Source organism: Litchfieldella anticariensis FP35 = DSM 16096, from assembly GCF_000409775.1.
Lineage (GTDB): Bacteria > Pseudomonadota > Gammaproteobacteria > Pseudomonadales > Halomonadaceae > Litchfieldella > Litchfieldella anticariensis.
Map to the genome: position 1 here is coordinate 230,687 of NZ_KE332377.1, position 113,438 is coordinate 344,124.

A 113,438-nucleotide genomic window follows, 5' to 3' on the forward strand; every position below is an offset into this window, starting at 1 on the left:
GCGCATGCGGCCGTCAACCTGCTCAACGAATATCAGGACTTTCGTTCGGGGCTTGATTCCATCACGCGACGTACCCCCTTTTCCGGAGGCAGTGGTGCCTTGCCCGAAGCACCCGAGGCCGCGTTCCGGGTGCTCATCATGGCCTTGGCGACGATGGCTGCGGTAAGTGCAATCGGTGTCTACTTCGTGTGGCTGCGTGGCCTGTCGCTGCTGGTTGTCGGCCTGGTCGGACTGCTGTTGGTGGTTGGCTATACTCGCTGGATCACGCGTTCGCCGTGGCTTTGTCTGATCGCGCCCGGTCTGGGCTTCGGGCCGGTAATGGTGCTGGGAACGCTGGTGGCGGTGGGAGGTTCTCTCGATGTGGGAGCCATTCTGGTTTCCCTTGTAGCGTTGCTACTGGTTAGTGAGTTGTTGCTGATCAACCAGTTTCCCGATGTGGAGGCCGATCATGCAGTCGGGCGCCGTCACCTGCCCATCGTGTTAGGCCGGAAGGGGGCGGCCAAGGTCGTCACGGTAGTGTTGCTTGGGGCCTATTTGCTGCTGGTGATGGCCATCTTGAGTGGGTTGTTGCCGATACTGGCCGGGCTGGCGCTGCTGCCACTACCGGCAGCGACCTGGATCGCATGGCGACTGCCGCATGCCCTGATTGATGTTGAGGCACTATCCCGGGTACTCGGCGTCAATGTGGTCACGTTGCTTGCCACCCTGGCATTGCTGGGTGCCGGATTGTGGTGGGGGTAGTAGTGGGGATCGACGGTCAACGCACGTTCAAGACATCGTATAGCGCTTGCAGTGTCGGACATGGCAGTGCGTGCCGAGTCGCAGTGCTAAGCAGCGGCCCGAGAATGGCGTCGTGCTCGGTGGGGCGACCGGCCAGCACATCCTGCAGCATGGAGGCGCGATTGTTGGCGGTGCCTTCGATGACGCTCCACACCAGACCATGCCAGCCCTCCGATGGCTTGGGAATGCGCTCGGCGGCCATGATCGTAGCGACCTCGGTGATCACGGTCTCGACCATGGGACGGAAGGGGCGATCGCGTAGTTGCCCGTTGCGAATTCGAAAGCGGGCCACCAGCGGGTTGATGGCGGCGTTGATCGCTAGTTTATGCCACAGGCGTATGCGGATGTCGTCGACCGGTGTCGTGGGAAGGCCAGCGGCGGAAAGCGTGCTGGCCAGGAGTGCAGCCAGATCGCCATGCCGACTTTCGAGATGGCCGAGCGCCGTGTTGCCATGACCGGCATGAACGACGTTGTCGTCACCATGGATATAGGCTCCCTCCGTCGTCGTGGCACATAACACCGGTCCCGACCAACGCTGTGTCAGGGTCTCCTGAACACCGTAGCCGTTTTGCCACATGATCAGCGGTGTCTCGAGTGCCAAACGGTCGGCGATAGCACTAAATGCCGATTCAACTGCATAGGCTTTGGTGGTGACATGAACCACCGATGCCAACTTGGGTGCCAAGTCGTTGGCCGTCAGCGCAGTGATGTGTCGGGTGCGTTGTTCGCCTTCGGGAGTGGTCAGGGTCAGCGTGCTTGGCGGTGGACGTCGACCGAGCAGTGTGACAGCTACCTGGTCGGCTAGGGATACGGCCAGCAGTCGCCCCAAAGCGCCGGGACCCACGATGATATGTGTCTGGCAGCTCATGACGGCTCCTTGTTCGAACGGCGACGCCGCGTTGCTGATTTTCCGTTACTCGAACGTCTGGCTCCGCTATTGCGCCGGCCTTTGGTCTGGAGCTTGGCGCGTGTCGGCACCTCGACGCCCTGGGCGCTGCCAAAGGCATCGTGCATGCGTGATGCGTCAGCAGTAGCCAGCAGTTCGCGCAAGTCCGTGATCAAGCTATCGAGAAAGGGTGCTGGGGCAGTCTCCTGTTCGGCAATGGCTGTCAGGCGCTGTTCCCACAGAGCGGTGCGCTCCGGTCGACTGGCGGCTTCAGGCAAGGCCTTGATCAGAGCATGCCCAGTGCGGCTGGCGCGCAGGGCATTTTGCTGGCGAACGAGATAACCGCGGGTGATCAGGGTTTCGATGATACCGGCACGAGTGGCCTCAGTTCCCAGACCATCGGTATCGCGCAGGGTGCGCTTGACCTCGGGATCTTCGACGTAGCGGGCGATGTTCATCATGGCCTTGATCAAACTGGCATCGGTGAATGGCTCGGGTGGACGGGTCTCGCGATCTTCCACTGCCTGATCGATGACAGTGGCGGGTTCGCCTTCGTGAAGTGGCGGTAATGGTAGTGCCTCGTCACGGGTAGTGAACAGTGGCTTCCAGCCAGGCTCGAGAATCTCACGACCTTGGGCACGAAAGATTTCCCCCGCAATATCGAATTCGGCTTTGATCTCACGAAACGACAGCATCGGGTAGAACTGAGCCAGCACGTTACGCACGATCAGACGGAAGACATTGGCCTCGGTATTCGATAGTCGGCTCATGTCGGCCTGGGTGCCGGTAGGGGCCAGGGCGTGGTGGGCACCGACTTTGCTGTCATTCCAGGCCTTGGAGCGACGTGTGAAGTCGGCGCCAGCTAGCCATTGGGCTAGGGAGTCGTCGCTGCCACACGCATTTTTCAAGGTCTTTTGGGCCAGCGCGAAGTGCGTCTCGGGCAAATAGCGGCAATCGCTGCGTGGGTAGGTAATCAGCTTGTGACGTTCATAGAGGCTCTGGCAAGCATCCAGTACCGCCTTGGCCGAAAGTTTGTAACGTCGTGCAGCGTCGACCTGCAGTGCCGACAGCGAGTAGGGCAGTGGTGCGGCCTGACGTTTGTGATGGGTTTCCAGCCGTGCCAGCTTGCCTTTGGCACCGGGCAAGCGTGCAACAAGGTCTTCAGCAGGGGCGCGTGTCAGCAAGCGACCCTGATCGTCCAAGGAATGGTGTTCGCCGGGCTGCCACCAGGCACGTAGCTGGCCGTGCTCGACAGCCAAGTCCACCCACAGCACGTAAAAGGGGCGAGGCTGGAAGGCCGCGATCTCGGCATCGCGGCGCACCACCAGACCCAATACCGGTGTCTGTACGCGACCCACGGAAAGCACCCCATCATGGCCGGCCTGTCGCCCGACCAATGTCCACGCTCGCGATAGGTTGATACCGTACAGCCAGTCGGCTCGGGAGCGAGCTTCGGCAGCGCGATACAGTGGCTGATAGCGGGTGTTGTCCTCCAGATGTTCCAGGGCCTTCGACACCGCGGGGCGGTTGAGATCACTAACCAGCAGGCGCAATACAGGGCCTTTCCAGCCCAGGTGGTGGATCACCTCCTGAACCAGTAGTTGGCCTTCGCGGTCGGGGTCGCCGGCGTGAACCACCAGGCTGGCCTGCTTGAGCAAGCGGCGAATTACCGCCAACTGGCCACGTGCCTTGGGGCGCGGGATCAGCTTCCATTGTTGGGGTAGAATCGGCAGGTGATCGAGGCGCCATTGCTTGTAGGCGGGATCGTAGGCATCCGGCGGTGCCTGCTCGAGCAGATGACCAAGACACCAGGTGACCAGCGTATCGCCTACGACGATGGCGCCGTCCTCACGCTTGGGGCTCCCGGGCAGGGCATCGGCGATGGCACGCGCCAGACTGGGCTTCTCGGCGATGATCAGGCGCATGGAGGCTCTCGGTTTGCTAAATCTGGATATTCTTACAGTATCGGCGATGTGCTGCCAAGTATACTCTGAATTCATTGATGTATAGGGAAGCGCTGATTATGTACGACTATGCGTGAGCATGGCAGAACACGGCGCCTGCTGGGGTTGGGCATGCGCACCGGTGGAGCATTGTTGGGTAGCCGCCTGGGGCGGGAAACCGATTGGCGCACCCTGGGCGAGGCCCTGTTCGAGGGACTTTCCGAACTCAAGGGGCCAGCCATGAAGTTGGCCCAGATCATGGCCCAGTGGGATGACCTGCTGCCGCCCGATCTGGCCGATGAGTTGGCACGCCTGCAGCGTCAGGCGGAGCCAATGCCTTGGCCGAAGATTCGCGAGGCCTTGGTGGCACATTATGGTGAACTGGACTCGGTTTTCGAGGAGATCGAGCCGACGCCGTTCGCCAGTGCGTCCATGGGGCAGGTACACCGGGCCACCACACGTCAGGGCGACCGGGTCGTGCTCAAGGTGCAATATCCGGGATTGGCTGAGGTACTGGAAAGCGATCTGGCCCAGGTGCGGCGCATGATGCGCCTGGGGCGCTGGCTCAAGGTTCCGCAGGTACGTCTCGACGCACTGTTCGAGGAACTGGCCGAAAGCTTGCGCGGCGAGCTGGATTATCGTGCCGAGGCTCGGGCATTGGCCCGTTATCGCGAGCGTTATACCGCATGCGACTGGCTGGTGATTCCCGAACCACTGGAAGCGCTGTGCGGCCCGCATGTGCTGGCCATGCGCTATGTTCCGGGCACGCCGTTGCGCGAGTTGGAAGCGGCGCCAGACGACTTGCGCCAGAAGATGGCGACCCATCTGGCCGACTGGTTGACCGAGGAGCTCTTTACTTATGGTGAGCTGCATGCCGACCCGCATGCCGGCAATTTCGCCTGTGATACCGAGGGGCGAATGGTCGTCTATGACTTGGGGGCGGTCATCCCGGTGCCGGCGGCGCGCCTGAAAACCATGCTCGAACTCCTCGATGCTACGCTGGCTCAGGATCCGCTGGGGATGGATGAAGCCATGCGACGACTAGGCGGGCGTCAGGGGGAAGGGGCACCGCTGGCGCTGTATCGTGAAGCGGCTGAGGCGGTTGCGCCACTTTTCGTCCCTGGGCCTCAGAATTTCGGCGATGTGCGCATCCACCGGCGTCTGCGTGAATTGAGTCCTCGCGTATGGGCGGCCTTGGATCGCTTGCAACCACCTGCCGACACGTTGCTGTTATCACGCACCTTGAACGGGCATTACTGGAACCTGGTACGCCTTGGAGCACGGCTGAACATGTATGAGCGCAGCCAACCGCTGCTGGGGTGGGCTCGTTCCCTGTGAGTCAGCTACGGCTCTTGTCGAGTGTACGACGGGCTTGTACCAAGGCGCGATACCAGTCCCGACGCGGTGCTCCCACGGCCGGAGGGCGCTGGCTGAGATAGCTGACATTGCGGGGGTCACCCTGGGGATGCGTGGCATGATAGTGGGAAAGCATACGCAAGGTGTTTTCGCGCGCCCCGTAATTCTGAGCAAGAAAGTCGATGGCTGCCGGTTCCAGCTCTACCTGGTAGTGGCGCACCAATGCCAGGGCCAGTTGTTCGGCACTGCGTGACAGATCGACTTCGATTTCCTTGACCATGGCGGCACCCAGGGCCGCTTTGGCAGCTGCCGACAGGTTGGGCTCCAACTGGCCGAAGTCAGCGGCATTGGTGCTGTTGATGGCACGCTGCACCTCTGGGCGCGAAAGCTGAATATGTGGTTCCAGAGCCAAAGCAATTTCGATGGCAAGTCGCTTGGCACTGTCGACGCCCACGCTCAAACGCTGGTCGCGTTCACCGAAGGTCAGTCTGGTCGGACGATGCTCGATGCCGGCACGTGACAGGTGATCGGCGAGGTGCTTGCAGACCCGGGCCTTGGCTTCATCATCGAGGGTGATCACATGTTCGCGAATGCGCAGCCCGCGGCGACCGGGACCGAGGCGAAGGCGGGTATCGGCATCAGCGAATTCGGCACTGACTTTCTCCCAGCGTTCGAGCATCTTGAGCAGTTGGACATGTTGTCGCCCTACCTGCTCATAAGCACTGGAGACGCTTTTGTAAAGACGCATGGCATTGGTCAGCAGGTCGGCCTTATGACGCAACTGGCGACGCCGTTCGTACTGCCCTTCAGCTACCGCCTGGGCCAGATGCTGGATCTGTTCGGCCAGGGCGTCCATGGCCTGCAGCGAACGTGATAGCAAGATCTCGGCGCGCAGGCCGGAGGCGGCATCCTCGACCAGGGTGCCGGACTGTTCGGCAAGATACACCGTCAGTGCCTTGAGGCGTGACAGGCCGGTAGCCTGGGCGATTCGATGTCTTGCACGAGCCTGCTCCTGCGCATCGAAAGCCCTTGCCAGTTTCCAGCGGCCGCGGTATTCGAAAGTCAGCATCGGGATCTTGCGACCACTGATCAACTCGAAGGCCAGAATCAGCATTTCCTCCACATCCTGGAGGGTCATCAGCAACTCATTGTCCTGCTCGATGGCGGCCAGCACACGTTCGATGAAGTTGTCGTCACGGGGTACGCCGTGGCGCAGGTCCGGCGCATAGCCCTGGAATCGTTCGCGCAGCAATGCCGTGGCCTGGGGGGCTGCTTCGGAGAGTTCGGCGAATTGAGGCTCCAGGGTTTCGCCATACAGCGCGACCATATCGCGAATGCGCGCATGCAGCCCGACGCGGCGATAGATATCGACCTGGCCGATGATCCGGGCGCTATCATGGTCATCGAGCAACTCCAGCGCTGCCAGTTCCACCCCTTCCGGCGAAAGATCCTGCTTGCGCAGTAGCATGGCGGCGGCCTCACGTCGTCGTGCATCGCCTTCCAGGCTTTCGACGATCAGGTCGCGGGTGACCAGTAGTAGTTCTGGTAGCGTCCTGATGACGCGCTCGATCTTGGCAGAGGTTTTTTCGGCCTTGCGTGCACCGGTGAACTGATGCACTACATTGGCGATGATCCCCGCTACGCCGGTAATCACCGTATAGGAGATGAAGAAGACGTAGTTCTCGGTCGTAGGCGCGCGGCCGTAGCCGAGCAGGTAACCTCCCCAAGCACCCAATAGTGTGACCGGCCCGGCTGTCCATAGGATCTGCAGCAGATTGATCGACCAGGGGACCTTTTCCACCGCTTGAGTGATACGTGCAATCTCATCGCGACCCTCGCGCTCCAAGCGCACCTGTGGCGTTTCGTGAGGGGCAGAACGAGAGCGGCGAAAGGGCAAACGCAAGACGGCAATCCTGTAACGAGCAACGGGAGGCTGGAACACCCTAGCATTGGTTGAGAACGTGCACCATCTCGGATGAGTCGCCGCTAGGCGGCATGTTAGACTAACCCGATTTTAGGGCGGTGGAGATTGCGATGCTGGCGGCATGGGTGGAACAACTGTTGGGATTTGCCACTGAGGCGCTGGAAGCGATTCGCGACGACGAACACTACCCGTCTTTCATGGCCTGGACGCGTGAGCATGGCAAGTTGGCCGTGGGGGGGAACTTGGCACTGGCGCAGGCATTGGCGCCGGAGCTATGGTCGCAGACTCCCTTGGAGCGGCTCGACTTTGCCTGTGAACCACTGGCACGTCCCGGGCGCAATGAGCCGTGCTGGTGTGACTCGGGACGCAAGACCAAGCACTGCTGCGGTGCCGTCACATTACCGGGGCCGGTACCCGAGCACCTGATGTGGATGCTGTCACTGCGCGAGTGGAAGGGAGAAACGCTGAAAGCCGCATTGGCCAGCGGGCGAGCGCCAGCCCAGGCACTGCTCGAAGCGGGGTTGATCGCTGCTGAAAGCGGCCAGCGTGGCCGGGCTCAACAGATTCTCGAGGCGCTGTTCTCCCAAGGGGACTGGTCGCGATTGCCCGAGCAGGCTGAGCCGGCTTTCGAATTGTTGGTCGACCTGTATCAGGAGCGTGGTTTCCATCGTAAACGGACCGCCTTGCTGGATGAGATCCTGGAACATGGCCCGCTATTCCTGCGGGGCGTGGCACTGGAGCGCCTGTGCTTGATGCATCTCGATAGTGATGATCTGGCGAGTGCACGCGAAGCGTTCGTACGGGCGCAGCAAGCACTGCCGGACTCCCCGACCCTGGCCTATATCGAAGCCATGCTATTGCTGCACGAAGGGAATGCCGAAGAAGCTGCTGAACGTGCACGCTTCTGGTTTCGAAGATTGTCTCGTCAAGGCGACCTGGATACTGATCAATTGGCTTTTCTTGCCGACTTGGCGGACAACCCTGGCGCGACGCTGGCTGAGCAGATGGTCAATTCCGAGGAGGACCTTGCCGAGCCCCTGGCCTCCTTGCAGGCGCTGCTCGAGGTTTTACCTACCGCACCGTTGCTGCATTTCCAGCGTGGCCCCGAGGGCGAGCTCGAATACCACAGCACGGCTCGTGAGGATACGCTCTATGCCGCTTGGCAGGAACATTTTCAGGTGCTGGTCGACGAAGATGCTGCCATGGGTTTCGAGGCTGATCCCTGGCCGCATGCCAGCCAGTGGTTGAGTGCGCTTTGCGCACACCCCGAATGGCTCGACTCACCCAAGGTCGTGCAGTCTTTGGCGTTGGCGTTGACCAATCGCTTCGGCAGTCTGCCGTGGATGGCGCCCAGCATGTTCGAACCTTTGGCGAAGCGCCTGGAGCGCTGGTTGACACAGCTCGAAGGCGAAGGCAGCGGGGGGTTCGTATGGGATGTTGCCGACAACGCCGTGTTACTGCGTACAGGGCTGGCCTTGGTCGTAGGTATGGAGCGTGGCGCTCGCGAGCGTTCCCGTCACCTTGCCGAGCGACTGTTGTCGCTCGACGATCAGGATAGCCTGGGGTTACGCGAGTTGGTGCTCGATCAACTGTTGCGCGAAGGGCGAAACGAGCATGCCCTGGAAGTCAGCCAACAACCGATGGAGACACCATTACTGGGTGTGCTGATGGGACGGGTCCTGGCACTATACCGACTCGAGCGCCAGGACGAGGCATTCGATGCCTTGCGTGAAGCGACTGACGTGAATACTCATGTGATTGCCATGCTGTGCGCCGAGAACCCGCGTGCAGCATCGCCAAGCGATGAGCTACCAGCGTCGGGCAGCCGTGCCGAGGCTTGGCAGTATCGCATCCTGATGCGCGACCAATGGGCCAACACGCGTGGCGCCCTGGCATGGTTGGAGGCGCAGCGTGCTCGATTGAACGCGCGTTGAGCGCCAGGCTGCCAACCGGTGATACCTGTCATGTCGCGCTCGCTGTCGGCCGGGGCAACAGTTCACGATCGCGACTGATCCACCATGCCAGCAGGATTGCCGGTATCCCCAAAGCCGAGGCCAATGCGAAGAAGGTGGCATAGCCTTCTGACGCCACTACCAGGCCGCCGAAACCGCTGAGAAACTTGCCGGGCAGAGTCATCAATGACGAAAACAGGGCGTATTGGGTAGCCGTGTAGGCGCGCGATGTCAGGCTCGACAGGAAGGCGATGAATACCGTACTGGCTACCCCGTTGGCCAGGTTATCGCCGATGATGGCCATCACCAGCATGGGCAGGTTGGCGCCGGCGAGAGCCAGGGCCGAGAACAGCAGGTTGGTGAGGGTCATCACTACCGCTCCCAATACCAGGATCGGCCCGATGCCGTAACGGGCCACCAGTACCCCACCTAGAATGCCGCCACTGATGCTCATGGCAATGCCGAAGACATTGGTCACGTTGGCAATGGTGGCCAGAGAAAAACCAAGGTCGATATACAGTGGATTAGCCATCGACGCCATGGCCAGGTCGCTGATGCGGAATATGCCGATGAACACCAGTAGCCACATGGCCTTGAGACGATGGCGCGTGAAGAAGTCGGTAAAAGGGCAAACCACCGCACCGATCACCCACGCTCCCAGCCGGCGCAAGGAGCGCGGCTTGCCACGGCTGGCACGCAAGAACTGGCGAACCCGGGGTTCATGGATCAGTTGGGTATTGAGTGACAGCCGTTTGGGTTCCGGGCGTACCAGCACGGTTATCACACCGACGCCGACCAGCGCCGCCATGGTCAGGTAGGCGACTTCCCAGGATGCCATGGCGGCGATATACAGGGCACCGGCACCAGCGGCCAGCAGGCCACCGCGGTAACCGATGATGTAGGTCGAAGCCATGGCGGCCTGGACATCATCGGGGGCCGACTCGATACGAAAGGCATCGATGGCAATATCTTGGGTCGCTGACCCGAACGCCACCAACAGCGAAAAGGCCGCCACCAGCCATAGATTCTGCTGGGGTTCGAGGCCCGCCAAGGCCACCAGGCCGGTCACGATCATGGCTTGCGCAAGCAGCATCCAGCCGCGGCGCTGGCCAAGAGTGCTCGTCAGAAGGGGCAAAGACAGACGGTCGACAACCGGTGCCCAGAAGAATTTGATCGAATATAGAATGCCGATCCACGAGAAGAAGCCTATTGCTGCGACTTCCACCCCGTCACTGCGCAGCCAGGCTGATAGTGTCGAGAACACCAACAGAAAGGGGAGGCCTGCCGAGAAGCCCAGAAACAACATGGTGATGACCGGGGCGCGGAAATAAACGGTCAGGGCGGTTCGCCAACTGCGACGCACGGGAGGGCGTGTCATGAAAGGACTCCTTGTGGGGTGTGGCGAAGCGACCGCGACCCGACGTCAAGCCGGACAGGTGCCGCGTGAGGCTGGTAAACTAGATCGCTAATGGCCATGACGGATTCCATGGAAACGGTTCGTTGCGAATGGCGTCGGTGGTGCTCGAAGCGTAGATTGTTGCAAAGCGACAAACCGGACACCAGCAGACATGCAAGAAACTTCAGGAGAGATATGAGCGAACGTATCGATGATCCCCAAGGATTGGATGAAGATGCCATTCCCCGCTGGTATGTCATTCAATGCAAGGGGGGAGAATCCTTCCGCGCCGCTGAACACCTGGACAACCAGGGATACGAGATTTTGCATCCGGTTCTCGAGGTGCAGCGCAAGCGTCGTCAGCGTTTGGTCTGGGTGGCTGAACCCTTGTTTCCTTATTATCTCTTTATTCGCTTGGATCGTCTGGCCAGCAACTGGCGGCCGATCCGTTCCACCCGTGGCGTCTTGAAGCTGGTTACCTTCGGCAACGAGCCAGTGGCCGTGGATGATGCGCTGGTCGAGACACTCCGCCAGCATCCCTCGGGCGAGATGCGTGAGGCATCCAACGTCTATTTCCGTGCCGGTGACACGGTCGAGATAACCGAAGGTCCATTCAAGGACCTACAGGCGGTATTCGCTTCGCAGAAGGGCGAGGAACGCGCCATCGTACTGCTCAACATGCTACACAAGCAGCAGCGCTTGGAAATACCGGTCTCCCAATTGCGCCGGCGCCCGTAAGACAGTCAACCCAGTAGGAGATTGTGCATGCCGATTGCTCCTCAGCAGGTCGTCACCCTGCACTACACGTTGCACGATGCCAATGGCACGCTACTCGACGATTCGCGTGTCCGTGATACCCCGCTGGAATATCTGCACGGCCATCACAATATCGTTGCTGGTTTGGAGCGAGCCCTGGAGGGACAGCCACAAGGTGCGATTCTCAGCGTAACGCTGATGCCTGCCGAAGCCTACGGGGTGCGTGACGAGGCATTGGTGCAGCAAGTGGCTCGCACGGCGTTTCCGGTCGAGGGGCTGGCACCTGGCATGCGCTTCCAAACCCAGGGTGACGCCGGCCCGGAAATCGTCACCGTGCTCGAGGTGGGGGATGCCCACGTTACGATCGATACCAATCATCCCTTGGCTGGCGAAACACTCTCCTATCGTTTGGAAGTGCTGAGTATTCGTGAAGCGACACGTGCCGAACTTGCCAAGGGGCACCCTTTACCCCCCGATGTCGATCACACACAGGTGGAAGACCGCAAGGTGCCCTGAATCCCACCCCTGACGTCTCAAAAACTGATGTGGATCAAGTATCGAGGCGCCCTTGCTGAGAGACAGCATGCAAATTTGATCCAGGTCACGATCTCCCCGTGATGTGATGGCTAGAGTGAAGCCATCACATCACGGCGGGAGATTAAAGCCATGTACTGGGATGACGCGGTAATCTTCGGACTGGTAACCGTCGGTATGATGATCGCTTTCATGGGTGGCTGGGTGGCTTTCATCGTGCGCGACCATAAGCGCAAGAACAAGCATCGCCATTGAGCCAGCCTCATCGAGTCGTCAGGGGAGGGGGCACTGCCCCCGCTAGCCGGCCTTCGGGCCGGCATTTTTATTTCGATTAGCAGTATCAAAGGGCTGCATCAGTCATTTCGGCTAATGCAGCGGTCCTGATTAGCGTGCGATCTGTTCACGCAGGAAATCGGCGACGGCATCTTCTGGAAGCATGGTGACGTCTTCATCGCGACGCCCCTTATATTCCAATTCGCCCATGTCGAGGCCGCGGTCGCCGATCACCAGGCGGTGTGGAATGCCGATCAGTTCCTGGTCGGCGAATTTAGCACCGGGGCGGAGATCGCGGTCGTCGAGAAGAACATCGATGCCGCGCCGTGTCAGCTCGTCATAGAGCCGCTCGGCGGTTTCGCGCACGCGCTCGGACTTATGTGCGTTCATCGGTACCAGCACCACCTCGAAGGGGGCGATGGTATTGGGCCAGATGATGCCGGCTTCATCATGGTTCTGTTCGATAGCTGCGGCCACTACCCGCGTGACACCGATGCCGTAGCAACCCATCCAGGGATGAGTGGCGCGCCCGGAATCGTCGAGTACAGTGGCGTTCATCGCTTCCGAGTACTTCTTGCCGAGCTGGAAGACATGGCCGACTTCGATACCACGCTTGATGGATAGCACGCCTTTGCCGTCCGGAGAGGGATCGCCTTCGACCACGTTGCGTAGATCGGCAACCTTGGGTAGCGGCACATCGCGTTCCCAGTTGATGCCGAAGTAATGTTTGCCGTCGATATTGGCACCGGCGCCGAAGTCACTCATCAGTGCCACGCTGCGATCGATGATCAGTGGCATGTCGAGATTCACCGGCCCAAGAGAGCCGGGACCTGCCCCCACGACGGCGCGGATCTCATCTTCCGTGGCCATCGTCAGCGGTGTGGCGACTTCCGGCAGATGCTCGGCCTTGATCTCGTTGAGTTCATGGTCGCCGCGTACCAACAGTGCGATCAAACCACCTTCCGCCGCATGCACCATCAGGGTCTTGATGGTCTTTTCGATGGGCAAACCATGCTGCTCCACCAGCGTGGCAATGGTACGGGCATGAGGGGTGTCGACCAGGCGCAATTCCTCGCTGGGGGTCGGGCGTTGGGCAGTTTCGCCCAGCGGCACTGCCAGGGCTTCGGCCTTCTCGATATTGGCGGCGTAGTCGGACTCGGTAGAGAACGCGATGGCATCCTCGCCGGAGTCGGCCAGCACATGGAACTCATGCGAGTCCGTGCCACCGATGGCTCCGGTATCGGCAAGCACCGGACGGAAATCCAGCCCTAGGCGGGTAAAGATGCGCACGTAAGCGTCGTACATCTTCTGGTAGGTTTCTTGCAGAGAGACGGCGTCGATGTGGAAGGAATAGGCATCCTTCATGATGAACTCACGCGCGCGCATCACGCCAAAACGCGGACGAATCTCGTCGCGAAACTTGGTCTGGATCTGATAGAAATTGGCCGGCAACTGCTTGTAGCTGTTGAGCTCGCGGCGCATTAGATCGGTGATGACTTCTTCGTGCGTAGGCCCCACGCAGTAATCGCGCTCGTGGCGATCCTTGAGCCGCAACAGTTCCGGCCCGTATTGCTCCCAACGGCCGGATTCCTGCCACAACTCGGCAGGTTGCACTGCCGGCATCAGGACTTCCTGGGCCCCGGCACGGTTCATTTCCTCACGTACGATACGCTCTACCTTGCGCATGGTGCGAAGGCCCAGTGGCAGCCAAGTGTAGAGCCCTGAGGTCAGGCGGCGAATCATGCCCGCTCGCAGCATCAACTGATGGCTGACGATCTCGGCGTCGGCAGGCGTTTCCTTCAGGGTGGGGATCAGCAGTTCACTGGCGCGCATGAGTCCGGCAATTCCTTCGAGTCATGTTGATTGGCAAGGCCGCAGCGATACCGATTCAGATGGCAACGGGCGACGTTTTCCGCATTGTACGGCCAAGCCCATGTCGCAGCAAAAGCGCTAGCCATCAATACAGGGAGATCGTTGGAATTTTTTCGCTGAGACGATCGCATTGTAAGGACCAGTCGGCATGGTTGTTGACTTGGCCGTGGTGTCGTAGTTCGCGAATACGAGGCAGGTCGAGACGCGCGATCTGCCAACCTGGTGTGGCATCGTGGCCGATGGTCAGTACTCCATCGGCGGGAAAGCCGTGATCGCATGGCGTATAGACGGCGGCCCGGCCGACGTTGATATCCACCGCTGGCGACCACAGGGCTTCGCCCACGGTCGGCGACTGTACCAGTGCCACCTGTTGTTCGATGGCGCGTGCCTGTGCCGAAAGCCGTACCCGGTAGTAGCCGGCCTCGGTGTCGGTACAGCTCGGAACCAGCAGCAACTCGGCGCCGGCCTCGACTAGTGCTCGCGCCAGGTCGGGGAATTCGCTGTCGTAGCAGATCAGCACACCGAGCCGGCCGACGGGCGTGTCGAAGACCTTCAGGCCTTCACCCGCCGAGACGCCCCACAAGTCATTCTCGAAGCGGGTCATGATCTGCTTGTCCTGATAATTGGCACGACCACTTGGGCCCAATAGCCAGGCGCGGTTGACGAAGCGTCCATCATCGAGTTGCCAGGGCAGTGAGGGAGCCAATAAGGTGACACCGTGAGTTTCGGCCAACTCACGCCACGTCGCCACGACTTCGTCACGCATCGGTTGCAGGGCAGGCAACTGCGCCTGCAAGTCATCGCGGATCGCATCGGGTAGCAATGAGGTCAGTTCCATCCCACCGTATTCAGGAAAGACCAACAGCTCGGCGCCACGTGTAGCGGCGTCGTGAACCCAGCGTGCCGCCTTGGCCTGAAAGTCGGCGAAGGACGTAAAGGCGTCAATGGGATATTGGGCCGCAGCCACCGTGACCACATGGGAAGCGTCGCTCATTCCTGCAGTTCCTTGAGCCAGAACACCATCGGCTTGTCAGTTTCCCGGTCATCATCGATGTCCTTCCAGTGGAAGGTGGTATGTAGCTCGGGAACTTGGCGATAGCCTTGTGAACGCCAGAAGCCATGCAGTGGCTGATAGTTGGCCGGTCTGCGTGGGTGGTCGTCGGGGCGCTCTACGGCGCAGAACGCCACGATATCGAAGCCTTTGTTTGCTGCATGAGCTTCGCGCTCACTCATGAAAGCCTTGCCGATGCCTTGACCGCGGTATTCGCCAAGCAGTACCGACTCGCCGTAATAGAAGATGCGCGAGATATCGTATCCAGCCCGCTCGAAGGGCGCGCGAAACTCCTCGACGTCATCGGCCAGCGGCATACCGGTAGCGGCTCCAACCACGCGGTCGCCATCCAGTGCCAGGACGAACAGGCTGTCCGGACACTCCGCATAGCGCTTTAAGTATTGCGACTCGTACTCGAAATCGCCGTCGTAGAGATAGGGAAAATCGCGAAACACGTCGATGCGCAGGCGTGCCAAGTCATCGAGATAAGGAGCAATTTCCCGCCCCTGGCAGGTGATCAAGCGTACGTTGGACATGGTGGTCTCTCCACAACACCTATTCTTTATTCAGCACTTCCTTCGGCGGCACCCTAGCAGCAGGGAACGTATCCGCCAATCCCGTCAGCGACAGGCGCCCTGTCCTTGGCGACGTATGGGGTATTGAAGCCGTTGCAGGGTTTCGGGATGGTACTTGTCCAGCAGTGCCCAGAGGATAGCAGCGCTTTCGGCATCCGGTAGGCCACGGTAGTCAGTGGGACGAAAGCGCATCTGGAAAGCGCGCAGCACCACGGCGGTTCGTCGATCGAGTTCGCCCGTCACCCTGAGTGGATAGCCCCAAGCCTGAAGTGCATGTTGCAGGGTTTCGAGCTGTGGCGGGCAATTTTCGAATGCCGCTCGGTAGCGAGCCACCGCGTCGTCCTCCGGCCATACGCCGATGCCTGCCTCATAGAGCCGCTTCCAGGGGAAGGCGGGGCCGGGATCGATCTTGCGGTTGGGGGCGATGTCCGAGTGGGCCACCACGTCGGTGGGATGGATGCCATGACGGTCGATGATGTCATGCATCAGAGCGATCAACGTCTCGATCTGCGCTTCAGGGTAGGGGGCCCAGTGAATCACCGTGGCTGGGTCGGTTTCCAGCAGCCGTTCTACTTCGTTGAAGGGGCGGTCTGGTCCGCCATTGACGATTTCGATGCCAATGGAGGTATCGTTGATACTGGGATGACCTTTCCAAGCACTGGCACCGGCATGCCAGGCGCGGCGTGACTCGTCCACCAACTGATAAACCAGTGGATCGCCGTGATGCTGGTGGGTCGGCAAAGGCAATACGTAATGGGTACTGACGTGCGGACCGGTCAGGGTGGCAAGCGAATCGGCCTCGGAACTGTCGGTGTAATGCAGGACCAGGTGGCGCACGCGGCTGTTGTGTGAGGGGGCCACATGGCGGTGGTCGACAACGTAGCCATTGCGAGTTTCCAGATGGGCGGGACCGGTACAAGCGGTAAGCAGCATTCCCAGAAGGATGACGATTAAGATCCTGGGCATGGTCTCAGTATCCCCACAGGAGAGCACGGAGCAGCAGGCCCAGGATCACGGCGGCGGAGACACTGAGCAAGGTGCCGAGCAGGACGTATTCGGTGAGCTTGCGGTCCTGAGCGTTACGTAGTTCACCGTAACGCAATACCGATTTGGCGGCGATCAGAAAGCCGATGGCGGCCATCTGGTCGAACAATACCAGGATGGCGATGAGGAAGCGCTCCAGTATTCCGATGCGTGCTCCAGCGGCGATCAGTGTGCCGGGGTTGGGAAGCTCGCTGCTCCAGCGACGTAGTACCAACGCGATGGAAATGGACAGGGGGCGAGAGAGCAGGAAGAAGGTGACAGCTATGCCCAGCACCTGTGGCGTGACCAGCCAGGCGCCGAATAGGTACATCGGGGACCAACTCCCCAGCCAGGCAAGCCAGATGCCTAGTAGGATCAGCAGGTGAAGTGCCTGGTCGAGCAGGAACCAGCGTAGCCGCTGTGGGGAGAGATAGGCCTTGCCCAAATCGATGAGGGCGTGGCTGGCCATCACCAGTAGTGCGCCGGCCAGGGCGTTGGTCAGGGGAACTGGAGGAGAAACCGCCAGGCTGGCGATCGTCAGGACTACGAAGGTCAGCAAGCCATGGATCAGCGCATGGAAATACAGTTGGCGCGAGCGCTCCTTGAAGCGGTAGCGCGCTTCGACCCAATGACTCGGCTGAAGCAGGAAATCGCCTACCAAGTGAGCCAGAATCAGGCCTAGCAACAACGAGAGTTCGGCATTCATGGGGTCTCATCCTTGAGGCGTCGGTGCATATACGCCAGGTATTCGGCCAACAGTGGCCAACGGGCGGCACGCAGGCGCTTGTGCACGCTAGGTTGGCTGATGCCGAGCCGCTTGGCCAATGCCTGTTGCGACTCATCATGGCACAGGCTCATGTAAACGATCTCGGCGGAGTATCGGGACCAGCCATCGATCAGTTCGTCGACGAACCGCGTCAGCAGCGCTGGACAGTCGCCATCGCTTCCATCGAGAATCCTAAGGTCGAGGTGCTGTTGCCCATCGCTCAGGGCATCCAGGCTCTGTCCCGAGTGGACGAAAGGCTCGCCGCTGGCTTCCGACACTCGCAAGTCGTCTCGCCAAGCGTCCTTGCCCACCGCCACGGCGATGCGGGCATCCCAGCGGCGCCGCTCTTCCGAGTGTCGGATCAGGGCGGCGCGCAACGTCACAGCGGCGGTCAGGGCGTACTCTGGGCATGGCAAGGCGAGCTGGAAGCCATCGCCGCGGTAGCGCTCACCCTGTCCGCCGTAGCGTTCCGTCAGCTCATTCAAGGTCGCATCGAGCACATCGAACAGGCGTGCCTGGTCATGGATCTTGCGCGACTCGATGACATCACCGGTCAACACGGCGATTCTCTGTTGCATGTGAGAACCCTAACCGTTAGAAATATCTCCATTATAGCCCTTTTGGGCAATTACTCAATTTTATAGCCTTTGTGGGTTATAAAATATAAATATAACCCTGTAGGGCTATCGAAAGCGCTTTGCTCATGAACGAGTTAGTGCAAGGCAGACAGTGGCGGCAATGATGAAAACGGCCTCATCCGCAAGCTTGCGGATGAGGCCGGCAGGAAATGTATCGTTGACGTGAGACTATTCGGTAGGTGCCACCTTGGCTTCAGCGGCCTTCTGACGGGCGCTGGGGTCAGGAAGTATCAGGTTGAGTACGATGGCGCATAGAGCGCCGGGAATCAGCCCGGATTCCAGCATCGCCGCCACGTTGGACGAGAAGCCGGACAACAACTCTTCATGGGCGGGTAGGCCGATGGCCACCGAGAGCGAGACCCCGATCACCACCATGTTGCGCTTGTCGAAGTGGATCTTGCTCAGCATCTTGATACCGGCGCTGGTGATCATGCCGAACATGATCAGCACGGCGCCGCCGAGCACCGCATTGGGGATGCTCGAAATCACTGCCCCCAGCTTGGGTAACAGGCCGGCCACCAGCAGGAAGCCACCGCCGATGGCAACGACGAAGCGGCTGACTACCCCAGTAAGTGCCACCATGCCGACGTTTTGACTGAAGCTGATCTGTGGAAAGGCGTTGAACACCGCGGCCACCATGCTCGCCACGCCATCGGCCATCACCCCGCCAGACAACTCACGCGGAGTAGGCTCGCGGTTGAGCCCGCCGGCAGTGGTGCCGACGATATCGCCGATCGACTCGGCACAGGTCACCAGTGCCAGCAGCACCATCGGCAGGATGGCCGCCCAGTGGAATTCGATGCCGATGGCGAAGGGTTGCGGCATGGCTATCCAGTTCGCCTCGCCGATCTGGGACATATCCACCATGCCGGTGGCCAGCGCCACGACGAAGCCGCTGACCAGCCCCATCAACGGTGCCACCTCCGACCAGAAGCCGCGTCCGTACTGATGAAAGCCCACGGTGATGGCGAACACCAGGGCCGCCAACAGCAGGTGATGGAAGCTGCCGAAATCGGGGGCACCGAAGCCGCCGCCAGCGTAAGCGAAACCCACCGGTAGCAGCAGGATGCCAATCATGATCACGAAGGTGCCGGTGACCACTGGCGGAAACAGGAAGCGCACCCAAGGCAGGAACAGGCCTACCAGGGCCATGGTCAACCCGGCACAGAGCGTTGCGCCCAGTGCCGCGGGCAGGCCCATGTTCACCGCGATGGGAATCAACAGCGGGACGAAGCCGAAGCTCGTGCCCATGACGATGGGGAGCCTGGCGCCCAGCGGCCCCACGCCCAGCGATTGCACCAGGGTGGCGACCCCGGCCACGAACATGGCCGCCTGGATCAGAAAAACGGTCACATCGCTTGGCAGATCCATCGCCCCGGCAATGATGATGGGCACGGTCACGTTACCCACGAACATCGCCAGCACGTGCTGTATGCCGAGCGGGACTGCCTTGGCCACGGGGGGCATGTCATTGACATCGGCACTGGCCGCAAAGCGGCGATACCAGGTCTTGTTATTGGACATCTTGGTCTCCTGTATTGAACAGCGGTCGGCATTTATTCGTTGTTATCTGCCGGGGTTGGGTCTTGCCGGCGTCCCCCTGTGTCTGTCGATGATGTTGCGTATCTCCACTCAACTCAGGCGGCTTGCCACAGCCGCTGAGCCGCCGCCCGATGGCGAGCCATCAATGCTTCCAGGTCGAGGTTCTGCACTTGGGAGTCGATGACCCGCCAGCGGCCGGCGACCATCACGCGGTCGGCTCGATGCGCCCCGCACAATAGCAACGCCGCCAGCGGGTTCTCCGCACCGGAAAAGCGCGGCTCATCGAGCTTGAACAAGGCCAGGTCGGCCTGCTGACCGGGTGCCAGCCCACCGATATCCTCGCGCCCGAGGCAGCGTGCCGAGCCTTGGGTGGCCCAGCGAATCACATCGGCATGACTGACTTGGGCAGGGCTGTAACGCAGTCGGCCGAGCAGCATTGCCTGGCGCATCTCCTCAGCAAGATTGGAATGGTCGTTGGAGGCCGAGCCGTCCACGGCCAGCCCCACCGGGGCCCCGGCACGCTCGAGCTCCAGCGTACGACACAACCCCGAACCCAATACCATGTTCGACGATGGGCAGTGGGCGATGCCAGTACCCGCCTCACCCAGACGACGAATTTCCTCGTCGCTGAAATGGATGCCGTGGGCCAGCCAGGTGCGGTTGCCAAGCCAGCCGCACTCGTCCAGATAGTCGAGCGGGCGTAGGCCGAACAGGCGCTGACAGTAACGGGTTTCGTCTTCGGTTTCGGCCAAGTGAGTGTGTAAACGCACGTCTTCGGCCTTGGCGAGGTCGGCGGTAGCTTTCATCAGTTCGCGACTGACGGAAAAGGGCGAGCAGGGCGCCAGCGCCACAGTGACCATCGCACCTTCCTCGCGCTGGTGGTAGCGGGAGATCAAGCGTCGACTGTCGTCGAGGATGGTGGCTTCATCCTGTACCACGAACTGTGGCGGCAGGCCGCCGTCGTCGCGACCCACGCTCATCGAACCACGCGTCAGGGCCGCGCGCACGCCGAGCCTCCGGGCAGTTTCCACCTGACGGTCGATGGCCTCCGCGAGCGCATTGGAAAACACATAGTGATGGTCGGCCACGGTGGTGCAGCCGGATAGCAGCAGCTCGGCCATTGCCAGTTCGCTGGCTACCTCGAGTTGCTCCTCATCGAGGTTGGCCCAGACATCGTAGAGCGTGGTCAGCCAGGGGAAGAGTTCCTTGTTCAACGCCGGCGTATAGGCGCGAGTCAGGGTCTGATAGAAGTGGTGATGGGTATTGACCAGACCTGGCAGCAGGACATGTTGCGAGGCATCGAAGGATTGATCGACCGGCTCGCTGGGTCGATGGCCTGCGGCCACGCGCTCGATGATGCGTGTACCTTGTATTACGACACCGCCGGCGGCAGCGGGATCGGCACAAGCCAGTGGATGCTGGATCCACAGGCGGCTATTGCTGGTTTGGGACGCAAGCGACATCTCGAGGCTCCTGTCAGTGGGGCACCCATCGCCAGAGGCGAAGGGTTACCCACGACACGCGTGGTTCAGGTGCCTTCCATGGAAACACTGAATAATTCAGCGCTCCCTTATCTGACCCCAGGATGGGTGTCGACGATTTTGTATTCAATTTGTTCTCAATATGAGTACTGAAATGTGTACCGTGATGTTGCCAATGTCAAGAATATGCGTTGTCAGCCCGTTGATACTTTCGTATCGACATGGCGGTATAAACAGGCGGCACATCGTGCCGAGTGGAGGTGTCGGTATAGGGAGAGGAAATCAGGCTAACGGTCAGCCATTCACGGCCGTGGGTTCGTCGATGACACGGCGGCTGGTCACGCAGTTACGGCCGTTGGCCTTGCACTCGTAAAGAGCGGCATCGGCAGTGGCGATCATGTCCTCGAGGCTCACTGGCTTACCAGGCTCCGTGGTTGAGACGCCGATACTGACCGTGACCACATCGGCGACCAGCGAGCCTTGGTGCGGAATACCTACGGCTTGGAGCATGCCTCGCATGGCTTCGGCAAGGCGAGTGGCATCCTCTTCTCCGGCATCCAGTAGCACGACAAGGAACTCCTCACCTCCCAGACGTACCACGATATCGGTTTCACGGCGGAAGGTATCGCGCAGTACGTTGGCAATCTCGAGCAGGCAGTCATCTCCAGCCTGGTGGCCATAGAGATCGTTGTAATCCTTGAAATGGTCAACGTCGATCATCAAAGCGGAGACGGCATTCATCCAACGTCGGCTTAGAGGGAGGGCGATCTCGAGTCGCTGCTCCAGTAAGCGACGGTTGCCCAAACCGGTGAGCGGGTCCTTGATGGTCTGTTGGTGGAGACGATGATTGCTTTCCTGCAGTTGTTGGATCTTGTCAGCCAGACGCGTGACCAGTGGGGCGTCTTGGTTCCGAAAAGAAGTGGGTTCTGACTCTGAAGGGGATTTCTCGAGACTGTTGAGCAATGCCTGCAATGGGCGCCGGTAACGTAGATGGACCAACGCGATGATAGCCACCGAGGCAACGGCAGCGGCGAGCACCATCATTAACAAGGTGGGCAGGGACATGGACATCGGTTCGTTGGATCGCTCTCGGGTACGCGGTCATCAAGTGTCGAGGTTCAAGCAGTCAAAAGCGTTATCGACTTCCAACGAGCAAACTTTAGTTACGTATAGTTACTAATTTACGATGACATGATATGTCTCGATCAAGGTGTCTGACCTGTCGGTAACCATGTCGAGTTCCATCAGTAGCCGGCTTGTTCGGGAGAGAATTGCAAGTTGGCGAGCTGGCGATACAGAGCGCTGGACTCCAGCAGTTCCGTATGTGTTCCTGACGCTACCAAGCGTCCTCGGTCGAGCACCAATAAACGGTCGGCGGCAACGACCGTGGATAGCCTGTGGGCGATGACCAGGCTGGTACGACCCTGCATCAGACGGTCCAGCGCCTCCTGGACGATGCGTTCGCTTTCGGCATCCAAGGCACTGGTAGCCTCGTCAAGCAGCAGTACCCGAGGGTTGCGTAGTAGTGCCCGGGCGATCGCCAGGCGTTGGCGTTGTCCGCCGGAAAGCTGTACCCCACCTGGGCCCAGGGGCGTATCGAAGCCTTGGGGGAGAACTTCGAGGAAATCGAGTGCATTGGCATCCTGGGCGGCAGCACGCAATTCCCGATCGGTTGCCGTGGGGTGGCCGTAGCGGAGGTTGTCAGCAGCCGATCCAGTGAACAGCACCGGTTCCTGAGCGACCATTCCCATGACTTGGCGCAAGGCGTGTGGGTCAAGCTCACGTAGGTCGATACCATCCAGCGTCACCCGGCCGGTATCCGGGTCGTAGAAACGCAGCAAAAGCTGCAACAAGGTACTCTTGCCGGCACCGGATGGACCGACCAATGCAACGCGCTCGCCAGGTTCGATGCTCAGGTCCAGTGCCTGCAAAGCGGCGGAGTGGGGACGGCTGGGATAGGCGAAACTCACGCCTGTGAAAGCGATGGCACCTCGTACCGGGGTGGGCAATTCACGCGGCTTTGCCGGCGCCTGAATCCGGGGTTGAGCATCGAGCAGTTCCAGCAGCCGTTCGGTGGCTCCAGCGGCACGTTGCACATCGCCTGCAACCTCGGCCAGAGATGCCACAGCGCCAGCGGCCAATACCGCATAAAAGACGAACGCCGAGAGTTCGCCTGCGCTCATCCTTTCAGCCAACACTTCATGGCCCCCTTGCCACAACATCAGCCCCACGGCACCGAACACCAGTAGCATGGCGATACCGGTCAGCCAGGCACGTTGTCGGGTACGCTGAATGGCGGCTGTGAAGGCCTCTTCTACGCGTTGACCATAGTCCCGGCGGTCGATGGCCTCATGTCCGAAGGCTTGCAGGGTACGGATACCCAAGAGCGCTTCACCAGCGTAACGTCCAAGCTCGGCGATACGGTCCTGGCTATGGCGCGATAGGCGTCTCACTCGACGCCCATACCACAGGATTGGCGCCACCGTGGCGGGAATTCCCAGCAGCACCAAAGCCGACAACCAGGGTTGGGTGATCACCATCAGGATGATGGCACCGATCAGCATCAGCAGGTTACGCAGGGCTACCGATAGTGACGAGCCGAATAGCGTCTGCAGGATGCTGGTGTCGGCGGTCAGGCGTGACTGGATTTCGCCGGCACCGCCATTCGTATGGGTATCGTTCTCGAAGTAGGCGGGCTCCAAGGTCAGGAGATGGTCGAATACCAGGCGGCGGAGATCGCCGGCCAGGCGTTCGCCGATCCAGGTCACCAGGTAGTAGCGTAGCGCGGAGGCGATGGCCAGAATGGCCACGATCACCAACATGCCCACCAGTGCCTGATTGAGCCGCGCCGCGTTCTCGGCCATGAAGCCCTGGTCGATCACCAGGCGTAGCCCCTGGCCCATCAATAGTACGCTACCGGATGCCACGAGTAGGGCAATGCCCGCCAGTATCAGATGCAAGCGATAAGGGCGCAGCAATCTCAACAGGCGTAACAGAATCCGTGGATCGGGACGAGAGGGCATCATGACCTCGGCCAGGAATCGTCGATGATGCCAAGGACATTACCAGTGCTGGCGTGGTTGTGCATACGTGGGTTTCGGTTAGGCACGAGCTTGGAAAGACACTGCCCTCCCTGGCAGTCGATGTGTGCCTGGTTCCGAAGGCCTACTCGCTGGGCATGGAGGGAAATGCCACATAAGGTGAGGCAGGTTCACTGCCTGGGGGCTGATAGGTAGGCGCCGATTCACCAGCCGGCCCCAGTGAGCGAATATAGTGATACATTGCCCGCGAATCTTCCTCACTCATATGATTGAGGTTGAACCAGGGCATGGGCGGGCGTGTCTTGAGAGTGCGAGTCATCGTCACCCATTGCCCTTCATCCAGGCTGTTGGCCAGCAGGCGGAGATTGGCGGCATAGGTCGTGCCCCAGGCGCCGTACCACCCCAGAATATCGCCGGTCAGCCACAGCTCCTCGGGGACTTGACCATCGGCAAAGGCATAGTTTGGTGTATGACAGTCGTTGCAGCCGCTGATGGTAATGAGGTAGCGGCCCCGTTCGATCAGTGCCTGATCCGCCTCCTCGGCCATGGCGAATATCGCGGCAAGCGCCAGTAACCCTGCTGTTCCCGTTATTTGGCAGCGACGTACGAGATGTTTCATTGTGGTTATCCTCACCATCACGGACCGACGCTGGCCCGCTTCACAAGCATAGGCAGCCGGGTAACAAAATGTTAGATAACGTCAACGCTGATCAGGTGTCACCGAGAAAGCCCATGTGATTACGCATCTTGTCCGATCTGCATCTGGAATTCTTCGAAGGGGGGACGCGTGAGCTACCCGAGGTGGATGCCGATGTGGTGGTGCTGGCCGGCGACTATGCTGTCGGCGGCTTTCGCTTCGCGCCTGGACGGTTTGATGGGGCGCATGGATCTTTGGATCCATGGTCATGTTCATGAGCCGGTCGACCGCAGCGTCAAGGGGACCCGTGTGATTGCCAACCCCGAGGGCTATCCCGATGAGTTCGAGGCACTATCGTTCATACCGGATCTCGTCGTCGATGTGTAAGCATGACGTCAGGAACCGCGCATCTGGTCTGATTTGAATCAAGCATGTCGGCGTCACCTCTTCCATACTTGGCTTGTTGGCAGAGGAGACATAGCCATGGTGGAGCCGCTTGGGGTCGCGCAGGTATATCGGGAGTGTTCCGACGACACGTTTTCCTTCATGGCGACCAGCGAACTGGAACCGCTCGAATTGCTGACGGGGCATATCCGTGCCCGCGAGGCTCTAAGCTTCGGTACGGCAATCCGTAGCGATGGTTTCAACCTGTTCGTGCTGGGGCCGCCGGACTATGACAAGCATACCTTGGTGGGGCGCTTTCTGGCCGAGCAGGCCAAGAAGCTGCCGGCACCGCCGGATGGTTGCTACCTGTTCAACTTCGAAGACCCTTCCTCGCCGCGTTATCTGACGCTGCCGCCTGGCAAGGGATGGCAACTTCGCGTCGATATCGAACAGTTGGTGGAAGAGCTGCGCAGCACCATTCCCGCGGTATTCGAGAGCGACGAGTACCAGAATCGTCTGCACGAAATGAAACAAGCGATGAGCGACCGGCAGCGCGATGCGATCGAGACGGTACGTCGCGAGGCCCGTGAACACGACATTCTGTTGCTATCGACACCCAATGGCTTCACCTTCACTCCTGCTGAGGGTGACGGCATGATGGCGCCTGAAACCTTCGAGAAGCTTCCCAAGGATGAACGCGATCGCATTCAAGGAACGGTGGAGATCCTGCAGCGTAAGCTGCAACAGGCGATTCGCCAGATGCCACAGCTGGCCAAGGAGCTGCGACAGCAGACCCAACGCCTCAACGAAGAGATGTTACAGGCCGCCATCGATGGTCCTCTTGGCGAACTGGAAGCTCGCTATGCCGATTTTTCTGGCGTCTTGAACCATCTCGAGGCGATTCGTGAGGCCATCCTGCAGCATGTGGATGCCTTTCTGGAAAGTCACTCCGAGATGTCACCCGACGCGGTATTCAGCCGCTTCCAGGTCAACCTGCTGGTCGACAACGCTGGATGCGATGGGGCGCCGGTGGTTTACCAGGATTTACCGACTCACCAGCACTTAGTCGGCCGCATCGAACACCATGTGCACAACGGCACACTGCTTACCGACTTCTCGTTGATCCGTGCTGGGGCGTTGCACCGCGCGAATGGTGGCTATCTGGTGTTGGATGCGCGCAGCCTGCTGCAACAGCCAGGCGCCTGGGAAACTCTCAAGCGAGTATTGCGTGCCGGTGAGATTCGTACCGAATCCCTCGAGCAAGCCTATGGACTGATCAGTACCGTGACATTGGAGCCGGAACCGGTTCCACTGGATCTGAAGGTGGTGTTGCTAGGGGACCGCCAGCTCTATTACCTGCTCTGCGAGCATGATCCTGAGTTTCTCGAACTGTTCAAGGTTCAGGCGGACCTAGAGGATACTTTGCCGCGAGATGCCGATGGTCAAATGCAGTATGCCAGAATGCTGGCCTCCATGGCGCGGGACGCAGAGCTGCGCCCGTTGGATCGTTCCGGTGTGGGATCGATGATCGAGCACGCCAGTCGGCTGGCCGACGATCAGCGCAAACTAACGGCTCATCACCGCGCCTTGCATGATCTGTTGCTGGAAGCCGACCATTGGGCCGGCGAGGCGGGGGCCGAGATGGTGGGGCGTGCTCACGTGGAGAAAGCGATCGCGCAACAGCTATGGAGAGCTGGCCGCATTCGCGAGCGCAATCTTGAGATGATTCAGCGTGGCACGGTGATGATCGCTACCCATGGCGAGACGACCGGTCAGGTTAACGGGTTGTCCGTGCTGCAGCTTGGCGAATACGGCTTCGGACAGCCTAGCCGAATCACGGCAACGGCACGCCCCGGAGCAGGGCAAGTGGTGGATATCGAACGTGAGTCCCGCCTGGGAGGCCGCATCCACTCCAAGGCAGTGATGATCCTGTCACGCTTTCTGGCCAGCCGATATGCGGGTGAGACACCACTATCGCTCTCGGCCAGTCTGGCATTCGAGCAATCCTATGGCGGTATCGAAGGCGACAGTGCGTCGGTGGCCGAAGTATGTGCACTGATCTCCGCCATCGTGCAGGTTCCACTCAAGCAATCGCTGGCAGTGACGGGATCGATCAACCAGCACGGCGAAGTTCAGGCAGTGGGCGGTGTCAATGAAAAGGTCGAGGGCTTCTTTCAGGTCTGTCGCGAGCGTGGCGAGCTCGATGGCAAGGGCGTCTTGCTGCCGGCAGCCAATGTCGAACATCTGATGCTCCGTCCGGAAGTGCGCGAGGCTATCGCCCAAGGCCACTTTCGCGTCTATGCCATCTCCCATGTGGATGAGGCGCTTGAATTGCTGACCGGCTGTGAAGCGGGGCAGGTGGACGGGAATGGTCATTATCCAGAGGACAGCCTGAATGCCAAGGTGATGGCGCGGCTCGAGCGATTCCAGCAAGTGGTCAAGAAGAAGGGTTCTCGTACCAACAAGACACCACCCGCGGAGCAAGACGAGGAGGACAATGGCAATGCCGAATGACGACGTTGTCCAGCACGGCATCGTGCCCCGTGTGTTGGCGTTGTTGGATGCTTCAAGGCATAGCTTGGCGGCACTATCGATCGCCACCGATCTGGCATGCAGCCGGCATGCTGAGCTGGTTGCCCTTTTTGTTGAAGATCGCGATCTATTGAGCTGTGCGGAATTTCCCTTTTCATGCGAGGTGGGAATGTCGTCCGGAATGGCAAGACCGCTATCGCCGTCGGCTCTCGAGGCCAGTCTGTCGCGCCAGAGAGAAAGTGTTCGTCAAGCGCTGAGTGCCACGGTAGCTGGACGTGAAATACGCCATTCATTGAAGGTCAGCCGTGGACGAGTCGTTGCCGAAGCCCTGGCGTTGGCGACCAGTAGCGATGTGTTGGTACTGGGGAAAGCGGGGGGATCCTCCCAGTGGGGAGGGCGCCTGGGATCCACCAGCCGTGTTTTGATGCTGAAAGCACCGTGCACGGTGCTACTGTGGGATACGACATATCCCATGGAGCAGGGCCCTCTCCTGGTAATGGGAGAGGGGGGAGACTCTGCTACCCCTGAGTGGCTGGCCAATAGCCCTCTTTTCGACGGTGTGGCGCGGCTCACCGAGATGAGCGCGTCATCGCTCGAGCGACGAGTGGCCATTTCTCCTTACGGTGCCTTGTTGCTGCGTCGGTCGCAGCTCGCACGCTTGGTCGACGAAGATCCAGAACTGATGGCACGTCTGCCCATGCCCATCATCGTGGTGCCTTGATGTCTTCTTTCTTGTAGTCGGGTCGAAAGGCCTCCCATGTCTTTTCCGCCAGACCGATCCCCGCGCCAGCCATGGTCAGATAGGTTTCGTTCGCACCGGCTTCGAGGAGCTTTTCCGACTCGTCGTCGAACATGGTCTGGGCGACGATAGGTCCCGTAAAGCCGAATTTCCTGAGCTGACGAGCGGCAATGAGCTTCCCTTCGATATCAGGCATGGCAAGAATCACGGCTTTGATCCTGGAGATGTCCACGCCATGCCAGAAGCCGATATCCTCAGCGTCGGCATATACCACATTGCGTCCTGCCTCCTTGTGCCGAGCCACCTTGTTGGGGTCAGCATCCAGACCGATGACATTCTGGTGACGTTCGGCCAGAAAGTTGAACGCCGCCGTCCCGGTACGCCCCATGCCCATGATCAGTAACTCGGCATGATCCAGTGAAGCCGGTTGTTCGTCCGGATGGTGAGTTCGCTTTTCGAATCGCACGAGGAAGTGCTCGAAACGATCGAATAACGGATGCGCGAAGCGATTCAATGGTGCTGCGACGACGAATGAGACGGCGACAGCGATCGCTAGTGGGACGAGCCATTGATCCAAGACACCTGCGACAACGATGAGGCCAAATTCGCTGTAGCAGGTCAGGCTTAACGCTCCCAGGAAGGCATTGCGTGCCCGCAACCGGAACAAGGTCAACAGGAAGAAGAAGAGCAGTCCCTTGAGCGGCAAAATGAGTGCCAACACCAACGCAAGTGTCAATGCCTCGGTATCGGGGAGTCCAGCCATGCCGATCTGCAGAAAAAAACCGACCAGCAGAATTTCCTTCAACCCCCACAGCGACTTGGATAGCTCCTGCGCCCGATCATGGTCGGACAGCAATATCCCCATGATCAGTGCGCCGAGTTCGGGGCTGAGCCCCACCAGTTCGAATCCCATGCCGCCCAACGCAACGGACATCACCACGCCCATCAGCACCAGCAGCTCATCGTGTCCCGCGACGTCCATCAGCCAATACATAGCTGGCTTCAGCAGCGGAAGCCCGAACACCAGCAAGGCCCAGTAAGAGGGCGTGTGTCCCCCGGCAATACTCAACACGGCCAAGGCGATCAAATCCTGAATGATCAGAATGCCGATGGCCACACGACCGTGAAAGGCCCGGAGTTCACGCTTGGCTTCCAATACCTTGGCCGCCAGCACGGTACTGGAAAATGCCAGGGCGGTGGCCAGCATCAGTGCGGTTTGCCTATCCAACTGCATGAAGAAATAGAGGCCCAGGGAAAACACGCCTACCGAAAACAGGAAATGCAGCAGTGCCCCCCCTAGTACTACTGGTGATACCAGGTTGCGCAGCTTGAGTTTCAGCCCAACGGTGAAAAGCAGTAACAGGACACCGAGATGAGCCACGTGTTTCAGCACGGGGCCAGCCTCTTCAGGCAAACCGAGGGTAGGGCCGAATACATTGAGTGCGAATCCCGCCGCAAGAAAGCCGACCAGGGGAGGCAGTCCCAACTGGCGGACCAACACGCCGAAGACGAAGGCAAACGAGAGCGAGACGACTTCAATCAAAATGACGTTCCTGTGGGGTTAGAAATTCATTGGGCTCGCCAGGGGCGAGCGTAGTGTACGTCACGAAAGGCAAAAAAATGTAGTTCGATGCCCCTTGGCTGCCATTGATCTTCACTACATGATTTCACCTGCTACATTTGATGGATGCCTAATGATTTCGGGGCCGTATCAGGCGTCGAGAGCAAGAAGAAACGACGAGGAGAAACACAGTGGTCACCCTGACGATCAACGGCTGCGAGCATGAGCTCGATGTGCCAGAGAGCATGCCATTGCTGTGGTCGCTATGAACTCTAGAGCGGATACGGACCGTACCGTCGCCTTGATCATGGCTGCCGGGCGTTCACGGCGTTTTGGCGATGCCGACAAGCGCCTGGCCACTTTACCAGATGGCCGCACATTGCTGGCTGTCACGCTGGAATGCGTTGCCGAGGTCTTCTCTCAAGTGCGTGTCGTGCTGCGCGAAGACGATGACCCCAGGCCGCTGGGGTTGCCTGTGGAGACGCTGGTGATTCGCGCCCCGCATGCCGATGCGGGGTTGGGCGCTAGCCTAGCGGATGCTTTCGTGGCACTGGAAGGCGACCCATCTTTGACCGAATGCGAGGTGGCGGCGGTACTACTGGCCGATATGCCCTTCATCCAGGTCGCAACGATGCAGATCCTTGAGCGCGAGTCCGACGCCTCATGGATTGTACGTCCTCGTCACGCTGAGCGTCCTGGTCACCCGGTACTCTTCGGTCGTGACTTCTGGCCCGAGCTGACAACGCTGGATGGTGACGAAGGTGGGCGCGCTGTCATCCGCCGGCACACGGCTCGGTGTCAGGAAATCGACGTGGACGATGCCGGTATTCATGCCGATATCGACTATGTCGAAGATATGGCCCGCTTCGAATGCCACCCATGATCTAGTGAATCAAGGCGGCTCGCAGTCTCTCCGCTAGGTGCTTGGCTTCATCTTCGCTGGTAACGTTGGTGAATCCCAGCAAAAGCGACGGTCTGCATTGAGTTTCGAGGCACCAGTGGGATAGCGCATGAACCGCCAGTCCATCTGCCTGCGCTTTTGCGGCAAGTTCTATGTCATCGCCGTCCACCAGTTCCGCCAGAAGGTGCATGCCCCCTGCCTGTAATCTGATGTGCAAGCGCTCGCCGAATGCGTCACGAAGTGCCTGAGCCATATAGGCTCTGCGTTGGGCATAGAGGCTGCGCATCTTCTTCAAATGGCGCGCGAAATGACCTTCGTTCATGAAGTCGCTGATGGTTGCCTGCGCCAGCGTGAAACAGCCACCAGAGAAGGTGTGGCAGGCGTCTTGAAAACGCTCCACTTCAGACGCTGGGACCACCAGGTAGCCAAGCCGAAGGCCGGGGAACAGTACCTTGCTGAAGGTGCCGGTATAGAGTACGCGCCCCTGCTGATCCAGGCTCTTCAGTGCGGGTAGTGGGTGGCCTTCATAGCGATATTCGCTGTCGTAGTCATCCTCGATGATCCAACTGCCCACCTGGTTGGCCCATTGCAACAGTTCCAGGCGGCGTGGCAGAGCAAGGGCGACCCCAAGAGGACTTTGGTGTGAAGGCGTGATGACCGCAAATCCAGCATTAGGCGCGTGTTGCAGGCCAAGGTCGACATTCAAGCCTTGTTCATCCACGGGAATGGGAACCAGCCGTGCGCCGTTACCGACGAGTTGTCGGCGCGCATAGTAATAGCCAGGATCCTCGAACCAGACTTGGTCGCCAGACCGCATCAGGCAGTGACAGATCAGATCGAGCGCGCCTTGATAACCGGCCGTGATAAACACTTGCTCAGGAGAGCATTGGATGCCTCGGGAAATACCTAGATAGGAGGTAATGCGTTCTCGCAAGGGGCGGTAGCCAGCCGGGTCGGGATATCCCAATGCCGTGGTAGCGATATCGCGTAGTCGACGGGTCATCAGGCGACGCCATAGCTTGGTTGGAAAGACATCCAGTGCCGGTAGGCCAAGCTGGAACGGTCGTGTTGACGTGTCCCGATACCGTTCCCGGGCCCTGCACGGTACCGCTGCCTCCTCGGGTGGCAAAGCGAGCCCGCTGGCCTGAGTCAGGCGAGGAGACACCACGGTACCGGCTGGACCACGCGCTTCCAGATACCCTTCGCCGATCAGCATCTGATAGGCCGCTTCGACGGTGCCGCGGGAAAGATTCAGCTCACTGGCCAGGCTGCGAATTGCCGGTACGCGGTCACCCGGTTTCAGGCGACCAGCGCTAATCGCGTCCTTATAGCGCCGGTATAGCTGCAAATAGATTGGTGCTTGCAGCTTGCGGTCGGGTAGCGACAACGAATCAGCATGCTTATGTCCCATTCATATTCACCATTCTTGTACCTATGGACTGGGTCATAACCTGCTTAGAGTACCTGCATGTATTCAAGAGAGCACTAACCGTGCAACGACTCGATGCTGGAGAATATCGATGAGTAACCTTCGCCTTCCCTATGCCGAATTGTCTCCCGAGGCGTATAAAAACCTGATCGGTGTGATGCGCAGCCTGGAAGATAGCCGCCTTGGTACGCGCTTGATCGATCTGATCTATCTGCGTATTTCGCAGATCAACGGCTGCTCCTTCTGCCTGCAGAAGCATGCGGATTCCCTGCGTAAGCACGGAGAGGAACAGCATAAATTGGACAGTCTCGCCGCCTGGCAGGTGAGCGATCTATACAGTCCACGCGAACGCGCTGCGCTGGCGTGGGCCGACTCCGTGACTCGCATCGCCGAGACTCAAGCGCCCGATGAGGTATTCGATGCGCTCAGGAACCACTTCAGCGAGGCGGAAATCGCCGACCTGACCTTTGCGGTGGCGTTGATGAACGCCATGAACAGGATGGCGATTTCCATGCGCCTGTAAGGGAAAGTGGGAAATAGCCATCTGACGGTCATATATGGACGGAAGCTGGGCTGCCTTCACTCCGGTGGCTGGTAGCGCTTGCCCGGCGTGAAGCCGGGCAAGGCGAATGAAGGCGCTTACTGCTGGGTGCCGAACAATGCATCGATATCGACGGCTTCCGCCATCGCTTCATAGCCTTCGTCGCTGGGGTGAAGATGGTCGCCTGAATCGTAGTCGGGGTGCAATCGTGTTGGCTGTTCGGGGTCACGGGTCACCGTATCGAAGTCGATCACGGCATCGAACTCGCCACTGGTGCGTATCCATTCATTGACCGTCTGGCGGAGTTGCTCTTTTTCCGCGTTGTAGTAACCCCGCATCGGCGTATCGCGCAAGGCGCCTTCGAAAGGAGTCAGGGTCGCCCCAATGATGCGCACGTCATGAATATGCGCCCGTGCGATCAACTGTCGGTAAGCGGCGATCAGGTCATCCGCGGTGGGCAAATCTTCAGCGGGCTTCAGGGGTGTTTGCGGCCAGCCGATGTCGTTGATCCCCATCAGCACGATCACGCTCTCCACCTCTGGCTGACTCAGCACGTCTCGCTCGAAGCGAGCCAGCGCATTCTCGCCCATGCGGCTGTGCAGCAGGCGGGCTCCGGAAATGCCCGCGTTGAGTACGGCGACGTTGTCATTGGTCAGGCGGCGGGCGAGGAAATCCGGCCAGCGGTGGTTGGCGTTCAGTGTTGACGCATTGCCGTCGGTGATCGAGTCACCGAAGGCCACCACAGCACGGCTATCCTCGACAGCGTCGACCAGAATGCCACTCAGAAACAAGCGTATGTCGAGCGTCGCTTGCGGCGTCAGCGTGGTGGCGCCGACCTGGTTTCCTGTACCGACATAGGCTGTCTGTAAGCCATCCCAGTGGAATGTCGCGGGCGGTGTCGGCTCGGGCAGATACAGGCTGACTGCGAGCTGGTCCAACGCTTCAACGGAAAGCTTCACCGGGTCGCTGACCACACGGGCACCGGGCGGAATCGAAATCTGCCGTTGTCCCGAGAAGGTGAGGGCCGTTCCTGACTCGGGGTGTATGGCCGAGTCGGAATCGGCGCGTGCAAGATGGGCAGCACCGATGACGAGTGGCTGTGAACCGTAGGCGTTGGACAGGGCAATGCGCACACGTTCGCCGCCAATGCTTACACGTGCCACTTGTCGAATGGTCTGGTCCCACAGTTGAAACGGCGTGTTCGTCGGTAGTGGGAAGTCACCTTCCCAACGCGGTTGGGGGCTGGCGATCCAGGTAGCGATCCAGTTGCCATTATCGTTAGCCCTGGCTTCCGCCATTGGCATGGCGAGCATCGTCGACACTGCGAGCGCGGTAAGAAGCCATGTCGGTAGCCAATAAAGCACTCGTCGTAACGGCGTTTCGTTTCCATACATGAGGTTGGTCTCCATGAAGGTTCGAGGGCCAGAGCAAGCTCAAGTGTCACTCTGGCGGAGTATTACCATGCCGACATCGGCGTATCGCCGATGTCGAAAATTTAGCACTTGGAGGAGTGAGCGACGGCCTCGATGTCTGCCATGGCATGAGATGGCTGTTGGGCCAGACGTAGACCGAGAAGCGCTGTGGCCGTGGCTGCCAGCGGCACCAGTGCTGCTATCCAGGGCAGATCACCCAGGCCCAGACCGTGGTCGAGAGTGAAACCACCCAGCCAGGCGCCAATGGCATTGCCTAGATTGAAAGCGCCGATGTTGAAGCTGGAAGCCAGGCTCTGGCCGGCACCTTCGGCTTTCGACAGTACCCACATCTGCAGTGGTGGCACGGTGGCGAAAGCGGCCGCACCGAGCAAACCGACGAAGACGATGGCAAGGATTCGGTCGTGAATGGCGAAGGCCATCAGGCCCATCACAGCGGCAAGAATCAGCAAGGTACCCAACACCGCTCTCGCAAGATGCCTGTCGGCTAAGCGGCCACCGATCAGGTTTCCGGCTACCAACCCCGCACCGAACACCAGCAGGATGGGAGACACAGCGGATTCCGCAAAACCGCTGACCTGAGTCAAGATGGGAGCGATGTAGGTGAACACCGTGAAGGTACCGCCGAAACCAAGTACTGTGGTCAGCAATCCGATCAACACCGGCCCCCGAGCCAATACGCGCAGATCGTTGCGCCAATCGCTGACTTCAGGCGCTGCTTGATCGCGTGGCACGTAGCGACCCAGTACCACCAAGGCGAGCACGCCAACGACGGTTACCGCCCAGAAGGTGGCACGCCAACCCAACGCCTGGCCAAGCCAGGTGCCGAAAGGCACGCCTAGGATGTTGGCGACGGTAAGCCCGGTGAACATGATGGCGATGGCCGAAGCCTTCTTGTCAGGTGCCACCAGCCCGGTGGCGACGATCGAACCAACACCGAAAAAGGTACCGTGGGCGAAGGCGGTGATGACCCGTGCCACCATCAACGTTCCATAGTTCGGCGCCAGGGCGCAGGCCGCGTTGCCGAGCGTGAAGATCACCATCAAGGCCAGCAGTGCCGTCTTGCGAGGCCAGCGTCCGGTCAATACCGTCATCACCGGTGCGCCGACCACCACCCCTAGTGCATAACCGGAGATCAGCAACCCGGCAGCCGGTATCGACACTCCGAGATCGAGGCTCACCTCGAGCAAAATGCCCATGATCACGAATTCGGTCACACCAATGCCGAAGGCGCCGGCGGTCAGGGCATACAAGCCGGCGGGTATCGAAGCGAATGCCGGTTTCATCGATTCACCTCCGCTAGCCTGCGGATCATGGCGACCCATGTGTACGATGTCGTGTCAATGACTGACGTCATCGGAGACTCCTGTTTTCCGTGCATGAATGGCACGCATTGTGGACTCTCGACGTGTTGCGGATAATTGGCCTAACTTATAAAACTCTTTCAATGAAAATTTGAAAATGACCAATCTCAACGATCTTCGCGTATTCGTCGAAGCTGCTCGTCTCGGTTCCTTGAGTGCCGCTGCGCGCCGTCTCGGGCGTACACCGGCGGCGGCAAGCGCCAGCCTGAAACGGCTGGAAGCGGAACTCGGCATACGTTTGGTCGAACGCAATACCCGAACACTGCGACTGACACCGGAAGGCATGCTGTACCGAGAACGTGTCGCTCCCGGCCTGGCCCTACTGGACGAAGCGCGTCATGCGATCCACGATGAGTGCGACGATGTCGGTGGTGATATCCGATTGACTGCGCCAATGGATTTCGCGCGACTGTGGCTGCGTCCGCTGATGAATGAATTCCAGCAGCGACACCCTCAGATCCAGTTCACCTTGTTAGCCGGGGATGAAGTACGCGATCTGGTCTCGGAACCGTTGGATCTGGCAATCCGTTTCGGCGAACTTCCGGATTCGGCGCTGGTTGCCAGGAAGCTGCTCGACAATCGCCGCCTGGTGGTCGGTGCACCGGCCTATTTCGAGAAACATGGCCGACCACGACGGCCGGAGGATCTTCTGGCACACAACTGTCTGGTGTACATGAGCGGTGGCATGGCCTATCGACGTTGGCCGTTCCAGCGAGGTCACGAAACCGTGGTAGTGGAGATCCATGGCGACCGCATCAGCAATGACGGTAGCCTGGTGCGCGAGTGGGCATTGGATGGGGTCGGTCTAGCCTTCAAAAGCGAGCTCGATGTACGTGCCGATCTGGCTGCTGGTCGTCTCGAACCGGCATTCAAGGAATGGCAAGGCATGTCCCTGCCACTGAACGTGGTGTTTCCCGGTACCGGCCCACGTCCGGTGCGTGTACGGCGTTTCGTGGAATTTCTTCGTGCACGATTACGTGAAGGAGAGGAAAAGTCACGGGCATAGATGTCTCGCCTTGGTCGATTTGCTTCTTTCTCGGACGACCAGCAAAGGCAGCCCTATCGATTTCTCGATGGGGGCAACGAATCAGGGAGTCAGAGATAACCATGAAACTGTATGCCCACCCGTTTTCTTCATACTGTCAGAAGGCGCTGATCGCGCTATACGAGAATGACCTTCCCTTCGAGTTTCGCATGCTCGAGCCGGGCGACGAACACGTGATGGCGGAGCTCGAGGCGTTGTGGCCAATCAAGCGCTTCCCCGTGCTCGTGGACGAAGGCCGTACGGTGATGGAGGCGAGCATCATCATCGAATACTTGGCACTTCATCATCCTGGACCGGTGAAGTTGATTCCCGAAGATGCACGTGCTGCGCTCGACGTACGTCTCATGGACCGTTTTTTCGACAATTACATCTCTACGCCGCAGCAGAAGATCGTGATCGACAGTATTCGTAAGGCGGAAAATCGCGACCGCCAAGGGGTCGCCGAAGCGCGTAACATGCTCGATACCGCCTACCGGTGGCTCGACGGTGTGATGAAGGAGCGCGAGTGGGCGGCCGGCGACACCTTCAGTCTTGCCGATTGCGCTGCTGCGCCCGACTTGTTCTACGCTGACTGGACGCATCCGATTGGCGAGGAATTCCCTAACGTCCGAGCCTATCGGCAGCGCTTGCTCGAACGGCCCTCCTTCGCGCGTGCCGTGGATGAGGCGCGGCCTTATCGTCACCTTTTCCCGCTCGGTGCCCCCGACCGCGACTGAGCATAAAGAGGGTGGCTGGGATGAGGAAACGGCTTATCGGATGGGGAGTGGCAGGTGTCCTTGGCCTCATCGTGGGAGGACTGGGGGCAGGCTATATGGTCATGTTCCATATGCCGGGTAAATCCTACCGAGAGGTTGCGCCGCCCTTGGATGCCGAAAAGACGGCCTTGCGCAATCGTCTGCGAGGGCACGTACGCATGTTGGCTCACCAGATTGGCGAGCGTCATTACTGGCAGTCCGAGCGCATGCATGAGGCGGCCGCCTACATCGACCAAGTGTTGCGAGAGGCTGGATATGAGCCATTCAGGCAAACCATCGCGACCCAAGACGAGATGTTCGCCAACGTCGGGGTGAGGCTACCGGGAAGGAGTCTACAGAACGAAGCGCTGGTTATCGGTGCCCATTACGATACGGTACGGGGTAGCCCGGGTGCCGACGACAACGCCTCTGGCGTAGCCGTATTGCTCGAACTGGCGCGATTACTGCGAGAAAGGAAGCCTGATCGGACTATCCACCTGGTTGCCTTCGCCAACGAAGAAATGCCTTTCTTCGCCAGTGACGCGATGGGCAGCTTGAACTATGCGCGCCAGTTGCAGATGAATGATGAGAAGCTCCTGGGAATGATCTCTCTGGAGATGCTTGGCTATTACGTCGACGATCCCGGTACCCAGTTCTATCCTCCCTTCCTTGAGCACTTTTATCCGGATACCGGTAACTTCTTGGCATTCGTAGGCAACGTGACCTCACGCCGTCTGGTACGGCAGGTCATCGGGGCATTTCGCCACTATGCTGAATTTCCCTCGGAAGGGATGGCGGCTCCAGAGCTGATCGGTGACATCCGACGTTCCGATCACTGGGCCTTCTGGCAGATGGGCTATCCGGCCATGATGCTGACCGATACCGCCAACTTTCGTAACCCCTACTATCACAGCTCCGATGATACCTACGAGAAGCTGGATTACGATGCCATGGCGCGTCTGACGGCGGCACTGGCCCAGGCCATGGAAGAGATGGCTAGGGAGTGAGGAGGGCGTCAACTATGTGACTGACGCAATGAATGGGAGCCCCTGTATGCTTGGCATCGAATTCTTGATTACTTCGCTGGTTGTGGTTCTGTTACCGGGGCCGGGTATGCTCTTCACGATATCCACGGGGCTGATGAGCAGCAAGCGCGCCAGTGTCTTTGCTGCGCTGGGGTGCACGGCGGGGATCGTTCCTCACTTGCTGGCCAGCGTCCTGGGGTTGGCCGCCATTCTGCATGCCAGTAGTGTCGCCTTCCAAATCATCAAGTATCTAGGGGTTGCCTACTTGGCCTACCTGGCATGGGTGATGTGGAAGGAGTCCGGGGCCATTGATTTTCATCATGAGTCACGCGACAAGAAGGTGTCGAAAGTCGCGGTAAGGGCATTCCTCACCAATATCTTGAATCCAAAATTATCGATCTTCTTCCTGGCGTTCCTTCCGCAATTCGTTCCCCATAATGCGGAATCCTCGATCGCTTATATGTTGCTGTTGAGTGCCGTGTTCATGCTCATGACGTTAGCTGTCTTCATCGCTTATGGGGTATGTGCCAATGGCGTGCGTACCTATCTTTTGAATTCGCCGGGGGTGATCAAGTGGATTCAGCGGACGTTCTCAGGCGTGTTCGTGGCGTTGGGAGCGAAACTGGCCATGGCCGAGCGGTAGGAAGACGGCACCTTTTGTCAGTCACGGGTTTGCCAAGGCATTTCTGAGGTGTCCGTGCCACACCCAACATTAGTCGTCCGATGGTGGGGCTCTTTCCATGCCGGCCATGAAAACTGGTACAAAAGGTCCATGGAAACTGGTACAAAAGATCGATGATAGCGTTGGCCTTCCCTTTAACGATGGACCAAGGAGGGACTAACGTGGATGGATAGTGGATGAATAAATATGCTGATTTTCTCCCCAGGACAGACCTCGCACTGCTCAAACTCGTCAGTTCCCTTCTAAGATTTCATTAGCCGCTAACATAAGAATGCCTTCAACGGGAGGGCAGGGGCATGAAAAAACATCAGCTAACGCAGGGTCTGACGAAAACCACCACCATAATGGCATGCTTAGGAGCGTTCATCTCATCGGCGGCTGCAGAGCCGATCAAGATCGAAGCCGCCGTGAGTCCAACAGAGCAGATACGCCACGAGTTTGCCGATGACAGTAATCGGATTGTCCAGATGGTGAAGCGCGAGGGCGAAGCGACCGGCAGTGGCCCGCTCGCGCAAACGGCTGTCACGGAATACGGCTTTCACGACGTTGTGCCTGGTATGAACGGTGATGCCACCGGTTATCTGGTGTTCACGACGTCGGAGAATGACGTGGCTTACGTGAAGTGGCTATTGCGCGCCGTCTTCGTTCCGGGCGCAGATGACAAGCCAATGTTGCTCGACAATGGAGTATGGGAAGTGGTCGGTGGCAGCGGAAAATTCGAGGGGCTCGAAGGTGCCGGCATCATTCATATCGAATTCGTGTCGCAGACCGACCGTAGTTTCATTTTGGAGGGCGAAATGGTCTCGGCACAGGAATAGCCCATGAACCCAAGCAGTGAAGAGAAGATAGTCGAGTCGTGGAGCAAGAATGCGTCTCCATGGGTCACCGCTGTCCGTGGCGAACGGATCGAGAGTCGTAAGCTGGCGACAAATAACGCAATCGTCGACGCCGTCTTGAGTCGTTCCGCCCACTCCGTTCTCGATATTGGCTGCGGTGAAGGATGGCTTGTCCGAGAACTCACGGCCAGAGCGATGCACGTGGTGGGGGTAGATGCCGTTCCGAGTCCGATCGAATACGCTCAAGATACGGGGGGCGGGAGTTTTCACGTAGTTTCTTACGAGGAGATTGCCAGCGGTGTACTCGAAAGTTCGTTCGATGTCGCTGTCTGCAATTTTTCGCTACTTGGCAAAACGTCAGTCGAAGAATTGTTCAATGCTGCACCCTCGTTGTTGAATCCGCGAGGGGCGTTAATAGTGCAAACGCTTCACCCGGTGACAGCGTGCGGTGATTTACCCTACCAGGATGGCTGGAGAGAGGGCTCATGGGACGGCTTTCATTCTGATTTCACCGACCCGGCCCCTTGGTATTTCAGAACCTTGGAGAGTTGGGTGTCATTGTTCCGAAATAGTGGGTTTCGGCTGTTCGAGATGCGCGAGCCTTTACACCCAAAAACTCAGAAGCCCGCTTCCGTTATCTTCATTGCAGAGTTGGCGGCTGACAAAGGATGTTAGCCGAGGCAGTGGCCAACGGATGCTCGATAATCGTACCGGTATCCAACAGCTTGTTGCCATGTGCCGACATGAACCACGTATCGGGTGGTAGGGCAAGCGATGTAAGCGAAAACCGCCATCCTCTTGTCGTCAATCTCTTACAAAAATCGTGGTCGATTTCCTACATGCCAACTCTTGTTCCGGGGCAGTGTATTCGATACGTTTATTAGTAATTCTAATAATTCTCATTATTTTCTGCAGGGACGCAGCATATGGCCAATCCCCCGGGTCTTCAGTTCACCCTCTCCATGGACGGTGCCGAGGAAGGCACAGACTTGGCGGTCATCGATTTCACCCTCGACGACTCGTTGTCCAAGCCGTTCACGTTGTCCGTCAACTTTGCCAGTCACCAGGACGATCTTGATCCTGCGGTTTTCCTGGACCGTGAAGCGGGTTTGATCGTCTGGCAGGATGGTCAGGTTCGGCGCCGGGTCAATGGTGTGGTCAGTGAGTTTGCTTGTGGCGACACCGATCATCGGCGGACCTTCTACGATGTAGTGATTCGTCCCGACTTGTGGCGGCTCGGGTTGAACCGGAGTTGGCGTATCTTTCAGAATGCGACACTACCAACAATCATTCAGCAGCTGTGCGAAGAGAACGGCCTCATCGACGTGACGCTTGGCATTACGCGAGAGCTGCCGGAGCGCGAATATGTCGTGCAATGTTGTGAATCGGATCTAGCCCTCATCGAACGCCTGGCCGCCGAGGAAGGGGTTTTCTACTTTCACCAATTCGATGACGGCAGTCACGAGCTGGTCTTTACTGATGCCTTGCAATTTTTGCCGACACTTGGCGAGAGAGCCTACCACTCGCGAGCCGGTGGCATACCGCCCCAGCGCGATCTGTGCAACCAGGTGCTGACCACCTTCGCTGAAGGCGATCTGTTGGAATGAAATTCACCTTAAAATGAAACTTTTAATATTGGTAATAGCGCTTTCACTGTCTAGCGTGGTAATCGCCATGTCTTTCTTTGATGTGGGGAAAGCTTACGTTTTTTCTCCAACCAGAATCACGATTACCCTGAATAAAGAACCTTTGAAAAATGCCAAAGTCATTCGGCGCTGGAATTGGAATGATGAGGGTGAAGATCACGCTTTTACAAATGATGACGGTGTCATAGAGCTGCCGGAGGTTAGACGAAGGGGAATAACGCAATTCATTCCAGCCGAGTTTGTTGCTACTCAGCAGATAGTGGTAGTGATAGACGGCAAGGAAGAACGAGTATGGTTATACTCAAAGCGTGAACCAGGCGAGAATGCAGAACTCGGTGGAAAACCGCTAGTCCTCAACTGTGAATTAAGTAATGAAGAGAAGATGTATCGAGATTTTGGGTCGCCCTTGTTGACCAAATGCACATGGGGTGAAGAAGGAGTCAGTTAAGTCTTCTTCATTCCGCAAAACTGAACGGTGGATATATTCATCGTGGCCTTCGGATCACGCGAAGACGTACGGCCTTAGCTAGCCCTAAGAAAGGGCTGCAAGATATGGCAGTCGATGCAGGCAACGAGTGGTACGGTATGAAGCATTGGTGTCAATCATGAGAACGTCGGGCCGATACGGAGGCGCAGCATGAATCAGGTCATGGTGATTACCGGCGCAAGCCGAGGAATCGGGGCGGCGACGGCGCGGTTAGCGGCAGCTAGAGGATACACGGTTTGTATCAATTACCGTTCTAACAGCCAGGCTGCCGAGGCTATCGTCGATGAGATCACCGCTTCCGGTGGCCGGGCGATCGCTGTGGCCGGCGATGTCAGTATCGAGGCCGATGTCATGCGTCTTTTTGAAACGGCTGAGCGACAGTTGGGTGCCATTGGTGCTTTGGTCAACAACGCAGGTATTCTCGAGCGCCAGGGCCGGGTCGAGACGATCGACGCCCAGCGGCTGGCTCGGATATTCGGGGTCAATGTGACGGGCAGTTTCCTGTGCGCGCGTGAAGCGATCCGCCGGATGTCGACCAAGCACGGCGGGGCAGGTGGGGCGATCGTCAATGTGTCGTCGATGGCGGCGCGTCTTGGTGCGCCGAACGAATATGTTGACTATGCGGCCGCCAAGGGCGCGATCGATACCTTCACCATCGGGCTGGCCAAGGAGGTTGCCGACGAGGGCATCCGCGTCAATGCCGTGCGTCCGGGCATCATCGATACCGATATCCACGCCAGTGGCGGCGAACCTGACCGAATCGAGCGCTTGAAAGATTTAGTACCGATGAAGCATGGCGGCCGCCCGGAGGAAGTCGCCAACGCTATCCTGTGGTTGTTGTCGGATGAAGCCTCCTATTCGACAGGAACATTTATCGATATCTGTGGCGGTCGTTAGACCTTTGGGACAGTGACCGGTCGGCGATGAAGGCCTCAGTGGACTAAAACAGTCGATTTTCGGGCAATGCCTCAATATCTCAGCCTCTCTGCCGATAGTCATGAAAAACATACTCTCTAAAAAAACTTGTCACAGGGGCTGTTCGATGAAAAACCTATCCATCAAGTGGAGCCTGACAGCTGCCTTGGTCGTACTGGTGCTGATGATCGGCTTGATCAGCGGTCTGGGGTTTTATGCCACCACCGCTGGTGAAGCGGCCTTGCACGACCTGGCGGAGACCAACGTCAAGCTCTCCAACCTGGCCAACCGTACCCAGGTGAACGTACTGCGGGCACAGACGTTTCTGGACCGCTACGCCAGCCTCAGCACCCAGGGTAATCCCGACAAGGGGCGCGAGAATCAGCAGATGGCAGTGGCGGCCGTGGAAGCGGCGCAGCAGCGCTTTGATGAGTTCCAGCAAATTCCCATCGAGCCGACAGATCCCCGGGCCCCTTATATCGAGGCCATCACTAAGGCATACGAGGCCTATGTCAACGAGGGCTTGATGCCGCTACTGGATGCCATGCCGTTCCAGGTGCAGCGTGGTCAGGAGAACCTGGCCGAATTGGGGGTCGAGCTCGATAACGCCATGGGAGCCTTCGTTACCTACAGCGAACAGCGGGGCGACGCTGCCATCGCAGAGGTCGAGAGCCTGGATCGGCGTGTGGCGATGATAACCGTCGGTCTGCTGGTCGTGGCGCTCATCGCCGCATTCCTCATTCGCATGGCGATGATGCGAGTGGTGGTGGCCCCGCTGCGGGAAGCGGTTACCCATTTCGAGCGTATCGCCGATGGCGACCTGACCGCGCGTATAGAAGAGCGCGGTCGTAATGAGATCGGCCAACTCTACAGCGCGCTCGGACGTATGCAGGAGAAGCTCAAGACGCTGGTGATCTCGTTGCGCGACAGTAGCGATAGCGTATTCATCGGCGCCGGTGAGATAGCCTCGGGCAGCCAGGATCTCTCCTCGCGCACCGAACAGCAGGCTTCCGCTCTGCAAGAAACCGCTTCCAGCATGGAGCAAATGGCATCCACCGTAAGCAATAATACCGATACGGCCATCGAGGCCGACCAGCTTTCCGCCTCAGCCTCGAAGACCGCTGAGGCCGGTGGCCAGGAGGTCGAGCGAACCGTGCAACTGATGCGCGAGATCGCCGAGAGCGCGAAACGTGTCAACGATATCATCGGTGTGATCGACTCCATTGCCTTCCAGACCAACATCCTGGCGCTCAATGCCTCTGTCGAGGCGGCCCGGGCAGGGGAGCAGGGGCGCGGTTTTGCTGTAGTGGCCAGTGAAGTGCGCTCCCTGGCCAGCCGCAGTGCGGAATCGGCCAAGGAGATCCGCAGCTTGATCGAGGCTACCACGGCCCGGATCACCAACGGTGCCGAACAGGCCGAGCGCAGTGGACAGACGATCAGTGAAACCGTTGATTCCATCCGTCAGGTCAGCGCCCTGATGGGGGAGATCTCCACCGCCACGCGGGAACAGAACAGCGGCATCGAGCAAATCAATACCGCACTGACCGAAATGGACTCGGTGACCCAGCAGAACGCTTCCCTGGTGCAGCAGACCAGCGCTGCCGCCGCGTCGCTCGAAGAGCAGGCCCAGCGCCTTGCCGCGCTGATCGCCACCTTCCGTGTCGATGACCAGGCCGCTTCGGTGACAGCACAGCTTACTCGCCAAGCCAAAGACCGGCGCAAGGAGCAATCTGAAAATGTGGCGGAGAGTGAAGTGAGAGGGAATCAGCCCATGAAGCTCGTTTCGTCCAAGTCGGAGAAAAACCTTTCGCACAGTACCGCCGATACTGACGACTGGAGTGAGTTCTAGCCCATCGTGGATGAGTCGTCCTGCTTGGGGTGTCGCCGGCGCGGGGCTATTAGAGCATGATCCTGTTACGGCCCGTGGCCTTGGCCAAGTACAGTTGCTTATCGGCGAGGTCGATCAACTCGTGGGCCCCTCCGATATCCTCGGGTACCAGATTGGCCCCTCCGACACTGATACTCAGGTGAGGGACCACGGTCGATACAGGGTGCTCGATGCCGAGATCACGTACTGCCGCACGCATGGTTTCAGCCAATCGGCTCATCCCCTGGCGATCGGTTTGCGGAAGCAGGGCGGCAAACTCTTCGCCACCATAGCGGGCCACCAGATCGTCATTGCGTTGCAGGCAGCGATGCAAGGTCCGGGCGACCTTACGCAGCACCTCGTCACCGGCAAGATGGCCGAAATGATCGTTGAATGCCTTGAACTCGTCCACATCGACCAGCAGAAGCCCCAGAGGTTGCTTTCGGCTCCGAAGGTGCCTCCATTCCCACTTGAGCTGGTGATCGAACGTGCGGCGGTTGGCAATCCCTGTCAGCCCATCCAGTCGAGACCACAATGCCAATTGCCTGCGCTGGCGCTCCATTAGCAGATGGTTGCGAACCCTGGCCCGGAGGATGGGGGGTGAAAACGGCTTGCGGATGTAGTCCATGGCGCCCAGGTTCAAGCCTTCCTCTTCATCCTGGGCGTCACCCAGTGCGGTGAGAAAGATAATCGGAATGTCTTGGGTGAGAGGCTCTTCCTTGAGCTTTCGGCAAAGCTCGAAACCGTTCATCCCCGGAAGGCACACATCCAATAGAATCAGGTCGGGAAGCTCCGCCAAGGCCAACTCCCAAGCCTGTTCGGCATCTGCTGCCGGGATCAGGGTACAGAGATCTTCCAGTTCAATCGCTGCCAGTTCCCTGTTCAGCTCCACATCCTCGACAAGAAGCACCTTCTGACGCCTCTCCGGATCGGTGAACCTTCTGTGCCAGGTAGATATCAAGCCGGTCCCTCGCTTTCCGTTTCAAGATAGGCGCCAAAGGTTTTCTCGAGCACGTCCAGCGCCTCGGCTACCAGGTCGGAAATGTGCAAGGCGAGGCGAATGGCTTCCTCCGGGTCACCGTCGTGTAATGCCAGGTTGATCCGGGTTGCCTGCTCGGCAAGACGCCTCATCCCTGCGTGGCCGGCGGTGCCGATGATATCGTGAGACAGCTGGCGCATTGGCTCGGTCTGTGCTTCCTGCGCCAGGCGATAAACCTCTTCTGACCGTTGACGGCAGTCACTCACTAGCATGGAAAGTACTCGTGTAAAGCGCTCTGCCGGTATCCGCTGTTGCAGCTTCGACAGCGGCTGGGGATCGAGCACCGTTAGCGTGTCTGGCGCCGAGGGCTGGATATTAGGCACGATGGTGTTACCGCCGACCAGGCAGTTCACCAGCACCTGCCATAACTGTCGTTCATCGATGGGTTTGGCCACATGGCCATTCATGCCGACCGCCCGACACTGTGCGATATCCCTGGCGCTCGAATTGGCCGAGACTGCAATGATCGGTAACTGCTTGAAGCGCGCCTGCTGTCGGATCCGGCGGCAGGTTTCCATTCCATCGAGCTCCGGCATCATCAGATCGAGCAGCACAGCGTCAAAGGCGCCATCTTCCCTCTCTGCCAATTTGTTCAGGGCGTCTATACCATCGACCGCCGTTTCGACTTCCAGTCCGCCTTCCTGCAATAACTCGGCAGCGAGCAGGCGGTTCACTTCGGTATCGTCGACTAGCAGGATGCGCATCCCGGTCAGTTGCCTGGGATTGACATGTGCCTGCTTGCTTACCGGCCATTCCGAGGCAGAGGCGAAATCGACTCGAACCCGGAACCAGAACACGCTGCCCTCGCCAGGAACGCTTCTGACACCCACGCTTCCCTCCATTAACTCAGCAAGGCTACGGGAGATAGCCAGCCCTAGCCCTGTTCCTCCAAACTTGCGCGTGGTGGAAGCATCGGCTTGTTCGAAGGGAGTGAACAATCTTTCCTGATCTTCCGTCCGTATGCCGATCCCTTGATCGATCACCTCACCGTATAACCATGGCCCCCCGGAAGCCGACTGCTCGACCACCAAGCGGACCCTGATCTCGCCGTTGTCACTGAACTTGATCGCATTGTGGGTGTAGTTCAGGAGGATTTGGTTGATTCGCAAGGGGTCGCCCAGCAACCTGGGCGTGTCTGCGTCGATTTCGCAGACCAAGTCGAGCTTCTTCTCCTTGGCTTTTTCCTCCAGCATCTCTCCCATCTCTTTCAGTAGAGGGCTTGGCTCGAAGGGAATCCTTTCGATCTTGAGATGCCCGCTATCGATGCGGGTGAAGTCGAGAATGTCGTTGATGATACCCAGCAGGTGCTCGCCGGCATGGACGATCCTCACCATGCGCTCTCGCTGCCGCGGTTCGAGCGGGTGTTTTAGCGACAGCCGAGCAAGCCCGAGAATGGCATTCATCGGGGTGCGGACCTCATGGCTCATGGTCGCCAGGAAGGCTGCCTTCGCCTTGGCGGCTTCCGCCGCTAGCTCAAGGCGTTCAGCGTGTTGCAGGGTGTCGCGAAACACTTCCATCGTTTGGGCCATCTGCCCGACTTCATCGTCCCTGTCGGTATAGTCAATGCGCCCCTGATACTGGCGATGGGTCAAGCGGCCCATCACCTGAGTCAGTTGGACGATTGGCCGTGAGATATGGATCAGGGAGAGGTAGGCGGCCAGACCAATCACCCCGACCAGAGCGAACCCGAACGCCAGGGAAGTATTGATCAGGGTGGTCCGGGTGGTCGAGCCCAGGTGGGTCGAGGTGGTCTGATAATTGTCTACCGTGCGACCATGCATGGCCGCGATGTCATCCTTCAAGGCGTTCAGGGCAGGGTCGAACTCTTGATGGATGATATTGAGTGCTCTGTCTCCCCGCCAGCGAGCCGCCCATTCCACGATCTCGGCAGCGAGGGCGAACACCTGGGTCTGTTGATCCATTATCCGTTCGAAAGCCTGGTCCTGACCGCTCAGCAGCGGGCGAGCCTCGGATACGATGCTGATGAATCGCGCCTGATGCGCATCCAGCACCTCTTGTACGGCTCGCATCTTGTCGGCTTCCTGCTCGGTAAGCACGGCGAAGACCAGACGGCTGGCATCGCTGAGCTCTAGGGCCGCATCGTTGATCAGCATGGAGGCCTGAGCATCATTGTCGATCAATGCCCGATAGTCTCTATCCACTTCGTAGAGGTTGCGCAGCGAGTAGAGGGTGATCACGACCGCCAGCGCACCCAAGAGGCCAACCAGAAAGACGATCTTGATGGTCAACGAAAGGTTGATGAAGAAACGTGGCATGGCGTCAGCTTCCTGCTGAATGCTTCATTATTGTCTCTCTTAGACGATATACGGCCTCTTCATCATCGATTCGGCCATAAAGGTGATCGCTAATCACCCGATAAATGGAGGTTTTCACTTCCGGTGGGTTGGCATTGCCCATCGCAATGGAGCCCATCAGAGTCCGGCGCATATTAGTGCTGCGCATGTTGCTGATGGCCTGCCTGCCACAGAGGTTGAAGTCATCCCTTGGCACATCGACCCTGGCGGGGGCCGCACCGCTGGAGATGTTCACGTCGCGCTGCAAATCGATGCTCATCAGGGTGTGTACGAATTCCCGGCGGGTCTCGTCATTGCCGGGGCCATCCTTGAACAGCATGTACTGGTCACTGTTGAAGAGGAACATTCCTTGAGTATCAGGGAAGCGGAAGCAGGCATAATCCTGACCCGGGATATAGCCGTGATAGGAAAACTCACCATCCACCCAACTGCCCTGTACCTGCAGCAGGGCATCACCGGAAAGGACGAGCTGTGTAGCCTCATTCCAGGTTCGCCCAGAGAAGTCTTCATCCAGGTATTCCCGTAGCTGGCTCATTCTCCGGAAAATCGTCAGCAGCAGTTCCTCGTCCAGTGCCGTTGGATCGAGTTCCAGAAAGGCCTTGCGGTAAAATTCAGCACCGCCGGCACCGGCTGCCACGGCCTCGAACAGCAGCGTATGCTCCCAGGCCTCTTGCCCTATGGCAAGCGGGACGATATCCATTTTGCGCGCCTCTTCGAGCATGGAAAGCAAGTCTTCCCAAGTGTCGGGGGCAACGCCTCCCAAGCGACGAAAGAGATTGCCATTGAACCAAAGCCAGTTCGTCGAATGGGTATTGATAGGGGCGGCATACCAGTGGCCATCGTATTTCGATAAGGACTGAATGCCATAGGGCACCACCTCATCCCACTCCTGCTCCCTGGCAATGTCATCCAGGTTGACCAGTTCACCTCTGCTTGCCCAATAATGGATGTCATAACCGATGACCTGGGACGCCATGGGTGGCTCGCCGGCTTCAACGGCTGCCTTTAAAACATCGCCAAAGCGAGCGGTGCCGCTCCCGGCAATGGCACGATCCCGCCAATGAATGCCACGCGCTTCGATATAGCGCTGGATCACCTCGATGCTGGCGTGTTCTCCATCGGATACCCACCAGTGGAATACCGTGACGTCCTCCTGGCGATCCGCCATGACAAGAGGGCAAGCCAGGGACATTAGTAGCCCAATGAGTACGGCACGACGATATGTGGCCTTCATTTTGTAGTTAACGTCCCATCAGCGAGTCACTCGGCGTCAGTATATGAGAACCTTCTCAAGACGTCGTCAACGCAGCTAGGTCGTTGCCGTGAACGGCTCATCCTGTGTCGATTTTCCTGGTGCTGGCACGACTAGGTAGTACCCGCCGATGAAGGCTGTGCGGGTCTATACCGGAGAACATAGGAGCAAAGCTCATGACTTACGTGGATGGATTCGTTGCTGCCGTACCCACCGCCAACCGAGAGAAGTACATCAAGCACGCCAGCGACGCCGTGGCCGTGTTCAAGGAGTACGGCGCGTTGAAGGTTGTGGAGTGCTGGGGGGATGACGTGCCGGAGGGTGAGGTCACCTCCTTCCCCATGGCAGTGAAGCGTCAGCCGGACGAGGCCGTGGTCTTCGGCTGGATCATCTGGCCCTCCCGTGAGGTGCGTGACCAGGCCATGGCCAAGGCCATGGAGGATCCGCGTATGCAGCCCGACGTCAACCCCATGCCCTTCGATGGTAAGCGGCTGATATACGGCGGCTTCGACGTTATTCTGGACGAGTAGCCTTGGGGCTTGCCGAAAAGCTGGCGAATGCCGCCAGCTTTTCGGTCCACCCCTGGATCCAACGCAGGTCGGCGGTGAAGAGCGCCGTGAACCGGCGCCACACCATATCTCTGCCCAGTCTGCGAGGAAGGCGTGCAGATCCGCTTTAGCGGACCTCACCGGATACGTCGCCTTCGCCCTCGGCACTGACCTCGGCTTCCTCCTCCTCCAGGTCTTCCTCGAGTTGTTCCTCGGTTTCCTCGGTATCGTCTCTCAGGCGATCACGGTTCTCTTCGAGGCGATCCTGTGCAGGCTCGGCTGCGCGCTCAATGGCCCGATCCAGGCCCGGGGCGCGCGTCTTGGTGTCAACCTTAGCATCCTCCTCGGTCTCTGCATCTACTTCGGCATCCATGTCGGTCTCGGTGTCTGTGTCTGTATCGGTCTCGGTGTCTGTGTCTGTGTCTGTATCGGTGTCTGTGTCGGTCTCGGTGTCTGTACCGGCTTCGGTATCAGCGTCAGCATCAACACCGGCGTCAGCATCAGCACTGGCATCGGCATCAGCACCGGCATCAGCACCGGCATCAGCACTGGCATCGGCACCGGCATCAGCCCCCGCATCGGCATCGGCTCCTGCATCGGCACCGGCATCACCACCGTCACTGTCTTGAGCCAACAGTAGTTGGGAGTTACTGGCCGTTCCCATCATGGGCGTGGCAGAAAAGCTACCACTCTGCAAGTCATCCGCCTGGGCAGCCGTAGCGCCCAGACCTGAGAAAATCAGCGCCATACTGGCGGCGAGTGTCTTGAGTTTCATAGCGCCTCCTTGTACCCCAGTCTCCCTGGGGCGGATCTCCATCAGAGATGGCTTTGCCGGCTCTTCCATGAGCCACTCGTCGTAACGAGACTAGCTCCTGTCTCTTACCAAGCAATAACCGTGCCGTGGGAGTGAAAGGGCATGAAATCAACAAGATATTAAAGAGCAGTGTTTTCCGTTCGAGTCGTTCTGCATGGAAATCCGCTGTGTCCGTTGCCACGAAGCGACAGAAAGCGGCGCCTTCCGGTGGCTGCGCTCCTCCTCGCTCAGGCTTCTCTGGAACTTCAGGGGACATGTTGCATTTTGTCCCACTCTTGCCGGGACCTTCTCGGTCGTCCCGGACCTAATCAAGTGCCGTCATATGGCGTGGGCGGCGAGGGTGGCCGTGAAGGTCTTGCTGACTGAGCCGATCTCGAACAGCGTGTCCTCGCTGACTGGCTGGCCGCTTCCCTTGGAGGCAATGCCATAGTTGAAATAATACCGATTGCCATCGGGCGTTACTGCCATGCCCGGAATGGCATGCTCTTGAATGACAGGTTGGATGGCAGCGTTCACGATAGCCTTGATACTATTCTGAACGTCATCCGCGACAGCAGGGGTGCCAGTACCGAAGAGCAGGGCGGAAACGCTAAGGGTACCCAGTCTGCGATATGCATCATTGAGAATTTCCTATCGATGTCAAATGGATAGAAATGCCTTTCCGTGGAGTCAGCTCTGGAAGATCACGTTTCTCTCTTGAAACAGCCAGGCTGGATTAGGCAAGGCAAATCTATGCCACCCGCCTTATACTCGACAAACGACGATATTTCGCATGAGCCATTAGAAAAAATTGCAGGTCGTCATGTACCTGACATGAGGGGGCGTGGCGCTGTCTTTATCAATGCTCATCCGGAGCTATTCATGAGTGATACCTATACCCTTGGTTGTCCCCACTGCCAGGCGATCAACCGGATCAGCCGGGGACGGCTGGGCGATGGCCCCAAGTGCGGTAAGTGCAAGCAGCCATTGCTGGCCGCCGAGCCATTGGAATTGACCGCGACCAACTTCACTGCGCTGGTAGGCCGCAGCACGCTTCCGGTGGTGGTGGACTTCTGGGCGAGCTGGTGCGGCCCATGCAAGATGATGGCGCCAATCTTTGCCGAGGTGGCGGGCGAGCTGTCCACGCGGATGCGCTTCGCCAAGCTGGATACCGAAGCCGAGCCGGCCCTTGCCGGACGTTTCGGCATTCGCAGTATTCCTACCCTGATCGTGTTTCGCGGCGGTGAAGAGGTGGCCCGTCAGCCGGGTCTGTTGCAAGGCCCGCAACTGCGCCAGTGGCTCAAGCCGTACCTGGTCTGATCCCTCAATCCACTGCCGCTATACCTTGCTGATGATCAGGGCGGCATTCACCCCACCGAAGCCGAAGCCATTGCACAGCACATGCTGGGTGGGCTGTTGGCGTGCCGCCCCAGAGACGAAGTCCAGATCCTGCATGTCGTCGTCGGCATTTTCCAGGTTCAGGGTCGGAGGCAGCCAGTCGTTTATCACCGCCAGAGCGGAGAAAATACTTTCCACGCCGCCGGCGGCACCGAGCAGATGGCCGGTGGCCGATTTGGTGGCGGAGATCGGGATACCGGAGAGTGCATCGCCGAATACGTTGCGCAAGGCGGCGATCTCGGCACGGTCACCGACTGGAGTCGAAGTGGCGTGAGCATTGATGTGGCTGATCGCTTCGAGAGGAAGCGCTGCCATCTTCAGCGCTGCGCGGATGGCCGCTGCGGCACCGGCACCGTCTTCCGGGCCGGCGGTGATGTGGTAGGCATCGGCACTGGTGCCATAGCCACTGATGATGGCCAGGGGAGTTGCCCCGCGTGCCTCGGCGTGGTCTAAACTCTCGATCACCATCAGCCCCGCGCCTTCTCCCATGACGAAGCCATTGCGTGCCCGGTCGAAGGGTCGCGAAGCCTTGCTGGGGTCTTCCTGCTCGGTGGAGAGCGCCTTCATAGCGTGGAAGCTGGCTAGCGATAGTGGATCAATACAGGCCTCGGCGCCGCCCACCACGGCCACGTCGGCCTCGCCACTGCGTATCAGGCGCATGCCATCACCAATGGCCTGGACGCCTGCCGCGCAGGCGGTAACCGGACACCCTAGCGGTCCCCGGAAGCCATAACGAATCGAGAGGTTGCTCGCGGCCAGATTGGCCAGGAAGGCTGGCACGGTGAAGGGAGAGAGGCGGCGATGGCCGCGCGTTGTCAGGGTGTTCTGTGCCTGGGTGATGGTGGGGAGGCCACCGATACCAGAGCCCACGATGGTGGCAGTGGCCTGTCGGTCCGCGTCGCGTGACGGGAACCAGTCGGCCTGGGTCAGTGCCTCTTCGGCAGCGGCCATGGCGTAGAGACTGAAGAGCTCCAGTTTGCGACGCTCCTTGGCGTCGGCCACGCGGTCCGGGTCGAGGCCGGCTTCGGGATCGTCGGTGATGCCGGGAACCGAGCCCGCGACCTTGATCGGCAGGTCGCCGGTATCGAATCGGGTGATCGGGCCAATGCCGGAGTGGCCGGCCAGCAGACGTCCCCAGCCTGTCTTGACGCCGCAACCGAGGGGGCTGATCATTCCCATGCCGGTGATGACGAGCGGTGATTGCATGGTGCCTCCTGAAGTCCTGGGAATGTGGCCAAGCTAGCACCGGGCTAGATATGATCAAGATAATATTCAGCGTGGGAAATGCTGAACAAATCGACGAGCGATTCACTCGCGCAGGCATTCGTGCAGTGTTTCCTGGACGAGGTGACCATGCCCTACTCAACAGCCCACAAGGCGGAATCCCGGGAGCGCATCCTCAAGTCCGCCATCGAGTTGTTCAGTCGCCAAGGCTTTGAAAAGGTCTCCATTGGGCAGATCATGAAGTTGGCCAAGATGACCCACGGCGCCTTCTATGCGCATTTCGCGTCGAAGGAAGCGCTCTATCACGAGTCGGTGCGGAAGACGTTGGAGGGCAGCCGAGCGGCACGGCTGGTCAAGGGACCCTTGTCGGTGAAGCACCTGACGGATCTGGTGGCCAACTACTGGAATCTCCAGGAGTTGGAACGCAAGCGAAAGCCGGGCCCGGAAACAGTGCTGTTCAATGAGATCGGTAACGAGAATGCCGAGATCCGCACGTTGTTCGAAGCTTCCTACCTGCGCATGAGAAAGATGCTGGAAACCCGGCTCATCGCACTGGGGCGCTTGAAGAAATTGCCCATCGAACCCGATCGCGAGGTCATCGCCGAAAAGTCTCGCGCCATCCTCGCCTCGCTGGTCGGCGCCGTAGCCATCGCCAAGAGCCTGCCCGATGAGAAGGAGCGTCAGCAAATTCTCAAGGCTGCCCAACGTCAGATCTTGCAGATGCTAGGGGTCGGCGAAAGCGAGCTGGAAAGAATGCTGCGTGCGGCGGGGCAGAATAGTGGGTGAGCATCAGCCTGTTTGCATCCACACTCTCACCGCCGACGACCTGGCCATGATGAATGCCCTAGCTGCCGACCACCGCATTCTCACTCTCATCGATGCCCATGCTGGTGGCGATCTCGGTCGTGTCGTCATGGACGGCGTGGGAAACTTGCCGAAGGGCAGTGTGGCGGAGCGCGCGCTTTTCCTGCGGGAGCAAGCCGACGGGTTGCGCCGTCTTCTCATTCGGGAGCCCTATGGCGATCCCTCCCATTGCATCAATTTGGTTGTTCCGCCTGCGAGTCCGGAGGCGGATGCCGGGCTGATCATCATGGGGACGATGGGTTATCCGGATTTTTCCGGTTCCAATGCCATGTGCACCGTCGCTGCCCTGGTCAAGGCCGGGTGGCTGGCCCTGAAGGATGGGCAGAGCGACTTGTCGCTCGAGACTCCCGGAGGGGTCACCCGGCTGAATGTTTCTCATCATGCGGGGGAACTGGAAACGGTCTCCTATGATGCGCTGCCCGGTTTCGTGGCGGCGGAAGGGTGCTGGGCGGACGTCGAGGGCTGGGGAAGAGTGCGTTACAGCCTCGTCTATGGCGGTGTCTTTTATGCTGTTGTGTCCGCGACGGATGTGGGGCTCGATCCGGCGCGGACGCCGACTCCGACATTGACGCAATTCTTCAGCGACTTTCTTCGCGTTGCCGCACGCCAAAAGCTCCATCATCCGGTTATAGGCGCCATGCCGCCGCTTTCATTGGCGCTCCTTGCCAATCCGTTGGAGACGGACCTCACGGGTGTACCGGTTGCGCGGGTAGCGGTCTATATGGAGCCACATGTCATTTGCCGTGGCCCGACCGGAACGGGAACGACCGCTCTTCTGGCTTGGCTGGCGTGCCGCGGAGAAATCGCCCCCGGCTCGACGATCCGAACGATCTCTCCATTCGGCAACGAGTTTTCAGGAACCCTTAGCGCTACGAATATCGCGGTCGGTGGTCACCCGGCTGTCGGGACGCGTATTACCGGTAAGCCGCACCTTTTATCACCCGGTCGCATTGTCATCGATCTTGGCGATCCGCATGTCGACAGGCGAGAGCTTGAGCCGATTCTCGTTCATGGCGAGGACTAACCCCGCTCGCAGCATTAAGACCGTGTAATGCCTTGCCTCAGAACCACGCATTCAGGGCGTGTAAAAGAAGCTGGTCATCCAGCCCGCTGCATACAGACCGAGGCCGAAAATCCCGTGTGTGATAAGACTCTGGAGCCGTGCAACGGCAGGGCGTGGCGTGCGGCTGGCGGCAATTCCCGCACCCATTCCCGGCTGCATAACCAGGAAGGGGGCTGCCACGGTGCCAATACCCACGATTAGCGCAGGCCAGATCGTTGGATGGCGGACCCAAGTAAGGCCCCAGATACCGAGCAGTATGGTCGCAAACGCAATGCCGATCAGGTAATGGAGAGTCCACCCGATCAGGCGCTCGCCGCGTATAGGTGGCGTGGTCGCGATAGCGTCATGGCGAAAACGTCCACGCGCCAGATACGCGAACCAACGGCCGACCAGCCCATAATCCAGCGAAGGAATGCCGAACAGGCGCTTCCGGGCGATTGCCCAGAGATCCATCACCGCTGTCGCGCCCACCCCGATGAGAAGAACACATACCAGGTAGTTCATAACCGTCTCCAGTTTCTTGCGTTCAAGTCGCGCAAATCGCATAGTGCTACTTCAAGTCAACTTGAAGTCAAGAGTTATGCATTCCTTGGATATTGGTGAGGTCGTACAGCAGTCCGGCGTACCTGCCTCGACGTTACGTTTTTATGAAGAGAAGGGCTTGATTGCTTCTGTAGGCAGGCGGGGTCTGCGCCGCTTGTTCGATCCCAGCGTCCTGGAACGATTGGCGCTGATCGCGCTGGGGCGCTCAGCCGGTTTCTCGCTCGATGAAATCGCTAGCATGTTTGGCCCCGACGGGCGCCCGCAGATTGACCGGCAAACGCTCGCGGCCAAGGCGGATGAGCTGGAAGCGACGATCCGTAAGCTGACAGCCATGCGCGATGGCCTGCGACATGCCGCCGATTGTCCCGCGCCGAGCCATATGGAATGCCCCACGTTCCGCCGTCTGCTGAAACTCGCCGGGGCCGGGGCGATAGGTGTATCAGGCAAGAAGTCATCGTCAAGACAACGGTAGCGGCGATTGCCGTGTTAGCCGTGCTGACAGGCGACGGGAGGCCTCGCCGCTACGTATTGCACAAGTTCGAACAGGAACGCAGCCAGTGAAAACAGCGTGACTGAGTATGATGTACATCCGTCGCCTACCCGCAGCGCCATTTTCAATGCGGGCAAGACCAGCCGCATCAATGTTGCGCACTTCATGGCTGATCTGATCACGGACGCCGAGACATGGAGCAGATGGAAGGGGCGGATGCCCGTGATCTACAACAAGGGATTTTCCTAGCCTGCGACCAATCGCTGCTTTGCATCCAACGTTGCATCTGCTTACTCTTGACCGCCGAGGTCGCGAAGACGGCCGTGAATAACAAATGCATGGGTACGAACGGACTACCACAGGCAGATGGCAGGAACCATCGCGTCGTGCAGGGTAGGGCTGTGGGTAAGATCAGTGATGCCGAATACCGCATAGGCAGTTAGACGGACAACTCATGCATGTTCTGATTATTGAGGATAACCCGGATATCATCGCGAATCTGTACGGATATCTGGAACCCCTTGGCTATACGCTGGACGTGGCGCGCAATGGCAATGTAGGTGTTTCCTGCGCAACGGGCTCCTGCCATGATGCGATTGTCCTCGACCTCTCGCTGCCAGGTATGGATGGCGTGGAGGTATGCCAGACGCTCCGCCGGGACTATCGGCTGGCGACGCCGATCCTGATGCTGACCGCGCGTGACACCGTGCACGATAAGTTGACCGGATTCGAGGTCGGCGCTGACGACTACCTGGTCAAGCCCTATTCCCTCCCTGAGCTGGATGCGCGCCTGAAGGCGCTGGTACGCCGCTCGCGCAATGAGCATGTGCAATCGGTCCTGGCCTTTGGCGACCTTCGGCTGGATGCGAGCACCGGCCATGCCACACGCGCCGGACAGTCGCTCGACCTGACGCCGACGGGTTACAAGATTCTCACCGCGCTGATGCGTGCCGCCCCGAAGCTGATAACGCGCGAAGCGATCGAGCGCGAGATATGGGGCGACAACCCACCGGATAGCGATGCATTGCGCACCCATATCCATACGCTGCGTCAGGCGCTCGACAAGCCTTTCCCCCACCCAATGCTGCTGACCTTGCCAGGCACCGGTTATCGATTGACGGTGCCCAGTGAAACCTAGACTTTCGCTCAAAAAGCGCATCGCGCTCACCTACATCCTGCTGACCGTCGCAGTGGCCGGTGCCTTTAGCCTGGTTTCCTATGTCGCCGTGAAGGTTATTGAAGAACAAGTAATCGATGCACGACTCGCCAGGATAGCGGACAGGTTGATCGATGTTCATGAGTTGGGCTATATGCCGGATGCGCCACCGGATGTGCGCTTCCTGATCGACGCTGGCATTCCAGCCGAGTTGCGGCAATTGCCTGCCGGCTTCCACGAACTGAAACTCGGCGAACGGTGGGTTCATGCGTTGCTGCGTGACCACGGTACCAGTCGTTACGCCGTGGTGCAGGAGGTAGGCGAACTCGAGCATACGGAACTGGTCATCATCCTGGCTTTGGCACTCGGCTTTGCCGTTAGTGTCCTGCTCGCTGCCGTACTCGGCGTGTTGAGTGCTCGGCGCGTGATTGCACCGGTAGCGGCGCTTGCCGAGGCGGTCGAGCGTAACGCGGGTCCGGCTGAGCTGCCTTCCCTTTCTGCGCACGATGAAATTGGCTCCTTGGCGCGCGCCTTCGCCAAGCGCACCGACAAATTGCAGCAGTTCCTGCAGCGCGAGCGGCTGTTCACCGGCGACGTCAGCCATGAATTGCGCACGCCATTGACCATTATGCTAGGCGCGGCGGAAGTGCTGGCCGCGCAGCTGTCGGACCATCCGGTGCAATATGCGACTGCGGAACGCATCCGGCGCGTGGCTGCCGAAACCGCGCAACGCGTCAGTGCACTGCTCCTGCTCTCGCGTACCCCGGAATCTCTGGATTCGCCGCGCATCGTGCTCAACACCATCATCGAGTCGGAAATGGAACGCTGCCGGCCCCTGTTGTACGGCAAGCCGGTCCAATGCCGATTGGACTGGACTGAACAGGTATCGGCCGACGTACGCCCCGAATTGGCCGGGATCATGATCGGCAACTTGCTGCGTAATGCCTGCCAGCATACCGACCAAGGCATGATTCTTGTTCAGCTTACCGCTGGCCGGCTAGTGGTTGAAGATACCGGCACGGGTATTCCCCAAGTAGTACGCGAGCGGCTGTTCGAACGCTTCGTTCACGGCGACGACTGGTCGGCGCACGAGGGGACGGGCCTGGGCCTGTCGATAGTCAAACGCGTGGTCGACCATATCGGCTGGGACGTACGCCTGGAGATTCCGGAAGCCGGGGGAACCCGCTTCGTCCTGACGTTCCCTCAGTCCTCGTCATCCAATCCTCTTAACGCCTCTTAACGTTTTCTTGACGTCCATCGGTCTATCTTATCGATTCCATCGACAAGACCTCCAAGAGGATAACCATGAAGAGAACAGTGATTGCCATTGCCATGTCGTTGCTTTCAAGCACCGCCTTTGCCAGTGATGGCGCTGCTTGGGGCTATACAGGCGACATCGGGCCTGAGAATTGGGTAAAGCTTAGCCCAGAGTACAGCTCATGCGCCGGCAGCAATCAGTCACCCATCAACATGACAGGGTTCATTGACGCCGAACTGGAGCCAATTGCTTTTGACTACGAAGCGAAAAGTTCGGAAATTCTTAATAACGGTCATACTGTTCAAATCAATGTGCTTCCAGGTGACACCATCACTGTCGATGGCATTGAGTTCGAACTAAAGCAATTCCACTTTCATGTGCCAAGTGAAAACGAAATACACGGCGAATCATTTCCCATGGAAGGACATCTCGTACATGCCGACAAGGATGGCAATCTGGCAGTTGTAGCGGTCATGGTGACCGAGGGAGAGGCCAACGACGCTCTTGCAAAAGCGTGGGCACAAATGCCGGAGGAAGGCGAAACGGTAACCCTGACGTCAGACATCTCCCCGCTGGAAATCCTGCCGGAAAATCGCGATTACTACCGCTTCAATGGCTCATTGACTACCCCCCCTTGCTCCGAGGGCGTGCGTTGGTTGGTGATGAAGCAGCCGATTACCGCATCCAAGGAACAAATCGAGGAATTCCTGCATGTGATGCATCACCCCAATAATCGCCCCGTGCAAGCGGTCAATGCACGCCCCGTGTTGCAATAATCGACCCAGTATCGAGTAAAGAGGGGGCCGCTTCATACAGCGGCCCCTTTCAGTCATGTCAGTTTAGCTGCGCCCGCATTCCACAAGCTCACACTTTACTATTAGGTATCCCTCATGCTTAATCTAGAAGTGAAGGCCGCTGAGACGGCTTGTAGTAAGGACGAAAGGACAAGGGGGCGAAGGGACTGCCGCAGGAAGAAGGCGTGATCGCTATTGCCATCGCGTCATGCAGGGCAGGGGCGGTAGCGTGTACCCTCCTTGTCTTGAAGATTACGGCCATTCCCATGAGTCATGGAGATGCCTGCTTATGCATAGGAGATAGTGCGTGTTTTATGAACTACCCACTCCGGCTACTTCAGCAGCGCAATCTTTAGTGAGCTGTATCAAAGAGCGACGCAGTGTACGGAATTACTCGGAGGCTGCAATATCGCTGGCAGCTCTATCTCAGGTGCTTTGGGCCATACAAGGGAAGACGGGGGAGGGTAGCGAACGAGCGACGCCTTCTGCTGGAGGTTTATATCCATTGCATATCCATGTCCTGGTGCGGCGGGTTTCGGAGCTCAAGCATGGAGTCTACGAGTATGAATGGAATACTCACTCACTGAAGCTACTTGACGACAAGTCTCCGGAGGGAAATTTAACGGGAGTGGGTATCGGAGAACAACCCTGGCTTGAGGAATCCGCAGTCGTCATAGCGTTAGGTGCAAATTTTGATGGACCGGTGAAGTACTTCGAGTCGCAGTTACCGCGAGGCGAACGCGGCGTACGCTACGTGTTCATGGAATCGGGGGCTGCGGCGCAGAATGCACATCTGCAGGCGACGGCGCTGGGGCTTGGTTTTGTACTGGTGGCAGGCTTTGACGATGCCAAGGCAAAGAATGCGTTTCAGTTTGCCCCGGGTTTTGAGCCAACTGCATTATTTTGTATCGGCCAGCGGGACGATTGATTATGCGGAAACAGGATATATCGGACTTTCTTCTCGATCGTTACCCTGGTGTCGTTTCTGTTAATGCATGGGGAGAACAGTCGTTCTTTTACAATCCAGAGAGTATGCTTCCTCGTGGGGTTTACTTTGCGACTCTGAAGGACAAAGACGGTGCGAACGATAACGCTTCCGGTCTTTATCGGGATGGCGTTTATCGGTTTAACTTTGGTGTCAGCAAAGAAACGTATCAGAAGGTTCTGGGCTCTCAACCGGCGAGGCCTGCTGCTGGAGGCATTGTCGAAACAGGTCATGATTTCACACAGCTTAATACCTTGCTTCCTCATCCCGTGTACGGCTGGATGTCATGGGTTTGTGTGTTGAATCCTGACACCGAACTATTTGCCTCGCTTTTTCCAATGTTGGATGAATCCTACGATCTAGTCGTTGAAAAGTTCAAAAAGAGAGTGAAGTCATAGCAATGGCATGCGCGGGATGTCAAAAACGTCGCTCCGCCCAGGCTTGACCAAGAACTGAACGCGGCGACTCAGCTATGGGTTACAAAGCAAGGGAGGGTGAGTCGCAATGATCGCTAGGGAATGGAAGTGTCGGGTGCCTGAAGTCCACAGTGAGGGATTTACGGTATATCTCTATGAAACCGGTATCAAGGATTCATCCGCAACGACTGGATTTCTAGGCGCTCAAATTTTCCGTCGCTCGCTGTCAGGCAAAATCGAACTCACGCTGATCACCTACTGGGACAATCTCGATTCAATCAAGACCTTTGCCGGCAATGATATTTCGCAGGCACGTCTGTATCCCGAGGATGAGGTTTATGAGCTTGAGCCAGACCTTTCAGTACAGCACTATGAGGTCATCGAGCATCAGTTCGTGTAAGGGTGTCGCTTAACATTGACGTTAGCAACAGGAAAAAACAATGAATGATTCTGAAAACATGTATGATCTAGAAGCAGATGCTCGTGATCAAGATGTTGGGAAAAACAAATTCTCCATCGGGTTTGTTGTGTTTTTGTTGATTACAATAATCTTGGCCACATTAAGTAGTCTTGCATCGTTTTCTTTAGCGTTAGTCCGATCGGGAGACATGGCTACGGCAATAGGCTCTGTAATTGGGCATTCACACCTTTTTCCTCTAATGAACATTGCAATTGCTTCGTTCTGGAAGTCCATGAGAAATATGCGATCAAGAACTAAAATATATTTCTGTTGGTCGATCCTTACACTGCTTGCAGCCCTAAGCCAATGGGCGAAGTATCTTACGAGTGGGCTATAGGGTCTCGGGTGATTGACTAGCCACTCAGGTATAATCAAACCATGACCAATCCAAACAACCCCCTGTTCTGGCGCGATTCGCGTATGCCCCATGTGGAGCTGCGCAAGATCGATGACGGCCGTAAAGTCTGCTATGCACCGCACAGCCATACCCATTGGTCTTTGGGCGCCATCACGGCGGGGGAGAGCACGTTTCGCTACCGTCATGACCAGTACCACATCAATACCGGGAACCTGGTACTGATGAATCCGGACTGGGTGCACGCCTGCAATCCCATCGACGACCAGCCCTGGGCCTACCTGATGTTGTATGTCGATGCCGACTGGTTGACACACTTGCGCTACGCAGCGGGACTGCTCGAGGCACCGCGCTGGCAGGATATTCCCACCGCCGTCATTACAGATCCTGTCTGGTATGAAGGCTATTGCCGGATGGCCGCCTGTCTGCTGGACTCGCAGCGAGATCTGCTGGACAAGCAAACGGAAGTGGTCGAGTACCTATCTGCCCTGATGCACGAGCTAGCCGGTCAACCGGCCCAGCCCCTTCCAAAGGCCCCGGCTAGCCTACAGGAACTGGCCGCCTACCTGGACGATCACGCGACGGAAGAGATTTCCCTGGATGATCTATGCGATCGCTCAGGCTACAGCCCCGGCCATCTCATCCGTGCCTTCAAGCAACACTTCGGCCTCACGCCCCATGCGTATCTGATCAATCGTCGGATCCAATTGGGGCAGCGGGAGCTCAAGCAGGGCACGCCTATCGCCGAGGCGGCGCAAAACGCCGGTTTCAGCGACCAGCCGCACTTCCAGCGCACCTTCAAGCGGTTGGTGGCCGCCACGCCGAACCAGTACCGGCAGTCCTTACTCAATCAGCAGGTAGACGCAACTGACGGCGAGTAATACCGCCAGGGTTCGGTTGATCGTGATCAGTACCGCGGGACGGTGGACGTAGCGGCGCAAGAAGGCTCCAGCGTAGACCCAGCTTCCTAGCGACAGCCAGCAGATGGGCAGATAGAGCAGGGCAAAAATGATGATTTGTTGCAAATCGTTACCGTTGGTATAGGCCCCGATACCAGAAGCCGAGGCCAACCAGGCCTTGGGATTGAGCCACTGCATCAGGGCCCCGGTCATGAAGCCCGGTGCCTCATGGTTGTCTGCCTCTGGCAGGCGACCGTCATCCCTGGCCAGCCGAACGCTCAGGTAGAGCAGGAACACGACCCCGGCCCAGCGCAGTGTTTCCTGCAGCCCCGGTACGACCGTCAGCATCGAGTAGAGCCCCAGCCCCACGGCGATGAATAGGGCGACAAATCCCAGGGTGGCACCGGTGACGAAGACCAGCCCCCTGGAAAGGGGGTAGCGGGTACCGCTGCTCAAGCACACCAGGTTCACAGGCCCTGGTGAGATCGAGGCCGCAAGCGCAAACGCCGACATTGGCAGAATCATGGCAAGGCTCATCGTCACTCTCCTGGGTGGCAATGGCCGAAGTCTGCAATGGCGGTTGATCGCAGTATTGAACGAAATTGAGGTGTCTGACAGACGTCAAGAGTGATTTCATGAAGCCAAGCATCATCATCCGCGATGAAACCGCCGCCGATATCGCCGCGATACATGACGTGACCATTGCGGCCTTCCAATCGATGGAGTTCAGCCACCATACCGAGCAGTTCATCATTGCCGAACTGCGCGCCGCCGGGGCCATGGCAGTTTCTCTGGTGGCAGAGCGGGATGGTCAGGTGATAGGACACATCGCCTTCTCTCTGGTGACTGTCTCGGACGGCAGCCTGGGCTGGTACGGTCTGGGGCCTGTTTCCGTGCTGCCGGAATACCAGCGGCAGGGTATCGGCAAGGCACTGGTGGAGGAGGGATTGGCACGCCTGCGAGCCTTGGGCGCGCAAGGCTGCTGCCTCGTTGGCCACCCGGAGTACTATGTAAAGTTCGGGTTTCGCAACATACCGCAACTCGCGTACGAAGGTGTGCCGCCAGAGTACTTCTTCGTGCTGCCCCTGGGCGATCGCGTTCCGCAGGGCACCGTGACCTTTCATGAAGCGTTTCTCGCGGATAGTCCGCAGCGCCACGATTCTTGAGCTGACTGCGCTAGAGCCAAAATGCACTAGCGACACGAAGGGCCAGTTGCCGAAAGGGGCGGGTCAGTGTGATAGACTGCGTGCCTCGGCCTGCGCCTGCGACACTTTCCCACCGGTAGCCAGTCATGGAAATCAAAGTTAATTTTCTCGAAAATCTCAGACTTGAAGCCAAGTTTGACGATTTCACCGTCATTACCGATCAGCCCATTCGCTACAAGGGCGACGGTTCGGCGCCAAGTCCCTTCGATTACTTCCTGGCATCTTCGGCGCTGTGTGCGGCCTATTTCGTTCGTGTTTACTGCCTGACGCGCGATATTCCCACCGAGAACATTCGCCTGTCGCAGAACAACATCGTCGATCCGGAGAATCGCTATAACCAGATCTTCAAGATCCAGGTCGAGTTGCCGGAAGACATCTCCCCCAAGGACCGTGAAGGTATCCTGCGCTCGATCGACCGCTGCACGGTCAAGAAAGTGGTGCAGACCGGGCCGGAGTTTCAGATCGAAACGGTGGAGAACCTGGACGAGGACGCGCAGGCCCTGCTGATGGTCCAGCCGGAGGGGGAAGCCAGCACCTGGATCGAGGGCAAGGATCTGCCGCTGGAGCAGACCATCGTCAACATGACGGGCATCCTGGCGGACCTGGGCATGAAGATCGAGATTGCCTCCTGGCGCAACATCGTGCCCCATGTGTGGTCACTGCACATTCGCGATGCCGGTTCACCCATGTGCTTTACCAATGGCAAGGGATCCACCAAGGAGAGTGCGCTGTGTTCCGCGCTGGGCGAGTTCATCGAGCGCCTGAGCTGTAACTTCTTCTACAACGACCAGTTCTTCGGTGAAGAGATCGCCAACAGCACCTTCGTTCACTACCCGGACGAGAAGTGGTTCCAGCCGGGGCCGAACGACGAGCTGCCCGAGGGCATCTTGGACGACTACTGCCTGGAGATCTTCGACCCGGACGGCGAGCTGCGCGGCTCACACCTGATCGATACCAACTCCGGCAAGGCGGAGCGAGGCATCGTCTCCTTGCCCTTCGTGCGCCAATCGGATGGCGAGGTGATCTACTTCCCCTCGAATCTGATCGAGAACCTCTATCTCAGCAATGGCATGAGCGCCGGCAATACGCTCCACGAGGCGCAGGTGCAGTGCCTGTCGGAGATCTTCGAGCGGGCGGTGAAGAAGGAGATCCTCGAGCAGGAGCTTGCGCTGCCGGATGTGCCCATGCAGGTGCTGCAGCGCTACCCCGATATTCTCGAAGGCATCCAGGCGCTGGAAGCGCAGGGCTTCCCGGTGCTGGCCAAGGACGCCTCCCTGGGCGGACGGTTCCCGGTGGCTTGCGTCACCTTGATGAACCCACGGACCGGCGGTGTGTTCGCCTCCTTCGGCGCGCACCCAAGCTTCGAGGTGGCGCTGGAGCGCAGCCTCACCGAGCTGTTGCAAGGCCGCAGTTTCGAGGGCCTGAACGACTTCTTGCCACCGACCTTCAACTCACAAGCCGTTTCCGAGCCGAACAACTTCGTTGAGCACTTCATCGACTCCTCGGGGCTGGTCTCGTGGCGCTTCTTCAGTACCAAGCACGACTACAAATTCTGTGACTGGGATTTCTCTGGCACCAACGAGGAAGAAGCGGCGACTCTGCTTGGCATCCTGGAGGACATGGGCAAGGAAGTGTACGTGGCCGTGCACGAGGATCTGGGGGCGCCAGTCTGCCGTATCCTGGTGCCGGGCTACTCCGAGGTGTACCCGGTGGAAGACCTGATCTGGGACAACACCAACATGGCTCTGCACTTCCGGGAAGACATTCTCCACCTGCATGATTTGAGCAACGATCAACTGGCCGACTTGCTGGAGCGTCTGGAAGAGAGCCAGCTAGACGACCACATGGATATCATCACCCTGATCGGTATCGAGTTCGATGAGAACACCGTGTGGGGGCAGCTGACCATCCTCGAGCTCAAGCTGTTGATCAACCTTGCCCTGCAACAGTATGAAGAGGCCCTCGAGCGGGTCGAGATGTTCCAGCAGTACAACGACAACACCGTGGAGCGCGGGCTCTTCTACCAGGCGATGAACGCGGTGCTGGAGATCGCCCTTGATGACGAGCTGAAGCTCGACGACTACCTCTACAACCTCCGGCGCATGTTCGGTGAAGACACCATGGAAGCGGTGGTCGGCTCGGTGACGGGCGACGTTCGCTTCCATGGCCTGGCCCCCACCAGCATGGAACTGGAAGGCCTGGAGAAACACCAGCGCCTGATCGAAAGCTACAAGAAGCTGCACGTACACCGTGCCAAGAGGGCAGGGGTGGCGGTTTAAGACCCGTAGACGCTACATCCCCCAACCCCAAACGCCCTGGGTCAGTTCAACACTGGCTCGGGGCGTTTTGTTTCGTCGTTCAGTCGCCCAAGCCGGTAGCTCAGCTTCATCGTCACATATCACGTTCGTTTTGACGTGCGTACCAAATGGCGCACACTGATGCAGAGTCGTACACACCGGAGGTGCGTCATGATCGGAATTACGGCAACGGAAGCACGCAGCAACCTCTATCGATTGATTGATCAAACCGCCGAGTCTCACCAGCCGATTGTTATCATGGGTAAACGGAACAAGGCAGTGCTGGTCTCCGAGGAAGATTGGGCGGCTATACAAGAAACGCTATTCCTGCTCTCTGTGCCAGGCATGCGGGAGTCGATCCGTGAGGGCGTGGATACCCCTGTCGATGAGTGCGATGAGGAGCCGGACTGGTGATATGGAAGTTGGTTTACACCAAGCCAGCATCGCTTGGTGTACCAAGTGCTTGAAAACGAGCGAGTGGTGAAGGTTCTCCGGCTCTGGAGCCATTACGAATAATCCGCAGATGCAACTGTCGGGCAAAGCCAATGCAACGGAAGCCCAAGGATACCGCGCCTCGCCCTCGTATCAGCCTCGACGGGATCGAACCTCCTTGTCACTCGCTTCTTGACTGTGCGGTCATGAAGAAGACCCAGCCCGCCATCGCTTGCCAGTCCGACGGCGAGCAGCCGTCGAAGTAGCCCGAAGTGCCGCGGCTGCTGTCGCGCCAGGTGCAGTCATCCAGATAGCCGATCGTGCTACTGGATGCGTTCCGCAGAGTCCCATCGACGTCGACGTAGCCAAGTGTCGAGCGTGAATTGTCGCGGACCGTGCCGCCGGAGTCGACATAACCGATAGTTGAGTGTGAGCTGTTGCGGACGGTACCGTCGGAATCGACGTAGCCGATGGTCGAATGGGAACTGCCGCGCAGGGTGCCGTCGCTGTCGATGTACCCCACGGTGATGTGCGAACCGTTCCGAACGGTGATCGAACTCCAAGCGCCCCAAGCTTGGCTCGCCAGAAAGAAGGCTGCTCCAGCGAGTACTGTAAGTAGGAGACGTGACCGTGACATCGCTGCTTCCCTGCGAGCTAACTGACCCGACTATATCACTCGTCCTGGCCGAACACGAGTACTCGGGCGAGGAGGAGACGAAGCGCCAACTGTGAATGTCACTGAAGTTGTCCGTTTTGCATCCATCGTAACTCATGCATACTCTGGCTCATTAAGGCTGCTGAGACGGCCGCTTTGGGGAATAGCATCGATGGAATGCAGGGACTACCGCATGGATGGCAGGAGGTCATCATAGTTTGCAGGGTAGGGGCGGTAGCGTGCCTAGTTGCCGGACTCTCGTTCCTCGCGCCGTTCATGGCGGGCGGTAAGCTGCCATGTGATCTTGTTGTTGGTATGGAGGGCTGAAAAGGTAAAAACTTATCTGTTGGCAGAATCAAAGAAATGGTGGATAAAGATTTATGAGTTCTGGGAACAAGAAAAAATAATCGGTTAATAGCCAGCTTGTAACAAGGCCAAGCAGCATCGCCCCTACGGGGCTGGATCTCGTTACGCTTGCCGCTGTTGGAGGCATATGAATCACGAACAGGTAGTTGCAAATGACAATGATTACTGATTTGGTAGTGTTGTTGGTAGCCTTGCTTCATGGGTATTTCCTGATACTGGAAATGTTCCTTTGGGATAAGCCGATGGGCCTTAAAGTCTTTGGGCAGTCCAAAGAGAAAGCGGAAACTACAAAGGTTTTGGCGTCAAATCAGGGGCTTTATAATGGTTTTATTGCAGGCGGTCTTTTGGTTGGCTTAATTCAAGGTACGGCAGGATATGACTTCAAGGTATATTTCCTGGCGTGCGTTGTCGTGGCTGGCATCTACGGTGCAATGACAGCAAGCCGAAAAATTCTATTTGTGCAGGCGCTGCCAGGAGCTATCGGCTTGCTATTGGTTCTTTTCTCAAGCCATTAAAAACCCAGGTTCGCCATAACAAGTCGTTCAATCCGATTGGTGGTGCGTGCAATGATGTCAGGTCATTTTTGGAGAAAATGATGTATGAGCTTTGAAGAATACGTTGGTCAGGTGGTCTCTAGGCAAAAAATTCATATTGAAGATAGTGAAATTGATGAGCCCGATGATTATAAAGGCATCATAGAGGAGTTGTTCAGCCTATCTGGAGAGGCGTTGACTTTAAACAATTTTGTAGCAGAAGAAGATGGCGATATAGTCACGCTAAGTATTGCAGTAAATAATGCAAGTTATTCATTTGAAGTCGCAGATCAAAGTCATGTGTTGGAAAATAAAAATCTCATAAGAGGTTTGAATGAAATATTGAGCATGCTGAATAATAAAGAGCGGTTTTATACATTTTGGGCTTTAGATAGTTTTGGGCAAGAAATTGGATTTTTCTATTCGGATGTTGAAAGTGCGGAGCAGATATTTGATTTTGCAGAGAAGCATAATTTAAATGCAACGGCCTATATAGAGCAATATCAAATATCTGACGGTAATAGAGAGGAAGGTTACGATGATATTTGACTTGACTGCGGTCGAATAGCGCTCAGCCACGAGCAGGGTGATTGGTTGGGCAGCGGCCCCTTGAGCCGACCGGTTCTGCGCTGCGCTCAGCGGCTTAGCTTTGCGTTGGGTGCTACTCACACCCAGAACGCAGCGGCTGTCGATTACGGGGTGTCTCGTTCGACTACTGGATGCTAGAAAGCAAACCAGGAGGATGAGCTCATGCGAAAAGTGATTGTCGGCGCCATGGTGTCACTGGATGGCGTCATGCAGGCGCCCGGTGGGCCTCAGGAAGATCCGACCGGCGGATTCAGCTACGGCGGCTGGGTCGCGCCGCTGGCGGATGAGGTGTTCGGCGAAGAGATCGGCAAGATGTTCAGTCAGCGGTTCGACCTGCTGCTCGGACGGAAGACATACGAGATCTTCGCCGCTCACTGGCCGTATGCCGAGGACGGGCCTGATGATTCCATCGCCAAGACCTTCAATTCGATCAAAAAGTACGTTGCGACCCGAAAGGGGCTGGAACTGACCTGGAAGGACTCGGTGGCCCTCCGTGACGCGGCGTCCGATGTCGCCAGGCTGAAGCAGGAAGACGGACCAGCACTAGTTACACAAGGCAGCACCGACCTGATCCGAACGCTGCTTGCGAGCGACCTCGTCGACGAGATCAATCTATTCATATTCCCGGTCGTGCTTGGGAGAGGCAAGAAGCTGTTTGACGATGGCGCGAAGGCAGCGGCGTTCAAACTGGCCGCCAGTCGAGTGTCGCCCAGCGGTATTGTGATCGCGCATTATGTGCGCGATGGCGCGGTGAAAACCGGCGACTTTGCCATGGATCCCCCCACGCCGGCGGAAGTCGCACGGCGTGAGAAGATACAGCGAGAGGGCTAGCGGTCGGGGGTGAAAAGCTGGCGGCATTCGCCTTGGATGGGACTCACAACCACGGCGGCGCTACCTGGCCCGAGTCTTTCGGAGTTATGGGCTGCCGGTTATGGGTGACTCAAAACGATGGAGAAGTGACATGGCGACACCAGCAAAGAACACAGTTTGCCTTTGGTTCGATGGCGACGCCGAGGATGCAGCGCGATTTTACGCAAAGACCTTTCCCGATTCATCCGTTGGTGCAGTGCATCGCGCACCGGGAGACTTTCCGTCGGGAAAGGAAGGGGACGTGCTGACCGTCGAGTTTACCGTAATGGGCATTCCGTGCCTCGGGCTCAACGGCGGGCCTGCGTTCAAGCATAACGAAGCGTTCTCGTTTCAGGTTGCAACGGTTGACCAAGCCGAAACGGATCACTACTGGAACGCGATAGTCGGCAACGGCGGCCAGGAGAGCGCGTGTGGCTGGTGCAAGGACAAATGGGGATTATCCTGGCAGATTACGCCGATTGCCCTGACGAAAGCGTTCACCGATCCCGATCGCGCTGCTGCCAAGCGCGCGTTCGATGCGATGATGCAGATGAAAAAGATCGACATCGCGGCAATCGAAGCGGCGCAACGTGGCTGAGGTGGCATCTTTGAAGTGGGCGACCCGCGGAAGCTTTCGTTGGCGTTGCCCTCAACGTTGCGGTTGGCTACGGTAGGAAAAAAGCCGCAAAGATGGCTTAGGTATTCACAAGGTACGCATGGACTGCCGCATTACGGATGATGCGCCACATCATCCATTCTGCCGGGTAGGGGCGGTAGCGTTCCCATCCCCTTGAGTTTTGCCTTCCTTCTTCTGGAGTTCCGAGCCATACATCAAGGTCGCCATCAAATGCATGGGGCCTGACAGCTCGTTCAGCACGCGCATCACCTCTGCGTGGGATAGCACCACCGGCAGCCGACGAGGGCGCTTGGCGTGCGAGAACTCGCCAATATCTCCGAGAGGCTGATCGAGCACATGGCGCTTCACTCGCATGGTAGCCTTCACTCGATCCATCAGCTTCGGTGGTTTGCTGTGCGTGTCCATACGCGGCTCTTTCGGTTTCTGGATATACATACAGTATTATTGGATTGGTTCCAGCAAAACGCGCAAGCACGCGAAGCCCGCATAGATAGCCTAGGCTATTCTTAGATTACTATTGTAAATCAAGGGGTTAGATGAAAAGTCACGCTTGATAATATTGTTGAATGCGCAGGCGCGTTCAAGTCAATAAACGAGTGCGCCGTCTAATACCTGTTGAACAAATGCTGAACAGTTAGGCTTAACACGACGCTCATCACATATCAGGGGCTTATGGCAAAAATAATTGCAGAGAATTACTGTTCTGAAAGGGTTCATATCAAAGAGCTACAAAAGTTGCTTTCAGATGCTCAAGCTAACGTTGATGTGGCGACGGCTTATATCACTGATACAAAGCTGTTGGGGGCATCAAACAATATAAAGGTGCGATTGCTAACATCAGTTTCTTGTGCGGACTTGATTTCTGGTGCAACAAGCTTAGAAGCACTTCGTTGGCTTTACAACAAAGGCATCAATATTCGAGTTTTGCCTAGTTACCCTAAGTTTCATGCCAAGGTATATATTGCTGATAGAAGAAAGGCTGTTATTTCATCTGCGAATTTAACTAATAATGGCATTAACAATAATATTGAAGTAGGTGTTGCTCTTGAGGATGGGCAGTCACAACAACTGCATGATTGGTTTGAGTCGATTTGGTCTGAAGCATCACCGTTAACGCATGACTTGCTTAACTCATTATCCAAATATACTGATGAAATTGAGCATGAATTATCAGCCCTAAAACAAAAAATAAGAAAGTTTGATAAGCATATCAATTCAACTATATCTAAGCCCAATGAATCGCGCTTACTTGAATTTGACGATGGCTCTCGACAGTTTTTCATTTGTAATAGTGATCGCCGAAATGGAACTAGAACAGCTGATGGTGGACACTTGCATGAAGAATTAATGTTGTCTCTTGGTACGGCTATGGCTTGGGAGAAATTTAGATACTCTGAACATATGTCAAGAGCAAGAGTAGGCGATATTATTTTCCTTTTCGCTAAGCGGAAAGGCGTCATTGCTGTGGGTGTTGTGGTTGAACCAGTAAAGGTGGCAGACGGGGAAAGCAAGAAACAATTATCACCAGTTTCAGATACAACTGAATGGCGAATCTCGGTCAATTGGATAACCCAGCGCAATAAATCCTTAGCGTATCACCTTGATAACCCACCGCTTTGTACATTCATGGATATATCAGCTGAAAAGCATAGAGCTCTTAGGTTTGGTGTTTTAAGTTACTTTTCTGAGGTTGGTTCAGCCTAACAAGGCATTTAAGAGTGATTCTGGACTTCCCCCACTTCAGTGGACACGCATCGCTAACCGCTATGGAGGTGAACGATGCCGGCAATGAATACGGGGAAGAAGACTCAAAAGTATTCGGTTGAATTCAAGGTCAAAGCTGTCCAGTGGAGCCATCAGTCCCACCGAAGTGTCAAAGGCGTAGCCGAAGCGCTGGATATTCACCCCTTCATGCTGTCACGCTGGCGCAAGGAATACCGGGAAGGGAAATTTGCCATGAGCAAGCCGAAGGCGCCGCCAGACGCCAAGAAGCAACTGAAAGAACAGGATGAGATCAACCGTCTCAAGCGCCGAGTCGCTGAGCTGGAAGAGGAGAATGACATCTTAAAAAAGTGGCAACGTTTCCAGGCGGAAGCACGCAGGAAGCCTTCCGGTTCGTCTGGAAACACCGGGAACGATACTCCGTAAAGGCGCTGTGCCGTCATTTGAAGGTCTCTCGGTCAGGCTACTATGCGTGGTTGCATCGCAAGCCTAGTCAGCGAGCAGTGCAAAATGCAGAGCTGTTGGGCCACATTCACCGAATCTACACCGCTAGCCATCATCGCTACGGTAGCCCCAAGGTTTACCAGGCACTCCGTCGCGAAGGGATAGTGGCCAGCGAAAATCGGATCGCGAGGCTGATGCGGGAATGGGGCATGAAAGCTCGTGTGAGTCGCGTGTATCGCCGTTTGCTCAAACGCCGGGAGGAGTTGAAGGCTCTCCCCAATCACCGCTTGGTGGAAGCGAAGCCGGTCGGCATCGATCAGCAGTGGAGCAGTGATGTCACCTATATCAGGCTGGGGCGACGCTGGGTGTATCTAGCGGTAGTGTTGGATCTGTACTCGCGCCGGGTGATTGGCTGGCAACTGGCGGAACGCTTGGATGGTGATTTATCCCGGGGCGCGCTGAGACAGGCATTCACTTCGCGGCAACCGGCACCAGGACTACTGCTTCACACGGATCGAGGTGTTGAATATCGCGCACGAAAAACCCAAGCGTTGCTACAACGCCACCAAGTACGCCACAGCATGAACCGCCCAGGCCAATGTACCGACAATGCCGAGGTTGAGTCCTTCTTCAAGACATTGAAGGGCGAACTGTTACACGCCACCAGCTTTGTGACCATCCGCCAATTGCGAAAACATATAAGGAATTACATCGATAGATTCTACAACACCCAGAGGCTACACAGTGGCCTTGGTTATCAGACTCCGCGAGAGTTTGAGGCCGTCATGTGAGAATAGAGCGTGTCCATTTTTTTGGGGGAGCATCATTCCCAACACTTGGCATTTTCGGTTCTAGGTTGGGTTTCGTGTTTACGGTGCTGTGGTTTAGGTTTGGTGGTGGCGTTGCTCACACCTTAATGCGGCGTTGGGCTGCATGATACCGATGTCGACAGCGGCATGGAGGAAGTGGTGAGGGTTTACTTCAGGGCGCCGGAACTACGTCAGGCAACGGATATTAAGTTGTTATCTATGTTCGGAGCCGAAATGTTCCCAGGCTTCCTTTGCCTGCAGTCAGGTGAAAATGAGCTGCGTCTCGGGGTCGATGGTAGCACCACTGATCCCGAAGCAGAGGCGCTTGCCGGGGAACGCTTCCAGATCCTTCTGGGCGTCCTCCGGTCTTGGAGCGCACTAGCGGGGCAGCGAACCGACGAGCTCAATACGACCATCGGACGAGGGCCGATAACAGACAACAATGGCAATCAAACCGTAAGAGTCGGATCTGTGCACGAGTATCAAGGCACTGAGGACGAAATAATAAGTTATGCCAAGTGCGCAAAGCGCGCGTGCGAGCGTTCCGAGTGCGTGCGCAATGCGCTATGGCTGAATGGGCGCCGGGATCGAAACGCTGCAGATTACTACATGATCTACGAGTATGCGAAACAAGAATTCGGCAAAGATGCGGACATTGCGTCGGCGCTCAACGTAACGTGCAAAGACCTTGAGAGACTACGATGCTCCGCGAACAACCTTGCACCCAGAGAGGGTGGTCGGCATGCGAAAGCATCTAGACCAGTCGCTTGGAGTTTGGGCAACCAGAAGGAGTTTGTAGCGAGATTCATTAGGGCATGGGTTACATATTCAGGGGCACCTAGCATATGAACCAAGAGCATCCGATGTTGCCGCCCAACAAAGCCATCCAGTCGCCGCTGTGCTTCGCCGTTATCTGAATGAGGAAATCGCTAGTGCAGAATAAATCTATAAATTTCGCAGATAAGCTCAGCCTGTTTGCAGAGCAATGGTCACCTAAAGTAGTGGCAGAGATGAACGACTATCAGTTCAAACTGGTGAAACTGGAGGGTGACTTCGTATGGCATGATCATCAGGACACTGATGAAACCTTCATTGTTTTGAAGGGATCTCTTCGTATTGATTTTAGAGATGGCTACGTGAATCTGTCTGAGGGCGAAATGTATGTCGTGCCCAAGGGCGTTGAGCACAAACCTTATGCTGAAAATGAAGTCGAGGTAATGCTGATCGAGCCTAAGGGTGTCTTGAATACAGGAGACGGCGAAATAAATGAGCGTACCGCCACCAATGACGTATGGATATGACGATCATATAACGAAGCAATGCACGCGACAAGCGTGTGATTGCGGCGTTAAATACAGGGAGGCACCGAGATGCGGTGTGCAATGACAGGGCTGCCCATCAGTGATCCATCTGATGGTATTTGGGATGATGGTGAATGGATTAGCTGGCAGTGGATTAACGGCCAACTGCATGAGCAAGACCTGAAGTCTGAGTTTCCCAATGCTCCCATCGAAATTATCAAAGTGTTTGAGGACTTGGTTTATTCCGCAGCCGAGTACCACGAGCTCACTGGTCGTTACCTTCAAATTTGGGGAGAACTCGGTGAGCTTTACGCTGAGATAAAATATGGGATCGAACGCCATCGCCCTGGTATGGCCGGCTCAGATGGTCGCATGGGGAACGACTGGGTAGAGATCAAGACGATTTCTCCTGAAAAGGGTAAAGGTAAGGTGTTGGTCAAGAGGGCGGGCAATTTCAACAAGCTACTCGTTGTCAAAATAGACGAGAGCTTTCAGTTTGAATCCCGAATGATTGACCGAAAAAAGCTTGGTAAGGGAAAAGGTAAAAACGCCAGCTACTCATGGGGCTCAGAATCTGAGTAAACCTGTATTTGACCAGTCGCTGTAGTACGCGGCCGATGGCCGCCGGACGCTCTTTTCATTGTGGCTACGCCTCCATTACAAGGGCGCTGCTAAGCTTCGCGCATGGCCTGTATCACTAACCGCAGAATTCTTAGAGAAAGAAGATCATGGCAAAGTATCTAATTTCATTCCCCAGTGCTGCAATGAATGTACCCGACAGTGAGTGGGAGGCGGTGGGTCGAGACGCTCATGCCGTGATACGCGAGGCGAAGGAAGCGGGCGTCTACGTTTTCGGCGGTGGTATTGATGAAACCGTACCGCCCGTTCTAGTTTCGGCCAATGGTTCAGTCGCTGAGGGAGGCTACCCGTGGGCGCCTCCGCTCAATGGTGGATTCACTGTACTTGAGCTGCCTTCAAGTAAGGAGGCCATCGCATGGGCCGCACGTATCGCGAAAGCGTGTCGCGTGATCAGGAGCTTCGAGTATTCGGGTTTGATCCAGAGTCGTGAGGTCGGAGTGTTGCAGTACATTCTGCTAGCTAACATCCCAAATGCCTAACAAAGCAATGCAAGGGATATCTAAAAGCTGTCACCATTTAGCTACCCCTGATTGCGGTGTTAGGCCACTTCCCAGACATCACAAGCCCGGCGCCAGGAGACGCAATGGATGTAAGAACAGCCAAAGAGATTGAGCTCGATCAGTTGGCGAGTATTTGGCATGACGGTTGGCAGGATGCCCATTCCCGGATTTTACCGACGGAACTCGCCCGGTACCGGACGCTGGAGAGCTTTAAATACAGGCTCCAAGAAGCCCTTCACAACGTGCGAGTGGCAGGCTCTCCTAGTCAGCTGCTTGGATTCTGTATCATCAAGGATGACGAGCTCTATCAACTCTATGTTTCGGCTGAGGCACGAGGTCATGGAATCGCAGCAATGCTCTTGGCCGATGCCGAAGAACGTCTTAGCACTCTTGGTGTCAAGACGGCGTGGCTCGCGTGCGCGATTGGCAACGAGCGGGCTGCAAAGTTCTACGAGAAGAAAGGCTGGCGCCGCGTTGGAAACATGATCAGCCAGTTGCCAACACCGGACGGACATTTTCCGCTCGAAGTTTGGCGCTACGAGAAGAACCTGAGGTAAGCATAATGCCCTACAACAAGCGTAGCTCACGTCGTTCTGGCGACGGACTGCATGGAGGCGCCATCTCGGTTCATGCGCATGGTTGGTATGCGTCCAAGCTTCGATGAACCTGAAGTATTTGTTTATGAGATGCGCGAAGGCACACACCTAACCCTGAAGCGAACAGACAGGGTCGCGACGGGCCACGCCTCGTTCGACTTGATGGTTGATGATCTTCATGCAACTCATGAACGATTTAGATCCGTAGGACTTGACCCGTCATCAATCGAGTCTCGCCCAGCCATGGATCATGAGGTCTTTACTGCCCGAGAGCCTTCAGGGACACGTTATTACTTTCTTTTCCAGTCATGCTCCCGGAAGACCGGTATGACCATCTTTTCAGTCGATATGTAGCCTGACAATTCACTCCAGCAGGTCCGTGGCTGAGTTGGGCGTAAAATCCCCAACGAAGACAACTGAGCGTAACAATCACAAAGCCCCTGAGTCAGTCACCTGACTCGGGGGCTTTTCGTTTCGCCCGCCTAATTACTTCGCCGCCATCGCCACGCCCACCTTTGATCGATTGGGTCGCCCAATAGCCAGGGTAATCCACTGGCCGGTCTCGGCCAGCTTGTCGAGGTCAATGCCGCTTTCGATGCCCATACCGTTGAGCATATAGATGACGTCTTCGCTGGCGACGTTGCCGGAGGCGCCCTTGGCATAGGGGCAGCCACCGAGGCCGGCGACGGAGCTGTCGATTACGGCGATGCCTTCTTCGAGCACGGCGTAGAGGTTGGCGAGGGCTTGGCCGTAGGTGTCGTGGAAGTGGGCGGCGAGTTTGTCGATGGGGATGTCTTTCGCCACTGCTTCGAGCATGCGTTTGGCCTTGAGTGGGGTGCCGGTGCCGATGGTGTCGCCGAGTGAGACTTCGTAGCAGCCCATTTCATACAGTGCCTTGGAGACGTCGGCGACCTTGGCGGGGGGGATCTCGCCTTCATAGGGACAACCCAGGACGCAGGAAACGTAGCCGCGTACTCGCACGCCGGCGTCCTTGGCGCGTTCCAGTACCGGTGCGAAGCGTTCCAGCGATTCGGCGATCGAGCAGTTGATGTTCTTGTGCGAGAAGGTTTCGCTGGCGGCGCCGAATACCGCGACTTCCTCGACGCCGCATTCCAGGGCGGCTTCCAGGCCCTTGAGGTTGGGGGTGAGGGCGGAGTAGGTCACGCCTTCGCGGCGTGTCAGGCCGGCCATCACGTCACGATGGTCGGCCATTTGCGGCACCCATTTGGGCGAGACGAAGCTTGCCGCTTCGATGTAGCGGATACCGGCGGCGCCGAGTCGGTCGATCAGTTCCAGCTTGGTGGCGGTGTCGATCGGTTCGGGTTCGTTCTGTAGCCCGTCGCGGGGAGCGACCTCGACCAGGCGGATGGCGTTGGGAAAGGGCATGATGTCTCTCCTTCAGAAGCAATGGGCGCCTGCGGCGCCAATCGCGCAGAAAATCTGCGCTCCCACCGAGGATGGGCCAGGAGGCCGTTGTGGGAGCGAAGCTTTGCTTCGCGATGATGGTGGTTTGCCCCTATGCCGGCCTGACGGCCGGGATCGCGCAGTAAACTGTGCTCCCACGAGGGGGCTGAGTTCATCCGAGTCATTCATTGGCGGTGAATTCGAGCAGCACATCTCCTTGTCCCACGGTGTCACCTGCCCGGAAGTGGAAATTTTCCACGTGGCCGTCGGCGGGGGCGGCCAGGGTGTGCTCCATCTTCATGGCTTCCATGACCATCAGCGGCATGCCTTTTTCCACGGGAGTACCGGGTTCCACCAGCAGCGCGACCACGGTGCCATGCATGGGGGCGGTGAGTGTCGATTCGGCTTCGTGGTGGCCGTGATCGACGGCGTCCAGGCGGCGCCAGAACAGCCGGGTCTCGCCATGAGTATCGGCGAGCACGATGATGCTGCTCTCCTGATGGCGGACCAGCCGTGCCTCAAGGCGACGACGGTGGCCGTCAAGGGTGATGGCTACGGCGTCACCTCTCAGACGTTGCAGTTCGGCGCTGAGGGTCTTGTCACGGATGTGGAGCTTCCAAGGCTCCTGCTCGCTCTCGCGAAGACCGTCGACTGTGACTACGGCTTCCGAATCGTCTTCGTCTTGAGCATGTGCGGGGTCGCAGAGCGCCACGCGGATGCGGTTTGCGGCGTTGAGTCGGAAACCATCGTGGCGGTCCCAGGGCGAAGCGCTTTCACGTTCGCGGCCGAGTTGATCGAGTGCCACCAGCGCCGCCGCAGCATAGTCCTCGAGGCGGTAGTCACGGATGGCGAACAGCGCTTCCTGGTGGTTCTCGATGAAGCGCGTGTCGAGTTGGGCGGCCTGGAAGGCAGGGTGGCCAGCCAGGCGTTGCAGGAAGGCGCGGTTGGTAACGACGCCGCGCACGTCCAGCGCGGCCAGTGCCCGGTTCAGCGTGGCAAGCGCTTGGTTGCGGTCGTCGCCATGAACGATCAGCTTGGCCAGCATGGGGTCGTAGTGCATCGAGACCACGTCGCCGGTTTCCACACCGCTGTCCAGGCGCACACGAGTGGGATCGAGACTGGCGCCTTCCAAATCGAGGGCGAAGCGTTCCAGGGTGCCGGTGGCTGGCAGAAAGTCCTGCTCGGGATCCTCGGCATACAGGCGTGCCTCGAAGCTGTGGCCGCTAATGGTCAGTTCGTCCTGGGAGCAGGGCAGCGGTTCACCCATGGCCACGCGTAGTTGCCATTCCACCAGGTCCTGACCGGTGATCATCTCGGTGACAGGATGCTCCACCTGCAGGCGCGTATTCATCTCCATGAAGTAGAAGCTGCCGTCATGCTCTTGTGAAAAGTCCAGCAGGAACTCCACGGTACCGGCACCCACATAACCGATTTCCTTGGCAGCGCGCACGGCGGCCTCACCCATTTCCCGGCGCAGTTCCGCGGTCATGCCCGGTGCCGGCGCTTCTTCCAATACCTTCTGATGGCGGCGTTGCACGCTGCAGTCGCGTTCGAACAGGTAGACGCCATTGCCATGGGTGTCACAGAACACCTGGACTTCTACGTGACGGGGCCGGATCAGGTACTTCTCGACCAACATGCGCTGATCGCCAAAGGCGGCTTGGGATTCGCGACGGCAACCATCCAATGCGGACTGGAAGCCGGCGGCGGATTCCACCACGCGCATCCCCTTGCCGCCCCCGCCGGCACTGGCCTTGAGCAGTACCGGATAGCCGATCTTGTCGGCCTCAGCTTTGAGCACGTCGTCGCCCTGATCGTTGCCGTGATAGCCCGGCACCAACGGCACGCCAGCATGCTGCATGCGCGCCTTGGCGGCGGACTTGTCGCCCATGGCGGAAATGGCCGTTGCCGGCGGGCCGATGAAGGTGACTCCCGCTTGGGCACAGGCTTCGACGAAGGCGGCATTCTCGGACAGAAAACCGTAGCCGGGGTGGATGGCGCTGGCAGCGGTACGTCGGGCGGCCTTGAGCACCGCTTCCATGTTGAGATAACTCTCGCGGGCTGCAGCGGGGCCGATATGCACGGCTTCATCAGCTTCGCGGACATGCAGGGCATGAGCATCGGCATCGGAATAGACAGCGACGGTGCCAATGCCCAGGCGACGGGCGGTACGCATCACGCGGGAGGCGATTTCGCCACGATTGGCGATCAGGACCTTGTCGAAGCGGGTCTGACTCATTTTCCGTTCTTCCTTTCGGGGGCTTGCCAGCGTGGAGCACGCTTATCGAAGAAGGCGCTGAGTCCTTCCTGGCCTTCGTCGCTGATGCGTAGTTGGCTGATCACGCGGCAACAATGTTCGCGAGTGGCTTCGCTATCGGGATCGCGCGCTACATGAGCTAGCAGCGCCTTGGTGGCGCGGCTGGCCTGGGGCGAAGCGGCAAGCAGGGTATCGATCATGTCTTCAATGGCGTCGTTCAGGGAATCGTGATCCACCACGCGGTGAACCAACCCTAGCTCGAGCGCGTGAGCGGTTTCGATGACTTCGGCGGAAAGGGCATAGCGGCGCATCTGGCGCGGCCCAATGGCACGCTGCACATAGGGGCTGATCACCGCCGGCGCCAAGCCCAGCTTGACTTCCGACAGACAGAATCGGGCCCGCTCCGAAGCGATGACGATATCGCAACAGGCGGCCAGGCCCACAGCACCACCGAAAGCCGCACCCTGAACCCGGCACAGCGTAGGGCAGGGCAGGGTATCCAGGTCATGCATCAAACGCGAGAGTTCTCGGGAATCGGCCAGGTTGTCGTCGAGGTCGTATTCGACCATGCGCTTCATCCAGCCGAGATCGGCCCCGGCAGAGAAGTGCTTGCCTTTGGAACCCAGCACCACCACCCGAACCTCGTTACGCTCGGCCGCCGCGGCCAGACGGTCCAGATGGGCATTGAGCTCGGCGATCAAATGGTCATCGAAAGCGTTGTGCACGTCCGGACGATCCAGCGTCAACCAAGCGACGCCTCGGGAGTCGATCTCAAGCCGGGAATAACTTGTCGTGTCTGTCATGGGCGGCAACCTCATCGATAAAGCTGTAAGCCGTAAGCTTTAAGCTGTAAGAAATTCAGATTGGTCACCAGAGCGTGCGGAGGAGACTTCCAGCTTACAGCTTACAGCTTCCAGCTCCACGCGAAGCGTGGGTCACATCCTAAACACTCCGAATCTTGTCTCTTCGATCTCCGCATTCATGGCGGCGGCCAGCGCCAGGCCGAGCACGTCGCGGGTCTGCAGCGGGTCGATCACGCCGTCATCCCACAATCTGGCACTGGCATAGTAGGGGTGGCCTTGACGCTCGTAGGCGTCGCGTGTCGGACGCTTGAAGGCTTCCTCGTCTTCGGCGCTCCATTCCTGTCCGTCGCGCTCATACTGTTCTCGCTTGACTTGGGCCAGCACGTTGGCCGCCTGCTCGCCACCCATCACCGAAATGCGCGCATTGGGCCACATGAACAGCAGGTTGGGGTCGTAGGCTCGGCCGCACATGCCGTAGTTGCCGGCACCGAAGCTGCCGCCGATCAGTACCGTGAACTTGGGTACCTTGGCGCAGGCCACGGCGGTGACCAGCTTGGCGCCGTGCTTGGCGATGCCTTCGTGTTCGTACTTGGAGCCAACCATGAAGCCGGTGATGTTCTGCAGGAAAAGTAGCGGAATCCCGCGCTGGGCACACAGCTCGATGAAGTGCGCCCCCTTCAAGGCGGACTCCGAGAACAGCACGCCGTTATTGGCGATGATACCCACCGGGTAGCCGTGCAGATGGGCGAAGCCGGTGACCAAGGTATCGCCGTAGTAGCGCTTGAATTCGTCGAAGTTGGAGTCGTCGACGATGCGGCCAATCACCTCGCGCACGTCGTAGGGCTTCTTCAAGTCGGTGCCGACGATACCGTAGAGCTCGTTGGGGTCGAGGCGTGGAGATCGTGGTTCTCGTATCTTGAGCTGGCCGCGCTTGTGCCAGTTGAGCCGCGACACGGCACGTCGCGCCAGTTGCAGGGCATGGGCGTCGTTATCGGCGTAGTGGTCGGCCACGCCGCTGATGCGGGTATGGACGTCGGCGCCGCCCAGATCCTCGGCACTGATGGTCTCGCCAGTGGCGGCTTTCACCAACGGTGGGCCGCCCAGAAAGATAGTGCCTTGCTGCTTGACGATGATCGACTCGTCGGCCATGGCTGGCACATAGGCGCCACCAGCGGTGCAAGAGCCCATCACCACGGCGATCTGTGGGATACCTTCGGCGGAAAGCGTGGCCTGGTTATAGAAGATACGCCCGAAATGGTCGCGGTCGGGGAATACCTCATCCTGATGAGGCAGATGCGCACCACCGGAGTCGACCAGATAGATGCAGGGCAGGCGGTTCTTGTGGGCAATTTCCTGAGCGCGCAAATGCTTCTTCACCGTCAGCGGATGGTAGGTACCCCCCTTGACGGTGGCATCATTGGCGACGATCACGCATTCGACGCCAGATACCCGACCGATACCAGTGACGATACCTGCGGCAGGCACCGGGCCATCATAGACCTCATGCGCAGCCAAGGCCGAGAGCTCGAGAAACGGCGAACCCTCGTCGAGCAGATGATCGATACGATCGCGCACGAACAACTTGCCACGCGACTCATGACGCGCACGCGCCTTCTCGCCGCCACCCTTGGCGACGGCCGCGATCAACTCACGCAGCTTACCGACCTCGGCGCGCATTGCCGCATCGTTGGCTTGGAAGCCCTCACTGCGAGGGTTGATGTGGGTTTGTAGGATTGCCATGTACCCCTCCGGGGAGCTTTAAGCTGTAAGCCTGAAGCTGTAAGAAAACCCAGAAAAGCAGTTACTTACAGCTTGCGGCTTATAGCTTACGGCTTGGTTTAAGCAGACTCATTGAAAATTTCGCGACCGATCAACATCCGCCGAATCTCACTGGTCCCGGCGCCGATCTCGTAGAGTTTGGCGTCGCGCAGCAGGCGGCCGGTGGGGTATTCGTTGATGTAGCCGTTGCCGCCGAGCAGTTGGATGGCGTCGAGCGCGACCTGGGTAGCTTTTTCAGCGCAGTAGAGGATCACGCCGGCGGCGTCCTTGCGTGACGTCCGGCCGCGATCGCAGGCGGCGGCCACGGTGTAGAGATAAGCGCGACAGGCGTTGAGGGTGGTGTACATGTCGGCGACCTTGCCCTGTACGAGTTGGAATTCGCCGATGCTCTGGCCGAATTGCTTACGTTCGTGCACGTAGGGCACCACCACGTCCATGGCGGCCTGCATGATGCCGATGGGGCCGGCGGCGAGCACGGTGCGCTCGTAGTCAAGGCCGCTCATCAGCACCTTCACGCCCTTGTTGACCTCACCCAACACGTTCTCTGCGGGTACTTCGCAATCCTGGAACACCAGCTCGCAGGTGTTGGAGCCGCGCATGCCCAGCTTGTCGAGTTTCTGGGCGGTGGAAAAACCGGCAAAGCCGTGCTCGATGATAAAGGCGGTAATGCCCTTGGAGTCGGCACTCGGCTCGGTCTTAGCGTAGACCACCAGTACCTCGGCGTCGGGGCCATTGGTGATCCACATCTTGTTGCCGTTGAGAATGTAGCGGTCGCCGCGCTTCTCGGCGCGCAGCTTCATCGACACTACGTCAGAGCCAGCGCCTGGCTCGGACATGGCCAGAGCACCGACATGCTCGCCACTGATCAGCTTGGGCAGGTACTTGGCTTTTTGCTCGGTAGTGCCGTTGAGCTTGATCTGATTGACGCACAAGTTGGAGTGGGCGCCGTAGGAGAGACCCACCGAGGCGCTGGCGCGAGAGATCTCTTCCATGGCGATGCAGTGGGCGAGGTAACCCATGCCGGCGCCGCCGTCCTCTTCAGGCACGGTGATGCCGAGTAGCCCCATGTCGCCGAATTTCTGCCACAGATCGTTGGGGAAGGCGTTCTGTTCGTCGATCTCGGCGGCGCGCGGGGCGATCTCGTCGCGCGCGAAGGCGTTGACCTGGTCGCGCAGCATGACCAGCGTCTCGTCCAGGCCGAAGTCGAGGGGAGTGAAGGGCGTTTGCATGGCGTGGCTCCGTGTCTGTCTGGTGCCGGAGCGGAGGCACTCCGGCGAGCGAACTCATGTCATGAAGATGGCAGATGCCCCAAGACTAGGCGAGGTTTACGTTAACGTAAAGTGCAAGTTTTGAAGCGTTCGACGAATGTCGAAGAGGGAGGGTAGAGGGAAATGTCCAGCGCCGCGGAGTCAATGGCTAAAGCTGGTAGCCAGCTCCTGAAAGGCCCTGGCGGGCCCTGAAAGAGGCTTGTGCTGCGGCCAGGCGAGGCCGACCTCCATGGTGGGAATCGGATCGTCCAGGTCGATGTGCTCAATGCGCCTACCTTCCAGTGACCATGGCCGGTAGACCATGTCGGAGAGAATACTGATGCCGGTGCCATTGGCGACCATGCTACGCACCGCCTCCACCGACGATGTCTTGAACAGAATGTTGGGAGTGAGGCCTGTGGGCTCCCAGTATCTCAGGGCGGTTTGATCCGCTTCGTCCACCGTCAGCATGATGTACGGCTCATCTACCAGGTCGTGTAGGCCGACCCTGTCACGCATCAGTAGCGGATGGTGGCTGCTCACCCACAGCCGGCGTGGCGAGTGGATCAGTGGCTCACGCTCCAAGCCCGAGGTCTGGTCGATGTTCGAGGTCAACACGATGGCCAGATCGAACTCGCCGGATGTCAGCCCCTGCTGGATGGCCGGGCGGGGCGCCTCGTGAGGTCTGATCTGTACGCCAGGATAGCGGCGCTGGAAGCGTGCCAGTAGCGGCGGTATGAAGTAACCCGCGACCGTGTAGCTCATGGCCAGATTCAAGGTGCCAGTCACCGCGGCAGCGTTGTCCTGGAGGCTATCGAAGGCCTCGTCGACGGCCTGGAACACATGGCGTATCTGATGCAGGAAGCGGCTGCCTTGTTGAGTGAGCGCCATGCCCTGCGACGTGCGCTGGAAGAGTGCTACGCCCAATTGTTCCTCGATTTCGCGTACGCCGGTGGTGATGGATGACTGGGAAACGTTGAGGTCCACCGCCGCTTGAGTGACCTTGCCGCTTTCAGCCACCGCCAGGAAGTAACGCATCTTGCGCAGTGAAAGATCGCGTGACATGGGAGTCTTGTCCTGTGTTCGGTTTTTTTGAAGATACAAAACAAAAATTAATAATTCCATATGTCTCCTATGGCTGTAATAAATGAATGACGCCATTTGAGGAGACACGCCATGACAACAACGATCGACTTGAACGCGGATATGGGGGAGGGCTTCGGCGCTTGGCAGATCGGTGATGGGGTCGACACGCAGATCATGCCATTGATCAGCTCCGCCAATGTGGCGGCGGGTTTCCATGCCGGCGACCCGACCACCATGGCTGGCAACCTTCGCCAGGCGGCGGAGTACGGCGTGGCTGTGGGGGTGCACCCCGGTTTTCGCGATCTGGTCGGCTTCGGGCGGCGCCACATCGATGCGTCCGTCGAGGAACTGGTCAACGACGCGCTCTACCAGTTGGGCGCACTGCGTGAACTCGCCGCCCATGAGGGGCTGTCACTTCACCACTTCAAGCTGCACGGTGCGTTGTTCATGCATGCTGCTCACGATGACGAATTCGCCCAGGCGTTGTGCCGGGCGCTCGAGCAGGTTGCCCCCTCGCTGCCCATCTATTGCCTGGCGGGTACCGCCATTGACCGGGCGGCCAGCGAGGCGGGCCTGAAGCGTGTTCACGAGTTCTATGCAGACCGCGACTACAACGATGAGGGCAGCATCGTCTTCGTGCGCAAGGTCAAGCCACTCGACCCGCAGGCGGTGGCCCGGAAGGTGCTTAAAGCTTGCCACGAGGGGGTGGTCGAGGCTGTCAGTGGCAAGCAGGTACCTGTCAGTTTCCAATCGATCTGCATTCACAGCGATACGCCTGGTGCCCTGTCGCTCGTCCAGTCCGTGCGCAGCGCATTGGATCAGGCTGGGATCCAGGTCAAGGCACCCTGAGTCGGGCCACATCACTCTCATAATCACAATTCAGAAGGAGACAACACCATGTCGCAGCAGGATATCCAGGCTCCTTTCCCCGGTGTGTTCTACCGCCGTCCGTCGCCTGACAAGCCGCCTTTCGTGGAAGAAGGGCAGCAGGTAGAGACGGACTCGGTGATCGGGCTTCTCGAAGTCATGAAGCAATTCTTCGAACTCAAGACCGATGAGGCAGGCACCATCACCGCCTTCCAGGTCGAGGAGGAAACCGTCGTCGAGGCTGGCCAGTCCATCGCGGTGCTGGAGGTGAAGTGATGATTCGTAGACTGCTGATCGTCAATCGTGGCGAGATCGCGCTGCGAGTGGTGCGTGCCGCTCGTGAACTCGGTATGTGCAGCATCGTTGCCCATAGCGAGGCCGATACCGATAGTCTGGCTGTGCAGCGAGCCGATGAAGCGGTTTGCATTGGCCCGCCACAGGCCTCCAAGAGCTATTTGAACATCGAGGCGATACTCCAGGCCGCGGAAAGCGTGGGGGCCGATGCCGTGCATCCTGGCTATGGCTTCCTCTCCGAGAGCGCCGAATTTGCCAGAGCAGTGAAGGCGGCGGGGATGGTATTCGTCGGCCCGGAGGCATCGATCATCGAACGCATGGGTGACAAGGCCATGGCACGCCAGACGGCGATCGATGCCGGGGTGCCGGTGGTGCCGGGCTCGCCACGCGCGGTGAGTGATCTGAACGAGGCGTTGGCCGTGGCTGAGAGTGTGGGCTTCCCACTGCTCATCAAGGCGGCCGCCGGTGGTGGTGGTCGTGGCATCCGGGTAGCGGGAAATGCCGCGGAGCTTCGTGAACAGCTGCCCATGGCGCAGACCGAGGCCCGCACCGCCTTCGGTGATGACCGTGTTTATCTTGAGCGATTCATCGAGCACGCCCGCCACATCGAGGTCCAGGTCCTCGGCGATGGGGAGCGGGCCATCCATTTCTTCGAGCGTGAATGCTCGCTACAGCGGCGCCGGCAAAAAGTGTTCGAGGAGTGTCCCTCGCCGGCTCTCGACGACACGACCCGAGAATTACTGTGCCGCTCGGCGGTGGCCCTGGCAGAACATGTCGGTTACTTCGGTGCCGGTACCCTCGAATATCTCTACGACGACACCACTGGTGAGTTCTTCTTCATCGAGATGAACACCCGGATCCAGGTCGAGCACCCCATCACCGAGGCGGTCACTGGGGTCGACCTGGTGCGCGAGATGCTGCGTCTGGCACGTGGTGAGCGCCTGCGCTTCACCCAGCAGGATATCCAGCGTCGAGGCTGGGCAGTTGAGATGCGCATCAATGCTGAAGACCCCGAGCGAGGCTTCTTTCCGTCACCTGGACAGGTGCAACGGTTGGTCTGGCCTTCAGGGCCCGGTATCCGTATCGACAGTGGCCTTTACGAAGGCTACCGCATGCCGCCTTTCTACGACTCGCTGGTGGCCAAGCTGATCGTCTGGGACGAATGCCGCGAAAGCGCACTGATCCGAGCCGGCCGCGCTTTGGACGAGTTCACCCTAGAGGGGTTCGCCACCACGGCGGCACTACATCGGCGCCTGGTCGATGACCCGGAGGTGCGCCAGGGCGCGGTGGACACCGGCTTTCTCGAGCGTTGGCTGGAAGCCAAGCCCACACTCACACCAAGCGATAAGGAGGTGGTGTCATGAGTGCTGACAAGACAGCCACGGCACGTTATAGCCTGGCCGCTGACGAGTTCATGTTCGTGGAATTGAGCGAGGAGATGACGCTCGAGGCTTTCTTTCGCTCGATCTCCATCACTCAGCGGCTGAAGGCCATGTCCGTACCGGGCATCATCGAGATCTGTCCGGCCAATGCTTCCTATCAGGTTCGCTACGATCCCGACCAACTCTCCGCCGCTTCGCTGCAGGAAGTCCTGGAGTCGCTGGACCGCGAGGTCTCGGCGCAACAGGTCCGCAATATCGAGACGCGGGTGATCGAGGTGCCGGTACTCTACAACGACCCTTGGACCCACGAGACCCTGATGCGTTTTCGCGATCGCCATCAGGACCCGAGCGGTACCGATCTCGATTACGCCGCGCGAATCAACGGCTACGACAGCGTCGAGGCCTTCATCGAGGCGCACAGCGGCAGTCCCTGGTTCGTGTCGATGGTGGGTTTCGTGGCGGGCTTGCCGTTCATGTACCAGATGGTGCCGCGCGAGCGACAGATCCAGGTGCCCAAGTACCTGCGTCCTCGTACCGACACGCCCAAGCAGACCGTGGGCTATGGCGGTTGCTTCAGCTGCATCTATTCGGTTCGTGGTGCCGGTGGCTACCAGATGTTCGGGGTCACCCCGATGCCGATCTACGACCCGTTCGACCAACAGCCGCACATCGACGATTCGATGATCTTCTTTCGCCCTGGCGACATCGTGAAGCATCGGCCCATCGACCGCGACGAGTACGATCGCCTGCTGGCCGATGCCGAGGCTGGGCATTACGAACCCCGGGTGGTGCCATTCACCTTCGACCTGGACGATTTCAACCGTGACCCCGATGGCTATGCCAGCCGCGTAAAGGAGGTGCTCCATGACCATTGACGTGATCAAGCCCGGGCTTGCGACCTCCATCCAGGACACGGGCCGCCAGGGCAGCTACCACCTGGGGATTCCGCCATCCGGGGGTATGGATCAGCGCTCTCTGCGCGCGGCCAATCTGCTACTCGGTAACCCGGAAGGAGCCGCGGTGCTGGAATGTGCCTTGATGGGGCCGGAACTAAGGTTCAAGGAAAGCCGCTGTGTCGCTACCTGTGGGGCCGAGATGACGCCGCGGGTCAACGGTGAAGCTCAGCCCCTCAACGAGGTGTTCCGGGTGCCGGCGGGAGCGACCTTGAGCTTCGACTTCGTCAAGGCCGGGGCTAGGCTTTATCTGGCGTTCGAGGGTGGCATCGACGTGCCCGAGAAGCTCGGTAGTCGTAGTACCTATGCGCTGGGCAGCCTGGGTGGCCTAGATGGTCGGCCGCTGCAAGCTGGCGACCAGTTGAACCTTTTGCCACCCTCCGCCGCTGCCCGTGAAGGGCGCCAGTTGCCGGAAGCGCTGATTCCGCAGTTCTCCAAGCACTACATGCTGCGCGTGGTGCCTGGCATCTACGACCACAGGCTGACCGACGAGAGCCGCGAGCGCTTCTACGAGGAAGACTGGACGGTGGCCTCCGAAGCTGACCGTATCGGCTATCGCATGAAGGGAGGAAGTCCGTTGTCATTCATCGAGCGCGAGCCGCCGTTCGGTGCCGGCGACGATCCTTCGAACATCGTCGATGCCTGCTACCCGATCGGTTCCATCCAGGTGCCCAGCGGCAGCGAGCCGATCATTCTTCACCGCGATGCCGTGTCCGGTGGTGGCTACGCGATGATCGGCACCGTGATCAGCGCCGACATGGACTGGGTCGGACAGATCCAACCTCACCAGAAGGTTCGCTTCGTACCAGTTAGCCTGGAGGAGGCCCTGGCCGCCCGTGCGAAATACCGGAAGGGGATGGAGGTCCTGCGCCAGATGCCATGATCGCCATGCTCTCCGTGAGCCAGGTGGCTGCCGGGGCAGGTGTGACCTAAGCCATCCCGGTTCTCTCATTGACCAACCTGAGTGTCGCCGATTTCGGCGGCACAGGGGTCGTCTGTCCTGAAGACAAGCACAACAAAGGTATTCGAGATGACCAATCAAACGTCGACGACCGAGGCCGCTGACCTCGACTATGCAGAACAGCCGGTGCCCGTTGAAGGGCGGATGCCGCGGACCAACCTGATGATGGCATGGTGGGCGGTGTGCAGTGCCATCTTCTACATGGTGGTGGCCGCGGCCATGGCGCGCAGCTATGGCACGACCAACGCATTGATCGGCATCGTGTTAACGGTGATTGCCTATGGGGTGATCAACAGCGTGATCAGCCGCTATTCGATGAAAACCGGATTGACCGTCGCCCTGTTCTCCAAGGTGTTATTCGGCCACGTGGGGGCGATGGTCGCCACGCTGATCTTCTTCGCCACGGCGCTCTACTACGCAGTGTTCGAAGGTTACGTGATGGCGCTGGTGCTAACTGAGTGGAGTGGCAGTTTGACCATGACCCTAAGCACGGCCATCGTGGCGATATTGGGTGTCTCTCTGATCTTCGGCAGCGTCCAGCACTGGCTCGACAAGTTCAACGGGGTGCTACTGCCGGTCTATGTCATCGGTATGCTGATTGCCGTGGGCATGGCCATTGCCGAGTTCGGCTACCCGAGCGACTGGCTGTCGCGGGTCCCTGAAGGGGGTGCCTCGCCTTGGGGCTGGCTGCAGACCTTTGGCTACTACATGGGCGTCTGGGTGCTGATGATGTTCACCTTCGACTATGCCCGTTTCGGCAAGCAGGAAGACGCCAGTTTCCATGCCAAGGTGACCTTCGGTATCCCTTTCTATGCCATGACTTTCCTGTTCAGTGGCATCGTCGGCATCCTGCTCGATTCAATGATTCCCATCGATGGCCTGTCGGAAGCCTCGGTGGTGCTGGGCCTGCTTGAATTGATGGGAGTGGGTGGCCTGCTGTTGGTTTGGGTGACACAGAGCCGGATCAACACCGCCAACTATTACCTGGCCACGGTCAACTTCGAGGCGTTGGTGCGCAAGGTCACCGGCATCAAGCTTTCCAAGGTGGTGGCAGGGTGCTTGATCGGCCTGATGTCCTATCTGCTGATGATGGCTGATGTGTTCAGCTACATCCTCCAGGCGCTGGCCTACCAGGGCGTGTTCGTGGTGGCCTGGGTCGGTGTGGCCCTGGCGCATATCCTCTCCCGCACCTACCAGCAGCGCTTCAACGGCCATGTCGAACTGGATAATGCCTACATCCCGGCCTACAACCCTTGTGGCTTGATCGCCTGGTGCCTGGCAACCGCCGTGGGCATGGTCATCATGCATCTGCCAGGCATCGCCGGCTTCTCGGCACCGGCCACCTTCCTGATCGCCTATGGTCTATATGAAATTGGGCTCAAGCGCGCCAATCCGGACTGGTACGTCGCCAGTCTGAATAAGTCCTGATTCGCCTTCGTTTCCGTCTCGGTGAGAACCCCGGTCGCCAAGGCTACCGGGGTTTTTCTGTCTAGCTCAATGAGTCGCTACCGCTTCACTTAGCGTTGGGAAAAAACAACTGCTGTCCCTTGAGCTCGAAGTCGGCAATGGCTTGTTGGCCGTCTTCGGAGACCAGCCATTCGTGCCACTGTTGGGCCAGGTCGTGCTTGAGGTGAGGGTGGCGTTCTTCGCTTAGCAGCAGGCTGCCGTATTGATTGAACAGCGCTTCGTCGCCCTCGAACAGGATGTCCAGGTTCTGGCGGTTATCGAATGCCACCCAAGTGGCGCGGTCGGACATGACGTAGGCATCCATGCCGGCGGCGGTGTTCAGGGTCGGGCCCATGCCGCTACCCAGTTCGCGATACCATTCGCCATTCGGTTCGACACCCGCTGACTCCCACAGGCGCAGTTCGGCGCGGTTGGTGCCGCTGTCGTCGCCACGCGAGGCAAAGGGCGCCTCGGCTTCGGCGATCATCGAGAACGCCTCGTCGACCGTCTCAGCTTCACCAATTCCAGCGGGATCGTCACTGGGGCCGATGATCACGAAGTCGTTGACCATCACGTCGCGGCGTTCGGTGGCATAGCCGTCGGCAACGAACTGTTCCTCGCCCGCGGTATCGTGGACCAGCAGACTATCGGCGTCGCCACGCCGGGCGATCTCGAAGGCCTGGCCGGTGCCGACCGCGACGACATGAACATCGATACCCGTGTTATCACGAAATTTGGGGATGATCGCATCGAACAGGCCTGACTGTTCGGTGGAAGTGGTCGATGCCAGTGTGATATAGCGCTCGTCGTCCTGAGCCTGGCTGCCCAGTGACAGCACCATGCCCAGGCCGAGTCCCAGGATCGTGATGGCGGTTTTGGTTTTGTTGAGCGGCATGCAAATAGCTCCCTGTTGTCATGACGTTGTTTTCGGTGTGTCAGCGCTTGCCTACCACACCAGTTCTCCATTGATGAATGCCCTGGCGCGGGCCGTTTGCGGTTGTGAAAAGAAGTCCTCGGCAGGGCTGTGCTCGATCAGGCGGCCGCCATAGAGAAAGATCACCTCATCGGCCAGGCGTTTGGCCTGGTTGAGGTCATGGCTGCTCATCACGATGCGTGTTCCCTGACGATGGAAATCGACGACGGCGTCTTCCACTGCCTTGATGGCGGCGGGATCGAGCGCCGAGGTGGGCTCGTCGAGAAACAGCACTTCGGGTTTCAGCAGCCAGGCGCGGGCCAGGGCCAGGCGCTGCTGCTCGCCGCCGGAAAGAACCCGTGCCGGGCGATGGGCAATGGCTGTCAGGCCGAAGTGGTCCAGGGCTTGCCAAGCCATCGGCTTGCGCTGCTTCCAGGGGGTACCATTGATGCCCAAGGCATAGGTGAGGTTGGCCAGCGCCGAGCGGCGTAGAAGCACCGGGCGCTGGAAGACCATGGCTTGACGTGGTGGCTTGCCGTTGGCATTGCTTGCCCAATGAACCTGCCCGTTGGTGGGCTTGAGCAGACCATGACAGAGACGCATCAACAGGCTCTTGCCGGCACCGTTGGGCCCCATGATCAGGATCTTGCCATGACCTTCCAGGCGCAGCGAGATGCGATCGAGCAGAGTTTGACCGCGATGCACGAAACTCACCTCATTGAGTTCCAACGGCAGCAGGGAGATCGGCAGGCGCATATCGTTCATCCCAGGCGCCTCCTGGCGGTTTCACCGACCACGTAAGCGGCGCCATTGACCACAGCCACCAAGGTCAGCAGAACGATCCCCAGCCCCAGGGCCAATGGCAAATCACCCTTGGCGGTTTCGAGCACGATGGCAGTGGTCATCACCCTGGTGACGCCGTCGATGTTACCGCCGACGATCATCACTGCGCCCACTTCGGCACTGGCACGACCGAAACCGGCCAGTATCACCGTGATCAAACCGAATCGGGCGTCCCATAGCAGCGTCGGAATCCTGCGCAGCTTCGACATGCCAAGCGATGTCAATTGCTCGCGGTACTCGTGGTGCAGCTCTTCTATTTGCTGGCGGGTCAAGGCGGTGATGATCGGCAGCACCAGTACCACCTGGGCGACGACCATGGCGGAGGGCGTGAACAGCAGCCCGAACTCGCCCAAGGGGCCAGCTCGTGATAGCAGCAAGTAGACTGTCAGCCCCGCCACGACCGGTGGCAGACCCATGAGTGCGTTGAACAGCACCACGATCACGCCGCGACCGGGAAAGGCCCATAGTGCTAGAGCCGCACCCAGGGGGAGCGCTAACAGGCAGGCAATCAGCACCGCCGTGAACGAAACCTGCAACGACAACAACACGATGTCTATCAGCGCAGGATCCATGCTCAGCACCAGGGCGAGGGCAGTGTGGAAGGCGTTATCGCTCGCCGGCATCGGATTCTCCTGATGACTAAACTGCATCATGCGCGGTATAACATGCACTCGCACTCTATACTGAAAAATATGCAGTCAGGAACATAGAAACGACATCGATGATCTCACATTCCCCCTATCTGACCACGGCGGAAGTGGCTGATTACCTGCGCCTCAAGGAGCGCAAGGTCTACGATCTGGTCAAGCAGGGGCAGATTCCGTGCACGAAAGTGACTGGCAAGCTGCTGTTTCCCCGCCAGAGCATCGACTTGTGGCTGATGAATCACCTGGAGGGTGATCAGCAAAGTCGCCGGCCAGTACCTTGGGTGTTGGCCGGCAGCCAGGACCCGTTGCTCGAGTGGACATTGCGCGAAAGCGATGCGGGCCTGGCCATGCTTTGCCAGGGCAGCGGCGATGGCGTGCAACGGTTGCTCACCGGCGACGCCATGCTGGCCGGAGTGCATGTCATCGACCTCGATACCGGCCGCTACAATGATTCCCAGTTGCTGGGACTTTCCGGCATGCGCGATCTGGTGATGGTGCGCTGGGCGGTGCGCCGCCAAGGGTTGATGGTGACACCGGGCAACCCCAAAGGGATCGAATCGCTACGCGATCTTGCGCGTGACGAGCTGGTAGTGGCCCATCGCCAGTCAGGTGCCGGCGCCGAGCGATTGCTGCGTTATCTGCTGGCCAAGAGTGGGTTGGATCACGAAAAACTGAACCTGGCCGAGCACCCCGCGCTTAGCGAGGACGATCTGGCCTTGGCGGTACGCCATGGCGAGGCGGATGTCGGCCTGGGGGTGGAGGCCGCTGCGCGTCGCCAGGGCCTGGACTTCGTGCCCGTGCACCAGGAGTGTTTCGACCTGGCCATGCGCCGGCGGAGCTACTTCGAACCGCCGGTGCAGCGTTTGCTGGCTTTTGCCAGAGAGGCTCGTTTCGCCGAACGCGCCGCGGCGCTGGGCGGTTACGACGTTGGCGGGCTGGGTACCGTCACCTATAACGCCTGACGGGCTACAGGGTATCCCGCTGCTGTGGCGGCACGATACCCAGCCGCTTCATGCGCCGATAGATGGTGGGGCGCGACAATCCCAGCTCGCGGGCCACGGCACTGATGTTCCAATGGTGGCGGCGCAAAGCCTGATGCAATGGATCGCGGTTGCCCGGCAGGTCGACGACCCGGTTGGGGGCATTCAGCGCTGGATCGATCTCGCCGCGGTGGGCGCCGGGATGCGCCAGGTGTCCACTAATGCATTCCTCGGGCAAGTCATTGACGATGACTTCGTTGCCGTCACAAGTGGCCAGCGCGTAGCGCAGGGCATTGTGCAGTTCGCGGATATTGCCTGGCCAGGGGTAGGCCAGTAGCGCACTCATGGCATCGCCGCGCAATCGCGTCCGCTCGTCGCGCTCCTGCTGCAGTTCCTCGAAGATACGCCGGATCAGGTAGCCCTTGTCGGCACGCTCGCGCAGTGGCGGCAGGCGCAGGCTGGCACCATTGAGGCGGTAGAAGAGGTCCTCGCGAAAGCGGCCTTCGCTGATCAGGCCACGTAGGTCGCGGTGGGTGGCGGCGACCACCCGCAGGTCGACCTTGAGTGGGCGGCTGGCACCGATCGGCAGCACCTCCTGCTCGGCCAGTACCCGCAGCAAGCGGGTCTGCAGTTGCAACGGCATATCGCCGATCTCGTCGAGAAACAGCGTGCCACCGTCGGCCTGGGCGATCAGGCCCTTCATGCCCTTGCTGCGTGCGCCGGTGAAGCTGCCGGGTTCGTAGCCGAACAGTTCGCTCTCGATCAGTGATTCCGGCATCGCCGCACAGTTGATGGCCACGAAGGGCTTGTCGCGGCGCCGGCTCGATTCGTGCAGGGCGCGAGCCATGCGCTCCTTGCCGGTGCCGGTTTCGCCGATCACCAGGATGTTGATCGGTTCGTTACGCAGGCGGGCGGCGCGCGTCAGGGTATCGCGCATTGCCGGGTCGTCATCGGCCAGGGCTTCCAATGGCGCCAGGCTGGTGTCGCGAGCCCGGCTTTCGCTTGCGGCATGCATGGTGCGGCGCTGCGGTTCGATCAGCGTAGCGAAATGGATCTCGCGATGGCGATGGGTGCGGAAGGCACGCACGCGGTCGTCGCAGTAGCGCTGGATGGTCAGCACGTCCTCGATCTCGGCATCGAGCAGGTCCTGGATGTTCCAGGCCTTGAACAAGCGGGTTTCACCAGGGCCGGGCAATGGCAGGTCGTGGTGACGTAGCAGCTTGCGTCCGGCGGTATTGGCGGCCACCACGGTGCCATCTTCCTCGATGGCGATCAGATAGCGGCGGTTGATCTGCACGAATTCCCGCGAGCGGTCCAGGCACACTACATGATGGTCGTTGTAACGTTGCAAGAAGTAGGCGTTCTCGATCATCTTGGCGGTGTACTTGACCAGTTGCAGGGCGAAGGTCTGGGAGTGCTTGGACTCCGGGGAGTGGTAGGCGGAGATGTCGAGCACCGCCAGCAGCTGGCCGTGGGGGTCGAAGACCGGTGCCGCGGTACAGGTCAAGCGGATATGGTGGGCGCTGAAGTGGTCGCTGTGGTGGCAGGTGAAGGCGGTGCGCTCGTGGATGCAGGTGCCCACCGCGCAGGTGCCGGCACGGGATTCACTCCAGTCTGCGCCCAGGTAGAGCCCGGTGCGCTGGTGTTCGCGCTGGTCATGCTTGGCGCCGAGAAACTGCACGGCGATGCCCCGGGCATCGGTGAGTAGCACCACATAACCTAGCGGCACCACCTGGCGATAGAGCTGTTCGACCCCGGCACGGCCCACCTGGATCAGGGCGTCAGCCTGGTCCTGATGTTCGCGCAGGGTGGCTCCGGGCACATATCGCGGCGGCGTCGGGCGCGCCGGGTCGAGCCCGTAGCGATCGATGCAACGTCGCCAGGAGCGTTCGATGATTGCTGCTTCGCCCTCAGCGCTGGGGTTGGTTAGGGAGTGGAGAATAGTCTCCACATGCTGGCGCTGGTTTGATGTGGAGATCATGGCGTGTCTCCGCCGGTCGTGCACGTTGTTGTTGTCATGTCTTCAGGGTAAGGGGTCGATCCGACCTCCGAGATACGACTTTCGTCGCTCCGCGTTACACCTGTAACGTCTTTGCGATGGTTGTAATAGGGCCCTGTTACAGGAGTTGTCACAGTTTCGTGAAGGCGCTCTGTCTTTTGGGTGCGTTTTGTGGAAGTAAGATTTTAAAAAACATCAGGTTATTAATATTGGCATGGCATTTGCCTAATGCTGTCTGAGCGTGAGACAGCTTTTTTGTCTGCTCGCTCCAAAACAATTATCTAGGAGAAAGTAATAATGCTACTACCTCAAAAAAAGCCTTTTTCTGCACTTTTTTTAGTGTTGGCAGGCTGTATGTGTAGCGTTGGAGTGCAGGCTCAAGAAGACGAGGGAGAATACGAGCTTCTGGCTTCACACTGGATGCATGCCGGACCTACAGAACCTTTCAGTGGTCGGATGTGGAGCCCTTGGAGCTTCCAGGATCGGGTCGAGGAATTGGGTCGCGTGGGCTTCACCGGAATCGGCCTTTTCCAAGATGACATTGCCTATGTCTTGAAAAATGAAGCCGAAGGCGAGACTCGCACAGAGCGTCTGGAGTGGATGAAAGAACAGCTTGAGAAGAATGGAATTACAACGGTCGAGCTGGAGTTTCTCGTTAGCTGGATGTATCCGGAGGGCCACCCTAAGCGTGAAGCAGAACAGGAAATTCGCGACCTTCTGCTTGAAGCTGGAAAGGTTCTCGAGGCCAGACACCTGAAGGTAGGGAATATCTTTGGCGTGGAGGCACCTGTTGAACAATTGAAAGAAACTTTCGCCGATATGTGTGCTGATACCAAGCAGGCCGGTATGAAGCTGGGGATGGAGATCATGCCGCCAGACCCCAACTCCAGGACCCTGGAGCAGGCGCTTGAGTGGATCGGTGATGATCCGGAGTGCGGGATTTATCTGGATACCTGGCATGTCAATAACATTGACACCATCACCTATGAAGATATTGCAGCCCTGGAGCCTGGTGATGTCGCTGGTGTCGAGCTCGATGATGGCTTTGTGCCCGAGCCGGAGTTGGCGGATGTCTTCAATGAAATCGGGTCTCCTGGCTTCATTGAGCGTACCGTCAACCTGCGCAGGATTCCTGGTGATGGAAATTTCGATGTGGTGGGCTTCATCAAGGCCGTAAGAGCATCTGGTTACGATGGTCCCTGGGGCAATGAAATTCTTTCAGAAGAGTACCGCCGCCTTCCAAAAGAAATTGCCTATCGGCGAGTTTTTGACGCTACCAGCAAGCACATGGAAGAGGCCTTGAAATAAGGCATCCATCCTTCGCCTGAGGTGCTGGGCAGGTCTCGGTCCGAGTCCTGCCTGCCCCCTCATGACGGAATAAGCTGATGCCTCACGTGATTCGGGAAAACAAAGTATGGCCATATGCAAATGATGCGATGACCATGTCTTTTCCCGACCAGTGATTGGTCTGACGGGGTCAAGCGGACTCCTTCCCGCAATTCAAAATCGATTTAAAAGGAGTAGTTGCCATGAGTGCTGAAAAAGTACTTGATCATCATCTGGACTGCTTTGGTCGTGGTGATATCGAAGGAATAATGTCCGATTATTCAAGCGACTCGGTGCTGTTTCTTCCAGATGGAGTTCTGGTAGGGAAGGATAATATAAAGGATTTTTTCGAGGGCTTGATTGAAGAGTTCTCCAAGCCTGGTATGTCATTCGACTTGAAGGTGAAAGAAGCGAAAGGCAAGGCCGCATATATCGTCTGGTCCGCGACGACTCAAGATAATATTTATGAGTATGCCACCGACACTTTTGTCATTGAGAATGAAAGAGTTGTGATTCAAAGTTTTGCGGCAAAAGTGGTTCCGAGATAACAGGATGCTTCTTTGAAAAAGTTGATTTTAGGTTATCGCACAATAATCACATGAACGTAATGCCGGGCTTTGACTGATAAATCGGTGAGCGTAGTTCGTTGCCCGACAGAGCGTGATGGAGAAACATCATGAATCATACTCCTACTACCGAACAGAGGCTATGGATGTACCGCCACATGGTGCTCAGCCGTTACCTCGAGGAGCGTATCGAAAGCCTTTACATGGAAGGCAAGACGCCGGTGTTCAACATGGCCAAAGGGCCGATCCCCGGCGAGATGCACCTTTCCAATGGCCAGGAACCCTGCGCGGTGGGGGTCTGTGTACACCTCACCCCGGAAGATATCGTCACCGCCACCCATCGACCGCACCACATCGCCGTAGCCAAGGGCGTCGACCTCGATGCCATGGTGGCCGAGATCTTCGGCAAGGCCACTGGGCTCGCCGGTGGGAGAGGCGGCCATATGCATCTGTTCGATGCCAAGGTGAACTTCTCCTGCTCGGGCATCATCGGTGAAGGCCTGGGCCCGGCGGTGGGCGCGGCGCTGTCACGAAAGCTGCAGGGCAAGCCCGGCGTGGCAGTGGCCTTCATGGGCGAGGGTGCCGCCAACCAGGGAGCATTCCACGAGGCGCTCAACCTGGCGGCGGTGTGGCAGTTGCCGGTGGTGTTCGTCATCGAGGATAACGCCTGGGGCATCTCGGTGGCCAAGCAGGCCTCCACCGCCGTGCCGCGCAATGACCGGCGAGCCAGCGCCTATGGCATGCCCGGTGTGCACGTTGCCGACAACGATGTGGAAGCGATCTTCAGCGCCGCCGGGGACGCCATTGCCCGCGCCCGCGAAGGTCAAGGGCCAACGCTGATCGAGATCGAAACCGCACGGCTCGCCGGTCACTTCATGGGCGACGGCGAGGACTACCGTCCCAAGGGCGAGAAGGAAGGTCTCAAGCAGCGCGACCCGATTCCCCGTTATCGCAGGCAACTGCTCGATGCCGAGCTGCTCGATGACATCTCGGATACCGATTTGGTCGAGCAAGCGCATGCCCGTATTGAGGCTGCCATCCGTTTCGCCCAGGACAGCGAATTCCTGCCTCCCGAAGCGGCCCTCGAGATGGTCTTCGTCTAACGCCAGGAGAATCACCATGAGCATGACAACCACCGGTGCCGGTACCCGCAAGCTGACCATCGCCCGGGCCATGGCCGAGGCGACTGCCCAGGAAATGCGTAACGACCCGCGGGTTTTCGTCATGGGCGAGGATGTCGGCCCCTTGGGCGGGGTATTCGGCAATACCCGCGGCCTTTACGACGAATTCGGCGCCGAGCGCGTGCGCGATACGCCGATCTCCGAAACCGCTTTCATTGGTGCCGCCGTGGGGGCCGCTTCGGATGGCATGCGGCCCATCGTCGAATTGATGTTCGTCGACTTCTTCGGTGTGTGCATGGATGCCATCTACAACCTGATGGCCAAGAACATCTACTTCTCCGGGGGTAAGGTCAAGGTGCCGATGGTGCTGATGACCTCCACCGGCGGCGGCTACTCCGATGCCGGCCAGCACTCCCAATGCCTGTACGGCACTTTCGCTCACCTACCGGGCATGAAAGTGGTGGCACCGAGCAACGCCTACGATGCCAAGGGCCTGATGACTGCGGCAATCCGCGACGACAACCCCGTGGTGTTCATGTACCACAAGTCGCTGCAGGGCATGGGCTGGCTGGGTACCGAGAAGGGCGCCACCGTGCCGGTGCCGGAGGAGAGCTACGCACTCGAGATCGGCAAGGCCACCGTGGTGCGCGAGGGCCACGACGTGACGCTGGTCAGCCTCGCCGCCGGCGTGCACCACTGCCTGCGTGCCGCCCAGGCCCTGGAGGACGAGGGCTTCTCCGCCGAGGTGGTCGACCTGCGCAGCCTGGTGCCGCTCGACCGCGAGACGATTCGCGCCTCGGTGGCCAAGACCGGACGCCTGATCGTGGTCGATGAGGACTATCACAGCTATGGCGTTAGCGGCGAGATCATCGCCAGTGTAGTTGAGCACGACCATGCTTGTCTCAAGGCCGCGCCACGGCGTGTCGCCTACCCGGACATTCCGATTCCCTTTGCGCCGACCATGGAGCAATGGGCGCTGCCCAATGCTGACAAGATCGTCGACGCCTTCCACCAGATGATGTTGAGTTGAATCAGGAGACATATCACCGATGAGTACCGCAATTACTGTACCCGACGACCTGTGGGAAGGCGACAGCGAGGGCGTGATCACCGCCTGGCTGGTCAACGACGGTGCTGAGGTCGCGCAAGGCGACCTGGTGGCCGAGGTGATGGTCGAGAAAGCCCAGTACGAGATTGAAGCGCCTGCTGCCGGAGTGCTGACCATTGCCAAACAGGAAGACGAGGTAGTGGAGAAGGGTGAGACCATCGCCAGCCTGGAGTCCTGAGGAGAGATGCAATGAAACTGGAAACCCATGACACTGCTCCGTCCGCCCCTAAGGGGGCGGACCCAGAAGCATCGGGGGCGCCGCCTTTGAGAGTGATGCCGTTGCGTGGCATGCGCGGCATGATCGCCTCGAAAATGCTCCACAGCCTGCAGTCCACGGCGCAACTGACCCATCATGCCAGTGCCGATCTCACCGCCGTACAGGCACTGCGTGACCGGCACAAGGCGGCTGGCAAGTCGCCCTCGGTGCAGGATGTCCTGGTGCGCCTGATCATACAGACGCTGACGGAGTTTCCGGCGCTGAATGCCACCCTGGAGGACAATCGCATCACCGAGTTCGATGCCGTGCACCTGGGGCTGGCGATTCCATTGGCCGGGGATCTACTGGTGGCGCCGGCGCTGTTCGATGCCCAGCGGCTGACCCTGGGCGAGCTGCCGGTGGCACGCCAGGCGTTGGTCGAGCGTGCTCGGGCCGGCAAGCTGACCGTAAGCGAGATGACCGGTGCCACTTTTACGGTCTCCAACCTGGGACGCTCGCGGGTGCATCATTTCACCCCTGTTCTCAATGTGCCCCAGGTGGCGATCCTGGGCATCGGTGGTGTCGAAACCCGGGCCGTGCCACTATCGGATGGCTGGCGAGCCGCCGACTTCATCGGTCTGTCATTGACCTTCGACCACCGTGCCGTCAATGGCGCACCGGCAGCGGCCTTCCTCGATGCCTTGTGTGAACGTATCGAAGGTTTGACGCCGGATGTCTTCGACGATGAATTGGCTCACGCCGAGTAAAAAAAGATATGACGAAACCACTGACTACCGATGAAGCCGGCTGGGTACTGCAGCGACCTACGGTCGAAGCCGGCCTGGCGCTCGATGAATCGTTGCTGGAGTCGATCTGTCAGGGCGAAAGCCGGTTCGGGCTGGTGGCTTGGTCGTCCACTGACCGCGCGCTGGTGATGCCGCGCCGTCATGAGCGTGTGACGGGATTTCCCGAGGCGCGTCGCATCCTGCACGACATGGGCTGGCCAATCCTGTTTCGAGCCACCGGTGGTACGCCGGTGCCGCAGTCGCCGGCGGTGATCAATGTGGCACTGGCGCTGCGTTGCCAAGTGGGCAGTTCGGCGGCTCATCTGGAATGGGGCTATCGACGCCTCGGCGAGCCCTGGTGCGAATGGCTCGCCGAACTGGGCATCACTGACGCCGATCTGGGCTCGGTTCCCGGCGCCTACTGCGATGGGCGCTTCAATGTGCGCATCGCCGGCCGCAAGCTGGTCGGCACCGCCCAACGCTGGCGGCGGGTACGCGGCAGTCGCGATATGGCGATGCTGGCCCACGGTGCCATGCAGGTGGGTGACACGCCCGAATCGCTGGTCGACGTGGTCAATGCCTATCAAGCGGCTGTCGACGATCCACAGCGCTTCCAGGCTGGCAGCCATGTCGCGCTGGGCCAGGCCTTGCCCGGGTTGGATCTGGAGGCGGTGTTGCGGGGGTTACTTGAGCGCCTGACGGACTAGGGAGGCCGACTCGGCAAGAGCTCTCAGTGATATTAATCATTCGATTATCTGATTACATCGATTTGCGTCTGATTCGTATCCGGTTGGCTCATTACGTGTTCCTCATGCGGCCATGGCCGGGATTGCGCCGATCTCGCGCAATAGCCGCATCTCGTTCATGTGCAGCCAGGTCTCGGCGATAAGGCCGTCCTCCATGCGGTACAGCACCATGCCATCGAAGGTGATGCGTCGTCCGTCCGCCTTCACGCCGGCGAAGTCGCTGCTGAACGTCGCCTGGATTTCCCAGCGTGCCGATACGAACTGCTCGTCGGCGATCAGTGCGTGGACTGTCCAGTCCATGTCGCTGAAGCGCCGTCGGAAGGATCGGAAGAAACCCTTATAACTCTCATGATCCACGATCGGTTCGCCTGGGAATCCATGGCAATTGATATCAGGGGCAACCGTGTCGTCGATGACATCGACATCGTCGATGCACTTCGAATGCGTTCCGGTGAGGAAACGTTCCACGGTGTTACGATTCTGGTCGATGATATGTTGATTTGCCTGCATGTCGCTTTCCTCAAATTGTGTTGCTCATTGCGGCGCGGGTTCGCTCCATCGTTGCAGCAAGCTGTTCCAGCGAAAACGCATCATTCGCCGGCGTGATGCCGTGTACGTAGGTATCGGCGATAATGCGGGTAAGAATCTCGACGCCTTGTCGGGCTACCGGAAGGTGTCCCGACAGCAGGACGTCCGGATCGAGCCTATCGATTGCGCGCAACGTGCGCCCGAGCCCGGCCCGGTCGACCCTTGACAGCCAGGGCGCGTCAATGGACGACCAACTGACCAGTCCCTCGCGCAGCGCCTCGCCACCGACCTCACATGTTTCTCCCACGGCATGCTGGAGCAGGGCGCCGAAGCTGTCGGCAGCGAACAGGACCCGCTCCTTTTCGTCGAAGAATCCGATGGTTTCCGGCGCATCGTAGTAGGGAGGGCGCAACGGCACGAGCCGGTGACTCCCGGCTTCGAATACCGTACCCGGCTCGAGGATGCTGACTCGGGAGAGATCGAGTCCTGCGAGTTCCATCTTTCCCGCCCCGAGGAAATTGGTGACGATCCTGGCGTTTGGCGCGCGTTCGAGCACCCTCCCCAGATTGCCGACATGGTCGGGATCCATGTGACTCAGCCAGATCCAGCCCAGGTCCCCTGGATCTATCTCACCTGCCAGCGAATCCATGTACTCGTCGCCGAGTGCGGCCAGTCCGGTGTCCACCAGCATCGGTTCATTTCCCTTGAGCAGGAAGCTGTTGACGGGAAGCACCCCCATACCGGGTACCGGCAGCCAGGCCGGTAATACGGTCCAGGCGCTGGTGACGCGTTTTGCCGCGTGCTGCGTGGGTTTCACGATTGCAGTCACGTTCATTGCTCCTTTTGCATTTTAAGTAAACGACGCTGTTTTGTGAAAAATAGGGCCTCGGTCACCCCTTGTCAATATTTCGATAAACATGTATGGTTTTCCAATGAGTACAAAACGACCCTACCGGATGCGCAAGCGTGCGGAATCCCAGGAGAAAACCCGCCAGCGGATCGTCGAGGCCACCATGCAGTTGCACGAGGAACTGGGGCCGCGCGCGACGACTATCAGCGCTATCGCCGAGCGGGCGGGCGTACAGCGGCTCACCATCTACCGCCACTTCCCCGACGAATCAGCGGTATTCCAGGCCTGCACCAGCCATTGGTTGGGCCTCAATCCGCCGCCGGACCCGCAGTCATGGAAGTCGATCGCCGACCCTTGGGAGCGACTTGGTGCGGCCCTGTCAGCCTTTTACGAGTACTATGCGGCAACCGAGCGCATGTGGACGGTTTCACACCGTGATGTGTCCGCGGTTGCCGCACTGCAGGAGCCCATGGCTGACTTCGTAACCTACGTCACGGAGATCGCGGATGATCTGGCCGAGCCTCTCTGGTCCGAGACAAGAACGGCAAGATCGGTCGAGGTGACGGTCCAACACGCGCTCGCGTTCTTGACCTGGAAGGATCTACAAAAACGGGGGGTGGAAAATGCGAGGAAAGTCGAGCTCGTCGTGTCCTGGTTATCCGGGATAACCCAGGAATCGCAAAACTGAGGACCGTGATGGTCCATGCGCTGATGATGGTCGCGAGGCTCGTCCACAAAGGAAGTGTCATCATTCATACTCCTTGCCGACGCAACCTAGAATCGTTTGTATTCAACCTGCTCGGAACCAAAAAAATCCCTAGTGAAATCAATCGCACCCTCGACATCGAACGTCTTACAGGTAAAAAGCAGTACCGCAAAGAACTTCGCGGAGCTCCAGACGTAAAGCGAGATTCCAGAGTCAATCAAGGGAACGAACGCGTCAAAACCTTCGTTCTCCTTCTTGCCGGTGCCTCCCGGCGCATGAACGATTGGGTCTCCATAGGTACGCAGTCCGAGATGGAAGGCAACACGGAGCAGATAGGATCGAACCTTGGCCTGATCCAAGGATGCAAAATTCGATGAACAGGAATGTTTTATCAAGGCTGATTCCAGGTTTGGCTATTGTCAAGTATTAATTATTCATAGGTGTTCATCGAAATTAATGATCAAGTCATCAATTGTGGTAAAGGCGGACTACGTGCTGGATGAAGGGCTTGAGCTTCACCTCGAAGCCAATGGTCCGGAGGATGTTCTAGGACTGGCGCTGCTTCTCGTCGCCCCGCAGCGCTTCCAGGCTGGCAGCCATGTCGCGCTGAGTGAGGTACTGCCTGAGCTGGACATCGCCATGGCAGTACCGAAACTGCTGGAACGCTTGGTGAAGGAGGAATGACCTTCGATATTGGTCAGCGGCAGCGATCAGGTCAGCCTTGAGCCGATCATATCCCCAGCTTTGCCTTGACCCGCCCGAAGGCGGCCAACGCCGCTTCCAAGTCGTCGCGGGTGAAGGCGGCGGACATCTGGGTGCGGATACGTGCCCGGCCCTTGGGCACCACCGGATAGGAGAAGGCGGTGACGTAGACGTCCTCATCGAGCATGGCGTCGGCGAAGCGTGCCGCGACGCTGGCGTCGTGCAGCATCACCGGGACGATGGGATGTTCGCCGGGCAGGAGCTCGAAGCCGAGGCGTTCGAGTCCCTCGCGGAAGATAGCGGTGTTCTCGTGGAGCCGCTCGCGCAATGTGCTGGATTCCGCTGCCAGCTCGATGGCTTTCAGGGCGCCTGCCACCACCGGCGGGGCCACGGTGTTGGAGAACAGATAGGGGCGTGAGCGCTGGCGCAGTAGGGCGATGATCTCGCGCTTGCCGCTGGTGTAGCCGCCACTGGCGCCGCCCAGTGCCTTGCCCAGGGTGCCGGTGGTGAGGTCCATCCGGTCCATGCAGTTCAAGTGTTCGTGGGTGCCGCGCCCGCCCTCACCAAGAAAGCCGGTAGCGTGGCAGTCGTCGAAGTGCACCAGTGCCCCATAACGTTCGGCCAGGTCGCAGATCGCATCGAGTGGGGCGATATAGCCATCCATGGAGAAGACGCCGTCGGTGGTGATCAGCTTGAAGCGCGCGCCATCGCGCTCGGCCGCCTGGAGCTGCGCTTCGAGATCGGTCATGTCGCGGTTGCGGTAACGGTAGCGTTTAGCCTTGCTGAGACGAATGCCGTCGATGATGCTGGCGTGATTGAGCTCATCGGAGATCACCGCATCCTCGGGGCCAAGGAGGGTCTCGAAGAGCCCGCCGTTGGCGTCGAAGCAGGAAGGGTAGAGGATGGTGTCCTCGGTGCCCAGGAAGTCGCTGAGTACCTGCTCGAGGCGCTTGTGCTGGGTCTGGGTGCCGCAGATGAAGCGCACCGAGGCCATGCCGTACCCCCACTGCTCGAGACCCTCCCGAGCCGCGGCGGTGACCTCGGGGTGCTGGGCCAGTCCCAAGTAATTGTTGGCGCACAGGTTGAGCACCTCTCGCCCCTCTTTGCTTTCGGCCGTGGGGGGCAGTCCCACGTGACTGCCCTGTGCGGTGGTCAGCAGACGTTCGTGCTTGGTCAGCCCGGCGGATTCGATGGCGTCGAGCTCACCTTGCAGGTGTTGTCGAAAGGTTCCGTACATGTCATCACTCCCAGTTCAGGACGACCTTGCAGGCGTCGCCGGCCAGCATGGCGTCAAAGCCCTGCTGGAATTCGTGGTAGGGCAGCCGGTGGGTGATCACCGGCGAGATGTCGAGGCCCGATTCGATCATGACCGACATCTTGTACCAGGTTTCGTACATCTCGCGACCGTAGATGCCCTTGATCGTCAGCATGTTGAAGATCACGGTGGTCCAGTCGATGGCCATCTCTTCGGTGGGAATGCCGAGCATCGCTACCTGGCCGCCGTGGCAGAGGTTGGCGAGCATCGCCCGGAAGGCGGCAGGGCTGCCGGACATCTCCAGGCCCACATCGAATCCTTCGGAGAGGCCTAGTTCGCGCTGCACGTCGGCCAAGTTCTCGTGGCGCACGTCCACCGTGCGGGTGGCGCCGAGGCGGCTGGCAAGTGCCAAGCGCGATGGGTTGAGGTCGGTCACCACCACGTGGCGGGCGCCGGCGTGGCGACACACGGCCGCGGCCATCACGCCGATGGGGCCAGCGCCGGTGATCAGCACGTCCTCACCGAGCAGGTCGTACTGCAGGGCAGTGTGCACGGCATTGCCGAACGGGTCGAACAGCGCGGCCACATCGAGGTCGACACCGGAGCGGTGCTCCCAGACATTGGACATGGGCAGGACCACGTATTCGGCGAAGGCGCCGGGCCGGTTGACGCCGATGCCACTGGTATGGGCGCAGAGGTGACGGCGGCCCGCCAGGCAGTTGCGACAGCGTCCACACACCACGTGGCCCTCGCCGGAGACGAGCTGGCCGGGATGGAAGTCGTTGACGTTGGAGCCGATCGCCACTATCTCGCCGACGAACTCGTGCCCCACCACCATAGGCGTGGGGATGGTCTTCTGTGCCCAGTTGTCCCAGTTGTAGATATGCATGTCGGTGCCACAGATAGCGGTGCGCTTGACGCGGATCAGCACGTCGTTGATGCCGATCTCCGGCTCCGGCACCTCTGCCAGCCACAGGCCTGGCGCGGCTTCCTTCTTGACCAGTGCTTTCATGGCTCTACCTTGAGTTGGTTGTGTCAGTGGGGTCGGGAGCCACTGGAGAGTGGCAATGCGGCCCGAAGTGTTTACCATAAAGGAACAATTTCCAGTATTGCAGATAAATTCCATCATTCAAGATAAAATTCTCTTATGGTGGAAATGCGCCGGTGCTCCATTTGGGAGAACAGTGCAACAGGGCGCCTGCCACGGGCAGCGCCTGTGTATTGGTATAGAGGAGTGGCAGGGTGAACGACAGAACGACAGAGGTTTCCTCCTCCGGTGACGTTGGCAGCCAGGGACTGTCGAGCCGGGTGGTCGAACTGCGCAAGAGGCGCGGCCTCACGCTGGAACAACTGGCGGCGGCCTCGGGCGTGAGCCGCTCCATGCTCAGCCAGATCGAGCGCGGGCGAGCCAACCCTACCCTAGCGGTGACGCTGCGCATCGCCCGGGCCTTCGGGCTTAACATTGGCGAGCTGGTCGACCAGCCCTGGGCAGCACCGCGTATCGAGGTAGTGAGAAGCGATGATGCCAACCAACTGTTCCGCGACGATCGAGAGTGCCGCATCCGTACGCTTTCCCCGCTGCATCGGGAAAAGCACGTGGAGTTCTACGAGATACGCCTCGCCCCGCTGGCACGGCTGCACAGCGCCCCACACTTCGAGGGTACCCGCGAGTTGCTGACCATCACCGAAGGGCAGGCCGTCGTCCAGTCCGGCGACCAACGCTGCGAGCTTGGTCCCGGCGACTCGGCCCACTACCATGCCGACCTCGAGCACACCATCGAGAACCTGGGGAGTACGGAGCTGGTGTGCTTCCTGGTGGTGACCTATCAGTAAAGGGGCTGTCACGACATGGCACTCGGACAGGTGCCGCCGTCACGGGAGTTGACACTATCGGGGGCTGGGATGAGCGAATACACGGACTATTTACGCGATGTCTTCGAACTATTCGGGCCGATTACGGCACGCCGAATGTTCGGTGGCCATGGCATCTATCACGACGGCCTGATGTTTGCGCTGGTCTCCGACGAGACACTCTACTTGAAGGCGGATGATGTGAACGTCGGCGACTTCGAGCAGGAAGGACTCGGTCCTTTCGAGTACGACAAGGGCGGCAAGGTAATACAGATCGCCTACTACCAGGCCCCGGAAGAGATTTTCGAGGATCGCGAACTGGCCGCCGACTGGGCGCGCCGCTCGTTCGATGCTGCACTGCGCGCCCAGGTAGGCAAGCGGAAGCCAGCCAGGAAATGAACTGATTTGTCTCTATCCTGCCGCTTCGTCGACCTGGAAGATGCCGAAGGTGTTGCCCTCGGTATCGAGGCAGTAGCCCTGCCAGCAACGGCCGGGCACGGCAAACTTGGGCAGGGCGACTTGCCCGCCAAGTCGTGCGACGTGTTGGGCCGTCTCGTCGAAGTCATCTACCTCGAACGAACAAACGAAGGCGTTGGTTCCATATTCGGTCGGTGGCGTTTGCGCTGGACGCTGGAGCAAACCGCCTCCCGTTCCTCCGGTATCGATACGCCAATATTCGAGGGGTAGTCCCTCGACCTTGTCGAACTGCCAGCCGAAGAGCGTGCCATAGAAGCTTACCGCCCGCTGGGTGTCATCGGCCTGGATCTCGAAATAGAAGTGTCCGCTCATGTTTCCTCCAAGGCAGTTTCCGAAACGTTGCGCGGTGACGACATGTGCCATTCGGTATCGCTGTCATCCGAACCTCAAGGATAGCGGGTATCGAGAGAAAAGCGGCGCCTTCCGGCGCCGCTGCACGTCAGTGAACTGGGGTGCACTTCATCATGCAAAGGTCACCGATCGTTGCCTCGTTGTCACGCCGGCATGGTGCTGGCCATCGAGGTAAGCGGCGAGATGGGCGCTGAGTTCCCTCGTATCGTCATCGGCTCCATGGATGAAGCTCGATTTACGACGACGCATGAACGGCAGTCCCAATACGTACAGCCCCGGTGCGTCGATCACACCGCCATCATGGCAGAGCTGCCCCTTACGATCGAACACCGGCACATGCAGCCACGAGTAGTCGGGCTTGAAACCCGTGGCCCAGACCACGGTGCGGATCTCGCCACTGGCGAGATCGAGACTTAGACGTGGCGCGTCCGGTACCCGGGTCGGCGGAAACCGTTCTGGTGGATCCACTTCGTCGTCCATGCCGCTCTCGCGTGCCCATTCATCAATGGCGTCGAGCAAGCGCCCCAGTTTGAGATCCGCCGCCCTGCAGTGGCCGCGCAACGCGCCGGAAAACTGCAATTTGCCGTCGCGAAGCCCTGCCAAACGGCCGACCAGGCTGACGCCCCGTTCGCTCAGTGCATTCAGATCGAGAGTCGAGTGATCCGCACTGCCCACCAGTTGTGGCGAAGGTACGCGCCTGGCGCGACCGATATCGTCCACTTCGTCGTAGCGCTGGTCCAACAGCCCGGCAGCCTCCATCCACCACTGAATGTCCCGACCTCGGTAGCGCCGCGGCATACGTACGTGTTCGCCTACTGCCAGTGTCACCGGGCGCCCGGAACGGTGGATTTCATCCGCCAATTGCAGGCCGGTGGCGGAGGCACCTACCACCAATACACCACCGTTCTGCAATTGATTGGGGTTGCGGTAATCCCTAGGGCTCACGCTATCGACGAACGACGGCAGTTCTTCGGCCAGAGCGGGGATCGCCGGAAGATTGAAAGCCCCGCTGGCAATCACGACCGCCCGGCACTGCCAGTCCCCTTGGTCGGTGACGACACGATAGCCGTTATCCGCAGGCTGGACCGACAACACGGTGGTGTCGTTATGTACCGGTGCCGACAGTTGCCGTGCGTATTGACGTAGCACGTCGACGACTTCCGGCATCGTCATGAAGCCTTCCGGGTCGGGCCCCGCATAGCGGAGCCCGGGAAGCCGACATTGCCAGTTGGGCGTCAACAGCCGCAGTGAATCCCAGCGTTCGTGGCGCCATGAATTGGCCACTTCACCACGCTCCAGGATCACGTGGTCGATACCACGTTTACCGAGATAGTGGCTCATGGCTAGCCCGGCGTGGCCTGCGCCGATGACCACGACGGTCACGACGCGGGCCGGGCAGCACTGTGGATATCGAGTCCCGTCGATCACTTCACATGCACCGCAACGTTGGTGGGGTTGGTGAGGATGTCGTAGACGGCCGAGCGCTTCTGGGACTGGGCCACTAGCGCCTCGATCTCTTCCTGAGTCGCGTCGGCGTCGATCTCGAAGGTGACCTTCACCTCGTCGAAGCCGTTGCGAACGTCACTGTCCATACCCAGGATGCCTTGGATATCCATGCTGCCTTCCACCAGGGCCTTGACCGAACGCAACTGAATCTCACGGTTCTGAGCGACAGCAGCGATGCCAGCGGTCAGGCAGCCAGCGAGCCCGACCAGCACGCACTCCACCGGGGTGGGGCCATGGTCTTCGGAAGCGAAAACTTCGGGGTGGTCCGTATCGAAGACGAAGCGGGTCTTGTGGTGCTGCTCCTCGCCCAGGCCATGGTAACCCTCGATGCTGGTCCGGCTATGGGTGCCATTGACCCAGTCACAGCTTGCGCGCCAGGTGAAGCGGGCGGCTTCGGGGGCTTGCGCTAGTGCTTCGCGGGCGCCCAGCAGGGCGGTGACATTGACGCCATTGTTTACTTCGATGGTGGTGCTGTGCATCGCTATTGCTCCTCGAGGTATTGTCGTTGTCATGACCGGTGGCGGAGGGTTTCCGAAGCGGTCAGGCACGAGCATGCGCCCCACACGTTGAACCCAGCGTGGAAGCGGACGTGGTATTTCAGCGGGAGTGTTAAACGCGAGCGTTGTCGCCGGGAAGGATCGGCTGGAAAGCCCAGACACGATCCATTGGCATACCGGCCTGATGCTGGGCCAGGCGAACCGACTCGGCGTCGGGCGCCTGGTAGAGGCAGATCATTCGCTTGCCATCCAGCGAGAAGTAAGTACGCACGAACCGTACCCGATGATTTTGCAGGCATGCCGATCCGGCGTCCTCGAGGGCCTGCACTTGCTCGAGGCTGACGCGTCGCGAAAAGGAGCGTTCCACCAGCACGTTGGCAACGGCCAGGACCTCTGGCGTCAGGCCCGGAGCGTCATGCACCGTACCAGGCCACAAGTGATTCCCCCCAGCGCCAAGCCGTTGCAGGATGGCCTGCATGTCGACGTCCGATCCCAGTTGACGCAGGGCTGTCCTCGTCGATTCCGCATCGGGAGACTGGAAACGGCAGACCATGCGCCGACCGTCTTTCGCCAGCAGGCTGCCTTGCCAAGTGACCCGATGCAGGTCGAAGCAACCGCCGATGTGCTGCATGACCGCGATCATGGTGTCCGCAGTCAGAGGCGTTTCGAAGTGTCGTTCGAGAAAGACATCGATCATGCTTCTTTCCCTTGCTCGGTACCGTCCACCAGGCGAGAGGTGAGGCACCGGGCCCATTGGGCGACCGGTGCCTGATCGAATTCGGCCACGGCCGACATATGTCGTTGGTGGGCGGCGAAATCTCCGGTCGTCCGATAGGCCTCGGCGAGCACATGATGGGCCAGCATCAGTTCGGTGTTGCGTTCCAAGATCTGCGCATGCGCCAGTGCCTCTTCCGCATGCGTCACAGCATCGTTCAGGCGGCCTCGCTGCATGTCCAGCAGTGCCGCATGGGTCAGTAGGTAGGCTAGACGGTGCTTGGCATCGGCGTTGCGCAGGTCTTCCAACGAGGCGGCAAGCGAAACCGGGTCATCTTCGACGGCATAGAGGCATAGGCCGTGGGCAGCGTGTGCAAACGGCGCCTCGCTACCGTCGCGAAGCTTGGCGCCAATCTCCATCAGTGCGGCGCAGCGTGCTCGGGCCGAGTCATAATGGGCGCGCACGAAGTCGATCATCATCAGGTACTCATTGGCCTGAAACTCACTTAGACGGTCTCCGCTGGCCTTGCATAAGGTGCGCGCCTCCTTGAAATGCTCTTCGGCGGCGCCCAAGCGGTTGTCATGAAATTCCAACAGCCCAAGAGCCATGGGGATGGCGGGATGATTGATCCGTTGCCTCGCGGCAAGCGTTTGCGCTTCCGCTAGCATGGCTTCCGCCTGGTCCAGGTCGCGTTCCAGCATGGCCAGGCACTTCGCCGTCTCTGCCATGGCGATGATCTGCTCACTATCGTCGGCGCTGCGTGTCACCCGTTCGGACTGGAGTGCCTCTTCGCGTGCGTCCGCCCACTGGCCATGGGCCCAGCGTACGTGACTGGCCAATTGATAGCCGAGTCGGGCATGGGCAAGGGCACCGTGTTCCAGCGCACATTCGGCCAGCGTCACCAGTTCTTCAGCGGTGGCTTTCCAGTCATCCACCGGGGCGGCGCTGAGCATCACGTCGCGCAGTTCCAGGAGTAGGCGCACGCGCCGGGTACCGGACAGGCGTTCGGCCATGTCGATGCCCTTGTGGGCGAAGCGCAGGGCTTCTTCGTTGGCGAAGAAGCGTAGACAAAGGTGGCCGGCGACGACCATGGCTTGGGCCGCCAGCAACGGGTCACCACTCAACTGGGCATGGTGCTCCAGATCGGCCGTGTGTTCGAGATCAAGAGCGGGGTCCTGAATCAGTATTTCGGCAATCCGGCGATGCATGAGCTGGCGCCGAACCGGCGCGATCTCCTGGTAAGTGTGCTGGGCCAGCCGCTCGTCGGAAAAACGCAGCCCATGTTCGATGGTCTCCAGCAGGTTCAGTCGCTCGGCTGTCTCAAGGGCTTCGCCGATACGATCGGCATCCAGCCTGGTGACGCGGCCAAGCCAGGCGGCATCGAGACAAGGAGTGAGAACGGCGGCCCAGTGCAGCACGTCTCGCACGTCGTCATCGAGGTGGGCCGCGTGGTCGGCGGCAAGAGGCGGGTGTGGCGCCGAGACCGTTCGTCTGGTTGAGTGACGCCACGTATGATGGAGCTCTCCTGTGGGGGCAACGCCTGCTTCCTTTAGCATACGAATGCCCAACTGATATTGCTTTTCGGCCTCCTCGCGGCGGTTCAGGGCCAACAACAATCGGATCAACCTGGCGCGCACCGTCTCGTCATAGGGTGCCAGTCGTACGTGGGAGTGGGCGTGGGGCAAGGCTCGATCGGGTGTATCCACCAGGCGCTGAATCAGTGCCGCTAGCAGCGTCGTTTGGATTCGAGAAGCCTGCTCTCGCTCAGCCAGGCACCAACTATGAAAATCGTGGAATCTCGACAGATCGAGGCCTTCCAGAAAAGGGCCCCGATAGCGTCTTGCCGCCGTTTCCAGCGCCTCGGTGGAAGCCTGTTCCACGCCTTGCTCGACCAAGGTCCGCAGGGTCATGACATCGATGTCGATATCTGTGGTATCGATTCCCGCACAGAGCCGGTCAGCGACGATACGCGTGCGGCCCGGCTCATCCACCAGCCGGCGTAGCTTCGACAAGCTCCAGCGCAGTGATCCACGAGGGTCGTCAGGCAATTCCCACAGTAAGTCACACAGATGCTCACGACTGAGAGGGCGTGTGTGCAGCGCGAGGTAGGCCAGCAGTGCGCGGGTCTTCTTGGAAGGGGGAAGGGGCAACACTTGGCCATCACGTACCACTTCGAGATCGCCAAGGAAGTTGAGGGTTAGCGCACTCATCGCCTACGCCGTGTGAAAGAACATTTCACAGTATAGCTAGAGGGTAAAAAACCACGCTGACTACCACGGTTGCTTCCTCGGGCATGACGGATTCTCAGATGCCAAAGGCAGT

The 113,438-nt window shown here is 58.8% G+C and carries 111 protein-coding genes and 2 pseudogenes (1 of these 113 cut by a window edge); 63 read left to right on the forward strand and 50 right to left on the reverse strand.

The genetic code is table 11. The features are described 5' to 3' along the window. Window positions 1-741, forward strand: partial view of a prenyltransferase gene (locus L861_RS01060; RefSeq protein WP_016414674.1) — the 3' portion only. Its footprint begins 150 nt before the window's first position; 741 of the gene's 891 nt are visible here — the last part of the coding sequence; its start codon lies beyond the left edge, outside the window; it ends in the stop codon at window positions 739-741. A 16-nt stretch (window positions 742-757) separates the two neighbouring features. On the opposite strand, the gene L861_RS01065 is transcribed toward L861_RS01060, so the two are convergent. After that, window positions 758-1,648, reverse strand: coding sequence for a ketopantoate reductase family protein (locus L861_RS01065; protein WP_016414675.1), 891 nt, complete (start codon window positions 1,646-1,648; stop codon window positions 758-760). After that, window positions 1,645-3,591, reverse strand: a complete 1,947-nt coding sequence (locus L861_RS01070) for a DNA topoisomerase III (RefSeq protein ID WP_016414676.1) — start codon at window positions 3,589-3,591, stop codon at window positions 1,645-1,647. The genes L861_RS01065 and L861_RS01070 overlap by 4 nt, the downstream gene beginning before the upstream one ends. Window positions 3,592-3,699: 108 nt before the next feature. Between L861_RS01070 and L861_RS01075 the strand changes: the two genes are divergently transcribed. Beyond that, the gene (locus L861_RS01075) at window positions 3,700-4,947 is read left to right on the forward strand and encodes an ABC1 kinase family protein (RefSeq protein WP_016414677.1); all 1,248 of its coding nucleotides are present in this window, start codon (window positions 3,700-3,702) and stop codon (window positions 4,945-4,947) included. Window position 4,948: 1 nt separating this feature from the next. On the opposite strand, the gene L861_RS01080 is transcribed toward L861_RS01075, so the two are convergent. Further along, entirely contained in the window at window positions 4,949-6,868 is a 1,920-nt protein-coding gene (locus tag L861_RS01080; protein WP_016414678.1) for a hypothetical protein, read from the reverse strand. A gap of 131 nt (window positions 6,869-6,999) precedes the next feature. Here L861_RS01080 and L861_RS01085 point away from each other — a divergent pair, with 131 nt between their 5' ends. Further along, on the forward strand, window positions 7,000-8,823 hold the full coding sequence (locus L861_RS01085) for an SEC-C metal-binding domain-containing protein (protein WP_016414679.1): 1,824 nt from the start codon (window positions 7,000-7,002) through the stop codon (window positions 8,821-8,823). Between the two features lie 28 nt (window positions 8,824-8,851). Here the strand turns inward: L861_RS01085 and L861_RS01090 are convergent, their stop codons facing one another. Next, the gene (locus L861_RS01090; protein WP_016414680.1) at window positions 8,852-10,219 is read right to left on the reverse strand and encodes an AmpG family muropeptide MFS transporter; all 1,368 of its coding nucleotides are present in this window, start codon (window positions 10,217-10,219) and stop codon (window positions 8,852-8,854) included. Between the two features lie 213 nt (window positions 10,220-10,432). Here L861_RS01090 and rfaH point away from each other — a divergent pair, with 213 nt between their 5' ends. From rfaH to ccoM, 3 genes are all read left to right on the forward strand, one after another. Beyond that, on the forward strand, window positions 10,433-10,975 hold the full coding sequence (gene rfaH, locus L861_RS01095; RefSeq protein ID WP_016414681.1) for a transcription/translation regulatory transformer protein RfaH: 543 nt from the start codon (window positions 10,433-10,435) through the stop codon (window positions 10,973-10,975). A 27-nt stretch (window positions 10,976-11,002) separates the two neighbouring features. Further along, a complete protein-coding gene (locus L861_RS01100; protein WP_016414682.1) occupies window positions 11,003-11,509 on the forward strand; it encodes an FKBP-type peptidyl-prolyl cis-trans isomerase in 507 nt (168 codons plus the stop codon). Between the two features lie 150 nt (window positions 11,510-11,659). Next, a complete protein-coding gene (gene ccoM / locus L861_RS25170) occupies window positions 11,660-11,782 on the forward strand; it encodes a cytochrome c oxidase subunit CcoM (RefSeq protein WP_016414683.1) in 123 nt (40 codons plus the stop codon). Between the two features lie 129 nt (window positions 11,783-11,911). On the opposite strand, the gene L861_RS01105 is transcribed toward ccoM, so the two are convergent. The 11 genes from L861_RS01105 to L861_RS01155 form a co-directional block, all read right to left on the reverse strand. Continuing rightward, window positions 11,912-13,633, reverse strand: coding sequence for a proline--tRNA ligase (locus L861_RS01105; protein ID WP_016414684.1), 1,722 nt, complete (start codon window positions 13,631-13,633; stop codon window positions 11,912-11,914). Between the two features lie 124 nt (window positions 13,634-13,757). Continuing rightward, on the reverse strand, window positions 13,758-14,666 hold the full coding sequence (locus L861_RS01110) for a carbon-nitrogen hydrolase family protein (RefSeq protein ID WP_016414685.1): 909 nt from the start codon (window positions 14,664-14,666) through the stop codon (window positions 13,758-13,760). Further along, window positions 14,663-15,259, reverse strand: coding sequence for a GNAT family N-acetyltransferase (locus L861_RS01115; RefSeq protein WP_016414686.1), 597 nt, complete (start codon window positions 15,257-15,259; stop codon window positions 14,663-14,665). The genes L861_RS01110 and L861_RS01115 overlap by 4 nt, the downstream gene beginning before the upstream one ends. Window positions 15,260-15,343: 84 nt before the next feature. After that, on the reverse strand, window positions 15,344-16,264 hold the full coding sequence (locus L861_RS01120; protein ID WP_051149265.1) for an N-acetylmuramoyl-L-alanine amidase: 921 nt from the start codon (window positions 16,262-16,264) through the stop codon (window positions 15,344-15,346). 4 nt (window positions 16,265-16,268) lie between these two features. Beyond that, the gene (locus L861_RS01125; RefSeq protein WP_016414688.1) at window positions 16,269-17,027 is read right to left on the reverse strand and encodes a DUF3307 domain-containing protein; all 759 of its coding nucleotides are present in this window, start codon (window positions 17,025-17,027) and stop codon (window positions 16,269-16,271) included. Next, window positions 17,024-17,665 carry a hypothetical protein gene (locus L861_RS01130; RefSeq protein ID WP_016414689.1) on the reverse strand — a complete coding sequence of 214 codons (642 nt, stop codon included), beginning with the start codon at window positions 17,663-17,665 and terminating at the stop codon, window positions 17,024-17,026. The genes L861_RS01125 and L861_RS01130 overlap by 4 nt, the downstream gene beginning before the upstream one ends. A gap of 228 nt (window positions 17,666-17,893) precedes the next feature. Continuing rightward, the gene (locus L861_RS01135; protein WP_016414690.1) at window positions 17,894-19,249 is read right to left on the reverse strand and encodes a uracil-xanthine permease family protein; all 1,356 of its coding nucleotides are present in this window, start codon (window positions 19,247-19,249) and stop codon (window positions 17,894-17,896) included. Between the two features lie 113 nt (window positions 19,250-19,362). Then, on the reverse strand, window positions 19,363-20,730 hold the full coding sequence (locus L861_RS01140) for an 8-oxoguanine deaminase (RefSeq protein ID WP_016414691.1): 1,368 nt from the start codon (window positions 20,728-20,730) through the stop codon (window positions 19,363-19,365). Window positions 20,731-21,042: 312 nt separating this feature from the next. Then, a complete protein-coding gene (locus tag L861_RS01145) occupies window positions 21,043-21,813 on the reverse strand; it encodes a GGDEF domain-containing protein (protein WP_016414692.1) in 771 nt (256 codons plus the stop codon). 179 nt (window positions 21,814-21,992) lie between these two features. Further along, window positions 21,993-23,771: an ABC transporter transmembrane domain-containing protein gene (locus L861_RS01150; protein ID WP_016414693.1), complete on the reverse strand. Its 1,779-nt coding sequence runs from the start codon at window positions 23,769-23,771 to the stop codon at window positions 21,993-21,995. A 142-nt stretch (window positions 23,772-23,913) separates the two neighbouring features. After that, on the reverse strand, window positions 23,914-24,408 hold the full coding sequence (locus tag L861_RS01155) for a c-type cytochrome (protein ID WP_016414694.1): 495 nt from the start codon (window positions 24,406-24,408) through the stop codon (window positions 23,914-23,916). A 168-nt stretch (window positions 24,409-24,576) separates the two neighbouring features. Here L861_RS01155 and L861_RS01160 point away from each other — a divergent pair, with 168 nt between their 5' ends. From L861_RS01160 to L861_RS01170, 3 genes are all read left to right on the forward strand, one after another. Beyond that, on the forward strand, window positions 24,577-24,813 hold the full coding sequence (locus L861_RS01160) for a metallophosphoesterase family protein (RefSeq protein ID WP_236617032.1): 237 nt from the start codon (window positions 24,577-24,579) through the stop codon (window positions 24,811-24,813). Between the two features lie 96 nt (window positions 24,814-24,909). Continuing rightward, on the forward strand, window positions 24,910-27,324 hold the full coding sequence (locus L861_RS01165) for a Lon protease family protein (RefSeq protein WP_016414696.1): 2,415 nt from the start codon (window positions 24,910-24,912) through the stop codon (window positions 27,322-27,324). Then, entirely contained in the window at window positions 27,314-28,063 is a 750-nt protein-coding gene (locus L861_RS01170; protein ID WP_016414697.1) for a universal stress protein, read from the forward strand. Before L861_RS01165 ends, L861_RS01170 begins: the two co-directional genes overlap by 11 nt. On the opposite strand, the gene L861_RS01175 is transcribed toward L861_RS01170, so the two are convergent. Continuing rightward, window positions 28,047-29,624: a cation:proton antiporter domain-containing protein gene (locus L861_RS01175; protein ID WP_016414698.1), complete on the reverse strand. Its 1,578-nt coding sequence runs from the start codon at window positions 29,622-29,624 to the stop codon at window positions 28,047-28,049. The genes L861_RS01170 and L861_RS01175 overlap by 17 nt on opposite strands. Window positions 29,625-29,907: 283 nt before the next feature. Between L861_RS01175 and L861_RS01180 the strand changes: the two genes are divergently transcribed. Continuing rightward, window positions 29,908-30,525 (forward strand): nucleotidyltransferase family protein, encoded by a 618-nt coding sequence (locus tag L861_RS01180; protein ID WP_016414699.1) that lies wholly within the window; start codon window positions 29,908-29,910, stop codon window positions 30,523-30,525. Window position 30,526: 1 nt separating this feature from the next. On the opposite strand, the gene pdxR is transcribed toward L861_RS01180, so the two are convergent. Continuing rightward, window positions 30,527-31,954, reverse strand: a complete 1,428-nt coding sequence (gene pdxR, locus L861_RS01185; RefSeq protein ID WP_016414700.1) for a MocR-like pyridoxine biosynthesis transcription factor PdxR — start codon at window positions 31,952-31,954, stop codon at window positions 30,527-30,529. A 109-nt stretch (window positions 31,955-32,063) separates the two neighbouring features. On the opposite strand from pdxR, the gene L861_RS01190 reads away from it, so the two are divergent. Continuing rightward, window positions 32,064-32,495: a carboxymuconolactone decarboxylase family protein gene (locus tag L861_RS01190; protein ID WP_016414701.1), complete on the forward strand. Its 432-nt coding sequence runs from the start codon at window positions 32,064-32,066 to the stop codon at window positions 32,493-32,495. A 116-nt stretch (window positions 32,496-32,611) separates the two neighbouring features. Here the strand turns inward: L861_RS01190 and L861_RS01195 are convergent, their stop codons facing one another. Together L861_RS01195 and L861_RS01200 are read right to left on the reverse strand one after the other, a co-directional pair. Beyond that, complete coding sequence (locus L861_RS01195; protein ID WP_016414702.1) at window positions 32,612-33,907, reverse strand: SGNH/GDSL hydrolase family protein; 1,296 nt, start codon at window positions 33,905-33,907, stop codon at window positions 32,612-32,614. A gap of 101 nt (window positions 33,908-34,008) precedes the next feature. Further along, on the reverse strand, window positions 34,009-35,229 hold the full coding sequence (locus tag L861_RS01200) for an MFS transporter (RefSeq protein WP_016414703.1): 1,221 nt from the start codon (window positions 35,227-35,229) through the stop codon (window positions 34,009-34,011). Between the two features lie 175 nt (window positions 35,230-35,404). Here L861_RS01200 and L861_RS01205 point away from each other — a divergent pair, with 175 nt between their 5' ends. The 10 genes from L861_RS01205 to L861_RS01250 all read left to right on the forward strand — a co-directional run bounded on the left by L861_RS01205 (window position 35,405) and on the right by L861_RS01250 (window position 44,526). Beyond that, a complete protein-coding gene (locus L861_RS01205) occupies window positions 35,405-36,313 on the forward strand; it encodes a LysR family transcriptional regulator (RefSeq protein WP_016414704.1) in 909 nt (302 codons plus the stop codon). Window positions 36,314-36,414: 101 nt separating this feature from the next. Further along, on the forward strand, window positions 36,415-37,068 hold the full coding sequence (locus L861_RS01210) for a glutathione S-transferase family protein (protein ID WP_016414705.1): 654 nt from the start codon (window positions 36,415-36,417) through the stop codon (window positions 37,066-37,068). A gap of 20 nt (window positions 37,069-37,088) precedes the next feature. Then, the gene (locus L861_RS01215) at window positions 37,089-38,093 is read left to right on the forward strand and encodes a M20/M25/M40 family metallo-hydrolase (protein WP_016414706.1); all 1,005 of its coding nucleotides are present in this window, start codon (window positions 37,089-37,091) and stop codon (window positions 38,091-38,093) included. Window positions 38,094-38,139: 46 nt separating this feature from the next. Beyond that, complete coding sequence (locus L861_RS01220; RefSeq protein ID WP_016414707.1) at window positions 38,140-38,754, forward strand: LysE family translocator; 615 nt, start codon at window positions 38,140-38,142, stop codon at window positions 38,752-38,754. 335 nt (window positions 38,755-39,089) lie between these two features. Next, window positions 39,090-39,611, forward strand: a complete 522-nt coding sequence (locus tag L861_RS01225) for a hypothetical protein (protein WP_016414708.1) — start codon at window positions 39,090-39,092, stop codon at window positions 39,609-39,611. Window positions 39,612-39,614: 3 nt separating this feature from the next. After that, window positions 39,615-40,304 carry a class I SAM-dependent methyltransferase gene (locus L861_RS01230; protein WP_016414709.1) on the forward strand — a complete coding sequence of 230 codons (690 nt, stop codon included), beginning with the start codon at window positions 39,615-39,617 and terminating at the stop codon, window positions 40,302-40,304. 251 nt (window positions 40,305-40,555) lie between these two features. Then, on the forward strand, window positions 40,556-41,236 hold the full coding sequence (gene vgrG, locus L861_RS01235) for a type VI secretion system tip protein VgrG (protein ID WP_016414710.1): 681 nt from the start codon (window positions 40,556-40,558) through the stop codon (window positions 41,234-41,236). A gap of 67 nt (window positions 41,237-41,303) precedes the next feature. Next, window positions 41,304-41,723 carry a DUF6795 domain-containing protein gene (locus L861_RS01240; RefSeq protein ID WP_144062931.1) on the forward strand — a complete coding sequence of 140 codons (420 nt, stop codon included), beginning with the start codon at window positions 41,304-41,306 and terminating at the stop codon, window positions 41,721-41,723. 189 nt (window positions 41,724-41,912) lie between these two features. Further along, complete coding sequence (locus L861_RS01245; RefSeq protein WP_016414712.1) at window positions 41,913-42,659, forward strand: SDR family oxidoreductase; 747 nt, start codon at window positions 41,913-41,915, stop codon at window positions 42,657-42,659. Window positions 42,660-42,804: 145 nt separating this feature from the next. After that, the gene (locus L861_RS01250) at window positions 42,805-44,526 is read left to right on the forward strand and encodes a methyl-accepting chemotaxis protein (RefSeq protein WP_016414713.1); all 1,722 of its coding nucleotides are present in this window, start codon (window positions 42,805-42,807) and stop codon (window positions 44,524-44,526) included. Window positions 44,527-44,575: 49 nt separating this feature from the next. Here L861_RS01250 and L861_RS25205 read toward each other — a convergent pair whose 3' ends face one another. From L861_RS25205 to L861_RS01265, 3 genes are read right to left on the reverse strand one after another with little or no spacing between them, the layout of a single operon-like run. After that, window positions 44,576-45,454: a diguanylate cyclase domain-containing protein gene (locus L861_RS25205; protein WP_016414714.1), complete on the reverse strand. Its 879-nt coding sequence runs from the start codon at window positions 45,452-45,454 to the stop codon at window positions 44,576-44,578. Between the two features lie 47 nt (window positions 45,455-45,501). Then, window positions 45,502-47,859, reverse strand: coding sequence for an ATP-binding protein (locus tag L861_RS01260; protein WP_016414715.1), 2,358 nt, complete (start codon window positions 47,857-47,859; stop codon window positions 45,502-45,504). 4 nt (window positions 47,860-47,863) lie between these two features. After that, complete coding sequence (locus L861_RS01265) at window positions 47,864-49,132, reverse strand: ABC transporter substrate-binding protein (RefSeq protein ID WP_016414716.1); 1,269 nt, start codon at window positions 49,130-49,132, stop codon at window positions 47,864-47,866. A gap of 194 nt (window positions 49,133-49,326) precedes the next feature. Between L861_RS01265 and L861_RS01270 the strand changes: the two genes are divergently transcribed. After that, on the forward strand, window positions 49,327-49,680 hold the full coding sequence (locus tag L861_RS01270) for a DUF1428 domain-containing protein (protein WP_016414717.1): 354 nt from the start codon (window positions 49,327-49,329) through the stop codon (window positions 49,678-49,680). A 145-nt stretch (window positions 49,681-49,825) separates the two neighbouring features. Here the strand turns inward: L861_RS01270 and L861_RS23895 are convergent, their stop codons facing one another. Further along, a complete protein-coding gene (locus L861_RS23895; RefSeq protein WP_016414718.1) occupies window positions 49,826-50,473 on the reverse strand; it encodes a hypothetical protein in 648 nt (215 codons plus the stop codon). A gap of 357 nt (window positions 50,474-50,830) precedes the next feature. Then, window positions 50,831-51,028 (reverse strand): serine hydrolase, encoded by a 198-nt coding sequence (locus tag L861_RS24875; RefSeq protein WP_236617033.1) that lies wholly within the window; start codon window positions 51,026-51,028, stop codon window positions 50,831-50,833. A 345-nt stretch (window positions 51,029-51,373) separates the two neighbouring features. Between L861_RS24875 and trxC the strand changes: the two genes are divergently transcribed. Then, window positions 51,374-51,811 (forward strand): thioredoxin TrxC, encoded by a 438-nt coding sequence (trxC, locus tag L861_RS01280; RefSeq protein ID WP_016414721.1) that lies wholly within the window; start codon window positions 51,374-51,376, stop codon window positions 51,809-51,811. 18 nt (window positions 51,812-51,829) lie between these two features. Here the strand turns inward: trxC and fabF are convergent, their stop codons facing one another. Next, on the reverse strand, window positions 51,830-53,095 hold the full coding sequence (gene fabF / locus L861_RS01285) for a beta-ketoacyl-ACP synthase II (RefSeq protein ID WP_016414722.1): 1,266 nt from the start codon (window positions 53,093-53,095) through the stop codon (window positions 51,830-51,832). Window positions 53,096-53,242: 147 nt separating this feature from the next. Between fabF and L861_RS01290 the strand changes: the two genes are divergently transcribed. Continuing rightward, window positions 53,243-53,899: a TetR/AcrR family transcriptional regulator gene (locus L861_RS01290; RefSeq protein WP_027947806.1), complete on the forward strand. Its 657-nt coding sequence runs from the start codon at window positions 53,243-53,245 to the stop codon at window positions 53,897-53,899. 46 nt (window positions 53,900-53,945) lie between these two features. Then, window positions 53,946-55,001 (forward strand): proline racemase family protein, encoded by a 1,056-nt coding sequence (locus tag L861_RS01295; protein ID WP_027947805.1) that lies wholly within the window; start codon window positions 53,946-53,948, stop codon window positions 54,999-55,001. A gap of 51 nt (window positions 55,002-55,052) precedes the next feature. Here the strand turns inward: L861_RS01295 and L861_RS01300 are convergent, their stop codons facing one another. After that, window positions 55,053-55,544: a DUF2938 domain-containing protein gene (locus tag L861_RS01300; protein ID WP_016414725.1), complete on the reverse strand. Its 492-nt coding sequence runs from the start codon at window positions 55,542-55,544 to the stop codon at window positions 55,053-55,055. A 76-nt stretch (window positions 55,545-55,620) separates the two neighbouring features. On the opposite strand from L861_RS01300, the gene L861_RS01305 reads away from it, so the two are divergent. The 8 genes from L861_RS01305 to L861_RS01350 all read left to right on the forward strand — a co-directional run bounded on the left by L861_RS01305 (window position 55,621) and on the right by L861_RS01350 (window position 62,378). Then, a complete protein-coding gene (locus tag L861_RS01305) occupies window positions 55,621-56,055 on the forward strand; it encodes a helix-turn-helix domain-containing protein (protein WP_016414726.1) in 435 nt (144 codons plus the stop codon). Window positions 56,056-56,527: 472 nt separating this feature from the next. Further along, window positions 56,528-57,211 carry a response regulator transcription factor gene (locus L861_RS01315; RefSeq protein ID WP_016414728.1) on the forward strand — a complete coding sequence of 228 codons (684 nt, stop codon included), beginning with the start codon at window positions 56,528-56,530 and terminating at the stop codon, window positions 57,209-57,211. Beyond that, window positions 57,201-58,469: a sensor histidine kinase gene (locus L861_RS01320; RefSeq protein ID WP_016414729.1), complete on the forward strand. Its 1,269-nt coding sequence runs from the start codon at window positions 57,201-57,203 to the stop codon at window positions 58,467-58,469. The genes L861_RS01315 and L861_RS01320 overlap by 11 nt, the downstream gene beginning before the upstream one ends. A 65-nt stretch (window positions 58,470-58,534) precedes the next feature. After that, entirely contained in the window at window positions 58,535-59,263 is a 729-nt protein-coding gene (locus tag L861_RS01325; protein ID WP_016414730.1) for a carbonic anhydrase, read from the forward strand. A 325-nt stretch (window positions 59,264-59,588) separates the two neighbouring features. Then, entirely contained in the window at window positions 59,589-60,209 is a 621-nt protein-coding gene (locus tag L861_RS01330) for a SagB/ThcOx family dehydrogenase (protein ID WP_021029069.1), read from the forward strand. Between the two features lie 2 nt (window positions 60,210-60,211). Then, window positions 60,212-60,664, forward strand: coding sequence for a DUF6194 family protein (locus tag L861_RS01335; protein WP_016414732.1), 453 nt, complete (start codon window positions 60,212-60,214; stop codon window positions 60,662-60,664). Between the two features lie 106 nt (window positions 60,665-60,770). Continuing rightward, complete coding sequence (locus L861_RS01340; protein ID WP_021029070.1) at window positions 60,771-61,082, forward strand: antibiotic biosynthesis monooxygenase family protein; 312 nt, start codon at window positions 60,771-60,773, stop codon at window positions 61,080-61,082. 438 nt (window positions 61,083-61,520) lie between these two features. Continuing rightward, complete coding sequence (locus tag L861_RS01350; protein WP_016414735.1) at window positions 61,521-62,378, forward strand: AraC family transcriptional regulator; 858 nt, start codon at window positions 61,521-61,523, stop codon at window positions 62,376-62,378. Here the strand turns inward: L861_RS01350 and L861_RS01355 are convergent. Beyond that, window positions 62,340-62,933, reverse strand: a complete 594-nt coding sequence (locus L861_RS01355) for a LysE family translocator (RefSeq protein WP_016414736.1) — start codon at window positions 62,931-62,933, stop codon at window positions 62,340-62,342. The genes L861_RS01350 and L861_RS01355 overlap by 39 nt on opposite strands. A 98-nt stretch (window positions 62,934-63,031) precedes the next feature. On the opposite strand from L861_RS01355, the gene L861_RS01360 reads away from it, so the two are divergent. The 4 genes and pseudogenes from L861_RS01360 to L861_RS23910 all read left to right on the forward strand — a co-directional run. Beyond that, window positions 63,032-63,562, forward strand: coding sequence for a GNAT family N-acetyltransferase (locus tag L861_RS01360; RefSeq protein ID WP_016414737.1), 531 nt, complete (start codon window positions 63,032-63,034; stop codon window positions 63,560-63,562). Between the two features lie 125 nt (window positions 63,563-63,687). Further along, window positions 63,688-65,880: an OsmC domain/YcaO domain-containing protein gene (locus L861_RS01365; RefSeq protein ID WP_016414738.1), complete on the forward strand. Its 2,193-nt coding sequence runs from the start codon at window positions 63,688-63,690 to the stop codon at window positions 65,878-65,880. A gap of 189 nt (window positions 65,881-66,069) precedes the next feature. Further along, a complete protein-coding gene (locus tag L861_RS01370) occupies window positions 66,070-66,312 on the forward strand; it encodes a type II toxin-antitoxin system Phd/YefM family antitoxin (protein ID WP_016414739.1) in 243 nt (80 codons plus the stop codon). Between the two features lie 24 nt (window positions 66,313-66,336). Further along, window positions 66,337-66,414 (forward strand): annotated as a pseudogene (locus L861_RS23910) (Txe/YoeB family addiction module toxin); the annotation flags it as partial. A 97-nt stretch (window positions 66,415-66,511) separates the two neighbouring features. On the opposite strand, the gene L861_RS01375 reads toward L861_RS23910, so the two are convergent. After that, complete coding sequence (locus tag L861_RS01375) at window positions 66,512-66,967, reverse strand: 5-fold beta-flower protein (protein ID WP_016414740.1); 456 nt, start codon at window positions 66,965-66,967, stop codon at window positions 66,512-66,514. A 536-nt stretch (window positions 66,968-67,503) separates the two neighbouring features. Between L861_RS01375 and L861_RS01380 the strand changes: the two genes are divergently transcribed. The 4 genes from L861_RS01380 (at window position 67,504) to L861_RS01395 (ending at window position 69,919) form a co-directional block, all read left to right on the forward strand. After that, entirely contained in the window at window positions 67,504-67,866 is a 363-nt protein-coding gene (locus tag L861_RS01380) for a DUF1304 domain-containing protein (RefSeq protein WP_016414741.1), read from the forward strand. 84 nt (window positions 67,867-67,950) lie between these two features. Further along, on the forward strand, window positions 67,951-68,433 hold the full coding sequence (locus tag L861_RS01385; RefSeq protein WP_016414742.1) for a hypothetical protein: 483 nt from the start codon (window positions 67,951-67,953) through the stop codon (window positions 68,431-68,433). 201 nt (window positions 68,434-68,634) lie between these two features. Then, window positions 68,635-69,303, forward strand: a complete 669-nt coding sequence (locus tag L861_RS01390) for a dihydrofolate reductase family protein (RefSeq protein WP_016414743.1) — start codon at window positions 68,635-68,637, stop codon at window positions 69,301-69,303. A gap of 130 nt (window positions 69,304-69,433) precedes the next feature. Next, entirely contained in the window at window positions 69,434-69,919 is a 486-nt protein-coding gene (locus tag L861_RS01395; protein WP_016414744.1) for a VOC family protein, read from the forward strand. A 150-nt stretch (window positions 69,920-70,069) separates the two neighbouring features. On the opposite strand, the gene L861_RS01400 is transcribed toward L861_RS01395, so the two are convergent. Further along, a complete protein-coding gene (locus L861_RS01400) occupies window positions 70,070-70,363 on the reverse strand; it encodes a hypothetical protein (RefSeq protein ID WP_016414745.1) in 294 nt (97 codons plus the stop codon). 267 nt (window positions 70,364-70,630) lie between these two features. On the opposite strand from L861_RS01400, the gene L861_RS23915 reads away from it, so the two are divergent. The 5 genes from L861_RS23915 (at window position 70,631) to L861_RS01435 (ending at window position 75,930) form a co-directional block, all read left to right on the forward strand. Further along, window positions 70,631-71,662, forward strand: coding sequence for a phospholipase D-like domain-containing protein (locus L861_RS23915; RefSeq protein ID WP_081645739.1), 1,032 nt, complete (start codon window positions 70,631-70,633; stop codon window positions 71,660-71,662). A gap of 75 nt (window positions 71,663-71,737) precedes the next feature. Continuing rightward, a protein-coding gene (locus L861_RS23920) for an IS3 family transposase (protein WP_144062932.1) occupies window positions 71,738-72,915 on the forward strand; the annotation gives its coding sequence in 2 pieces (ribosomal slippage) (window positions 71,738-72,031 and window positions 72,034-72,915; 1,176 coding nt in all). A gap of 950 nt (window positions 72,916-73,865) precedes the next feature. After that, a complete protein-coding gene (locus L861_RS01420; RefSeq protein ID WP_016414747.1) occupies window positions 73,866-74,234 on the forward strand; it encodes a cupin domain-containing protein in 369 nt (122 codons plus the stop codon). A gap of 81 nt (window positions 74,235-74,315) precedes the next feature. Then, complete coding sequence (locus L861_RS01425) at window positions 74,316-74,816, forward strand: hypothetical protein (RefSeq protein ID WP_027947907.1); 501 nt, start codon at window positions 74,316-74,318, stop codon at window positions 74,814-74,816. 640 nt (window positions 74,817-75,456) lie between these two features. Further along, the gene (locus tag L861_RS01435) at window positions 75,457-75,930 is read left to right on the forward strand and encodes a GNAT family N-acetyltransferase (RefSeq protein WP_016414749.1); all 474 of its coding nucleotides are present in this window, start codon (window positions 75,457-75,459) and stop codon (window positions 75,928-75,930) included. A gap of 525 nt (window positions 75,931-76,455) precedes the next feature. Here the strand turns inward: L861_RS01435 and L861_RS01440 are convergent. From L861_RS01440 to L861_RS01465, 6 genes are all read right to left on the reverse strand, one after another. Then, window positions 76,456-77,355 carry a hydroxymethylglutaryl-CoA lyase gene (locus tag L861_RS01440; RefSeq protein WP_016414750.1) on the reverse strand — a complete coding sequence of 300 codons (900 nt, stop codon included), beginning with the start codon at window positions 77,353-77,355 and terminating at the stop codon, window positions 76,456-76,458. 199 nt (window positions 77,356-77,554) lie between these two features. Further along, complete coding sequence (locus tag L861_RS01445) at window positions 77,555-79,612, reverse strand: acetyl/propionyl/methylcrotonyl-CoA carboxylase subunit alpha (protein ID WP_016414751.1); 2,058 nt, start codon at window positions 79,610-79,612, stop codon at window positions 77,555-77,557. Then, the gene (locus L861_RS01450) at window positions 79,609-80,433 is read right to left on the reverse strand and encodes an enoyl-CoA hydratase-related protein (protein ID WP_016414752.1); all 825 of its coding nucleotides are present in this window, start codon (window positions 80,431-80,433) and stop codon (window positions 79,609-79,611) included. Before L861_RS01450 ends, L861_RS01445 begins: the two co-directional genes overlap by 4 nt. Window positions 80,434-80,565: 132 nt before the next feature. Continuing rightward, complete coding sequence (locus L861_RS01455; RefSeq protein ID WP_016414753.1) at window positions 80,566-82,173, reverse strand: carboxyl transferase domain-containing protein; 1,608 nt, start codon at window positions 82,171-82,173, stop codon at window positions 80,566-80,568. Window positions 82,174-82,271: 98 nt separating this feature from the next. After that, window positions 82,272-83,441 carry an isovaleryl-CoA dehydrogenase gene (locus L861_RS01460; protein WP_016414754.1) on the reverse strand — a complete coding sequence of 390 codons (1,170 nt, stop codon included), beginning with the start codon at window positions 83,439-83,441 and terminating at the stop codon, window positions 82,272-82,274. 180 nt (window positions 83,442-83,621) lie between these two features. Then, on the reverse strand, window positions 83,622-84,524 hold the full coding sequence (locus L861_RS01465; protein ID WP_016414755.1) for a LysR family transcriptional regulator: 903 nt from the start codon (window positions 84,522-84,524) through the stop codon (window positions 83,622-83,624). Between the two features lie 111 nt (window positions 84,525-84,635). Here L861_RS01465 and L861_RS01470 point away from each other — a divergent pair, with 111 nt between their 5' ends. The 6 genes from L861_RS01470 to L861_RS01495 all read left to right on the forward strand — a co-directional run bounded on the left by L861_RS01470 (window position 84,636) and on the right by L861_RS01495 (window position 90,430). Continuing rightward, window positions 84,636-85,394: a 5-oxoprolinase subunit PxpA gene (locus tag L861_RS01470; RefSeq protein ID WP_016414756.1), complete on the forward strand. Its 759-nt coding sequence runs from the start codon at window positions 84,636-84,638 to the stop codon at window positions 85,392-85,394. Window positions 85,395-85,442: 48 nt separating this feature from the next. Then, window positions 85,443-85,688, forward strand: coding sequence for an acetyl-CoA carboxylase (locus L861_RS01475; RefSeq protein ID WP_016414757.1), 246 nt, complete (start codon window positions 85,443-85,445; stop codon window positions 85,686-85,688). Further along, window positions 85,688-87,070 (forward strand): acetyl-CoA carboxylase biotin carboxylase subunit, encoded by a 1,383-nt coding sequence (locus L861_RS01480; RefSeq protein ID WP_016414758.1) that lies wholly within the window; start codon window positions 85,688-85,690, stop codon window positions 87,068-87,070. Before L861_RS01475 ends, L861_RS01480 begins: the two co-directional genes overlap by 1 nt. Continuing rightward, on the forward strand, window positions 87,067-87,963 hold the full coding sequence (locus tag L861_RS01485) for a 5-oxoprolinase subunit B family protein (protein WP_016414759.1): 897 nt from the start codon (window positions 87,067-87,069) through the stop codon (window positions 87,961-87,963). The genes L861_RS01480 and L861_RS01485 overlap by 4 nt, the downstream gene beginning before the upstream one ends. Then, window positions 87,953-88,924: a 5-oxoprolinase subunit C family protein gene (locus L861_RS01490; RefSeq protein ID WP_016414760.1), complete on the forward strand. Its 972-nt coding sequence runs from the start codon at window positions 87,953-87,955 to the stop codon at window positions 88,922-88,924. Before L861_RS01485 ends, L861_RS01490 begins: the two co-directional genes overlap by 11 nt. 147 nt (window positions 88,925-89,071) lie before the next feature. Then, a complete protein-coding gene (locus L861_RS01495) occupies window positions 89,072-90,430 on the forward strand; it encodes a purine-cytosine permease family protein (protein WP_016414761.1) in 1,359 nt (452 codons plus the stop codon). Window positions 90,431-90,515: 85 nt separating this feature from the next. Here L861_RS01495 and L861_RS01500 read toward each other — a convergent pair whose 3' ends face one another. Genes L861_RS01500 through L861_RS01510 form a run of 3 tightly spaced genes read right to left on the reverse strand, consistent with a single transcriptional unit; the run spans window position 90,516 to window position 92,827 of the window. After that, window positions 90,516-91,343 (reverse strand): ABC transporter substrate-binding protein, encoded by an 828-nt coding sequence (locus tag L861_RS01500; protein WP_016414762.1) that lies wholly within the window; start codon window positions 91,341-91,343, stop codon window positions 90,516-90,518. Between the two features lie 51 nt (window positions 91,344-91,394). Then, a complete protein-coding gene (locus tag L861_RS01505; RefSeq protein WP_016414763.1) occupies window positions 91,395-92,126 on the reverse strand; it encodes an ATP-binding cassette domain-containing protein in 732 nt (243 codons plus the stop codon). Then, complete coding sequence (locus L861_RS01510) at window positions 92,123-92,827, reverse strand: ABC transporter permease (protein WP_016414764.1); 705 nt, start codon at window positions 92,825-92,827, stop codon at window positions 92,123-92,125. Before L861_RS01510 ends, L861_RS01505 begins: the two co-directional genes overlap by 4 nt. A gap of 98 nt (window positions 92,828-92,925) precedes the next feature. On the opposite strand from L861_RS01510, the gene L861_RS01515 reads away from it, so the two are divergent. Continuing rightward, window positions 92,926-93,813, forward strand: a complete 888-nt coding sequence (locus L861_RS01515) for a substrate-binding domain-containing protein (RefSeq protein ID WP_016414765.1) — start codon at window positions 92,926-92,928, stop codon at window positions 93,811-93,813. Window positions 93,814-93,817: 4 nt separating this feature from the next. Here L861_RS01515 and L861_RS01520 read toward each other — a convergent pair whose 3' ends face one another. Then, window positions 93,818-95,812, reverse strand: coding sequence for a sigma-54-dependent Fis family transcriptional regulator (locus tag L861_RS01520; RefSeq protein WP_016414766.1), 1,995 nt, complete (start codon window positions 95,810-95,812; stop codon window positions 93,818-93,820). Window positions 95,813-96,127: 315 nt separating this feature from the next. On the opposite strand from L861_RS01520, the gene L861_RS01525 reads away from it, so the two are divergent. The 7 genes from L861_RS01525 (at window position 96,128) to L861_RS01555 (ending at window position 101,639) form a co-directional block, all read left to right on the forward strand. Next, entirely contained in the window at window positions 96,128-97,138 is a 1,011-nt protein-coding gene (locus tag L861_RS01525) for a sugar phosphate isomerase/epimerase family protein (protein ID WP_081645740.1), read from the forward strand. 221 nt (window positions 97,139-97,359) lie between these two features. Beyond that, complete coding sequence (locus L861_RS01530) at window positions 97,360-97,704, forward strand: nuclear transport factor 2 family protein (RefSeq protein ID WP_016414768.1); 345 nt, start codon at window positions 97,360-97,362, stop codon at window positions 97,702-97,704. 128 nt (window positions 97,705-97,832) lie between these two features. Then, window positions 97,833-98,825 carry a thiamine pyrophosphate-dependent dehydrogenase E1 component subunit alpha gene (locus tag L861_RS01535; RefSeq protein WP_016414769.1) on the forward strand — a complete coding sequence of 331 codons (993 nt, stop codon included), beginning with the start codon at window positions 97,833-97,835 and terminating at the stop codon, window positions 98,823-98,825. A 16-nt stretch (window positions 98,826-98,841) separates the two neighbouring features. Then, complete coding sequence (locus tag L861_RS01540) at window positions 98,842-99,873, forward strand: alpha-ketoacid dehydrogenase subunit beta (RefSeq protein WP_016414770.1); 1,032 nt, start codon at window positions 98,842-98,844, stop codon at window positions 99,871-99,873. Window positions 99,874-99,892: 19 nt separating this feature from the next. Next, a complete protein-coding gene (locus tag L861_RS01545) occupies window positions 99,893-100,129 on the forward strand; it encodes a biotin/lipoyl-containing protein (protein WP_016414771.1) in 237 nt (78 codons plus the stop codon). Between the two features lie 11 nt (window positions 100,130-100,140). Next, a complete protein-coding gene (locus tag L861_RS01550) occupies window positions 100,141-100,914 on the forward strand; it encodes a 2-oxo acid dehydrogenase subunit E2 (RefSeq protein ID WP_016414772.1) in 774 nt (257 codons plus the stop codon). 8 nt (window positions 100,915-100,922) lie between these two features. Next, window positions 100,923-101,639, forward strand: a complete 717-nt coding sequence (locus L861_RS01555; protein ID WP_016414773.1) for a lipoyl protein ligase domain-containing protein — start codon at window positions 100,923-100,925, stop codon at window positions 101,637-101,639. Window positions 101,640-101,741: 102 nt separating this feature from the next. Here the strand turns inward: L861_RS01555 and L861_RS01560 are convergent, their stop codons facing one another. Together L861_RS01560 and L861_RS01565 are read right to left on the reverse strand one after the other, a co-directional pair. After that, complete coding sequence (locus tag L861_RS01560) at window positions 101,742-102,188, reverse strand: ester cyclase (protein WP_016414774.1); 447 nt, start codon at window positions 102,186-102,188, stop codon at window positions 101,742-101,744. 10 nt (window positions 102,189-102,198) lie between these two features. Then, window positions 102,199-103,035, reverse strand: coding sequence for an MBL fold metallo-hydrolase (locus L861_RS01565; protein WP_161629071.1), 837 nt, complete (start codon window positions 103,033-103,035; stop codon window positions 102,199-102,201). Between the two features lie 103 nt (window positions 103,036-103,138). Here L861_RS01565 and L861_RS01570 point away from each other — a divergent pair, with 103 nt between their 5' ends. Beyond that, a complete protein-coding gene (locus L861_RS01570) occupies window positions 103,139-103,744 on the forward strand; it encodes a TetR/AcrR family transcriptional regulator (protein WP_021029074.1) in 606 nt (201 codons plus the stop codon). Window positions 103,745-103,830: 86 nt separating this feature from the next. On the opposite strand, the gene L861_RS25255 is transcribed toward L861_RS01570, so the two are convergent. The 4 genes and pseudogenes from L861_RS25255 to tdh all read right to left on the reverse strand — a co-directional run bounded on the left by L861_RS25255 (window position 103,831) and on the right by tdh (window position 106,731). Continuing rightward, window positions 103,831-104,157: an S-adenosylmethionine decarboxylase gene (locus L861_RS25255; RefSeq protein WP_371827884.1), complete on the reverse strand. Its 327-nt coding sequence runs from the start codon at window positions 104,155-104,157 to the stop codon at window positions 103,831-103,833. 100 nt (window positions 104,158-104,257) lie between these two features. Beyond that, window positions 104,258-104,338, reverse strand: a pseudogene (locus L861_RS25210) (NYN domain-containing protein); the annotation flags it as partial. A 154-nt stretch (window positions 104,339-104,492) separates the two neighbouring features. After that, window positions 104,493-105,701 (reverse strand): glycine C-acetyltransferase, encoded by a 1,209-nt coding sequence (locus tag L861_RS01585; protein ID WP_016414779.1) that lies wholly within the window; start codon window positions 105,699-105,701, stop codon window positions 104,493-104,495. A 4-nt stretch (window positions 105,702-105,705) separates the two neighbouring features. Continuing rightward, complete coding sequence (gene tdh / locus L861_RS01590; protein WP_016414780.1) at window positions 105,706-106,731, reverse strand: L-threonine 3-dehydrogenase; 1,026 nt, start codon at window positions 106,729-106,731, stop codon at window positions 105,706-105,708. A 230-nt stretch (window positions 106,732-106,961) separates the two neighbouring features. On the opposite strand from tdh, the gene L861_RS01595 reads away from it, so the two are divergent. Together L861_RS01595 and L861_RS01600 are read left to right on the forward strand one after the other, a co-directional pair. Next, entirely contained in the window at window positions 106,962-107,552 is a 591-nt protein-coding gene (locus L861_RS01595; protein ID WP_021029075.1) for a helix-turn-helix domain-containing protein, read from the forward strand. A gap of 15 nt (window positions 107,553-107,567) precedes the next feature. Then, window positions 107,568-107,969, forward strand: coding sequence for a TfoX/Sxy family protein (locus L861_RS01600; RefSeq protein WP_016414783.1), 402 nt, complete (start codon window positions 107,568-107,570; stop codon window positions 107,967-107,969). 12 nt (window positions 107,970-107,981) lie between these two features. On the opposite strand, the gene L861_RS01605 is transcribed toward L861_RS01600, so the two are convergent. The 5 genes from L861_RS01605 to L861_RS23440 form a co-directional block, all read right to left on the reverse strand. Next, window positions 107,982-108,359: a VOC family protein gene (locus L861_RS01605; protein WP_016414784.1), complete on the reverse strand. Its 378-nt coding sequence runs from the start codon at window positions 108,357-108,359 to the stop codon at window positions 107,982-107,984. A gap of 150 nt (window positions 108,360-108,509) precedes the next feature. Beyond that, window positions 108,510-109,781, reverse strand: a complete 1,272-nt coding sequence (locus L861_RS01610; RefSeq protein WP_016414785.1) for an NAD(P)-binding domain-containing protein — start codon at window positions 109,779-109,781, stop codon at window positions 108,510-108,512. 41 nt (window positions 109,782-109,822) lie between these two features. Then, the gene (locus L861_RS01615; protein WP_016414786.1) at window positions 109,823-110,383 is read right to left on the reverse strand and encodes an OsmC family protein; all 561 of its coding nucleotides are present in this window, start codon (window positions 110,381-110,383) and stop codon (window positions 109,823-109,825) included. Between the two features lie 130 nt (window positions 110,384-110,513). After that, window positions 110,514-111,098 (reverse strand): DUF4242 domain-containing protein, encoded by a 585-nt coding sequence (locus tag L861_RS01620; RefSeq protein ID WP_016414787.1) that lies wholly within the window; start codon window positions 111,096-111,098, stop codon window positions 110,514-110,516. Next, entirely contained in the window at window positions 111,095-113,326 is a 2,232-nt protein-coding gene (locus L861_RS23440) for an ATP-binding protein (protein WP_016414788.1), read from the reverse strand. Before L861_RS23440 ends, L861_RS01620 begins: the two co-directional genes overlap by 4 nt. Window positions 113,327-113,438: the final 112 nt, after the last annotated feature.

Excerpts from the sequence above, each read along its gene's own strand:
- pdxR (WP_016414700.1), bottom strand. The coding sequence starts at position 31,954 with ATGGGACATAAGCATGCTGATTCGTTGTCGCTACCCGACCGCAAGCTG.
- L861_RS01100 (WP_016414682.1), top strand. The coding sequence starts at position 11,003 with ATGCCGATTGCTCCTCAGCAGGTCGTCACCCTGCACTACACGTTGCAC.
- L861_RS01165 (WP_016414696.1), top strand. The coding sequence starts at position 24,910 with ATGGTGGAGCCGCTTGGGGTCGCGCAGGTATATCGGGAGTGTTCCGAC.
- trxC (WP_016414721.1), top strand. The coding sequence starts at position 51,374 with ATGAGTGATACCTATACCCTTGGTTGTCCCCACTGCCAGGCGATCAAC.
- L861_RS01520 (WP_016414766.1), bottom strand. The coding sequence starts at position 95,812 with ATGATCTCCACATCAAACCAGCGCCAGCATGTGGAGACTATTCTCCAC.
- L861_RS01545 (WP_016414771.1), top strand. The coding sequence starts at position 99,893 with ATGAGTACCGCAATTACTGTACCCGACGACCTGTGGGAAGGCGACAGC.
- L861_RS23895 (WP_016414718.1), bottom strand. The coding sequence starts at position 50,473 with ATGAAACTCAAGACACTCGCCGCCAGTATGGCGCTGATTTTCTCAGGT.
- L861_RS01140 (WP_016414691.1), bottom strand. The coding sequence starts at position 20,730 with ATGTCGCTTGCGTCCCAAACCAGCAATAGCCGCCTGTGGATCCAGCAT.
- L861_RS01105 (WP_016414684.1), bottom strand. The coding sequence starts at position 13,633 with ATGCGCGCCAGTGAACTGCTGATCCCCACCCTGAAGGAAACGCCTGCC.
- L861_RS01585 (WP_016414779.1), bottom strand. The coding sequence starts at position 105,701 with ATGTACGGAACCTTTCGACAACACCTGCAAGGTGAGCTCGACGCCATC.
- L861_RS01355 (WP_016414736.1), bottom strand. The coding sequence starts at position 62,933 with ATGAGCCTTGCCATGATTCTGCCAATGTCGGCGTTTGCGCTTGCGGCC.
- L861_RS01400 (WP_016414745.1), bottom strand. The coding sequence starts at position 70,363 with ATGGACACGCACAGCAAACCACCGAAGCTGATGGATCGAGTGAAGGCT.
- L861_RS01295 (WP_027947805.1), top strand. The coding sequence starts at position 53,946 with ATGATGAATGCCCTAGCTGCCGACCACCGCATTCTCACTCTCATCGAT.
- L861_RS01115 (WP_016414686.1), bottom strand. The coding sequence starts at position 15,259 with ATGTCCAACGTACGCTTGATCACCTGCCAGGGGCGGGAAATTGCTCCT.
- L861_RS01245 (WP_016414712.1), top strand. The coding sequence starts at position 41,913 with ATGAATCAGGTCATGGTGATTACCGGCGCAAGCCGAGGAATCGGGGCG.
- L861_RS01600 (WP_016414783.1), top strand. The coding sequence starts at position 107,568 with ATGGCACTCGGACAGGTGCCGCCGTCACGGGAGTTGACACTATCGGGG.
- L861_RS01200 (WP_016414703.1), bottom strand. The coding sequence starts at position 35,229 with ATGAAACCGGCATTCGCTTCGATACCCGCCGGCTTGTATGCCCTGACC.
- L861_RS01240 (WP_144062931.1), top strand. The coding sequence starts at position 41,304 with ATGTCTTTCTTTGATGTGGGGAAAGCTTACGTTTTTTCTCCAACCAGA.
- L861_RS01145 (WP_016414692.1), bottom strand. The coding sequence starts at position 21,813 with ATGTCCCTGCCCACCTTGTTAATGATGGTGCTCGCCGCTGCCGTTGCC.
- L861_RS01195 (WP_016414702.1), bottom strand. The coding sequence starts at position 33,907 with ATGTATGGAAACGAAACGCCGTTACGACGAGTGCTTTATTGGCTACCG.
- L861_RS01335 (WP_016414732.1), top strand. The coding sequence starts at position 60,212 with ATGCGGAAACAGGATATATCGGACTTTCTTCTCGATCGTTACCCTGGT.
- L861_RS01540 (WP_016414770.1), top strand. The coding sequence starts at position 98,842 with ATGAGCATGACAACCACCGGTGCCGGTACCCGCAAGCTGACCATCGCC.
- L861_RS01495 (WP_016414761.1), top strand. The coding sequence starts at position 89,072 with ATGACCAATCAAACGTCGACGACCGAGGCCGCTGACCTCGACTATGCA.
- L861_RS01395 (WP_016414744.1), top strand. The coding sequence starts at position 69,434 with ATGGCGACACCAGCAAAGAACACAGTTTGCCTTTGGTTCGATGGCGAC.
- L861_RS01120 (WP_051149265.1), bottom strand. The coding sequence starts at position 16,264 with ATGCCCAGGATCTTAATCGTCATCCTTCTGGGAATGCTGCTTACCGCT.
- L861_RS01085 (WP_016414679.1), top strand. The coding sequence starts at position 7,000 with ATGCTGGCGGCATGGGTGGAACAACTGTTGGGATTTGCCACTGAGGCG.
- L861_RS01570 (WP_021029074.1), top strand. The coding sequence starts at position 103,139 with ATGAGTACAAAACGACCCTACCGGATGCGCAAGCGTGCGGAATCCCAG.
- fabF (WP_016414722.1), bottom strand. The coding sequence starts at position 53,095 with ATGCAATCACCGCTCGTCATCACCGGCATGGGAATGATCAGCCCCCTC.
- L861_RS01370 (WP_016414739.1), top strand. The coding sequence starts at position 66,070 with ATGATCGGAATTACGGCAACGGAAGCACGCAGCAACCTCTATCGATTG.
- L861_RS01365 (WP_016414738.1), top strand. The coding sequence starts at position 63,688 with ATGGAAATCAAAGTTAATTTTCTCGAAAATCTCAGACTTGAAGCCAAG.
- L861_RS01455 (WP_016414753.1), bottom strand. The coding sequence starts at position 82,173 with ATGGCAATCCTACAAACCCACATCAACCCTCGCAGTGAGGGCTTCCAA.
- L861_RS01390 (WP_016414743.1), top strand. The coding sequence starts at position 68,635 with ATGCGAAAAGTGATTGTCGGCGCCATGGTGTCACTGGATGGCGTCATG.
- L861_RS01070 (WP_016414676.1), bottom strand. The coding sequence starts at position 3,591 with ATGCGCCTGATCATCGCCGAGAAGCCCAGTCTGGCGCGTGCCATCGCC.
- L861_RS01535 (WP_016414769.1), top strand. The coding sequence starts at position 97,833 with ATGAATCATACTCCTACTACCGAACAGAGGCTATGGATGTACCGCCAC.
- L861_RS01125 (WP_016414688.1), bottom strand. The coding sequence starts at position 17,027 with ATGAATGCCGAACTCTCGTTGTTGCTAGGCCTGATTCTGGCTCACTTG.
- L861_RS01305 (WP_016414726.1), top strand. The coding sequence starts at position 55,621 with ATGCATTCCTTGGATATTGGTGAGGTCGTACAGCAGTCCGGCGTACCT.
- L861_RS01530 (WP_016414768.1), top strand. The coding sequence starts at position 97,360 with ATGAGTGCTGAAAAAGTACTTGATCATCATCTGGACTGCTTTGGTCGT.
- L861_RS01500 (WP_016414762.1), bottom strand. The coding sequence starts at position 91,343 with ATGCCGCTCAACAAAACCAAAACCGCCATCACGATCCTGGGACTCGGC.
- L861_RS01340 (WP_021029070.1), top strand. The coding sequence starts at position 60,771 with ATGATCGCTAGGGAATGGAAGTGTCGGGTGCCTGAAGTCCACAGTGAG.
- L861_RS01555 (WP_016414773.1), top strand. The coding sequence starts at position 100,923 with ATGACGAAACCACTGACTACCGATGAAGCCGGCTGGGTACTGCAGCGA.
- L861_RS01620 (WP_016414787.1), bottom strand. The coding sequence starts at position 111,098 with ATGATCGATGTCTTTCTCGAACGACACTTCGAAACGCCTCTGACTGCG.
- L861_RS01460 (WP_016414754.1), bottom strand. The coding sequence starts at position 83,441 with ATGCAAACGCCCTTCACTCCCCTCGACTTCGGCCTGGACGAGACGCTG.
- L861_RS01170 (WP_016414697.1), top strand. The coding sequence starts at position 27,314 with ATGCCGAATGACGACGTTGTCCAGCACGGCATCGTGCCCCGTGTGTTG.
- L861_RS01380 (WP_016414741.1), top strand. The coding sequence starts at position 67,504 with ATGACAATGATTACTGATTTGGTAGTGTTGTTGGTAGCCTTGCTTCAT.
- L861_RS01615 (WP_016414786.1), bottom strand. The coding sequence starts at position 110,383 with ATGCACAGCACCACCATCGAAGTAAACAATGGCGTCAATGTCACCGCC.
- L861_RS01315 (WP_016414728.1), top strand. The coding sequence starts at position 56,528 with ATGCATGTTCTGATTATTGAGGATAACCCGGATATCATCGCGAATCTG.
- L861_RS01210 (WP_016414705.1), top strand. The coding sequence starts at position 36,415 with ATGAAACTGTATGCCCACCCGTTTTCTTCATACTGTCAGAAGGCGCTG.
- L861_RS01480 (WP_016414758.1), top strand. The coding sequence starts at position 85,688 with ATGATTCGTAGACTGCTGATCGTCAATCGTGGCGAGATCGCGCTGCGA.
- L861_RS23915 (WP_081645739.1), top strand. The coding sequence starts at position 70,631 with ATGGCAAAAATAATTGCAGAGAATTACTGTTCTGAAAGGGTTCATATC.
- L861_RS01205 (WP_016414704.1), top strand. The coding sequence starts at position 35,405 with ATGACCAATCTCAACGATCTTCGCGTATTCGTCGAAGCTGCTCGTCTC.
- L861_RS01155 (WP_016414694.1), bottom strand. The coding sequence starts at position 24,408 with ATGAAACATCTCGTACGTCGCTGCCAAATAACGGGAACAGCAGGGTTA.
- L861_RS01385 (WP_016414742.1), top strand. The coding sequence starts at position 67,951 with ATGAGCTTTGAAGAATACGTTGGTCAGGTGGTCTCTAGGCAAAAAATT.
- L861_RS01135 (WP_016414690.1), bottom strand. The coding sequence starts at position 19,249 with ATGTCCAATAACAAGACCTGGTATCGCCGCTTTGCGGCCAGTGCCGAT.
- L861_RS01250 (WP_016414713.1), top strand. The coding sequence starts at position 42,805 with ATGAAAAACCTATCCATCAAGTGGAGCCTGACAGCTGCCTTGGTCGTA.
- L861_RS01360 (WP_016414737.1), top strand. The coding sequence starts at position 63,032 with ATGAAGCCAAGCATCATCATCCGCGATGAAACCGCCGCCGATATCGCC.
- L861_RS01470 (WP_016414756.1), top strand. The coding sequence starts at position 84,636 with ATGACAACAACGATCGACTTGAACGCGGATATGGGGGAGGGCTTCGGC.
- L861_RS01475 (WP_016414757.1), top strand. The coding sequence starts at position 85,443 with ATGTCGCAGCAGGATATCCAGGCTCCTTTCCCCGGTGTGTTCTACCGC.
- L861_RS01260 (WP_016414715.1), bottom strand. The coding sequence starts at position 47,859 with ATGCCACGTTTCTTCATCAACCTTTCGTTGACCATCAAGATCGTCTTT.
- vgrG (WP_016414710.1), top strand. The coding sequence starts at position 40,556 with ATGGCCAATCCCCCGGGTCTTCAGTTCACCCTCTCCATGGACGGTGCC.
- ccoM (WP_016414683.1), top strand. The coding sequence starts at position 11,660 with ATGTACTGGGATGACGCGGTAATCTTCGGACTGGTAACCGTCGGTATG.
- rfaH (WP_016414681.1), top strand. The coding sequence starts at position 10,433 with ATGAGCGAACGTATCGATGATCCCCAAGGATTGGATGAAGATGCCATT.
- L861_RS01560 (WP_016414774.1), bottom strand. The coding sequence starts at position 102,188 with ATGCAGGCAAATCAACATATCATCGACCAGAATCGTAACACCGTGGAA.
- L861_RS01350 (WP_016414735.1), top strand. The coding sequence starts at position 61,521 with ATGACCAATCCAAACAACCCCCTGTTCTGGCGCGATTCGCGTATGCCC.
- L861_RS01075 (WP_016414677.1), top strand. The coding sequence starts at position 3,700 with ATGCGTGAGCATGGCAGAACACGGCGCCTGCTGGGGTTGGGCATGCGC.
- L861_RS01440 (WP_016414750.1), bottom strand. The coding sequence starts at position 77,355 with ATGCCCTTTCCCAACGCCATCCGCCTGGTCGAGGTCGCTCCCCGCGAC.
- L861_RS01505 (WP_016414763.1), bottom strand. The coding sequence starts at position 92,126 with ATGAACGATATGCGCCTGCCGATCTCCCTGCTGCCGTTGGAACTCAAT.
- L861_RS01090 (WP_016414680.1), bottom strand. The coding sequence starts at position 10,219 with ATGACACGCCCTCCCGTGCGTCGCAGTTGGCGAACCGCCCTGACCGTT.
- L861_RS01220 (WP_016414707.1), top strand. The coding sequence starts at position 38,140 with ATGCTTGGCATCGAATTCTTGATTACTTCGCTGGTTGTGGTTCTGTTA.
- L861_RS01375 (WP_016414740.1), bottom strand. The coding sequence starts at position 66,967 with ATGTCACGGTCACGTCTCCTACTTACAGTACTCGCTGGAGCAGCCTTC.
- L861_RS01450 (WP_016414752.1), bottom strand. The coding sequence starts at position 80,433 with ATGACAGACACGACAAGTTATTCCCGGCTTGAGATCGACTCCCGAGGC.
- L861_RS01110 (WP_016414685.1), bottom strand. The coding sequence starts at position 14,666 with ATGAGCGACGCTTCCCATGTGGTCACGGTGGCTGCGGCCCAATATCCC.
- L861_RS01490 (WP_016414760.1), top strand. The coding sequence starts at position 87,953 with ATGACCATTGACGTGATCAAGCCCGGGCTTGCGACCTCCATCCAGGAC.
- L861_RS01525 (WP_081645740.1), top strand. The coding sequence starts at position 96,128 with ATGCTACTACCTCAAAAAAAGCCTTTTTCTGCACTTTTTTTAGTGTTG.
- L861_RS01550 (WP_016414772.1), top strand. The coding sequence starts at position 100,141 with ATGAAACTGGAAACCCATGACACTGCTCCGTCCGCCCCTAAGGGGGCG.
- L861_RS01465 (WP_016414755.1), bottom strand. The coding sequence starts at position 84,524 with ATGTCACGCGATCTTTCACTGCGCAAGATGCGTTACTTCCTGGCGGTG.
- L861_RS01065 (WP_016414675.1), bottom strand. The coding sequence starts at position 1,648 with ATGAGCTGCCAGACACATATCATCGTGGGTCCCGGCGCTTTGGGGCGA.
- L861_RS01180 (WP_016414699.1), top strand. The coding sequence starts at position 29,908 with ATGAACTCTAGAGCGGATACGGACCGTACCGTCGCCTTGATCATGGCT.
- tdh (WP_016414780.1), bottom strand. The coding sequence starts at position 106,731 with ATGAAAGCACTGGTCAAGAAGGAAGCCGCGCCAGGCCTGTGGCTGGCA.
- L861_RS01515 (WP_016414765.1), top strand. The coding sequence starts at position 92,926 with ATGATCTCACATTCCCCCTATCTGACCACGGCGGAAGTGGCTGATTAC.
- L861_RS01190 (WP_016414701.1), top strand. The coding sequence starts at position 32,064 with ATGAGTAACCTTCGCCTTCCCTATGCCGAATTGTCTCCCGAGGCGTAT.
- L861_RS01300 (WP_016414725.1), bottom strand. The coding sequence starts at position 55,544 with ATGAACTACCTGGTATGTGTTCTTCTCATCGGGGTGGGCGCGACAGCG.
- L861_RS01130 (WP_016414689.1), bottom strand. The coding sequence starts at position 17,665 with ATGCAACAGAGAATCGCCGTGTTGACCGGTGATGTCATCGAGTCGCGC.
- L861_RS01445 (WP_016414751.1), bottom strand. The coding sequence starts at position 79,612 with ATGAGTCAGACCCGCTTCGACAAGGTCCTGATCGCCAATCGTGGCGAA.
- L861_RS01150 (WP_016414693.1), bottom strand. The coding sequence starts at position 23,771 with ATGCCCTCTCGTCCCGATCCACGGATTCTGTTACGCCTGTTGAGATTG.
- L861_RS01325 (WP_016414730.1), top strand. The coding sequence starts at position 58,535 with ATGAAGAGAACAGTGATTGCCATTGCCATGTCGTTGCTTTCAAGCACC.
- L861_RS01290 (WP_027947806.1), top strand. The coding sequence starts at position 53,243 with ATGCCCTACTCAACAGCCCACAAGGCGGAATCCCGGGAGCGCATCCTC.
- L861_RS01225 (WP_016414708.1), top strand. The coding sequence starts at position 39,090 with ATGAAAAAACATCAGCTAACGCAGGGTCTGACGAAAACCACCACCATA.
- L861_RS01605 (WP_016414784.1), bottom strand. The coding sequence starts at position 108,359 with ATGAGCGGACACTTCTATTTCGAGATCCAGGCCGATGACACCCAGCGG.
- L861_RS01215 (WP_016414706.1), top strand. The coding sequence starts at position 37,089 with ATGAGGAAACGGCTTATCGGATGGGGAGTGGCAGGTGTCCTTGGCCTC.
- L861_RS01230 (WP_016414709.1), top strand. The coding sequence starts at position 39,615 with ATGAACCCAAGCAGTGAAGAGAAGATAGTCGAGTCGTGGAGCAAGAAT.
- L861_RS01435 (WP_016414749.1), top strand. The coding sequence starts at position 75,457 with ATGGATGTAAGAACAGCCAAAGAGATTGAGCTCGATCAGTTGGCGAGT.
- L861_RS01425 (WP_027947907.1), top strand. The coding sequence starts at position 74,316 with ATGACAGGGCTGCCCATCAGTGATCCATCTGATGGTATTTGGGATGAT.
- L861_RS01510 (WP_016414764.1), bottom strand. The coding sequence starts at position 92,827 with ATGCCGGCGAGCGATAACGCCTTCCACACTGCCCTCGCCCTGGTGCTG.
- L861_RS01270 (WP_016414717.1), top strand. The coding sequence starts at position 49,327 with ATGACTTACGTGGATGGATTCGTTGCTGCCGTACCCACCGCCAACCGA.
- L861_RS01485 (WP_016414759.1), top strand. The coding sequence starts at position 87,067 with ATGAGTGCTGACAAGACAGCCACGGCACGTTATAGCCTGGCCGCTGAC.
- L861_RS01265 (WP_016414716.1), bottom strand. The coding sequence starts at position 49,132 with ATGAAGGCCACATATCGTCGTGCCGTACTCATTGGGCTACTAATGTCC.
- L861_RS23440 (WP_016414788.1), bottom strand. The coding sequence starts at position 113,326 with ATGAGTGCGCTAACCCTCAACTTCCTTGGCGATCTCGAAGTGGTACGT.